The 115,343-nt window shown below is 49.5% G+C and carries 83 protein-coding genes, 1 pseudogene and 1 CRISPR repeat array (1 of these 85 running past the window's edge); of the genes and pseudogenes, 6 read left to right on the top strand and 78 right to left on the bottom strand.

The features are described 5' to 3' along the window. From DW085_RS10715 to DW085_RS10620, 21 genes are all read right to left on the bottom strand, one after another. Positions 1-5,032 carry the beginning of a SpaA isopeptide-forming pilin-related protein gene (locus DW085_RS10715; protein WP_118492696.1) on the bottom strand. Its footprint begins 15,170 nt before the window's first position, so only the first 5,032 of its 20,202 coding nucleotides appear in the window; it begins with the start codon at positions 5,030-5,032; the stop codon falls past the left edge of the window. 233 nt (positions 5,033-5,265) lie between these two features. After that, the gene (locus DW085_RS10710) at positions 5,266-5,646 is read right to left on the bottom strand and encodes a hypothetical protein (protein WP_118492694.1); all 381 of its coding nucleotides are present in this window, start codon (positions 5,644-5,646) and stop codon (positions 5,266-5,268) included. A 491-nt stretch (positions 5,647-6,137) separates the two neighbouring features. Then, positions 6,138-7,766 carry a hypothetical protein gene (locus DW085_RS19165; protein ID WP_182430868.1) on the bottom strand — a complete coding sequence of 543 codons (1,629 nt, stop codon included), beginning with the start codon at positions 7,764-7,766 and terminating at the stop codon, positions 6,138-6,140. Beyond that, entirely contained in the window at positions 7,721-8,125 is a 405-nt protein-coding gene (locus DW085_RS10700; protein WP_118492692.1) for a hypothetical protein, read from the bottom strand. The genes DW085_RS19165 and DW085_RS10700 overlap by 46 nt, the downstream gene beginning before the upstream one ends. 32 nt (positions 8,126-8,157) lie before the next feature. Further along, positions 8,158-9,138 (bottom strand): hypothetical protein, encoded by a 981-nt coding sequence (locus tag DW085_RS10695; RefSeq protein ID WP_118492690.1) that lies wholly within the window; start codon positions 9,136-9,138, stop codon positions 8,158-8,160. A gap of 2 nt (positions 9,139-9,140) precedes the next feature. Then, positions 9,141-10,451 carry a hypothetical protein gene (locus DW085_RS10690; protein WP_118492688.1) on the bottom strand — a complete coding sequence of 437 codons (1,311 nt, stop codon included), beginning with the start codon at positions 10,449-10,451 and terminating at the stop codon, positions 9,141-9,143. Then, positions 10,448-17,710, bottom strand: coding sequence for a hypothetical protein (locus DW085_RS10685; RefSeq protein WP_118492686.1), 7,263 nt, complete (start codon positions 17,708-17,710; stop codon positions 10,448-10,450). Before DW085_RS10685 ends, DW085_RS10690 begins: the two co-directional genes overlap by 4 nt. 374 nt (positions 17,711-18,084) lie before the next feature. Then, on the bottom strand, positions 18,085-22,317 hold the full coding sequence (locus DW085_RS10680) for a DUF6273 domain-containing protein (protein WP_118492684.1): 4,233 nt from the start codon (positions 22,315-22,317) through the stop codon (positions 18,085-18,087). Further along, positions 22,314-24,422: a MucBP domain-containing protein gene (locus tag DW085_RS10675; RefSeq protein ID WP_147353950.1), complete on the bottom strand. Its 2,109-nt coding sequence runs from the start codon at positions 24,420-24,422 to the stop codon at positions 22,314-22,316. The genes DW085_RS10680 and DW085_RS10675 overlap by 4 nt, the downstream gene beginning before the upstream one ends. Positions 24,423-24,482: 60 nt before the next feature. Beyond that, positions 24,483-25,010 (bottom strand): hypothetical protein, encoded by a 528-nt coding sequence (locus tag DW085_RS10670; RefSeq protein ID WP_118492680.1) that lies wholly within the window; start codon positions 25,008-25,010, stop codon positions 24,483-24,485. A 227-nt stretch (positions 25,011-25,237) separates the two neighbouring features. Then, positions 25,238-26,584, bottom strand: coding sequence for an RNA-guided endonuclease IscB (iscB, locus tag DW085_RS10665; RefSeq protein WP_118492679.1), 1,347 nt, complete (start codon positions 26,582-26,584; stop codon positions 25,238-25,240). 488 nt (positions 26,585-27,072) lie between these two features. Next, entirely contained in the window at positions 27,073-27,684 is a 612-nt protein-coding gene (locus DW085_RS10660; protein ID WP_118492677.1) for a hypothetical protein, read from the bottom strand. A 126-nt stretch (positions 27,685-27,810) separates the two neighbouring features. Continuing rightward, entirely contained in the window at positions 27,811-28,080 is a 270-nt protein-coding gene (locus DW085_RS10655; protein ID WP_118492675.1) for a hypothetical protein, read from the bottom strand. Between the two features lie 15 nt (positions 28,081-28,095). After that, the gene (locus DW085_RS10650; protein ID WP_147353949.1) at positions 28,096-28,689 is read right to left on the bottom strand and encodes a hypothetical protein; all 594 of its coding nucleotides are present in this window, start codon (positions 28,687-28,689) and stop codon (positions 28,096-28,098) included. Positions 28,690-28,774: 85 nt separating this feature from the next. Next, positions 28,775-30,859 carry an AAA family ATPase gene (locus tag DW085_RS10645; RefSeq protein WP_182430867.1) on the bottom strand — a complete coding sequence of 695 codons (2,085 nt, stop codon included), beginning with the start codon at positions 30,857-30,859 and terminating at the stop codon, positions 28,775-28,777. A 433-nt stretch (positions 30,860-31,292) separates the two neighbouring features. Then, positions 31,293-32,555: a hypothetical protein gene (locus tag DW085_RS10640; protein WP_118492669.1), complete on the bottom strand. Its 1,263-nt coding sequence runs from the start codon at positions 32,553-32,555 to the stop codon at positions 31,293-31,295. A 64-nt stretch (positions 32,556-32,619) separates the two neighbouring features. Continuing rightward, positions 32,620-32,829 (bottom strand): hypothetical protein, encoded by a 210-nt coding sequence (locus tag DW085_RS10635; RefSeq protein WP_147353948.1) that lies wholly within the window; start codon positions 32,827-32,829, stop codon positions 32,620-32,622. A 74-nt stretch (positions 32,830-32,903) separates the two neighbouring features. Then, positions 32,904-33,275, bottom strand: coding sequence for a transposase (locus DW085_RS10630; protein ID WP_118492665.1), 372 nt, complete (start codon positions 33,273-33,275; stop codon positions 32,904-32,906). Continuing rightward, positions 33,272-33,448 (bottom strand): hypothetical protein, encoded by a 177-nt coding sequence (locus DW085_RS19160; protein WP_182430866.1) that lies wholly within the window; start codon positions 33,446-33,448, stop codon positions 33,272-33,274. Before DW085_RS19160 ends, DW085_RS10630 begins: the two co-directional genes overlap by 4 nt. A gap of 158 nt (positions 33,449-33,606) precedes the next feature. Further along, a complete protein-coding gene (locus DW085_RS10625) occupies positions 33,607-35,844 on the bottom strand; it encodes a hypothetical protein (RefSeq protein ID WP_118492663.1) in 2,238 nt (745 codons plus the stop codon). A gap of 18 nt (positions 35,845-35,862) precedes the next feature. Beyond that, positions 35,863-36,738 (bottom strand): single-stranded DNA-binding protein, encoded by an 876-nt coding sequence (locus tag DW085_RS10620; RefSeq protein WP_182430865.1) that lies wholly within the window; start codon positions 36,736-36,738, stop codon positions 35,863-35,865. A 300-nt stretch (positions 36,739-37,038) separates the two neighbouring features. Between DW085_RS10620 and DW085_RS10615 the strand changes: the two genes are divergently transcribed. Continuing rightward, entirely contained in the window at positions 37,039-39,102 is a 2,064-nt protein-coding gene (locus tag DW085_RS10615; protein WP_118492659.1) for an ATP-dependent helicase, read from the top strand. Between the two features lie 62 nt (positions 39,103-39,164). On the opposite strand, the gene DW085_RS10610 is transcribed toward DW085_RS10615, so the two are convergent. From DW085_RS10610 to DW085_RS10585, 6 genes are all read right to left on the bottom strand, one after another. Then, the gene (locus tag DW085_RS10610; protein WP_118492657.1) at positions 39,165-39,467 is read right to left on the bottom strand and encodes a Smr/MutS family protein; all 303 of its coding nucleotides are present in this window, start codon (positions 39,465-39,467) and stop codon (positions 39,165-39,167) included. A gap of 221 nt (positions 39,468-39,688) precedes the next feature. Further along, on the bottom strand, positions 39,689-40,867 hold the full coding sequence (locus DW085_RS10605) for a hypothetical protein (RefSeq protein WP_118492655.1): 1,179 nt from the start codon (positions 40,865-40,867) through the stop codon (positions 39,689-39,691). 1 nt (position 40,868) lies between these two features. Further along, a complete protein-coding gene (locus DW085_RS10600) occupies positions 40,869-41,921 on the bottom strand; it encodes a hypothetical protein (protein ID WP_118492653.1) in 1,053 nt (350 codons plus the stop codon). 108 nt (positions 41,922-42,029) lie between these two features. Then, positions 42,030-43,106: a hypothetical protein gene (locus DW085_RS10595; RefSeq protein WP_118492651.1), complete on the bottom strand. Its 1,077-nt coding sequence runs from the start codon at positions 43,104-43,106 to the stop codon at positions 42,030-42,032. Positions 43,107-43,162: 56 nt separating this feature from the next. After that, a complete protein-coding gene (locus DW085_RS10590; protein WP_118492649.1) occupies positions 43,163-45,853 on the bottom strand; it encodes a phage tail tip lysozyme in 2,691 nt (896 codons plus the stop codon). Positions 45,854-45,867: 14 nt separating this feature from the next. After that, entirely contained in the window at positions 45,868-51,432 is a 5,565-nt protein-coding gene (locus tag DW085_RS10585; protein ID WP_118492647.1) for a hypothetical protein, read from the bottom strand. A gap of 187 nt (positions 51,433-51,619) precedes the next feature. Between DW085_RS10585 and DW085_RS10580 the strand changes: the two genes are divergently transcribed. Then, on the top strand, positions 51,620-53,599 hold the full coding sequence (locus DW085_RS10580; protein ID WP_147353947.1) for a hypothetical protein: 1,980 nt from the start codon (positions 51,620-51,622) through the stop codon (positions 53,597-53,599). Between the two features lie 402 nt (positions 53,600-54,001). On the opposite strand, the gene DW085_RS10575 is transcribed toward DW085_RS10580, so the two are convergent. The 25 genes and pseudogenes from DW085_RS10575 to DW085_RS10455 form a co-directional block, all read right to left on the bottom strand. Then, positions 54,002-54,967, bottom strand: a complete 966-nt coding sequence (locus DW085_RS10575) for a TPM domain-containing protein (protein ID WP_182430864.1) — start codon at positions 54,965-54,967, stop codon at positions 54,002-54,004. A 30-nt stretch (positions 54,968-54,997) separates the two neighbouring features. Beyond that, complete coding sequence (locus DW085_RS10570; protein ID WP_118492641.1) at positions 54,998-55,555, bottom strand: LemA family protein; 558 nt, start codon at positions 55,553-55,555, stop codon at positions 54,998-55,000. A gap of 282 nt (positions 55,556-55,837) precedes the next feature. After that, positions 55,838-57,166 (bottom strand): preprotein translocase subunit SecY, encoded by a 1,329-nt coding sequence (gene secY / locus DW085_RS10565; RefSeq protein ID WP_243034004.1) that lies wholly within the window; start codon positions 57,164-57,166, stop codon positions 55,838-55,840. Positions 57,167-57,833: 667 nt separating this feature from the next. After that, a pseudogene (gene iscB, locus DW085_RS19795) lies at positions 57,834-58,760 on the bottom strand (RNA-guided endonuclease IscB); the annotation flags it as partial. 444 nt (positions 58,761-59,204) lie between these two features. After that, positions 59,205-60,185: a hypothetical protein gene (locus tag DW085_RS10555; protein ID WP_118492635.1), complete on the bottom strand. Its 981-nt coding sequence runs from the start codon at positions 60,183-60,185 to the stop codon at positions 59,205-59,207. A 108-nt stretch (positions 60,186-60,293) separates the two neighbouring features. Next, positions 60,294-60,914, bottom strand: coding sequence for a hypothetical protein (locus DW085_RS10550; RefSeq protein ID WP_118492633.1), 621 nt, complete (start codon positions 60,912-60,914; stop codon positions 60,294-60,296). Between the two features lie 13 nt (positions 60,915-60,927). After that, positions 60,928-61,557 carry a metal-dependent hydrolase gene (locus tag DW085_RS10545; RefSeq protein ID WP_118492631.1) on the bottom strand — a complete coding sequence of 210 codons (630 nt, stop codon included), beginning with the start codon at positions 61,555-61,557 and terminating at the stop codon, positions 60,928-60,930. A gap of 141 nt (positions 61,558-61,698) precedes the next feature. Further along, complete coding sequence (locus DW085_RS10540) at positions 61,699-62,274, bottom strand: hypothetical protein (RefSeq protein WP_118492629.1); 576 nt, start codon at positions 62,272-62,274, stop codon at positions 61,699-61,701. Positions 62,275-62,399: 125 nt separating this feature from the next. Then, on the bottom strand, positions 62,400-63,053 hold the full coding sequence (locus DW085_RS10535) for a hypothetical protein (RefSeq protein WP_118492627.1): 654 nt from the start codon (positions 63,051-63,053) through the stop codon (positions 62,400-62,402). A gap of 94 nt (positions 63,054-63,147) precedes the next feature. Further along, positions 63,148-65,493, bottom strand: coding sequence for an SbcC/MukB-like Walker B domain-containing protein (locus DW085_RS10530; RefSeq protein ID WP_147353946.1), 2,346 nt, complete (start codon positions 65,491-65,493; stop codon positions 63,148-63,150). Positions 65,494-65,531: 38 nt separating this feature from the next. Then, positions 65,532-66,431 carry an ATP-binding protein gene (locus DW085_RS10525; protein WP_118492623.1) on the bottom strand — a complete coding sequence of 300 codons (900 nt, stop codon included), beginning with the start codon at positions 66,429-66,431 and terminating at the stop codon, positions 65,532-65,534. Further along, a complete protein-coding gene (locus tag DW085_RS10520) occupies positions 66,419-67,081 on the bottom strand; it encodes a DUF4194 domain-containing protein (protein WP_118492621.1) in 663 nt (220 codons plus the stop codon). Before DW085_RS10520 ends, DW085_RS10525 begins: the two co-directional genes overlap by 13 nt. Further along, positions 67,062-68,579, bottom strand: a complete 1,518-nt coding sequence (locus tag DW085_RS10515) for a Wadjet anti-phage system protein JetA family protein (protein ID WP_118492619.1) — start codon at positions 68,577-68,579, stop codon at positions 67,062-67,064. Before DW085_RS10515 ends, DW085_RS10520 begins: the two co-directional genes overlap by 20 nt. Positions 68,580-68,774: 195 nt before the next feature. Beyond that, positions 68,775-69,875, bottom strand: coding sequence for a ParB/RepB/Spo0J family partition protein (locus DW085_RS10510; protein WP_118492617.1), 1,101 nt, complete (start codon positions 69,873-69,875; stop codon positions 68,775-68,777). Between the two features lie 38 nt (positions 69,876-69,913). Further along, a complete protein-coding gene (locus tag DW085_RS10505) occupies positions 69,914-70,864 on the bottom strand; it encodes a ParA family protein (protein WP_182430862.1) in 951 nt (316 codons plus the stop codon). Between the two features lie 323 nt (positions 70,865-71,187). Further along, positions 71,188-71,364 (bottom strand): hypothetical protein, encoded by a 177-nt coding sequence (locus DW085_RS19155; protein WP_182430861.1) that lies wholly within the window; start codon positions 71,362-71,364, stop codon positions 71,188-71,190. A gap of 1 nt (position 71,365) precedes the next feature. Further along, on the bottom strand, positions 71,366-72,427 hold the full coding sequence (locus DW085_RS10500) for a hypothetical protein (protein ID WP_118492613.1): 1,062 nt from the start codon (positions 72,425-72,427) through the stop codon (positions 71,366-71,368). Between the two features lie 58 nt (positions 72,428-72,485). Then, a complete protein-coding gene (locus DW085_RS10495) occupies positions 72,486-74,777 on the bottom strand; it encodes a hypothetical protein (RefSeq protein WP_147353945.1) in 2,292 nt (763 codons plus the stop codon). A 56-nt stretch (positions 74,778-74,833) separates the two neighbouring features. Continuing rightward, a complete protein-coding gene (locus DW085_RS10490) occupies positions 74,834-77,080 on the bottom strand; it encodes a hypothetical protein (protein WP_118492609.1) in 2,247 nt (748 codons plus the stop codon). 104 nt (positions 77,081-77,184) lie between these two features. Continuing rightward, positions 77,185-78,372, bottom strand: a complete 1,188-nt coding sequence (locus DW085_RS10485; RefSeq protein ID WP_147353944.1) for a hypothetical protein — start codon at positions 78,370-78,372, stop codon at positions 77,185-77,187. A 175-nt stretch (positions 78,373-78,547) separates the two neighbouring features. Next, entirely contained in the window at positions 78,548-79,108 is a 561-nt protein-coding gene (locus tag DW085_RS10480) for a hypothetical protein (RefSeq protein ID WP_118492605.1), read from the bottom strand. A gap of 342 nt (positions 79,109-79,450) precedes the next feature. Next, entirely contained in the window at positions 79,451-80,488 is a 1,038-nt protein-coding gene (locus tag DW085_RS10475; RefSeq protein ID WP_118492603.1) for a hypothetical protein, read from the bottom strand. A gap of 246 nt (positions 80,489-80,734) precedes the next feature. Next, complete coding sequence (locus DW085_RS10465) at positions 80,735-83,089, bottom strand: ATP-dependent helicase (protein ID WP_118492599.1); 2,355 nt, start codon at positions 83,087-83,089, stop codon at positions 80,735-80,737. Continuing rightward, positions 83,086-83,580, bottom strand: a complete 495-nt coding sequence (locus DW085_RS10460) for a hypothetical protein (protein WP_118492597.1) — start codon at positions 83,578-83,580, stop codon at positions 83,086-83,088. Before DW085_RS10460 ends, DW085_RS10465 begins: the two co-directional genes overlap by 4 nt. Before the next feature lie 13 nt (positions 83,581-83,593). Further along, positions 83,594-84,919 carry a hypothetical protein gene (locus DW085_RS10455; protein ID WP_118492595.1) on the bottom strand — a complete coding sequence of 442 codons (1,326 nt, stop codon included), beginning with the start codon at positions 84,917-84,919 and terminating at the stop codon, positions 83,594-83,596. Between the two features lie 882 nt (positions 84,920-85,801). Here DW085_RS10455 and DW085_RS10450 point away from each other — a divergent pair. Further along, positions 85,802-86,491, top strand: coding sequence for a single-stranded DNA-binding protein (locus DW085_RS10450; protein WP_182430860.1), 690 nt, complete (start codon positions 85,802-85,804; stop codon positions 86,489-86,491). Positions 86,492-86,665: 174 nt separating this feature from the next. Here DW085_RS10450 and DW085_RS10445 read toward each other — a convergent pair whose 3' ends face one another. The 3 genes from DW085_RS10445 to DW085_RS19790 form a co-directional block, all read right to left on the bottom strand. Further along, positions 86,666-88,384, bottom strand: a complete 1,719-nt coding sequence (locus tag DW085_RS10445; protein WP_147353942.1) for an SPFH domain-containing protein — start codon at positions 88,382-88,384, stop codon at positions 86,666-86,668. A gap of 174 nt (positions 88,385-88,558) precedes the next feature. After that, positions 88,559-88,834 (bottom strand): HU family DNA-binding protein, encoded by a 276-nt coding sequence (locus DW085_RS10440; RefSeq protein WP_118492590.1) that lies wholly within the window; start codon positions 88,832-88,834, stop codon positions 88,559-88,561. 725 nt (positions 88,835-89,559) lie between these two features. Beyond that, entirely contained in the window at positions 89,560-90,918 is a 1,359-nt protein-coding gene (locus DW085_RS19790; protein ID WP_118492588.1) for a transposase, read from the bottom strand. 86 nt (positions 90,919-91,004) lie between these two features. Between DW085_RS19790 and tnpA the strand changes: the two genes are divergently transcribed. Beyond that, positions 91,005-91,421 (top strand): IS200/IS605 family transposase, encoded by a 417-nt coding sequence (gene tnpA, locus DW085_RS10430; RefSeq protein WP_118492586.1) that lies wholly within the window; start codon positions 91,005-91,007, stop codon positions 91,419-91,421. A gap of 268 nt (positions 91,422-91,689) precedes the next feature. Here tnpA and DW085_RS10420 read toward each other — a convergent pair whose 3' ends face one another. The 23 genes from DW085_RS10420 to DW085_RS10315 form a co-directional block, all read right to left on the bottom strand. Beyond that, entirely contained in the window at positions 91,690-93,051 is a 1,362-nt protein-coding gene (locus DW085_RS10420; protein ID WP_182430859.1) for an LCP family protein, read from the bottom strand. A 63-nt stretch (positions 93,052-93,114) separates the two neighbouring features. Further along, complete coding sequence (locus DW085_RS10415; RefSeq protein ID WP_118492580.1) at positions 93,115-94,344, bottom strand: hypothetical protein; 1,230 nt, start codon at positions 94,342-94,344, stop codon at positions 93,115-93,117. Between the two features lie 143 nt (positions 94,345-94,487). Then, complete coding sequence (cas6e, locus tag DW085_RS10410) at positions 94,488-95,129, bottom strand: type I-E CRISPR-associated protein Cas6/Cse3/CasE (RefSeq protein WP_118492579.1); 642 nt, start codon at positions 95,127-95,129, stop codon at positions 94,488-94,490. A 35-nt stretch (positions 95,130-95,164) separates the two neighbouring features. Continuing rightward, positions 95,165-95,905 carry a type I-E CRISPR-associated protein Cas5/CasD gene (gene cas5e / locus DW085_RS10405; protein ID WP_182430858.1) on the bottom strand — a complete coding sequence of 247 codons (741 nt, stop codon included), beginning with the start codon at positions 95,903-95,905 and terminating at the stop codon, positions 95,165-95,167. Beyond that, a complete protein-coding gene (gene cas7e / locus DW085_RS10400) occupies positions 95,902-97,137 on the bottom strand; it encodes a type I-E CRISPR-associated protein Cas7/Cse4/CasC (RefSeq protein ID WP_118492575.1) in 1,236 nt (411 codons plus the stop codon). The genes cas5e and cas7e overlap by 4 nt, the downstream gene beginning before the upstream one ends. A gap of 33 nt (positions 97,138-97,170) precedes the next feature. After that, a complete protein-coding gene (gene casB, locus DW085_RS10395; protein WP_118492573.1) occupies positions 97,171-98,412 on the bottom strand; it encodes a type I-E CRISPR-associated protein Cse2/CasB in 1,242 nt (413 codons plus the stop codon). After that, complete coding sequence (gene casA, locus DW085_RS10390) at positions 98,403-99,554, bottom strand: type I-E CRISPR-associated protein Cse1/CasA (protein WP_182430857.1); 1,152 nt, start codon at positions 99,552-99,554, stop codon at positions 98,403-98,405. Before casA ends, casB begins: the two co-directional genes overlap by 10 nt. 718 nt (positions 99,555-100,272) lie before the next feature. Then, positions 100,273-100,605: direct repeats of the CRISPR family, unit length 31 nt; unit sequence AGGTTCATCCCCGTACGCACGGGGCAGATCA. A 201-nt stretch (positions 100,606-100,806) separates the two neighbouring features. Further along, positions 100,807-103,122, bottom strand: coding sequence for a type IA DNA topoisomerase (locus tag DW085_RS10385; RefSeq protein WP_118492569.1), 2,316 nt, complete (start codon positions 103,120-103,122; stop codon positions 100,807-100,809). A 161-nt stretch (positions 103,123-103,283) separates the two neighbouring features. Then, the gene (locus tag DW085_RS10380) at positions 103,284-104,669 is read right to left on the bottom strand and encodes a PhoH family protein (RefSeq protein ID WP_118492567.1); all 1,386 of its coding nucleotides are present in this window, start codon (positions 104,667-104,669) and stop codon (positions 103,284-103,286) included. Positions 104,670-104,784: 115 nt separating this feature from the next. Continuing rightward, the gene (locus DW085_RS10375) at positions 104,785-105,180 is read right to left on the bottom strand and encodes a hypothetical protein (RefSeq protein WP_118492565.1); all 396 of its coding nucleotides are present in this window, start codon (positions 105,178-105,180) and stop codon (positions 104,785-104,787) included. Next, on the bottom strand, positions 105,177-105,338 hold the full coding sequence (locus tag DW085_RS19150) for a hypothetical protein (RefSeq protein ID WP_182430856.1): 162 nt from the start codon (positions 105,336-105,338) through the stop codon (positions 105,177-105,179). Before DW085_RS19150 ends, DW085_RS10375 begins: the two co-directional genes overlap by 4 nt. Further along, positions 105,332-105,853, bottom strand: coding sequence for a hypothetical protein (locus tag DW085_RS10370; RefSeq protein ID WP_118492564.1), 522 nt, complete (start codon positions 105,851-105,853; stop codon positions 105,332-105,334). Before DW085_RS10370 ends, DW085_RS19150 begins: the two co-directional genes overlap by 7 nt. Positions 105,854-105,935: 82 nt before the next feature. Then, on the bottom strand, positions 105,936-106,634 hold the full coding sequence (locus tag DW085_RS10365; RefSeq protein ID WP_118492562.1) for a helix-turn-helix transcriptional regulator: 699 nt from the start codon (positions 106,632-106,634) through the stop codon (positions 105,936-105,938). Positions 106,635-106,757: 123 nt separating this feature from the next. Beyond that, positions 106,758-107,327 (bottom strand): HD domain-containing phosphohydrolase, encoded by a 570-nt coding sequence (locus tag DW085_RS10360; RefSeq protein ID WP_118492560.1) that lies wholly within the window; start codon positions 107,325-107,327, stop codon positions 106,758-106,760. Between the two features lie 37 nt (positions 107,328-107,364). Further along, positions 107,365-107,928: a hypothetical protein gene (locus tag DW085_RS10355; RefSeq protein ID WP_118492559.1), complete on the bottom strand. Its 564-nt coding sequence runs from the start codon at positions 107,926-107,928 to the stop codon at positions 107,365-107,367. 248 nt (positions 107,929-108,176) lie between these two features. Continuing rightward, positions 108,177-108,554 (bottom strand): type II toxin-antitoxin system death-on-curing family toxin, encoded by a 378-nt coding sequence (locus DW085_RS10350; protein ID WP_118492557.1) that lies wholly within the window; start codon positions 108,552-108,554, stop codon positions 108,177-108,179. Then, positions 108,551-108,694, bottom strand: a complete 144-nt coding sequence (locus DW085_RS20590) for a hypothetical protein (protein WP_347475065.1) — start codon at positions 108,692-108,694, stop codon at positions 108,551-108,553. The genes DW085_RS10350 and DW085_RS20590 overlap by 4 nt, the downstream gene beginning before the upstream one ends. 295 nt (positions 108,695-108,989) lie before the next feature. Next, positions 108,990-109,454, bottom strand: a complete 465-nt coding sequence (locus DW085_RS10340; RefSeq protein WP_118492555.1) for a hypothetical protein — start codon at positions 109,452-109,454, stop codon at positions 108,990-108,992. A 1-nt stretch (position 109,455) separates the two neighbouring features. Next, complete coding sequence (locus tag DW085_RS10335; protein ID WP_147353941.1) at positions 109,456-109,725, bottom strand: hypothetical protein; 270 nt, start codon at positions 109,723-109,725, stop codon at positions 109,456-109,458. After that, positions 109,715-110,344, bottom strand: a complete 630-nt coding sequence (locus DW085_RS10330) for a hypothetical protein (protein WP_118492551.1) — start codon at positions 110,342-110,344, stop codon at positions 109,715-109,717. The genes DW085_RS10335 and DW085_RS10330 overlap by 11 nt, the downstream gene beginning before the upstream one ends. 36 nt (positions 110,345-110,380) lie before the next feature. Beyond that, positions 110,381-110,596 (bottom strand): hypothetical protein, encoded by a 216-nt coding sequence (locus DW085_RS10325; RefSeq protein WP_118492549.1) that lies wholly within the window; start codon positions 110,594-110,596, stop codon positions 110,381-110,383. 14 nt (positions 110,597-110,610) lie between these two features. Continuing rightward, positions 110,611-111,015 carry a hypothetical protein gene (locus tag DW085_RS10320; RefSeq protein ID WP_118492547.1) on the bottom strand — a complete coding sequence of 135 codons (405 nt, stop codon included), beginning with the start codon at positions 111,013-111,015 and terminating at the stop codon, positions 110,611-110,613. Positions 111,016-111,159: 144 nt separating this feature from the next. Beyond that, on the bottom strand, positions 111,160-111,819 hold the full coding sequence (locus tag DW085_RS10315; RefSeq protein WP_118492545.1) for a hypothetical protein: 660 nt from the start codon (positions 111,817-111,819) through the stop codon (positions 111,160-111,162). Positions 111,820-112,009: 190 nt separating this feature from the next. Between DW085_RS10315 and DW085_RS10310 the strand changes: the two genes are divergently transcribed. Then, the gene (locus DW085_RS10310; protein ID WP_118492543.1) at positions 112,010-114,307 is read left to right on the top strand and encodes a DEAD/DEAH box helicase; all 2,298 of its coding nucleotides are present in this window, start codon (positions 112,010-112,012) and stop codon (positions 114,305-114,307) included. Between the two features lie 118 nt (positions 114,308-114,425). Then, on the top strand, positions 114,426-115,004 hold the full coding sequence (locus DW085_RS10305) for a hypothetical protein (RefSeq protein WP_118492541.1): 579 nt from the start codon (positions 114,426-114,428) through the stop codon (positions 115,002-115,004). The last annotated feature ends 339 nt before the right edge of the window (positions 115,005-115,343 follow it).

The following is a 115,343-nucleotide window of genomic DNA, read 5'->3' as shown; positions in this document are numbered from 1 at the left end:
CCGGATCAGATCCGGTTACCGCATTGGCGATCACGAGGGAATCATTCTCTGCCATCGCACCAGTCTGCCCGCTGACAACAACCGGATTCAGATAGCTGATGGTCGTTTCTCCGATCGCAGCCTTCATCTCTACAGATACATTGGCGCTTTTGTTTACGGATGCCACTACCAGTAAAGTACCGGATTCTTTTGTTGTCTCGTACATATAGCCACCCTTGTACTGCAGGGCGCCTGGGTCCGTACGCTCAAGTGTCAGTCCGGTTCCAGGATAAACGATGATCTGTTTACCCTTGCCGACGTAATCGATCCGGTAAGTGATGTTGTCCCCCACTTTAACGCCGGAATGGTTCTTGCCGGCACGGCTGATATCATCAATGCTGATAGAATCCTCATTGTCGGATTCCGGATTTAAAATTGTTACATTGCTGTCGTTGGATGCGATCTCATAGATCACGCGGCCGTTTTCGTCCGTGATATTGATTCTTGAGTCGCTGACTGCCTGTGTCCAGATAACTACTTCCCCGTCTGCCGGGTCGGCGATCATCGTAATGGAATCAACAGTCTGCTGGGTCGTATCGGATAAAGTGACTACCGTTTTAATATTATAACGATGACCCTCTGCCACTTCGCTTTCCATTAACAGGACGCGTCCATTCTTCTCCACGCCGCGCTCAAAAGAGTTTCCTGTTTTAAGGTCAGTGATAACGGCTTTGACACCCACTGCCCTTCTGGTATGAGTCGTCATGGATTCAACTGCTCCGGTTTCATCCGCAGTAAAGGAAATAAATCCGTTTTCTGCCGGGTCAAACCAGATCTTATCGATTCCAAGGCCATTTTCATTGGTGTGGAAGAATACATCGTTCTGCATGGTGTATCCTGCCGGGACGGAAACTTCGTGAAGTACGTAAACGCTGTCCGGGGTAATGCCGGTCAGGCCATGTTCTTCTTCTTTTGCATCTACCGTCCAAGTCCACTCTGTTTTCTTGTTTCCATCTGATTTCCACGTTCCATTCTCATAAACTGCTTTTGTTAATTCCAGTTTTGTTCCCGGAACAGATAAATGGGAATCAAAATCTTTTTTGGAGATGGACATCTGTGATTTCTCATTCTGGATCACGAAGACTCCATCCCGTAAAGCATCGTCTTTGTTGTTGAACATTTCGCATACGTATCCGTCTACGGTCTGTTCACTTAATGTGAATTCATGCTGGGTTGCATTTAATGCGTATCCGGTTGGGGCGGAAACTTCCTTTAACAGGAAGGTGTACGGAACAAATTTTCCATCCTTGTTGATCCTTCCTGTATCCGCAATGTTCATGGATGCTTCGCCGTTTACATCGGTTACCAGCGTACCGATTATGGCACCGGTGTCTTTGTTGCTGATCTCAAAAACAGCATTTTCCAGAACTTTTCCCTTCTCATCTGTTTTCTTGACTTTTGCTGCTACAGGCGCCGGTTTATTAACCAGGCTGATTCCTGCCAGTTCCATGTCGGTTGTCTGGCCAGTGATCTGGAACTCTTTGACTGTTGCCGATAACATATAGTTTAACGGCTGTTTTTCTACCAGATAATACCATCCGTCCCGGACGTCCTTTACTGCATGTGGTTTTAACTGTCCGATCTGTTCCTTCCGGATTAATTCCTTCTGATATTCGTATTCTGTGTAGGAGCCGTCTTTTCCAGTTGTAAAATCATCGACCAGTGCCGCGCCATCCGGAACATTGCCATCTTTGAATGCATGGTCCGGATCTGCAATGCGCTGTTCGCTGCGATACAGTGCTAGTTCAACATCTCCAATGACTGCGGCTTTTGTCAGGTCATCGGTGTAATGCACTTCATTCTCATAATATCCAGCGAAATAGCGTCCTGCACCATCCACAATATACTTGGACAGCTTTAACTCTCTTTTCCGGTTTTCGATATCAAAGATCTGAATGTCGTCCGTTTCATCTACCGTAATCTGTTTATCAGCGGCTTTTGCGAATCCTTCCGGAACTTCAATCTCCTTTACCGTATATTTGCCGGCTGCAAGATAATCGAACCGTCTGGTTCCGTCTACCGTCAGATAAGTTACGGCATTTCCTGCGATGGTGCGATAGTCAAACTGATAGTCCATAATATAGGACTGGTAGTCCGCGGAACTGGAATCATCATCGACAGATGCGCAGATGTGCATAACGGTGCCATTGCTGACATTCCAGAATTGATCGCCCATGCTGGTTGTTTTTGCTTTATCCTTGGTAGCTTTTAAGGTCACCGGATACTCAAACGTATCGGAAGTCTTGTCTCGCTCTTCATCTGCATAAGCATTTTTAAACTCTTCCGGTGCATCATCCGGCGCAACCCCGTTTGCCACGGTAATCACTGTGCCGTCAGAAATCTGCCACTGCTCTTTCGCATCCACCGAACCAGCCTTTAAGGTTGCCGTGCGTTTTACGTTCCAGGTGATCGTTTCCATATCATTGGAACCATTGTTATATGCATTCTGGAACAACTGCGTAAAGGAAGTATAGTCCGGTCCGCTTGCTCCGCCCTTAAAGATAGATGTTACCGCTCTCACCGCTCTCGCGAAGAGGCCGGTATTCATTGGCGCCTGCTTTGCGGCTCCGCCATTTGTGTAATCACTGGCATCGTCCGTATACCAATCCGCTACCAGGGCACCGTCTTTGTCGTACAGGCCCAGTTTTGCGCGGCTTGCGTTCGGAAGCAGCTTTCTGGTTCCATCCTCTTCCGTCATGTACTTTTCGATCTCTACTTTCGTATGTTCGTCTGTCATGCTGAAGAGCTGTACGCCTTCATACTCTCCGACCGTGATGGTCTGAGGTTTCATGGTGACATATCCGGATGGAGTCCGGACCTCGGTGATCGTGTAAGTTCCCTTCGGGATACCCTCCAGGAAAAGCGGTTTCGTGGTATCAAATTCAATGTACCAGGTGCCGCCACTGTTCTTTTTCGTAAAATTCGTACAGGAGGTGATGGATACCCAGTCACTGAAGGCTTTTTTGGTTGCCTGGTCTTTACCCTTCATCGATAAAACCGCACCCGGTACGTGTCCGTAGCCATAAGCGCCTTTTTCTTCCTGCTTTGTTACGATATCGCCTGCTGCTGTTTTTACGGTTTCGCCATTTCTTCGCAGGTTCTTCATGTAATTGTCCGTTCCGTCTACTTTGACGATTTCAACCTTAATGGTCGTATCTGTCATCTCAGTGGTCTGAACATTTGTATTTTCATTCATGGTAATCGCTACCGGCATAGCTTTTACGTATCCATCCGGTGCTGCGAGCTCCTCCATGATATACAGGGAATGCGGCAGTCGTTTTAACATATCCGCCTGTCCGCCTGAGGTAGTCTGATCAGAATATACGTCATTTCCTGTTAACCCATCTGTGGAAATCGTATTCTTTTTGGCAGCTGTGTTGCTTACCGTATCTACCTTCTGGGTATCAAACGGATCGTTCGGAGTGTTTTCTCCGGTTACCCAGGTATTATTGATCAGGTAAGCATCGCCCAAACGTCTGTACAGGACATTATCCGTAGAATGGATATCCCCGCTTCCGGAACGGAAAGCGCCGCCATTTGCATCAAATGTAACAGTAACTTCTTTTGTGGTTCCAGTTGCCGTCCGATTGGAATACCATTTTTCTTCCTGCTCCGGCGGCATGGTGTTATTCTTGTTTCGCCAATATGCTTTGACTTCTTTTCCATCCGTCAGAGCATTCGGTTCTACCAGCCAGCCTGCAAATACAGAATTGGATCTGGATGGAACCGGAACAGACTGATTTCCGTTTACGATATAGTTCCCATCCACATCAACGGTCACTTTGATCGTCTGTCGATTGGAATACTGGTAATGTGTCTCCTGATTGAATGGGTCGTCTTTATCTCCATTATACAGGTCACTGTGCCTGTTGATGACGTAGGCATTTTCATTCCAGTCGTCCAGTCCGTCTTCATAGACGTATCCCAGATACTCTTCATCATCGTAATCGTATTTATCGGAGCCTTTTGTGTATGTCTCCTTGGAAACGCGGTTGTATACCGGATGTCCGTTTTTATCCAGTACCGGGTTGAGGCTGTTCTCGAATTTACCGTCTTTTAACGTTCCGAAAACATATTCATCTGCGGTATCCGCATTGATAGTAGCCGGTCTGGTTGTGATGATCTTCTGGAAGTAATGGCTTCCTTTGGTGTTATCATCTGCGTTACCGGTGCCGTCATAGAAGGTATTGACCGGCCATACGAAGATCTTTACGTCCTTATCGGAGTTGAAATCGTCATTGGTACCATGGATGTTATCATGGGAATCCTTTTTATCAATGGATTCCACCAGATATGCGATACCGGTGGTCGGGTCTACCAAAGAATCGCGGTTGCCGTCTTTATCCAGATGGTACATCCGCATATCCTTATCCTGTGTTCCGTCCTCATCATAGAAGCGGAACATCTTCTCACGCTGGGAATAATGGATGTTCTTAAAATTTCCGCCCGTGAATTCAAACACAGGGGTCGTTTCGCCATCCTCAAATGCGTAAATTGAGAAATCGCGGTTATCGTACTGGTCCGCATTGATCACATTGCCGTTTTTATCAAATCCGTATACGGAATCTGCCTTGTTGTAGCGCTGCGATCCGAAGATCTCATCAATTTTTTTCGCATTGCTGGTACCAACGGTTGTTTCGTACTCATCGTTGGTCGTAACATGCAGGTTATCGAAACTGTAAAACAGGATCGGGGTATCTTCTCTCTGTATCGTCTTTGCGATCCAGACACCGTCCCCCTTATCGTTGATGGCATCCTGATAATTGTAATTGTCATCCACTTCGGTCCCGTTTTCGTCCGTGGTGACTTTGGATTCATCTTCTTTCTGCTTTACATACTCGATCCGGCTGCCAGCATAACCCTTGTTGACGTAAACCATTTCAACGTTGCCGGAACCCGCAGAACGCTCCACGGTCACACCGAGCCATTTATTATCCTTATCATACTCGGTTCCCGGATTATAATTGATCTCCAGTGCGTCGTACAACGTCATGGTTGCGCCCGCAACATAACGGTTCGTGTCGTTGGCTGTTTCCAGAGTCTTTGTGACATACGCATAACCCTCAAAGATTCCCTGCTGGTTATACTTGATGTCAATCTCTTCATCCGTGCTCTGGAGTTTTCGCTTTGTCAGATACTCCAGGGTACCCTTTAACCACCCATATCCCAGATAAGTCCCGTCCTTGCTTCTCGCAAGCTCAATCTGGTTTTCCCCGTACTGCTTGATCAGGCATTTTCCGCCCCTTCAATACGGCCGGATACTTTATAGGTGATCGTATCCGCGAGGGTGCTTTCCACCGTTTTCGGGTTCAGCCCCTCATGTGCTCCCTGTGCCGTCTTTACTTTGGATACCTGCAGACGCAGCGGTGTATCGTTGACATACACTTCTTCCGTATGGATCGTATCCTGCGGTTTATTCCCGTTCGGCGTTGTTCCGTCTGGGTTGACCGGCTTTTGTGTAGACACGGCATAGGCACTCATCGTGCCGAGACTTGGCACCACATTCTGGAATGCCATGAAACCGGCTAACAATACACATAGTCCGCGCTGCGGAAGTGATCGTATGCCAGTCCGGCGTTCCAAACTGTCTGGTTTTGTTACACGCATAGCTTTTCTCCTTTCTCTTCGTGTCTTTGTTCAGTATGTCGCATCTTTCTGATTTGTGTCTTTTCTGTGACCGGAATCTTCAATAATTTTTCCGAACATAAAAATACCGCGGAGAGGATGAAGTTCCGCGGTATTTTTGGAAATATTTTCACTCGATTTCCACGAGCTGAGAAAAAATGGGAATATATGCATGAGGTCCGGCGCTGCCCCGCGCTTTGAGGGGCTCTATATAAAAGAAAGGAGTATGTTTTTTGCGCCGTTCTCATGTTTTCAGTATGTCGGATATTTCCATATTGGCCTTTTGTCCTGAATTTTTGCGGATAACACTTTTTGGTCATTTTTTGATGTGCGTATGAACGGATGATGACCATTTTTTATTATCCGCAAAACTTTCACGGGCGCAGGCCCGGACCGGCGCCACGGTCCCGCCGTTTCCGGCGGGTCCGTTACGTCTGGTCATGCTTACTGGTATTTGACGTTGCCGGCGTTATCTACCACTGGCCTTTCGCATTTACCTTGAAGCCGTTTACGGTCGTGCTCTTATAGAGTCTTCCGCGCTTGCCGTTGGATTCGGTCTCGAAATAATAGCATTCTCTCTTACCGTCTCCGTCAGCGTCGATCCAGTTCCAGCCGGTCAGCATACGGCCCAGGGTTCCATCGGATAATGGATTCAGGTAATAGGTATCGCCGTTACCGTCGGTGAACCAACCGGTCTTCATGACGCCGTCTGCGCCAAAGTAGAACCAGTCATATGCTCTCTGTCCCTTAGCTGTATCTGCGTACGGGTTATAGACAGCTGCCCACTCGTTTCTGAACTGGCGGGTCGTTGCGAATGTCCATCTGCCCTGCGCATCTTTCTGCCAGGTTCCGTCCTGGATAACGTAGGACGGTACGTTTGCTGCTTTCGTGGCTGCTGCCACCTCTGCTGCCGTCTTGGTCACTACGCGGCCGTTTCCGTCTACGTACTGGCCCTTGCCGTTGACCATATAGCCGCCGACATTGGTGTTCTTGTAGAGCTTGCCGCGGGTTCCGTTGGACTCGGTCTCGAAGTAGTAATACTCGTAGATACCGTCGCCGTTATCGTCGATCCAGTTCCAGCCGGTCAGCATGTGACCCTGGGTACCGTCCGAGATCGGGCTTAAGTAGTACGTATTACCGTCCGCTTCCGTATACCATCCGGTTGTCATGGTACTGTCCTTACCGAAGTGGAACCAGTCAAATTCCTTCTGGCCCTTGGAAGTATCTGCGTACGGATTATGGACTGCTGCCCACTCGTCCGTATAAGTACGTCCGTTGGTATAGATCCACTTACCGGCCGCATTTAATGCCCAGGTACCGCCGGATACAACGTAAGTCGGCAGGCTGCTGGATGTGGTTGTCTTGGAGCCGCTCGGTCCGACGCCGGTTGTGACTTTTCCGCCACCACCGCCGGAACTGTGGCTTCCGCCGCCACCGCCTCCGCCACCGCCGGAGTGCCCGCCGCCTCCGCTGTAGGAGGAGGTGTTATTGACGTACTTCACGCGGATGGTAACCGGTGTTTCATCTGCAAGGTCTCCCTCGCCGTTGGTTGCCTTGATGGTTACGACTTTCGTTGCCACATACGGATTTGCCGTTGTGTACGGATGTGCCAGTACATCCTTTAAGAATGCATTCAGATGATCGCTGAATGCGCTTCCCTGCAGGTTTGCCGGAGCGACAAGGGTCAGCTTGCCCGCGTTATCGACTGCCAGGATACCCGGATCACTGGAAGAATATAACGGTCCGTGCTCATCCGTTGTGGTGTTGTAAAGCTTCGTGGTCAGTGCTGCAGTATTGCCGGACAGGGTGTATGTCGGGTTGCTGCTGGAGCCGGTACCGGTGATGGTCACATCCATGGTGCGTGCACTGTCCGTAATATCCGTATTCTCATAGATCAGCTCGAAGTTTACGGTGATGGTATCCTTCATGGTTCCATCTTCCGTGGCAGCCGTTACGGTTGCGCTGGTCGTGCTGGTGTACGGAGCGGACTTATCGTACGGATGCAGCATGGCATCCTTTAAGAAGCCGTTGATGTTATTTACGAATCCGTCACCGCTCATGGTCGCCGGCAGGGTGATGTATGCCTGTCCGTTCTCATCCACGGTAAGGAGATTCTTATCGGAAGAAGTGTAGACTGCTTGGTATAAACATCGGAGTTTACATTAACAGCCGTGGAAACCGGGTCTCCGACCACTTCGAATTCCTTGCGGGCAAGGTTCTTCGCGCGGAGCTTCAGCTTCATGGTCACTTCTTTCTGTTTTGCGACAAGGTTCTCGTAGGTCAGTTTTACATGGACCGTACACTGGTCTGCTAACTGTCCGCTCTCATCGTATACCGTGATCACGACGTCTGCTTCATGTCTGTACTCATCGGTACCTGGCATGTACGGACGCTTCATGGCATCCTTGATGAAGTCGGAAGCCTGCTCCATGAACTGCTTCTGATCCATATAATACGGCATGTTGAAGGTTACCTTGCCCTTGTTGTCTACCTTTAAGATGCTTCGTCGCTGGACTTGAAGGTAACGTTCTTGTTGTTTAAATCAGCAGAATGGATGATGCTGGACAGATCGAGGTTCGTGCCGGTCAGCTCGTATACCGGATCATCTGCATATCCGGTTGCCTTTAACTTGATGTCCATGTCTGCTTCATGGGTATCCAGTTCTACTTCCTCGTAGGTCACATTGATGCGGACGATCGCGCTGTCACGCATATCGTTGTACTCAGATACCGCATTCAGGGTGATATCTTTCGTTGTGGTGTACGGATGTTCCGGCGTGGACGGATGGGACATTGCTTCCTTTAAGAAAGCGGTTGCCTGTGCGTCAAACGCGTCACCGGTCCAGTTGGTTGCATCCTTATCCGGTACGATTAAGGAGTAGGATCCGTCGCTGTTGAGGTTCAGGATCTGAGCATCACTGGCAGTTGCCAGACTGAAGGTCGCGGTATCGTTATCCGGGTATTTGGAGAAAATGGAGTAATCCATCTTACCTGTATATCCCGTGATCTCGTATACGCGCTTCTCACGGTTGGTTGCCTTGATCTTAACGTTTAATTCCTGTACATCCGGGCTGAGCTGCATCTTCTCATAGAGGAGATTTACCTTTACGGTGCAGGTGTCATACATGGTGCCGTCTTCGTTCTCAGCCTTGATCGTAACTTCGCGGGAAATAATATCCTGCGGGTCATCATCATTCGGATTATACGGATGGTTCATGACATCCTTTAACTGCTCATTCGCATTGTTCAGGAAGTCGTCTCCTTCCATGGAATCCGGGAGCACAATGGAGACATTGCCATCTTCATCTACGGATACCAGATCATTTCTGCCTACGACGCTGTATTTCAGCTTGCCGCCGCCGTTCACATTTAAGTTCGCAGCTGCAGATACACTGTCACCCAGTACGCTGAACTTCTTGCCTTCCAAGTCTTCCGCACGAAGGGTCAGATCCATAGCCACGTTCTTCTTCTTCATGGTCAGGTTCTCGAGGTCAGTTTTACATGAACGGTGCACTCGTCCGTCATCTGGCCGCTCTGGTCAGTCACGGTGATCAGGACATCTTTTTCATGTACGTATTCATCGGTACCCGGCATATACGGGCGTTTCATGGCATCTTTAATAAAGTCAGAAGCCTGCTCTACAAAATGCTCATGATCCATATAGTACGGGGAGTTGAATGTCACGTTGCCGGCTGCGTCAACCTTTAAGATGTTCTCGTCACCGGAGGTGAAGGAAACAGTCTTATTGTCGATGCTGCCTGCACTGATGATACCCCTTAAGCTTGCACTGGTTCCGGTCAGCTGATAGGTCGGGTCGTCCGCATTGCCGGTAGCCTTTAAGGTGATGTTCATATCCATCTCATGATCGGTCATCTCGACCTGCTCATAAGTGAAGTTCACCTGAATGTAAGCGCTGTCGGATAATCCATCGTACTCGGACACTGCCCTGATCGGGATCTTGGCGGTTGTCACATACGGATTTGCGGAACTGGTCGGATGCTTCATGGCTTCCTTCATCCAGTCGCTTAAAGCATTCTCGAATGCTTCACCGGTCCACTGGGTTGTTTCTCTATCCGGAATATTTAAGGAATAAGTACCGTCACTGTTTAAGGTGATGATCTTAGCATCCTCCGGGTTTACAAGCTCGAATTTTGCAGTCGTATTCTTATCCGTCTTGGAGTTTACCTTATATCCCATCTGGCCGGTGTATCCCGTGATGTCATATACACGCTTGGTTAAGTTGGTAGCCTTTACGTTAACATTCAGTTCCTGAATGTCCTCTGCCAGCTCCATCTTCTCAAAGATCGTATTGAATGTCACGGTTGTGGTATCAGTCATGACCACATCGCCGGATGCGTTTTTCGCCTTTGCAGTGATGGTAACCTGTCTGGTTGTTACGTCAGCCGGATCATCATCATTTAAGTCGTACGGATGCTGCATAGCGGATGCGAACATCTCGTTTGCTGCGTTCTTGAATGCGTCACCGGTCAGGAGATTGCCACTGCTGTCCCTCGGAACAACAACGCTTACCATTCCGTTTTCATCCACAGTTGCAAGGCTCGGGTCACTGGACTCGTACTCAATGGATGTCAGAGTCGGGGAATGCAGGTTTGCAGCTGCAGAAACCGGGCTTCCGATCACTTCGTATACACCATTTGCCAGATCCTTGGTCCTTAATACGTAATCCGCGGATACTTCCTTATTAGCAACCGTCAGGTTCTGATACATCAGGGTCACATGTACGGTACACTGATCCTCGTGTCCGGCGTTATCCCTTACCGTGATCACGACATCGCGGGTACGGAGGCTGTCTGCCTTATCTGTCTGATACGGATACTGCAGGCTTCCTTAATAAATTCATATTTATTTCCGCCATTTTCAAGTTCTGCCTTGAACTCCTTATTGGTCAGGTATCTCGGCTGTGTGAAGGTTACCTTTCCGGTGTTTTCATCGACTGCTAAGATATCCGGGTTGCTGGAAGTGTATTTTGCAGTTGTGTTGTCCAGGTTCGGGTCGTTGATCGTCTTGTTTAAATCCAGTTCCAGGTCTCCGGTGAAGGAGTAGGTCGGATCGTCCGCACTTCCGTTTGCGTTCATGGTAACAGACATGTTTGCCACATGCTTGTCCAGGGTTACGGTACGGTAAGTAAGGTTTACATGAACGGTCATGGAATCCTGCATTCCGCTGTACTTGGTGGTCGCGGTGATCACGACATCCACGCTCTGTGGTTTACCTGCGTTCTCATCAAGCATTGCCTGCTTTAAGAAATCATTGCGGGCTGCCAGGAATGTCTCACCCTTCCAGCCGGTTGTTGCGTAATCCGGAACAACGAGTGCATAGGAACCATCCGCATTTACCTTTAAGATATCCGGTCTGCTGGAAGTAAAGCTTACGGTATCATTCGGGTCTGTGGAATGGTTGCTGAATGCCACCTGTCCATCGAACTTACTGATATCATAGAGCTTCTGCTCACGGTTCAGTGCGCTGATGGTAACATCCAGTGTCTGCTCCTTCTCGTCCATCTGCATATCTTCGTATGTCAGATTGATGGTCAGGTTGCACTGGTCTGCCATACGTCCGTCTGCACTGCGTGCGATCACGGTGGCAGTTGTGGTGGATACGAACTGTCCGTCCTGGGTATACGGATGGGTCATTGCATCCTGGATAAACTTGGATGCGCCAGCCTTAAAGTTGGAACCGGTTAAGAGATCGCCGTTGCCATCTTTCGGCAGCTTCAGGCTGATCTTGCCGTTTGCATCTACTTCAAGGAAGGAAGCCGCATCGCCTTCAACTTCGTAAACAATATCCGTTTCTGCAGCATCATGGGAATGGATAGTAGCCGGGTTATTTAGTGTATGTCCGCTGATCGCATAGGTAGCGTTATCACGCAGTCCGGTTGCTTTCAGGTTTACATTCATAACCGCAGTATTCTTCTCAAGTTCTACGTCTTCATAAATGTAGTTTACGGTTACATTACAGCTGTCTTTTACCGTCTCATCAATGTTCGTCACGTTGATTGCTGCGGTTCTGCTGTCCTTGTATTTTCCGTTTGCGATCACCGCATCCTGCCATGCCTGGTCGACTGCCGGCATGATGACACCGTCATCGTTTACGGTTACGTAAGCTTCATTCTCGGAACTCCAGTAAGCAGTTGTCTGTGCGCCGTCTGCTAAGTGCATGGACGCCTGCAGCTTTCTGGAAGCGATATCCTTCACGGTACCATCCTTTAATTCGCTCCAGGTATGGGACGGATTATTGGTTCTGGACGTCTGGGTACGGATGATCGTGTATTCCTCGGTATTGGAATTCAGTCTTGCCTGGTCGTAGCGGAAGTTGATCGTGATCACGCAGGTATCCGTTGTTCCGTTATTACCTCTGGCTGTAACAGTTACCTGCTTCTGGCCGGTAAATACACCGGATCCGAAATCCTTCGCGTTATCAATGATCTTCTGCATCCACTCACGTTTCAGCGTTACATTGCCGTCTGCGTCAATACTTAAGATATCCTGATCGTATTCATAATCCGGAGTTACGCTTGTGCCGAATTCGTTTGTGAAATGTGCGGTCAGCTTGAACGGGTCTGTGGTCTGGTCACCGGTCCAGTTGTTCTTCTTGTCGTTGGTGAAGGAATTGTCCGTGTAAACGACATTGAAGGTCTTCTCGTGCTGGTCGATGTAAGCCATATCGTAACGGAAATCGATCGTTACCTTATAGCTGTCTTCCACCCTGCTCTTGCCAGCTTCCTGCTTGTAGCAGGTAACCATACCGGTCTTCTGGCCCTTGGTCTTATTCGCTGCGATCAGGTCTTCCCATGTACCCTTGATCGGTACCAGGTAACCATTCTCGTCGATCTTCGCAAAGTTTGCGATCTCGCCGGTCAGCTCATAAGTACCCTGGTTTGCGGCAACACCATTCTCGGAGTAATAGGTATTACCAAGTTTTACGATACCGTAGGACCACTTCTTGGTCGCTTCCACGTTCTCGCTCTTACTTCCCTGGGTAACAACTACCTTCAGGTTGATATCGCGGTCGTTTACGGCACCCTTCGATACATCGTAAGTTTCTGCCGGAGTGTCTACATCGTAGTGGTCCGGAGTTGCTTCAAAGCCTGCCGGTAATGTTCTTAACTGCTCTGCGGTCATATCAAGACCATCATAGCGGTAATTTACTGTAACCGGGATCTCCAGTCTGGAGTCAGCATTTGCAGACTCAACCACGATCTTGAACTGCTTGGTTCCCTTATTATCCGTGCCACGGCTGTTGCGGATGGTGGAGAACCACTGGGAATCGGTATTTACAGTCAGATATGCAAATGTCTGTTTGTTATCCGGGTCATACTGCGGAGTGGATTCCCATTTAATGGCGGAACCTGCGTTTACCACATTGCCATTTTCATCCTGAATGGATACGCTCGGCGCTGCATCAACACCACTTAACGCTGCAGAGAATTCCTGCTTGTCGATGCCGGTCCAGGTACTCTTTTCCACAACGGAAGTACCGTCAACCGTCTTGGCCACGTTTTTGGTCTCCACGATATCAAAGGTCATGCCTTCCTGCTGTTCGGAGAATGCAGTAGAAGCCTTGAATGTAATATTGATATCCCTGTAATCATAAACGCTGTGATCCTTCTTGGAAGTTGCGTATACGCGGACCGTTACGGTACGGCCGTTCAGCTTGTTGGCTGCGATCAGGCTCTGAACCCATGGAGAGTATCCGTCAGCGTTCACATCCGTGCTGTCGTCAAAACCTCTTACCGTGATCTGGCCAGTCTCCTGGTCGATACGGAGCACGTCGTTTACATCTAAGGAATCACCCGCATTTACTCTGCCGATGCTCCATGTGACACCATTTTCGTATGGCTGGTAGTTGTTATCGGAGCTGTCATATTCCTCACCATAGCTGGTTACGGTTGCACTCAGCTTTTCGCCGATACCATCCGTTAAATACTCCTGTTTTCCGCCTGCGTAAGAGATGGTTCTCTTTGTAATCTCGGAGTTACGGTCACCTTTGAAGGTATAGAAGATATTGTAGTCCTGGATCTTGGACTTATCATTGATCTTCACCTCAGTCGGCATGATCTCGGTTCTGTCTTCCGTCTGGAAGTTTACGGTTACCAGACAGGTGTCGGTTACGGTGTTCTTGGAGGCATCCTTTGCAGTTACCTTCACTAACATCTGGTACTGATGCGCATCGCCCGGATTCTTGATCATTCTTGTGGTATACTTCGCATCCTCATCACCGGCCCATGCTGCGATGGTCACGTTACCGTCCGCGCTCTTTTCGGAGATACCCTTCAGGTTTACGTAAGCATTCTTATAGCTGTTCGCACTGGTGCTGACATTTAAGGTACCGTCATCAACATTGCCGATCGCATTTTCAACGACCTGGCCCTTGATGGCAGCAAAGTCTTCTTCCAGTCCGGTCTTTGTGATGTACCAGTTGACATCATCCTTACTGAAGTAATCCGGGTTAAAGGTAGCGATCAGGTCAGAAACACTGCCGTCTGCCGCATCGGATTCTCCGTTTACCGTATACTTCACTTCCGGATTCTTACGGTCACCGGATAATGTACGGACTACGTTGTAGGTGATGTTATTGTGATTTAATGCCACGCCCTGTACGGCAACCTGGGTCTGATCCACGATGTTAAACTTAAAGGTTGCATCCAGAGTACCCATCGGAGGATTTGCCTGATCATTCGCATCCTCTACCTGTGCGGTTGCGGTTACAACGGAATGATACCAGTACGGGGAAGCCGTTGTGATGCTGTTCTTATAACCGTCCTGGATCTGCTTTGCGGCCAGCAGATTTGCCTGTTTTGCGATCGCGGACGTAGCTGCATCCGTCAGGTTTAACATGAAATATGCGGCCGGAGCTGCGGTATTTCCGTTTCCTGCGACAAGATTGTAAATCAGGCCGTTTCCGCCATCGGTGGATACGGTGCTGTTATTTGAGAATGCCCAGTTAAGGTTAAACGTCTTATTCTCCGCACCGTTTGTAGCGCTGGTCATCCAGAACTTGGCAGCTTCATTTACGATCAGCTTGCCATCCTGGGTCTGGGATGCGATCAAGATATTCTCCCATTTGTTGCCCTTACCATCTGTGATGATCTTGGCTGTTCCAGAAGAAACGTCCGGGTCTGCGTCATATGCAGTTGCGCGCCATTCGATCGTCGGCTGCTCTCTGGTGCCGGTACGGATCTGGGTGATATCGAATACCACGCGGTTCGGGAGGATCTCCACGGACTCGCTGCTCTTCTTATATACGGCACCAATCGTCGTGTCGGCTCCTGGCATGCTGAAGTGATAGCCGCCGGATTTATTGATGCCCGCCTTGCTGACTGCCTCTTCCTCCAGGAATCCGTTGATGTTCTTGTGGGAATACCACGGGTTCTGTTCCACTGCGTCGTTCAGCTTATAGAATCCGACTGTATCTCCTGCTGCATTGGTCTCCTTCTTGTCATCAAAGGTCACGTAAACAACATCGCCTTCTGCGAATGCGACCTGATGTGTGGAAGTAGCCGGCTTACGATAATTGTTGCCGAGCACATACGCGGTCATTTCGGATGCTATCTTACCATCTACGATCGGGTTATCGGTAGTTAACAGATATCCACGGATCGGGTTACCTGAACTGTCACAGGTGTAGTGGTTGATGGTTGCGAGGTTCGGGTCCATTGCGGAGTTACTGCCCGCAGCTCTTGTGGTTGCCTGGATTCCGTTTTCAAGCAGCTCATAGAAATAGTCACCATCCGCACTATCCTGATCGACATTTCCGGAAACCAGAGTGTATCCCTTGTCTCCTGCATGCCAATATCCGATGTATGCGTCGGTTCCGTATGTTCCGCTTACTGATGCCGGCTTTCCGCCGAGAACACCTTTGTCCGCCTTACCCTTGGTGTCAGCAAACAGGTATGCTACTTCGCCGTATTCGCCATACGTGAAGGTTGTATTGCGGATCGAGCTTCCGATGAAGCATGCGGAATAATTATATCCGCCGGTCGGTGCAATGACGTCACCGGAGAAACGGCCAACACGGACTTTACCGCCGTTATAACCGCCAACCAGTCCGCCGACTGAGTAAGACTCATTGGATCCTACCTGACCGGATTCTACCTGGGAGTTGATCACGTTGGCATTTTTAATGACACCGGCGATACCGCCGACGAATGCGCTGTTACCATAGATATGGTTTCCAGAGCCGGCGTTTGTATCCACAACTGTATCCAGGATGGATGTATTCGCTGCGTAACCTACGATACCGCCAACTGCGGAGTGTCCCTCACAGTATCCGTTCGGAGCAAGGTTGCTGGTCCATACAGCGATCTCATCTGCGCGGCAGTCTTCGATCACGGTGCCTCTGTTGGTGTCGGATGTGTCGGAACTATGAGCGTATCCTACGATACCGCCAGTGTAACCGTAAGCGTTTGTTACATATCCGCTGACATAGCAGTCCTTGATGTCTGCGTCGATTGCTTCACCGGCGATCAGTCCGACATAGCTTCCGCCTTCCCTGCCGATAGAAACGGTATTTCCGTTTGTCTGGATATGCAGACCGGTTACGGTCGCGCCTGCACCCAGCTTTGCGAAGAAGCCGTAGTGCTGCTGCATGGTCACCTTGGAGATCATGTCCGCGCTGACACCGATAGCCGTATTTGCTCTTGTGCCGAAATTCTCGATAACGACTTTGTCATCGCAGGCTAAATGTGCGCGGAATGCATTCGGGGTACCGCCATCATTTAAGGCACCGCCGACCGGCAGCCAGCATCCATTTAAGTCATACGTACCGTTCTTGATACGGTAGTAGACATCGTCATTATTATAAGTGTCCTTGTTCTGCGCGATCATGGCCGCGAACTGGCGCAGGTCCTCCACGCTGTCGATGGTATACGGGTTCTCTTTTGTACCGTTGCCATCGCTGTATACGTTACCGTTCGCACCATAATTTTCCGGCCACAGGGAACCGATGATGCTTAACGGCATTACCATCATGGCTTCTGCCGCCATTGTCAGAAAACCGTATGCGGTTTCAAAATCCACATGGCAGATCCAGTCTAACAGCACATCGTAATGATAGCCTGTGATCTCGCCATCTTCATTGCGAATCACGCAGTTTGTCTCAAACCAGGTATTAAACTCCTCAGAAACATCGGACTGATCCTCGTTCCATAAGGATAATGCATAGGAAGCAAGCTGCTCTTCTGTTGCCCCTTCTGTATCTTCCTTTTTAATGCTTGCATGCCATGCTTTCACGTCCTGTTCGTTTGCGGACATGAACCAGCTCCAGAACTCTGCAGTACCAAATTCCGGATAGCTGTCGAGCGGATGCAGTTCCGCATCTTTTAAGAAGAATTCCTGGATGAAATCATAGGCATTCTCATAGCCTGCTTTTACCATCCAGCTTAAGATCGCATCCATGTCATACAGCCATTCGCCGTCCACCATCTCGGCAGCATCCTCATACAGCCATGCCCAGAATGCGTCTGTTCCGAACGCCGGCACTTCTGCCTCGGATTCGGACGGGGTTGCTTCGGAATCGGTTGCCTTGCTCTCGCTTTTTGCAACGACTGCTGCCGCATACCACGCCTCAACTTCTTCATCGGATGCCTCGGACAGCCACTTCACGAAATCTTCGGATCCGAATTCCGGATACTCCCCGAAATCCTTTCCGGATAACGTGATGTCATCCAGCGTCTGGTCCGGAATTTCTTCCTTCGTTTTGGATGCGTTGGATGCATTGATGTCATCGTTTAAGTCGCCGTCTTCCGGGTTGCCGTCTTCATCCACTTTCAGCTCATCATCCGTTTTGTCATCGGCTTCTGATTTGGTCGCCTTCTTGGCGACTTCATCCTCGACATCCTCATCGGGTTCCTGGTCCACGTCTGCAGATTTCTTATCGGATTCATCCGAGGATCCGTCAAGATCTGCATCCTGGTCCAGCTCATCCGCCAAGACGGTCATGGCCGGAGCGATGCTCGGGAGCACGGTTGAAACAGATACGACCGCTACGGTACATCTTTTCATCAGTGATCTCTGATTCTTTCTCACTTTTTGTTCTCCTTTCTTTTTCTTACATTTCCCGGTCATCCCGGGGGATTACCGCCCTTCGCATACCGCGATCACGGGCTTGTCCTCAGTATGTTACATCTTTTTAAAAATTGTGACGTTTCTGTGTCCGGGTTTTCCGGCCATCCTGTTTTCTTAATTTTTCTTACGATTTTCGCTATTTTCTTTTGGTTATCTGTATTTTTCACTATCTGTATCTTTTTTTCAGCCCATTTTTTCGCATTTATGGGAAAAAGATGACCAAAAAGTGTTATCCGCAAAAAATCACACCTTTTCGGCACCCATAGTCTGGTCCAAAAAGTGTTATCCGCAAAAAATGGAGCCGCAAATGCGGCCCCATTTCGTGTAAATTCCAGTTAATGGTCCTGATATACGCTGTACATCGGGCGGATACCGACGCTGCATGCCTGCTTGACGGCCATCCGGTCCGTGCCGGCGCCGATGCGCCGTACCACGTAGGTGCCTTCGCGCTCCACATAGGTCGTCTGCTTCTGGCATCCAGCCCAGTCTGCGTTATGGTCGGAATACTCATATCCAGTCTCGGTACCGGAGAGCGGGTAGCGGGTCACGCTCTCCTGTTCCGTGATTCCTTCCGGATTCGACTTCTGGCGGATCTGATAAATACCTGCATCCGGAACGACGGTCAGTCCATCTGCGCACGCATTCCATGTTGCGCCCTGGTCTGCCGACCATTCCATATCAGCGCTTGTGACCGTCAGCGCATGGACTGCCGCGCCGGTCTTTATCGTCTGTGACTGTGCCCGGTTACGCAGCAGGCACGCGGATGAGACACCGACTGCCGTCTGTCCGTCCGAGCATGCGGCCCAGGTCGCACCGCCATCTGCGGAATATTCCATGGATGCATCTGTTTCGGTCAGCACGTACATGCCGCCAGACAGTACCGGCTGTTTGGAAGTTCCGGCTGTTTTTGACCTGGTCAGATAGTATCCGCTTCCCGGTACGGTGGTGCGTCCGTCCGTGCAGTCCTTCCATGTATTCCCGTTATCGGTGGAGTATTCCATGGACACTGTGGTATCCGGGATCGCATATTCTTCCGCCACGCTGTGCGGTTCGATGTTGCCATTTTGCAGGTTAACCACGTAAACCTGGTCATCCGTACCGTATACCGGTGTTCTTAACCAGTAGGAAGCCGCGTAATGTCCATCATAGACGGCATCCACGTTATCCGTATCGCTCCGGTCAAACTTCCAGAGGTAGTTCTTCATATCCAGCGCTTCTTCCACAGACGGGATGTAGAGCTTTGACTCCAGATACTGTGCACGGTCGCGTTTGTGTTTCTTTAAATCCCGGTCGTCCAGGTTCTCGAAAGCGCCGGCCGCTGTGGAACCGGAATACTCATTCGCGATACCGATATCCATCGTGACGAGGTTTCCGGTACCGGTGTCTACATTGCTTAAGTAACTGTGGATGTCGGAATAGCGGTAATTGTTCGTCGTTCCGAAGAATCTGGTATCCCGCTTGGAATCATCCTCGTTATACTGAAGCCCCGTATAGGAAGGCAGTACGGTGTCACATAAGAATAATGCCATCGTCTTATCCAGGTTGGAATTATCCTTATAGTTGTCGTTGACGCAGCGGAACAGGTACGTCTCGCCGTCGATCGTGCGGGACTGGATGTCCCCAACCTTCCAGTGGCCACTTACCACGCCTTCACTCACGCCGCCAGCATCCATGAAGATGATCGGGCGTACCATTTTTGTTCCAGCTTCTTCCGGTGTCACGCGGCTTCCGTCGCTCATCTGTACGAGACCGTCGAGGTCCTCGCCCTGCTCTTCCTTTAAGATGGTTAAGCTGTTCGGGAAGTGGTAGGTATTTTCCGCCTGCGCTTTATAGCGGTCATATTCTTCCTTCGTCAAAAGACCGACGTTTGTAAGTCCTGCGTCCACAAGTACCTTACGGTTGCTGAGTCCGTCCATGAATGCGTCTTCTAAGAAGGTCCGCAGGTCACTGGACTGGTAGACCGCGTGTCCGGTGCTGCTGTATCCGCCATATTTGGATACCTCAAAGCCGTCCTCGCAGAGCAGGAGCTTTTTACCGGTACCTTTGTAGTCCGTATCGACGCAGATGAAGTTTAATTTCATGGCCGGCAGTCCGCATGTGCCTGGGTCCCAGTCCACCGTGATCTCATCTCCGATGTTCATCTTCATCGCCGCACCGCAATTGTCACACATACCATCATGGTTTTTATCCTCATGCCCCAATGCCTGGTAATAGGTGGTTTCCGAATAGCCGCATTTGCTGCAGGTCTTAACGACCATGCCTGTTACTTCGCAGCCGGCGGATACCGTCTTGGTCACTTCCATGTTGTGGGTGCAGGTTTCCTCATGCCATACCCGGTTGAAGGATACCCTGGTGATGTAATAGGTTACCCCGTCTTCCACGAACTGATCCACCAGCTCCGTCGTGTAGTTGGCAATGTCATAACGCGATACGATGGAGCTGACCTCCGCCGTTGCCGCGTTGTAATCACGCCCGATCACATAATAGCTGTGTTTTTTCGCGTCAACCGTGTACACGGCCATTTCCGTTAAGATCCGCTGCGCATCTTCCGGTTTGTCAGCGTAAAAATTCTCAAACTGGTTCTCAAAGGTTTTGTGGTAGGTGATCTCGAACTGGTTCGTGCTTAACATCCAGGTCGTCAGCTGTTTTGGTCCCTGCTCATCGGCGCTCCAGATGTTGCCCTCCGCATCACGGAAGGTGTCCGGATAATGCACCGGAAGATATCCGTGCGCCTCCGCTCCGTCAAATGCCATGTCCCCGGCTACCGGCGGCAGGATGTCCGTCCCGTTCCCGTCCGTGAAGCGGATCAGGAATTCCTGTTTGTGTTTGTTCATGGACTGGTTATTGTCGATCGCTTCCACGTAAAAGACAACCTGTTTGTTGTCTTCGTCCAGGGTGAAGCTCTTTTCCGTATCATCTGGGAGTGTGTATCCCGGGATGGCGATCCCCTGGATGCTTACTGTCTCCCCTTTTGTGGCTACTCCGGTATAGATTCCGACGTCGTTCCAGGAATCCTCCTCCCGGTAGATGATCGTGTAACGGCACGGTTCTGTGCGCCGGATCTCATCAAAGCTTGCCTGCGCTTCCTTCTCCCATTTTTCTAAAAGATTGACGGAAGCATCACCCTTGCGGTAGCGGATGTTGTACTGGCGGTATACCGTTCCACCCATGTATTCGATGTACGGGGAAGCAGTGACTGCGCGGTAGGTACTGCCATCCGCGCCTTCGATCACGTCCGGATAGTCGAAATAAAGAACATCTCCCTTCCTTGTAAAACCAGTCCGCCATGGCAACAGCAGGTTTCCGGTCTCGTCCGTAAAGGTCACGAGCCATTCTGCACCGTCGTATTTTCCGGTATGCGGGTTGCGCTCCGGAGCGTTTCCGCTGACGCGGTACATCATGACGGTCGCGTAATTGTCATCCGCGTTCTCGCTGACTACAAAGTAGTTGTCGGAATCTTCCTTGAACGCGTACTGGCGGAAGGTGTTACGCAGGTAGATCTTCGTCCCCGGGTAAGCCTTGCCGGTCTTGATATCGAGCACGCTTCCGGTATCATCCGCCTGCAGCCGGATCGAATAATTCACCTCCGTTTTCTCATCCGTAAACTCTGCTGTTTTGTAGAAGTATACATAGAACTCGCAGACTTCCTGCTGGCCGCTTATGGTAAAGGTCATGGAGTCGCTTGCCGCGATCGCTTCATACGTTCCGTCCGGTAAGTTGACCTTTTTTAAGAACGTCCCCGTCACCTGGGACCCGATCACGCCGATGCCTACTTTATCATCAAAGATGCGCTTTGTACGGTCCTGATAGGAAACATAGTGAATCACATACGGGCGCAGTTCCTCGATGTCCACCTGTTCCTGTTTCTTCTTTAAATAAATGTTGCAGAAGTTGTTGGCCTTGTTGGAGGAAATGCGCACCTGGGCCGGGATATCACTTAACAGCTCATATCCCTCCCACGCAAAATCGTCCGCCGTCAGCGTAACGTCAGCCATGCGCCCGCCGCGTCCTTCCATGGTCTTTGTAAATAAGACATCCCCGGTCTCGATATCTATCGCACGGAACTCGTACTGGAAGATCTTATACGGGATATATAATACCTGGAAGTGGTTATTGGTCTCGCTGAGCAGGAAGGCATATTCCTTTTTGGTATCCATGTCATAGCCGTAGATCTCGTAATGGGGGCGGATCGTTGAGCCGGATTTTGCGGAATCTGTAAAGGTCTTGATGATATTTCCCGCCGCATCCACACAGTCGATGGTGTAATCCACGTAACCTTCCGGCTTTACATACTGCTTGTCGATGCACCAGGCCGTGAAGGTATTAACCCCGTGTCCCGTGCCCGCCGTGATCACGAACGGGTCATGGTCTGCCAGGACATATCCGGACGGTGCCTGGATGGCGGTCAGGACGGAATCCGCATAAGCGCTTCCGGTCTGTGTCATCAAAAGGGCTCCGGTATCACGGTCGCAGTAGCGGATCATGTAGTTGTATTTGGTTGGTGCCTGGTCGTCTGTGTCGCCCTCATCCGCCTCGGATACGGTCGCTGTTTCCTCTTTGGATATCACAGCCGGGATATCCTCCCCGTCTGCTCCTCACAGAGCACCGTCAGGCTCTGCCCGTCCTCCTCCAGTTCAAACCCGGATGCGAGGTCTACGACTTCATAGCCGTCTAATAACAGCTCCGGGACTTCAATGTAGGTTCCGGCTTTCGCGCTTCCTGCTTCGGAACCGACCGTTTCCCCGCCTTTCGTCTGGAAATCGATCCGGTAATCCAGGGGCTCTTCCTCCGGCTCCTGGTCTACCGTTACGCTGCCGGATGCTTTTTTTGCCATCCGGCGTGCGGCCGAGGCAAGCGTCTGCGGTTCATCCTGCATAAGGCCGCCGTCCGTTTCGGCTTTCTCATCCCCGCTTTCATCCTGGATCTCTTCCTGATCTTTTTCCAGTTCCTCTTCCGTGTCATCTTCCGGATCCGGTACTCTCAGTTTTTCGTATTTGATAGCAAACACGCTTCCATCATTGAGCAGGGTTGCTTCGTGAGACTGGTGCTCGATCTCCCGTTCCCCGTCGAATGCCTGTTCCGGGATCGTGATCCTGTCGCCGCGCAGGGCTGTCCCGGTGGTCTCCCTTAAGACCGTGCCGTCCATGTCCGCATAGCGGATCGTGTAGGAAAGGGTGTTTTCCGATTCTGCTTTTGTCCGGTACATGATGGTAAACGCGGATACGCCTGGCTTTAATGTGCCGGTATGCGCCTGTCCGTCCGCCTCTTCGTAACCATCAAAGGTACCCGCCGGGATCGTAATCTCCTCGCCGGATGTGCCGAGGTGTTCTTCTTTCTTCAAGACGGTTCCATCCGTCGCAACATGGTAGATGGTATAGAGGCTTTTCTCCCCTGCTTCGTCCTTTTTCCCTAAGACTTTTTCTTCCTGGCCATCCTTGGTGTAAAAGATGTGGAAGATCTGTCCGTCTGTTTCTAAGGTTCCGGTCGCAGGCTGCCCGTCTACCCGGGTGTATCCGTCAAACGCTTCTGTCGCCAGGGCAATAGCATTCCCTTTATCTGCTTTCCCTGTTGTTTCCTTTAAAACTTCATTGTCCGGTCCGACAGCCCGGATCGTGTATGCCGTATTCCCTTTTGTTTCCGGCTCTTTTTCCACCGGTGCCTGGTCTATTTTCCGGTCCGGTTCCAGAATGACGGTAAAATCATTGGATCCGGCATCCCCGATCGTCCAGGATGTTTCCTGTCCGCCGGCAATATGGTAATCCGGGTATTTCTGTGCTAAGATATCTGCCTCCAGTTCGCACTTTTCACCCTTTTTTCCGTAGGAAGCGTAACCGCCAAGGCTTTTTCCGTCTGCCGTAACAAAGGAGACTGTATACCCCGTCAGGCGGTCCCCGGTCGGCAGCGTTTCGGACAGGACACCGTTCTTTTGATAGACGATCTGGAAGACTGCGTGATCACTTACCAGGTGGAACATTGGTTCTTCGCCCCGCACTGCGGTATAGCCGTCAAACGTCTTGACCTCCGGGAAAAATACGGAATCTTTCGTAGCTTTCCCCTCATAAGAAGCCAAGATGTCCCCTCCATCTGTGACATAACGGACCGTATAATGATACGTCTCTTCTTTCGCGCTTGTACTTTCGCTCTTTCTGCTTTTGGAAGAACCGCCGGAACCGCTTCCACCGCTGGCCCTGGTATTGGCTGCTGCCAGCTTGGCTTTTGTGATGTATCCGCGTCCGGAAATATAGACTGGTTTTCCGTTTTCCGTCCACCGGCCGTCCGTATCGACGGTAAATCCGTCCGCCGTAGTGCAGGACGCCGCCATTTTTCCGTCTTCGCCAAAATAATAGCAGTATCCGTCAATCCAGGCCCAGGTCTTTTCCAGTGCAGCCCCGTAATATCCCGTATGCTCATTGACTAAAAAGTACCAGATGCCGTCCATCAGCTTCCAGCCCGTGTCCATGACCCCGTCCGCGTCCAGATGGTACAGGCGGTGATCGTTCGGGTCCCTGAGCCATGTACTCTTTTTATACTGGCCATCACCGTCTTTATATCTCCATTTTCCCTGGTCTACTTCCCAGGCCGGCTGGGTAGCCGCAAATACCGGCGTGACCATCTGCGCCGCAGTCAAAAAGACCGCAGTGCCTTTTGATATGCTATGATGTGTTCGTTTCACGACGCCTCGCAGGAAAAGCTTCTCTCAGCTTTTCCGCTCCTCCTTTCTGTCCGTTTCCAGTTAACTGTTTAGATGCCCGTCCGGGGCATTGAGTAACTGCATGAGCTTATCCGTGGCCGCGATCTCGGCGTACTCATTCGTGACACCGCATTCGTCCAAGATCATCTGTGCAGCCCTCACTGCGTTGGCACACAGCGCCTTCTTGTTGTCCTGGCCGCTGATATTCTTGATGTTAAGGATCGTGGCAGTTACAAGGGCGTTTAACAGCTGGTCAGCCTGAGTATATCCGATAACACTGCAGTTACAGTTGTATTTCTCCCGGAAATCCCCACTGTTTCCCACACGGTACGCCCCGGCCAGACTTTCCGTGATTAAGATAGCCCGGTCACAGTCGCGGACCTTGCGTTCCACCTTCGTGCCTTCCTCGTCCGCCAGCTGGTCAATGGTAAGCCGTACCTGGCGTGTTAAAGGCGTCCCGATCGGTTCCAGAGCTTCTGTCTCTTCCAAAGGTTCGGATTCTTCCTTCGCTGTTAGTTCTCCCCTGTCTGACCCATCTTTTTTTGCGGTCATTTCTGCTTTTGCATTCATTTCTTTCGTTGCAGTTTCCTCCGCTTCTGAGGACTACCGAAATCACCTCTTTTTTCTGTTCTTCTGTTTTAATTTCTTTGTCCTGTTTTTTTTTGAAAAACATCATAATTCGGTGCGAGGATACTCGTGACTTTAGTCATGAGAGGAATCACACCGGAATACAGAGAAGATTAACGAGCACATCCCTCTTTCTTCCGGTAGTCCCGATCCCCGCTTCTCCTTTCTGCTTATTCTGCGACTGCGTAATACCCTCCGGAATACCGTCTGACACGGACTTTTCCGATTGGAAGGGATTTCTTTGCAGTCGTCATGACTCTGGTTCCTTTGCAATGGCAACCGGACGCTTCTATTTCCTGTCCCTGATATACCAGGATATCATGGGGCTGGATCCTGTACCTTGTGGTACGGATCGCCCGTTTGCCTTTTGACAGTTTCTTCCCGCGGTATAGCCGCAGGTTTCCCGTATCCGTGTTATGGTTCCGGTTCGTACGTCCGTTAAAGAGCTGCTGTCCGGTCTTTTTGCTTCCGTCCCGGGTGTCTATGTATTTTGCGTCATAGAACTTCTCCAGGATCCGGTTGTTCCGCCGTTTCTTCTGCAAGATAACAGGACGGACCCGGTGCTTCGGATGGAAGTCTCCCATGACATAAGCATCATTCACATGGCTCTTGGTGATATCCAGTGTCCGTCGCTGCAGCTTTGTTTTTGCCCCGTATGTGATCCTTACATCCACATCCGGGAAGGAATCCTTTACGGACCGGTACATGATCCACCGGACGGCAGTCATGAATGTCGCCCCTTTGAAGCTTTTGACCGTTGGTTTCCATTTGTACAGCTTTCCTCCCGGTTTATGGTTCTTCGGGGTATGGCATCTCTCACAGACCGTGATCAGGTTCCCCATCCGGTTGGTTCCTCCCTGGCTCCGGTATACGATATGATGGACGTGAAGGATCACGCCATCATGGACCGTCTTTTCGCAGCACTGGCAGGTGTAATTGTCACGGGTAAAGACTGCCTCCCGTAAGGTGGCGATCCCGTAACGCTCTCCCTGCTGGTAATCCGTTCCTTCCGGAATGGGTCTTCCTTCCTCCACGGCTTTTAATACCTGGGTATCAAACTGTCCCATCTCCATAACAATACGGGTGACCGGCACGACGGATAAGACTCGCCTTAAAAATGCCAGGTTCTGTTCCATGCGTCCCTGGATGGACGGCGCGAGCCATCCCTCCGGCCGCCTGCGGTTATCAAACCGCTGGGCACGGTAACGGAGTCTTGAGCGCCGCATCCTGCGGTACCGGCGCCGATCGTCATATCTTTGCTTCTCGTCCATCAGGGTACGGATCTCAACGGCAGCTAATTCGTGCTTCGCTGTCTTTAGGCTGTTCCCCACATGGAAGTATCCTGTATCAACTGCAAGTTCCACCGGCTGCACGTCCCCGGTCTCACGTTCTGTGAGACGGATGGTAAACGGGCGGTACCCGCAGATGACTGCTTTCTTTCTGGCAAGGAGTTTCCTTGCCCGGTAACTGGATGTCGGCATCAGACGGATACCGGTCTTACTCAATACGGCTACCATACGGTGCCTCCTTCCCTTTGTTATGCTTACGCATTCCCGTACCGACAAAGCAGAGCTTCACCCGTACGGCTTCTCGTCCCGAAGGACGGTGGTCCACATCGCCGATGTTCTGCAGGGTTTGAACACATCCGGCACTTCCCCGTACTCTCAGGGATGTTTAACCGGATGCCGCAGGGTCCGGGGCTTGTGGAGCACCCCGGAGTGCCTAATTTCCCGCATAACGTCTAACACGGCCCCGCCGGTGGCGGGACTGCGCCGGCTAATCAATCACGGCTTTCGCCGGTTCCTCTGTCACGAACCCTGGAACAGTAATGAAAACATAACCGCTTCAAGCTCGTGACTTCAGTCGTGAGTTATTGACCCCACAGCTCCTTTCTGCGCATGTATACTTTTCTCTCAGTATGTGCGATGTTTTTGTTTTTTGTCTTTTATAAAAAAAATGCCCGTCCGGGGATTCCGGGCAGGTATTTTGTGGTTATATATGTCATTCATCGCCATCCGGCCACCCGGATGGCATCGTCTACGAATGTGAGCGGGCAGCGGTATTTGCGCTGGTAAATATCATACAGCCGGACTTCCCGCAAAAACGGGATCGCGCGGCTTCCTGACATCATCTGTCTGGCCGCCTCCTCCGTCCTGCATCCTCCGTACGTCTGCAGGGCGTAGATCAGGCAGTAGCAGGCATTTGGGTTGGACTTCCTTTTTCCGCCGCTTAAAAATGCCCGCGGAAAGGAGGTTAACTGGCCGGATAATACGGTCTGGTATATACGGATGACGGATGTCCGGTGGTCGATCTGACTAAACAGTTCCGGATACATCAGCTGGTATAAATACAGCGTGCGCTCGCACGGCGAATAATAATTCGGAAGGCGGAGCCGACGGATCAGAAGATCCACGTACATCTTCTCCCAGACCTCTTTTGTAAAATTTACAACTGCTTCTTCCGGAGTCCAGTGAAGATAGTACTCGCAGGCCCGCCTGCAAATCAGGCCAATACCGCGGTCGGATAAGTCCTGATCACTAATCTGTGTGAATATCCGCGGATTCTGGCTCGCGTAAGCGAGATCCTGAAAATAATACAAAGATGGGGTGGAAAGCATTCAGATCCTCCTTATTTTAAAGTTTATTTATAGTATGTAGCATCTTTGTTTATTTTATTTTTTTTGCGGATAACACTTTTTGGTCGTTTTCCGCACTTTTTTGCTCATAGCAAGTCGGAAAACGTTTCATCCAGGAAGCATGTTCCGGATGATTGTGATTAAAATTGCCCTTGATTCCGGATGTAATACCGCAAGGACACCTAAAAATGCCAGTCCCATATACAGTACGTAACCCGTGCCGTACAGGGCGCTTTTTACGTAAGACTTCAGGCTGCGCTCCTTCAACCGGTAAGCCTGGTTTTTGATCCCGGTCTCTTTTCTTAACCGTGCCTGTTCGTTTTCGTCTTTCTCTTCCTGTTCCAGTTTCCGAACCAGAACATCCTTATATTTTCCCATAGGCATCGCCTCCTATCAGCTTTCGTCCGCGGAATCCCCGCGGATGATCATGACAACATTATCCATCAGTTCCTGGAAGAACTCCCTGACCTTATAATCCTCACCGTTATAAAACGGGTCTGGGATGTAGGGCATAAAGGAGGTTTCCCCGCCGCGGTTTCCCATCATCTCGCGGATTGCGTCATAATCGGCTGGGTCCGTAAAATTAAAGACTACGGCGGCGTCTTCCATCATAGGATCACGGAGTGCGTCTTCCGCCTTAAAGATTTCGTTCGGCTTATTGCCGCATACCAGGATCCCGCAGTCCCCTCCAGCAAACTGCTCCGGACGGAACCCTGCATCTGTTATGTTCCCGTAATCACAGATCAGGAAATCATACGGGTCGTCCTGGCTGTTTAAGAGCGCGTCCAATCGCTCCCCCGCGTACAGGGATAACCCCGCGTAATCCGTACAGCCTTTGGACCGGTTCAAGACAGCCCCCTCATAGATTTTACTGACACCCCAGAGATAATCCTGTCTGGACATCTCTACGTAACACGCCTTGTATCCATATTTTGTGCAGAACCGCACCATCTGGAGTGCCAGTGTCGTTGTGCCGATCCTTGGCATGGATCCTGCAATGTGAATCGTGTTGTTCATGCGTTTTCGGGGCGGCCCGCCATCCGTGTCCGTCCCTTCCCTCCTTCTTGATTTTCTATCCGATCGCCGCGGTTAGTTTATCCAACAGCCCGCAGCAACGCAGTGCTCCCCGTCCGTGGGTGGTGTGGTAATCCATGGACGGCTTTGTGGCGATTAATAGCACATCCTTCTTTGCCCTGGTAAATGCCGTGTTTAACAGTTCCCCGGTTGCCATCCGGTATGCGTAGGACGGCAGGATGACAATGCACCGGTCGTTTTCCGTTCCCTGCGCGCGGTGCACGGTGATGGCATACGCGAGGGCTACATCTGTAGCGTCCGCCAGTTCCATGGTGACTGACCGGTCTTTAAAAGCGACCGTCAGGTATCCTTCCCGGATCGCGGCAACTGTCCCCGTCTCGCCATTAAAGTACTCCAGGTTGTAATTATTATGCGTCATGATCACCGGATCCCCTACATAAAAGCGGACACCGTTGATCGACGTGGAGATATCGCTTTTCCGGTACCGCTCCTGCATGCACTGGTTGATCCTTGCGACTCCTGCCGGCCCGCCGATGACCGGGCTTAGAATCAGCGGCATGACTGGAAGCTTTGCGCAGGTTCGGACCGCCATGTCTGCCATCTCTTCATCCTCCGCCTGGACGATCTTAAAGTCCGTGCCTTCCCTTAAGGCATCGCCTTCCAGGGAGCCCCTCGCGTTCACGGCGATCATGGACCCCTCCTTCTGGCGCATCAGCATGGTCAGCCTACAGACCGGTATTGCTCCGGAAGCGATCAGGTCGCGGAATACTTGCCCGGCACCCACGCTCGGAAGCTGATCCGGATCTCCTGTCAGTATGACGAAGGTACCGCTTTTTATGGAACTGAAGAACCTGGCACAGAGGTCCGTGTCGCACATGCTCATCTCATCCGCGATGATGAACTGGTATTCTAATGGCTCCGTGCTGCGCACGGCATGGTCATATGGCGTGATATGCACGGCACGGTGTATGGTAACACCCGCGCGTCCGCTGACTTCCGCCATTCTCGATGCGGCGCGTCCGGTCGGAGCACAGAGCAGGATCTTTGCGTCTGGCTCCCGCATGGTGATATAGCGGATTAGCCCGTTTAGCAGGGTCGTTTTCCCGGTCCCCGGGAATCCGGTGATGGATATGATGCCGCCGGATGCAAGTATCGGGAATGCCAGCGCCTGCTCCTCATTGTACTTTACTCCCGCAGCCGCTTCGATCCGGGCATATTCTTCGTCCGTCAGGGGTATCAGTTTTCTTGCGGAATGCTTCAGCCGTAACACATCCCCACAAATACTGTTTTCTGCCTTATCGTTCTTTGCGGAAGCGATATATGCGGATTCCCTGCTCTGTGTAACCCGGAATCTCTGGTCACTGTATGCATACAGGGAAAATAAGTCCTGTGGCACAACCGTTCCTCCGTCCCAGACGGATGCCCGTTCGCACTCTTTTAAAATGCGGTCCAGTTCGCACCGTGTGTTCCCTTTTTTTGATTCTTTTGATACTGCTGCATACAGTATGGCGCGGATACGTCTTGGTGACCACGGATCTTCCCCGCCTGCCTTCGCGATGCGGTCACACAGTTTGAAGTCCGCGCATCTTGCATAAAGCAGCTGGTATGGATCTTTAAGAACCCATTCCCTTACAGACGCTCCATGCAGTTTTAACAGCGTCGTGGCAGAGGAATACGTAAGTCCCGTGGCCGTCAGCCATCCGAATTCATCACTGTGGTCCGCCTGGGTCTTTAAAAATCCGGTCAGGGCGGCAGTCTTTGACGGACCAAGACCTGGTACGGACCGCAATTTTTTAGCAATATCCGGCATCTTTAAATATTCCGGGACGTTGATCCCACATACGTCGATGATCTTATCCGCTGTTTTCCTGGAGATGCCGTCCGCTCCGCACAGGACCTTCGATGCTTCTTCCCTCGTTTCTAACAGCAGGTACGTGCTCTTAAATACGGTACAGCCATCCGGGTCCTTTGCCAGATCCTCAAAACAGAGCTTCGCGCCGATTTTTGGTCGTAAAAGAAATCCGCGCATGCGGACCCTGGAGCCGTCATCCATGTCGACAGCCAGAAATTCACTGATTCCGGATGTGTTTGTAAAATAGATCGTTTCAACCAGGCCACGCATATTTCCTGCCTCCTTACATTGCATTCTCTTTCCAATATGTCGGATCTTTTCTACACGTTTTTTTGCGGATAGCATTTTTTGGTCAAAAACAGGTTAAAATCCCCCTGGTATTCGGTGATTCTGATTGTATTGCTGTTTTGCGAATGCACTCCCTCTGTTTTTTTGCGGATAACACTTTTTGGTCAAAAAAAAGACAGGCAGGAAAATTTCCCGTCTGTCTTGTTTCTTATTTGCTGTTTTGTTTTTGTTCCCGGTCTGCCAAGGCGAATATCCTGATACCGCACATATTGTTATTCCTGAAGGACTTCCGCATCCACTGGAATAATCATACTGAAATGCTGAGGAGGTATATTTTCTCCCGGCAGTTCCCGTCCTCGCTTCTTCTTTCTGTTGATAAAATAGGTGTGTCGATGTTCGTAGGTTTGGTCCGGCATCACTCATCCGAATCATCTGCGTCCTCGAACTGGAAACTTGCATTCCGGTAATTGGACATTCTCCGGTTTTCGTCACGCAGCGTTTCATCGTTCTGCTCCCGCACAAAATCCCAGAGCGCCATATCTTTTAACTGGTCTTCGTAGTCTGGGATGGTCAGGACCTCATTGTTCTCGTTCCTCCTGCGGTCGCTCGGGGCACGCTCCGGATAAAGATCCGCCATCCGGTCGTCGTACTGCATCTGGCGGAGCACGATATTGATCTCATTTGCCAGTTTGTCTTTTGGCCGGCCGTACTTCTCTGCCAGTTCTTCCAAGCTCATACCATCCACAATGCGTTCTATAATACATTGGCACAGGTCATCGTCGTTTTTGCAGATTCGGCGCATCACCGCCTGTATCTCCTTTACATTCTGGTTAGAGATGGCCTCTGATTCGGTACCGAGATGTCTTGGGTTGGAATCCGCGATCTGTTTCGCATCCGGATCGTTGATGTCGAGCTTGTTGATGTTTAAGTCCCTGGTCGCCAATACAGTTACGATCCTGCGGTACGGATCCCCCGTGATGAAATGATACCACGGGAGGGTTGCCTCGTAGCCCTCATTTTCGCACATTTTATCTATCTTCTCTAATTTTTTTTTCACGGTTGCCAGATGGGACTTAGTCTCATGCTTCATGCCGTTTACAAGATCAGACAGCTCATGATCGATGGGACGGTCGAAGTAAGTTGTCGGCATGGAGATATTCGGGTCATAACTTTTTAATCCCTTGATGATTCCCATCTTACCGGCCTGTTCCAGATCCTGCTCAAATGTCCTATCACTTTCATAGTAGGACCTATATTTCCGTTCGATTTTTGAGTGGACAAATCCGCTTAACTGCTGGATTGCACTGTCCAGAGCCTCTTTTTTCTCCTGTTCGCTGCCATATTTATATGCATGGACGATCCCGCACCATTCTTCTTTGATCTGTTCTTTCGATAGGTTTTTATAAAATTTATCGTTTTCGTTTAACAGAAGGCTGATGTCTGCTGCGCGTGTGGCATCATCGTCATTGGCCCTGTAATCATCTTCCTCATCCAGAAAGTCATCGTCCGGTTCATCTACCGGTTCTTCATCATGATAGCCATACGACGGATGTTCAGTCTCTTCTTCATAGCTGAACCCGAGTGTTTCCTGATTTCCGTCGCTGTAATCATCATCCCTGTCACCCGTCAGGTATCCTGCGGTATCTTCAACGCCAAAATCATTTGAATGTTTTCTCATATTTTCCCCTTTTTCATATCCTTCCCGTACCCTTATGCGCGTTGCACACTCCGGGTACCGGTCCTCATCTATCCGAATGCGTATACGCCGTTAATTGTTTCTTCCGTTCCTGTATCATCGGGATCAGGTCCATGTAATACTGCAGTTCCTCCTGCCCGATGCAGTCAGCGGTATCTGTCAGCCATCCGTTGATCAGTTCCGGATACGCTAAACCCGTGCCATGGTCTTCCACGTACTGAATGAACCGCCTGAGTTTTCTGATGTCATGTTCCACGGATCCAGCCACCTTTCTATATTCTATCGCCATATAAGGGCTTTTGCAACCGAAAAATCGAACATTTGTTCTTTTTAGGCTTTTTCCGTTAGATCCACGGTCGCAACCGTGCATTCCGGTTTCCATATCCGTCCCTGTTTTGCATAAAACTGGCGGATCTCCGGATATGCCTGCACCAGTCTGACCGCGCTGATGCTCTTGACTGTTTTTACGGTATCCCCGGGTGCGACTGTGTACGGACAGCTGATACACAGGCTGATATGGCCGTACTCCATCCGTATCCGAATCACCTGGTACTGGTACCGGTCACAGATATCACCGATGATGCTTTTGATTCCTTCCGGCAGGTCTTTTGGCATTTCGGCCGGATCAAATGCCGTGTCCCATTCCAGCCGGTATCCGATCAGATAGTGGATCCCGTTTTTTGTATTGAAGGTGTCTGTCATCCCTGCTCCTCCAGCTGATATTTTTCCTGGATCCCGCGGCGCATCAGGTCCATGCTCGTCACTGTTTTCCCTTCTTCGACGGAATAGATGCGCGCCAGATTGTCTAATTCATTCTTCCATGCGGACGGAATTGAAATGTTAACCTGAACGTTTGTCCCCTTTGTTCTTCCCATTTTATTGCCCTCTTCTCTCGTATGATGGGTATATTATACCGCTTATCTATGTTTTATGCAATACCTTTTTTTCATATAAAACATATTCTATCTACGCTGTATTTTGTGTAGAAAAAAAAGCGCACCAGGCATGGATGCGCTTTGTAGAATCATATTTTTTAGATCTGGTCGAGTTGGCGGATCTCATAATGGAACGCGCCGTCTTCCCACCGGCCTGTGATCTCGGATGTGATATTGGCGGTGGATACCAGCAGGGAATTTTTCTCCTTCCCGGCTGCCTCGATTACGTAATTTTTGTCATTAACACGGGCAAATGCAGCGATTGGGACATTGTCCTGGCCGCGGTTGGTCCCGTAAAGCGGCACGATGAAGTATTCCGGCTTTCGATTTTCTTTCGCGGAGCGGAACGGATCCAGCATGGCATCTTCTGCGATGTCCGGGTCGTTCTGTCGGATTACTTCGATCTTATTGTAAACGGACGCTGTTTTGTTGATCAGGGCTACCTCCGTCTCAAAACGTCCGTTCTGCCAGCTTCCGAATACGGTGAATTGCTTGCCATCCATCGTAATGGAGACGTATTTTATCTTCAGGTCACTTACCCTCTGCACGATCGTCCCGTACGGAGACTTCGCGTAAACAAAGATGGAAGTTGGCATGCGATCCGGATACATTTCAATAACTTCTGTTGGCCAGATGTAAAAGACGTACGGATCGGATGCGGCGTTGCCGAAGGTTTTCTTTAATTTGATGAGATGCGTATGGCATAAGGTAATGCCCGGTGTGTCATCAGAAAAATCGGATTCTTCCTGGGTATCATATAAGGTTGCCGGCTGTTTTGCGGCTTCCGGCACGGCCTGTTCTGTTGAAGGCTCCTGCGCGCTGTTTTTTGGCATGAAGCGTCCGAAGATTCCGCCGATGCCTCCCCTCTTTTTACTGTGAGCCGGCTGCGGCACTTCCGTGTCCGGATTTTCCTCCGGTGCTGGTTCCTCAGTCACAGGCTCCGGTTCGCGCGCTGTGAAGTGATGCTTCTTTTCTTCCGGCACGGACGCAGTTTCTTCTTCCTGTACCTGATCTTCTGGTGTCTTGGCATCGTCCGCTTCCTCTGCCTCCGGTTCTTCATGGGCATTCGTGTCCGGCTCAGGTTCTGCGGTTTCAGCCGGTTCTGTCATGAGCACAGTCTCAGGCCCCTGTATTGGACTTTCTTCCGGCTCCTGTTCCGGTTCTGATGCAGTTTCCGAGTCCTGCTTTGATGTAGCTTCCGGCTCTGACCCTGCGGCTGGTATTGGGTCGGTTTTTGGCTCCGGCGTTAATTCGGCTTCCGGTTCCTGCGGTTCATTCAAAGGCTCTGCTGGTGCTACGGGTTCCGGCTGTAACTTTGCAGCGCTTTCCGCGGTTGGCTGCCCGGACTCTTCCTCATCCGGCTCTTTTTTCTGCACAGGGTTTTCTTCTTTGGCGAAGACTGCCTGTTCCGGTTCCGCCTGTTCGTTTTCTGCGCTTAGCCCTTCATCTGGTTTATCCGAGCCCGTGGTTTCGGTTTCAGTTCCGGAATCTTCCGGCGTTTCTTCCTGCGGCTCTTTTGCTGCGGCGGATATCGAATCTTCTGGCTCTAAACTCTCCGTTCCTTCCGCTTCCGCTATGGCGTCAGTTTCTTCTGGTCTTATTGTTTCTTTCCGGTTTTCTGGCTGCTCCTGCGGCTCCGGTTCTGTTACCGGTCCCGCCATGCTTTTTTCTATTTCTTCCTTTTTATCCGGTTCTTCTGTCTGGACGTCCGGTTCCGGATCCTGTTTTGCCGGCTCTTTCTCCTGGGTTTTTGCCTGTTCCGGATTTTCAGACGCCGGCGCAGTTACCGTATCATTAGATATGCGTGCCTTCTGGGCTGTGGCAGCAGGCGCTGCCTGAACCGGGGCCTTTTGTTTTATGTCCTGTGCTTCGCGAAACACCGCCCCGATATCAACTGCGGGGCCCTCCGTTCTTACCGTCTGCGGTCTTATGAGCGCTGCCTGGGCAGTCCCTGCAGCAGCATGCTGCGCTGTCTTTTTAGACCGCTGCGCTTCCCGTTCCAGCCGATCTTCCTGATCCATGCGTTCTTTTAATCCCTGGATCGCCTTTTCCACCGGTTCGAAATCAGCCTTCAGGACGCCTTTCACGCTTTTCGCTGCGCAAACATGCGTGGTCCCTTCTATCGTCAGGCTCAGGGCGATCCGCCCATTTTCTTCGCATTCCGCCGGCATCAGTCCCTTATTGACCAGATAGCAGAAAGCGTTTAAATGGATCCTGTTTGCGATCTGGTATTCCAGTTTGCACTCCGGTCTGCCGGACAGGTCCCGTTTCATTTCATAGGATGTTTTCATGATCTGGTACATCCTCTGTTCCGCGCTTAATGTCAATGTCATCATGTCTCTTTTCCTCCGATCTTATGATTCTGGTGCATTGCCGAAAATGTCATCTTCTGCCATCTGCTGCACTTGATCCAGCAATCTGGCTTTTGCTTTCTCAACATCGTAATCTTTTACGTCGCCGCAGTCTTTTAAGTATTCCGTACTGTACGGGACAATCTCGACCACATAGTCCTTAGCCCTGAAAGTTGCCCCGCATGCCTCACACGTGAACTGCCGGTCATAGGTTCTGGACTGGAGCATGCCGTCCAAAAGCACCAGGCTGCCCGCCCGGATCAGGTCATGGTCCATGACTGCATTATCCCCGTAGGATTTGACGACCGGGAAGTCACAGTGGTTCTCCTCCGCGTCTTCCCTGACGCGGACCTTACGGTCAATTTTCAACTTGTAGCTGGAGATCCATGTACCGCTTGTCTCATGCAGATGAGTGGACGGATCCGCGGTTGCGGTACCGACCGCCGTGATACGATTTGAGACCTCTTTCCATCTCCTTAAGTCGATCAGTCCCTTTTCCGGATCGTACCCGGATTTGATCTTATACACAAAGATCGGGTTAATGTAGGCAGTGTAACCCGGATAGGCCTGTACATGTCCGCAATACTCGCATCTGCAGTGTTTTGCATGGTTTTGCGTGATCAGCTGTCCACGGACTAAGACCATGTCGCCCTGATCCCACTTGAGCATTTCTTTCATGTCTTTTTCGACTCCGCTCATCACGCTTAATACATCCAGTTTCTGTCTCTGGTCATATGCGCCAAATTTTCGGATTCCCCTTAAGACAGTCAGTTTTGCGATCACCCGGAGAAGTTCTCCGTCCTCTGTCTGCTGCGCACGGTATGCCAGCGGTGCTTCGGCCAACTGCCCATATAATGTGACTTCGTCCCATCTTGCCATTGCTCTTATTCTTCGCCCGCACCGGTAAGTTCTGATGTCGTTGCAGACGGCATGCGCGTTTGCCATGCCGTATCTGGAGCGGACGTTCTCCTTCCCTGTAGATTTCTTGTATCAGCATGTCGCATCTTTCTGTTTTCTACATTCCGCCGCTCTTTCGGACGTTTCTTTTTTTGCGGATAACACTTTTTGGTCATGCTTTAGCCGGAATATGACCAATTTCTGTTATCCGCAAAATTTTTATACAGAACGTGTGCCATACTGTAGAGGTAAACTTATGAACAAAAGAAAAGGAGTGACATTATGCAAAACATGCAAAAGAACCCGGCTCAGGAGGAAGCAATCCATACGGTCAACGGACCGATGCTCCTCATCAGCTGTCCGGGATCCGGCAAGACTACGACCATGCTCCGACGGATCGACTACATGATCCGGAACGGAGTTGACCCCAAACACATCCTGATGGTGACTTTTACCGATGCTGCTGCCACGGAAATGAAGAAACGCTTCCGGACGCAGTACGGGAATCATCCGGTCACGTTCTGCACGATCCACGCGCTCTGCCTGCGCGTCCTGCATTTATCCGGTGGTCCGGCATTCACGATCATGGATGCTTCCGCCCGCATGGATGCCATGTATTATGCCGCGCGGTTAAGCCATCTGACATTTGACGACTTTAAGGATATTACCAATGATGTGAGCCGGTTTAAAAATACCGGCGTCTATGACCAGCGGTCCGAGCAGTCGATCAACGACCAGCAGTTTTTGGCATTCGTGAAAGGTTATGAGTCTTACAAGGACGAGCACGGGCTTCTCGATTTCGATGACATGTTGATCCGCGGGAAGCAGATCCTTAAGGAAAACGAGAACCTTCTTACCGCCTTAAAGCGTCAGTTCACCCATATCATCTGCGATGAATACCAGGATACCAATCCTATTCAGAGGGATATCCTGTATCTGATGGCGGGGGATAACGGGAATCTGTGCGTGGTCGGCGATGATGACCAGTCCATTTACGGGTTCCGCGGTGCGGTGCCTTCCATTATGATGGATTTTCAGAAGGATTTTCCGGCATGCAAGACGATCCGGATGTCCACGAATTACCGGTCCGTCCCGGGTATCATCGGGCCTGCCGGCATGATGATCAAGTATAACCGGGTCCGTTTCGATAAGGATATCCAGGCCAGCCGGGATACCTCCGCGAATGGCAGGGTATATTATGAAACGGCGGATGACCGCGAACAGGAGATCGAGCAGCTTGTCGGGCTGGTTCGGTCCTACTGTACGGACGGCCATTACCAGAACTGTGCGGTGCTTGCCCGCACCAACATGCAGTTAGAGCAGGTATCGGAGGCATTCATGCGAAATAAGATCCCGTTTACATCCAAGGATGTCGTCACGGATATCTATGAGCACTGGTGCTTCCAGGATCTCTGCAGTTATTTAAGCCTTGCGGATGGAACCGGGACGGTCCATGACCTGAAACGGATCCTTAATCGCCCGGCACGTTATATCCCGATGGCTTCCTTCCATCCGGACCGGATCTCCTACAAATATGAAGACGGGCAGGTGCTGCGCGCATTTTCCGATCTGAAGCCGTACGTTCTTGACAATGTCCTGGATCTGGTTTACCAGATTAAAAAAATGCGCAGTCTTCCGTTTCACGACCGGATCCCATTCATCATGAAAGAGATCGGCTACGACCGCTATCTGGAACAATATACGGAAAAAGCCGGGCTTGCGGATGTGTCGCTGTTTGCAAAATGCGGCATATTTTCCAGGGATGCAGCGACCTGCGTGGACTTAACGGACTGGAAGGCTTATGCGAAAAACCACATCTACTCCTTTAAGCAGAGCGTCAGGGATCATAAGGAAGACGGTGTGATCCTTGCGACCATGCACCGTTCTAAAGGACTGGAATGGGACCACGTGTTCGTCATCGACTGTTGTGCCGGGACTGTCCCGTTCCAGCGCAGGAAAAACGATCCCCTGACCGATGCCAGCATGGAGGAGGAACGACGCCTATTCTATGTTGCCTGCACAAGGGCGAAGGAAACGCTTCACGTCATGCGCTATGCTGCCAGAGCGGGGAAACGCGGCGGTCAAGTAAATGTGCCTGCCAGTCCGTTTATACGGGAACTGCGCACATCTTCCAGACAGCCTGTAACGCAGGCGGAAAAATCACAGCTTCGCAAAAAAGCCAAAGCAGTCGTTCTGTCCGGCTTTAAAGGCGCTGATATCTCAACGTTTCGCCCCGGGGATTTAATCTGCCATGATATCTATGGCAATGGACGTGTCCGGCAGAATTCGGACGGCACTCTGATGGTGCTGTTTGTAAAGGGCGGATTGAAAATCTTCAAGTATTAAAAGCAAATAGCAAGAGCTCCGAGGAAATTCCCCGGAGCCCTTTTTCTTATCGATATTTGCAGTTAAGCGATCATTAATTTTGTCATACCCGGGTTCCAGTCGACGGATTCCGTTCTGACTACGCGGGTACTAAGTCCACCCTTACGAACCAGGTCCTTTAACGCCTGTCCGTGATTGTATCCATGGATCACGGTCATCTCACATGCGGTTTTTACCAGGGCGATCAGGTTTCTCAAAAACCTGGACGCCTGCTGGCAACTCATCCCGTGCAGGTCCACATAAAAGCCTTCATCGGCGCTTACAGACACGCGGCTCATCTCATTGTTACTTAACAGCATTTTAAATCGTTCCATGTTCTCCTTCATAGTTTTTTCTCCTTTTTCTTTGGTTATCGCCTCCATTCCGGAAGTTTTCTTTTTGCTTTGTTCGTATATCCATATTATACGAAATTTGGAAGGATTTTCCTGGCTGATTCAAGTAGAATTTATAAAATTTTTATATTTTCTTTTTTTGTCCGACTTTGCGGATAACACTTTCTATTTTAGCGCTAAAATAGGGATGTTCCCCGGTAACACCCCTGTTTTCGTCATCCCAGTTCCGGTTCTTCTGCTTCCATTGGATGCGCGGCAGTCTGCTCCGTCTGGTCCTCGTAGGCTTCCATGATCTGGTCATAAAGTTCCGGCTGTTCGGCCAGAATCTTCTGTCCGTTTCGGATGATGTTTTCCACGTTTTCCCCATGTTCGGGCTCCAGAATCAATGCGACCAATCCGGTATTTGTGCTCTCCATGTCCTTTCTTTGCCTAGTCAAATCCAGGGTCTCGCGGTCATACTCCCGGATATTTTCCTTAGATTCACCAATCTCTTCCCTGAGTTTTTTAATGGCTTTTCTGGCCCGTTCGCAGTTTTTCGCGTTATGTACCAGGTTCTGCAGCTCCTCCTGCGTCAGCCGGACGTACGTGCTGCCATCCTGTCCTGGTTCCTTCTTCTCGGCAGGCGCTTCCTCCATGGACCGGTTGATAATTTCCGCAATATGCCTCGTGTCCTTCCTCATGACCTCGATTTCCTGCAAGCGGATATCTTTTTTATAATCCTGGATCCTTTTATGTTTCCCGCCGACTACGGTACGATCCACCTGGATTCCTCGTTCTTCGCAGATGCCTGCCCACTGCTCCCTGCACATGCGGTCAAACGCCATTTTCCTGGTATTGGTCCGGCTGGGCGGCCGGTTCGGGTCAGCAAGTCCGATACCGGCCAGTCGAAGGGCCGTATTGCGGCTGATTTTTTTGATACCCTCTTTTGTCTTGTAATCCCAAACCAGGCGGATGTGGGCATGAGTCGTGGCTTCATCCTTATGCACCGCGTAATCGAGCAGATGCATATGTTCCCCATGTTCTTTATTCCAGTCATTCAAAAAGCAGATGAAGGCCTCGAAACATTCATCAAAAATCTTTGGATCTTCCGGCTGATCCTCCACGTTCCCGATTTGTACGATCGCTTCTTCCGGTTTATAGCGCTTTAAATTTAAGTATTCCTCCGGGATTCTTTTCGTCTTCCGGTTCCTGTTCTGCTCTTCTGCCATCTGCATATAGTTCTGACGATAAAAAAGCCGCTCGGCGGATTCAAAGTCCATGCCAGGCGCCCAGGTCCAGTAATGGTTTAAATGGAGGCGTGACTGATCAATGTGCGTGGCCAGGTTTAAGTCAAACGTCCGGTCATTATGGCTTGCTGCCCCCTGTTGTTTGGAAGCATGGTATGATACCTTCACGTTACTCACCTCCTATGTTGCGTCCGTTCTGTCCGGAGAAAAAGCCCAGGCTTAAGGCTACGTATCGAGCCTTTGCCTCAGATAACCCGGCTTCCGCTACGTGTTTTCGGTACTCTGACGCAGCTTCCTGCTTTTTTATTTCCTCCGCTTCCCTGGTGATCGTCGTTTCCTGAATTGCATACAATTCCCCCAGGATCTGTTTTAAGATTAACATCCGGTAAGCAGTTTCCGGTATCATGACACTGCCATCCGGCCGATGCACCGTGAGAGCCTCCAGCTCCTCCGCAGAGATGTCCTCTTCGCGTTTTGTAAGACCGGTTAAAAGCTGCTTTGCATGGTCGGACTCTGCCTGCACGGTTTTGTACCAGTCCATGGCTTGTCTTAACGTGCTGATCCGCGGGATTCCTTTTAATGTAATTCCATGTGTCATGCAGATTTCTTCCATCATTTTCCGGCTTATCTGATCAAACTCGATCTTGATGTTTTGGAATTTTGTTTCCCCGTCTCCTTCCGGATAAAAGCCCATCCGGTTTAACAGTTTCGTCTGTGAGATTTTGTAGATTCCGCTCTCATCCAGGTAGGTCCATACTCTGCGGATGATCATCCGGTATGGAGCCTTCTTTTCTACGGCTGCCCACAGGATATGCGGCGCCTCTCCGTTTTGTACGAGAGAGAGCGCCCACTGCAGATAATCATTCATGCAGGATAAGACAGCATCCGCCTTCAGGCTACTTGCCTGCGTGCCGATCTGTACCGTCAGCTCCTCCGGGCATCTCTGCGGATTTTCATAGATCGTCCGCGGGGTCTGGATTCGCCTTGTATGTCTGGATTTGATATGGTTTTCTTTTTTTTCTTCAGCCCATTCGGCGAAGGTGTCCTGATAATATTGTAATTCGTGCCGATACAGGTCTTTTGGGGCCTGTTCTGGATAAAGGATCGTAAAATCTTCTTTTATGGCCGCGAAATACGGGCCTGCGCTCTTGGAATCCGCACATAGCGGAATACGCCTGGAGTGGTGCATCAGCCGGTATCCTTCCTGTTTTTGTTCTGTCATGCGCATCAGCTCCTTTGTTCTTTTTTCGGTATCAGTATGGCAATTTTCCCGGATTTTCCGGACAGTGTTCCCAGGCAAAAAACAAGGCAGCTTTCGCTGCCTTGCAGGTTAATGCCTCCGGTTATTTTCGCGGTACAGCGCAACCAGTTTATTCACAATGATGACGATAACGATCACGGTGATAACCGCAATCACCAGGCCGCCTGCTGCCGGGAGGTAATGCGCAATGGCTTTTAACAGTCCGGCTATGGAAAAGCCTTGTTCTGGTTCCTGTGTTGCCGTGGTTTCCGTCGTCAGGTCCTGGTAGGTTTTTTGGTAAAATTCTTTGTCTTGTTTTTCGAGCAGGTCTTTTTCTTCTAACTGCTGCGTTCTCTGGAGTAATTTTTGGGAACTGGCACCGCTCGTCTGGTTACCGTGGTTTTCCACAACTTCATAATCCGTTATAGATACTTCCCCGCCGGACGGCACCGTAATAAAGCCGCCGAATGCGGTCTTCCCGGTACGGTTCCACGAGTATCGTTCCCCATTTGTTGTCGCATTATCCTGGAACTCGATCTGTGGTGTTCCGGTCTCCCGGTACTTTCCGGCCGGGAGTTTTACTCGTGCCTTAAAAAAGTACGGGTCCAGATGCAGGGTAATGTTGTAATCCTTATACTGTTCATCCTGCAGGGTCAACGTCAGGGTCTTAAACGCGTAGACCGGGGTACAGTTGACGATCAGCGTCCCGGTGTCTGATGCGCCATTGCTTAAGTCGATCTCTTCTGCTGGCGTATCCGGTATCCCGTAGTTAATGGAATTCCAGTCCACGCTGTTCGGGTCCACAGTATCGGATCCATCATCCTCTTCCTCTCCCTCCAGGTTATCACTGTAATCTACGGTGATGGTCAGGATATCCTTGCTCGATAAGTCAATTGCATCATCCCAGGTACATGCATAAAGCTCGTACGGATCATCCGTAATCCGCGCGGTGACCTGGGGACTGTTTGTATTACAGGTAAATGTGGCACGGTATTCATTGGCCGGTGACAAGATGTAGGACGCCCCGTCGATCATGGCCTCGATACTTAGATCTTCATCCTGCGTGTTGTTCTGCGCGATCACGGTGCCGGCAGCCGCGAATGTGGTTACCGGCGTCATGATACAGAAACTGGCGCACAGGATGAGAAACGTTTTAAAATTTCTCATGCTGTTTTTCCGCCCGGGTTACGGGCGGCACACGTCGTGTGATCCTCCTTTCATGTTTAGTCGAAGAATGAATAATAGCCAAGGAATTGTTTCCCGCCAGAGTCTTCTCCTTGTTTGTAGGTTACAAACTTACCTCTGCCTGGCGCATGGATGGCCATTCCGTTGCCGATGTAGATAGCCACATGCCCCGTGTCATCCCCCGGCTTATGGTTCCATACCATCAAATCTCCCGGTCTGGCTGCTTCCCGTGATACTTTAACGCCGTTTTGTCCCTGTGTGTAGGATTTTCTTGGCAAATCTATGCCAAATTGTGCGTATAAAGCTTTTGTAAATCCAGAGCAATCTGTTCCGATCGATTTATCCAAACTGGATGCACCCCACTTATACGGAACATTATTTACACAGCCTTTCGCCAATTCACAGATGGCTCTGCGGATCTCCGAGCAGTCCATGGTCTCTAACTGGGTAGAGTCAAAGGTATAACTTCCGGAAGCATCCTTTGTTTTCGCTTTTTTTAATTCCGAAGCATATTTCCTTAACTGCTCTACATCCTTATAGTATTTTCCATCCGGTAGTTTGATGGCGTTATCCTGCTTGGTATCTTCGCCAGTCCGGAATACCTGACACAGGGCATCGACTGCAGTCTGCGTATTTGTGATTTTCTTAAACTCAAAGGTATTTCCAAACTGGACTTTCCTTCCGATTGCTGCGTTTAAATCGTCATGATGGTTTACGAACAACCAGGAATCCAGCGCCCTGGTCTGAGCCTGGACATCCTTCCAGTTCTCATCAATTGTCGCTTCCGTTCCGAGCCCGAAGGCCTCATTCTGTAAAATAAAGCTGCGCACCTTATCCACATCTTCTGCATTCCATGCCCAGATCCCTTTCCCGTTGCTGCCGTCGTATTCCGCGGAGAAAGAGCCGTTTGTGTTCTGCCAGATTACAGCACATATTGCACAGGCGGATTCTTCGCTGTAGCCTTTCATGATCAACTGGTTATAGATTAGGGTCAGGTTCTCGGTATTTACACCGTTGCCCATACCACCGAACGTGTAGCTGGAGAATGTCGAGTAAGTTGGGTCATAGAAATACTGATAAAACGTATATCCGTCCCACGCGTTGGAAAACTTCACCCTGGCTAACAGTCGGTTTGATTCTCCGTCCTGATTATTGACCCACGTATCATCTTCCCCGGTGTTCGCTGTTATAACGGATTCCGGAATATCGGAGTAGTAATCCATCCAGCCGCGCCATGATCGTCTGTCCTGTGCCAGCGTATCCGTACAGTCATCTTTTAATAATTCAAATTCGCGTTCCTCGAACCGGGTAACTGCTTCGGAGAGTTCCGGATGTTTCTGGATGAAGTTGACCCAAGAATTGCCTTTATACTGTTTTAGTCTGTTCTCGACAATCTCTTCCCTTTTCCCTTCATCCGTCTCCCAATACGGGTATGCGAAAGCATTGCCGTAAATGTCCATGGAAAACAGGGAATCATCCTGCACCAGTGGCTTCGTGCTGTCACCACCGTCATCCATTGGTCGACCGTACTGATCTTCTTCTTGGTTTGTAAGGGTTTGATCCTTTTTGGTGCCGCTCTGGATATTTCCGTTCCATGCCGTATTGTTCTTGTTGTTGGATCCGAATTTGGTCGTATCTCCGCCATCCTTGGTCAGGCGTCCGCCATAAGAACCGTCATTCGGGTTATTGTTGAGAGTTAGATTTACACCGCTGCCGGCGTTTTCTTGCAGCTGCTGTGTTGTGCTGTTCGTCAGTCCGTCCGGAAGCATCCCTTCCTCACCGCCAGCACCCGGATCCCAGTTCGGGTCTTCCTCGTAGTACGCCACAAACTCAATATCCGTATCTGATAGCACCTGCAAGCTTTGGCCCGGCGTCACTACACCTGAGTACAGGTCATTAGATTCCGTCCATCCGCGGAACGTGCATCCGAACACGACGTTGCCCGGAGAATTCTTGATTGTGATATAGTCACCGACCTTCACGGTCTCCGTGTAAAAGACATCGCCCGGGCTGTGATCGTCCGCTAAATCCTGGTCGACCGGATACAGGTATGTTACGGCGATCGACCGGTCCGCACATACGGTAAACTCGCCGGATATATCGGTTACCCGGTAGGAATCCCCTTTCTTATAAAGATGCGGGTTTCCGTCATCATCCTCCGTGCTCCAGTATTTTCCCCCATAGGGAGCCGGATCTGGGAGACTGATCGTTTTGCCGATCTTACAGTTTACTTTTGCATAGCTTTCGATCTCGATGCCGTCCGCATCGTAAAAGAACACACTGGACGTATCTGACGAAATGGTGCTGTCGTCCGGCACCAGGTAAAATACCAGGTCGTCTCCCTGGTCTTCGAAATCATCGTACCAGATCTCATCACCCGGGTATACGGTGATGTCCGTGTCCGGGACCCACCAGGCCGGCGTGACCGATTCGTCGTCCTTGGTGCTGTCCGGCAGCCATTTCTTCCTGATCGCCGGCACCGTGATCTTTTTATTTGGTCTGACTGTTTTTGTCATACCCGAATATTCCGTTCCGTCACTCTTGATAAATGGGTTTCCGTCCTGGTCCACGAAATAGAGCGTGTATGGCTCTCTGCCATCGTTCGTTGGGGCGGCGTATGCCGGCCCAGTCTTCCAGATAAGTCCCGCTATGATAGCAAGCGTCAGAAGGAATGCGGATGTCCATGCCTGTATGCGTTTGCTGCAATGATGTTTATTTAATTCTGTCATGATGCATCCCTCCTTTAATTTTTGATCAACGCAAATGGGTCAACCTGGCCTGGAGCTCCGCCTGGCATTGCAAGGAAAATACATTCCTGTCCTCCGGACGTATAGATCAAAGTTTCGCCCGGAACCCAGATTTCCGACCTCAACAAGTCATCCCCTGTATAGGTTTGCCCGTTGTAGACTGCTTTTACAAATCCTGATTTAAGGGTTCCCTGTTCATTCGCATGCGTGATTCTATTTCCGTTCACCAGGACATCTCTAATGGCTTCCTTGCATTCATCAGAAACCGCTCGCGAATTCGTCCACGCTCTGTCATGGGACGTTTTCGCAAACCATCCGCGGACACCATTAATGGCAGACCCGCCCTTTCCTCCTGGCAAGGATAGATATTGCCAAATTGTCAAGCCCTTTCTCTTTGCGTACAGTTCGTAGACATTCGCCATCAGCGACGCCTGATATCGCATTGTTACAGGATTGGTCGCTGCTGCGCCCTGTTCGCTGACACACATGCCGGCAAGATAATTTAACTGCTGATCCGTCAGCTCCGGGTATCCCTGTGCCGTAAACGGTTCTTCTGTGCCGTTGATACCAATACCATATCCGCCGCTTCCGTAACCGCCGAATGATTCAGCACTTGAGAAATCCCAGTCTGTAGCCGCGCCAAAGTTTGGCATTCTGGAAATCTTTCCGATCGTGACATATACGACTGCGCCCATATGCCCGTCGCACACCCAGATCCTGCGGTAAACATTGTCATGGACGCACCATGGGTCCTTACCAACTTCCGCACATGTATAATCGGAGTCATCGCGTCTGTGATGCCCACGGCATGCCTGATGCACATACGCGACATTTTCTGTAATCCAGTGCCCGTGCGTGCATGGATCCGCTAACGGTTTTTCCACGCAGGTATGCGGGGTTTCATAGTCTGTGTCTTCGTAACTGATTCCATTTGCAACATTTGCCTCCGCCTTGCACTGCTTGTATGTGCTTGTGCTCATACCCGTACCGAGCCACCAGTTGACACCGGCACCCTGGTCCCCGAACATGGCGTAATCCATTTTGCACTTACCGGTTGTCGCATCTGTCTCCAGTCCGGATGTATCATCTGCGTCCTCATTTGTCGCGTTGCCCGGATGGTACTCTTCAATGGAGATCTGGTGCGATGCGGCCCATAAAAAACTGCAGTAATCCTTAAAGTGCTCCTTATCTTTCTCATAAGCTTCCTTTTGTTCGCTGGATGCGTCCTCACCCGGTTTATTGAAGACCGTTGGAATAAACACAGAAGCCATGGAGATGATATCCTTCGAGTTATTCAAGTCTACGTCCTTGATGTTTTCAATCGGTTCTCCATCTGGCCCACGAAATACAATGCGGTACGCACCATTTTCATAGTTGCCGACGCTTTCATTCGTGTTGTAGTCAATCATTGTGGAATACATACCACGGTTGTATTTTGCATTGTTGATTTCATCGATAAAATCATCCGTGTATCCACGCAGCATATCAATGACTTCCTGAGCAAATGCATCCTTGCCATCTGCAGCGGATACATAAGCTGCAGAATAAGAATTGGCTGCACGATCTCCACTATCTGTATCAATGCCTTCGTAAATGGCTAAGGCGATGATAATTACCACTATCCAGAAACAGATGGTCGCCAGTGCACCGCTGCTAATGAAGGATGCTATCTTTACGGTTGCCTGTTTTACGACTCTCCCAAGTAATGTCTGTCCGAGCGATTTATGGAAGATCTTTATAAACAGCTTGTTGATGAGTGTATATGTAGTTCTGCCCGGATGCATGACGTGGTTTGCGAACCTTGCTACACGGTTATGCGTAAGTCGGTGCAGTGGTTTGGAAAACACGCTGGCCATCCGGTGTGTCATTCCGCCCGTCATCTTATTTGTCAGTGCTTTCATCGGATGTGCAAGGGCATTCTCGTTGATAAGTTTTAGTGGACCAATTCCCATTTTGTGCAGGTGCTTAAACAGTCCGTTGTACAACAACCGGTAGCTGATTTTTGTGACCATGTACATCCGCGCGACATAGGAAGTGACCATGTTGAACCCGTTTGCGGCGTCTGTGCTTTTCCCAAGTTTTAATAACAGGGAACGCAGGTGCCTGGCCAATCCGAACAAGCTGAATTTAAAGCTGGCTCCGCTGGCATCCTGGATCCTTTGTTTGACCGTGCATTGCATGCTTCCTTTGGAGATCATCTCGGCGATCGTATTCGGATCCCCGGCGGGGATCATTTTTTTAAGATCTTCCAGTTTAATATCTTCGAGCCGGCCGCCAGCAGCCAGAAATTCCGATAATTCTTCCGTTAACAATCCGTTATCTTCAAACATCTGGAGGAACTCTGTCGTAACCCGGCCTCCGTTTAATTCTAACATCATGCCAAACGCCGCAGAAGCGTCCTGCAGCCGTATGTCTTTAAAGGCACCTGCCAGGCGCGCCATATCTGCTTTTGATATGCCAAGACCTGATAATGCCTCCAGAACATCCGCCTGCTTCGTCCAGTTCTTGCCGAGTTTGTCGATCAGTTCCTGGCTGATTCCGTTTTTCGCAAGCAGTTCCCGGAGCGTTGCCGGATCCAGGTTTCCTCCCAACAACGCCTTTGCCATGGCCTGTTTTCCAGCGCATTCTGCCTGGACTGCTTTTAACAGGGCATCCTTATTGCCCCATTTGCCTTCCAGGTTCTTGATGCTTTCATCCGTAAAACCATGCTGTTTCAACATGTTTTTAAAGGCTTCTGCATCCAGATCCCCTTCCGCTTTTAAGAGTGCTTCTGCACTTGTTGCCGCCGTTGTAAAGTCCATGGACGCCATGGTACTTTCCAGTGCGCGCGCCTGCTGGGCGGAGGTGATCATACCGCTATTCATTTTGGTTAAGAAATCCGCCCCGTCTTTTGTTGTAAACATGCCATCCTTGGCAAGGCTTCCTGCGATACCGAAGGCATGTGCCATTTCCAGCATATCGTCCTTCGTCATGTTGCGGTTTGCCATGCTGAGTTCCAAGAGCGTTTCCATTTTATGGACATCGGTCTGGGCTTTTTCTAATTGTTTCGCAGAGATATTCAACTGGTCTGCGTATTTTTTTAGTTCCTCCTTATCCATCCGCATGGCCATGTTTGTCCGCGCTTCCAGAAGGGCGTTTTTAGAGCTCTGGACGATCACGTTTTCTTCTTCCAATGCTCGGATTCCAGTCTGCATGATCTTCTGTTTCGCAATCACACTTCCAAAGTGAACTGCGCTTTCCAGTTTGTCAATTGCCGGTGCAGCCTCCGTGCCTTCATAGGTATTGCGGAGCATGTAACCGACCCCGGAGGTAACTGCCATGGTGAAATACCGGCTATTGATCGCTTTGGCTAACTGGTTACGGGTGCGGACTTTATACATATCCTTATCAAGTGCTTCCGTTTTGGAACCGTTTTCTGCCGCAGATCTGGCTTTTAGGATGCGTAGATGATTTCTTTGCTTCTCTGAACGTTCTTGGGAGCGTACTCCAATTCCATCTTGACTTTCATTGCGGTCTTGGAGGCTTTGTGGTTTGACAGGTTCCATCCCGGGGGTTACGTGGAACGCTCCGCCGGCCTGTGGGACAGTGTTTTTCTGCGTGACCGGTGTATCCGGTGCCAAGGGCGCGCTGGAAGATGACATTCCGTGATCCCGCTCGAACCGGTACGCTGTCTGGTTATTGTATGCATTTACGGACGTTGCAATCATGCCTCCGTACTGCGGGTTCCTCTGCCTGATGACGGCATCCGGATTTTCCATGGCAGCACGGGCTGTCTCTGCGTTGACGGTACTCTGGACCTGTTTCCAGGTCATGGTGTAAGCGGTACCGGATGAGATCTTCCTGTGTGCTTCCGAACCTGGCATGACCGTGGTGCCATATATTGCCTGGCGTTCAACCTTCTGGTATGTCTGCTGCGGCTTTAATCGTTCTTCTTTCGTGACCCAGTCTTTTTCAGTCGCGCGGCTTTCCTGTCTTTTTGCGCTGTAGACATCTTTCTGGAAATCATGCAGCTGGTGTCCGGACGCATCCGTGATCCTTTCCGGTTCCGGCATGGAATGTGACTGGTCGGCTGCGTAAGCTCCGATACCGGCCGTACGGACACATTCTGCTACCTTTTCGCCGTATTCGCGGTATCCGCTGACTTTGTGCTGGTCAAGGTATTCTGACCGTGCCTGAATGCTTTTTTCCAGCCGTTCTCGGTCTGCGCGCAGTTTTTCCGCATCCCAGGCTTTTGCCTTTTCTGCGTCCACCCTGTTCCGTTCGCACGCCTGCCGGTATTCCGCGTCGTATCTTTTTGCATCGTCCGCCCGTTTTTCCCGTACGGCTTCTGCGTATCTGTCACGGGTCCTTGCGATCTCTTCCCGCTCCCTTGCGACTTCCAGTGCTTCCAGGTCTCTTGCATATCCGTTTAACTGAATCTTCGTTTCGCTTCCGGCACCGTATTTCCGATCCAGGTGTTCCGTGCGTTCTTCCTGTGTGTAAGCGCGATACGACGCAGTTTCCCCGGATCCCTGTTTTTTTAGGTAATCGTCTGCTGCCAGATCATGGTAGCAGGCACCGTTTTTTAATTCATCATCGCTACTTTGTCTGACTTTTTCCTGGGCATCTGCAGCAAAGTCGCGCCAGCCGGTATAGCCTTGGCTGGAGAATTTATCGTTCCTGGCCTCCGTGATTTTTCTGTGTTCTTCCACGCGGCGTTCCAGTTCCTTGATCCGCTGTTCGTGCGCAGCTTCATCCCGGCGGCGGCTTTCCCGTTCCTGCTCCTTTAATTCGGAACGTTTTTTATAATAATCCGCCGACTCCCGCTGCAATAACCGCTCACGGTCCAATGCGCGGCGTTCAATTTCAAGCTGACGGATATCATCCATCTGGCGCCGGATCTGTTCCTGTGTGATGACATGGGAGTCCTGATACGACCGTTTCTGCGGCCTTGGCTTTGGTTTTGGCTTCTGTTTCGCTGTTTTCTGTTTCTCTTTCTTAGCCTTATCGTCCTGACTTTCTTCCGTATCATCCGGGACCGGCGGTTCTTCCTCAGATCCTTCCTGATCCGGCTTTTTTTCTTCCTCGTCGGATGGTCCCGGGCCGTCTTCCGTTGTGCGCTCCCGCTCGTAATCTTCTTCGCGGTCCTCTTCCTCTTCCTGCTCCTGCCCATCCTGTTCCTGATTCTGTTCCAGCTCCTTTATGATATCCTGCAGGATCTTCGCAGCACGTTCCTGGTCAATATCCCGCACCACAAACACGAACGGACCTCCCGGATGGATCTCCGGACTTTTGATTTGATCCGCACTTACGATGACGAACGGGATCCCCTTGGCGATCAACCGTTGCCGGAACAGATCAATGGTATCCTGGTTTGCCCATAATAATCCCATCGGGTTACGCTTACCGTATCTTGCGATGACCTCCGGATGGAACGCTGCTTTCTCACGGGCGTTCTTTTCTTCGTTATATTTCTTTTCAAGGCGAATTTCCTGCAGGGCCGGGATTATCTCAAACAATCCCATCAGGCTAAACATGCCTGACCGCATGAAACTGCTCATCCCTTGCTCTTCTAATGCCATCTGCCGACCTCCTTACTTACATCTATCCCGAATGGATATGTGGCTTCTATCAGTATGTCAGATCCTTTTGATTTTTCCGGATGCATTTTTTGCGGTAAAAATTGGATTTTCCGGGAAAATTTCGTATAATATTTTTATAAAGAAGGAGTTACGACAATGTTTGATAGATTTTTACGGAGGTATCGATATGATTACACGCGAAGTTGAAGGCTCCCGTGCCTGTGAATGTATGTTTCGCAATACGCCGGAACTGGCGGCTTTACCGCAGATCGCTGCAGACCGCGGCTTATACAGTTCCTTTTTCGTTGGCATTTCCTGTGTTTTTTTCGTGTTTGGATACGATAAAGAGCTCATCGAAACCGGCGCATTTACTGAGCTTTTTACACGGCTATACGCGACGGACGAATACAATGCGGAGCACCGCCTGTTTGACCCTCACAATTTTACCATTCTTCGCAGGCGGTATAACGTCATCAGCCTCGGTTCCAGCGATTTACTTGCCTGCAGCGGCATGAACAGTACGTTTTCTCTGGCTCTTGAACAAATGAACCGGTTGGAAACGATACATCAGCTGGCAAAAAAATTTCACCATCCGATGCCGGAGTATTTTGACTGGGGCGGCGGCTTTGGGCACCATGTGGCTGTCTGCTATGCGGAAATAAACGATGCCCGTTATCGAACGACCCAGGAAAAGGCATGGAATCAGTTAAAACAGCAGTTTTTATACAGCTGCATGACGCAGATTTCCCTTCGTCCGACGGATCGGAATTACAAACTGGTTGATTATGCCAACAGCATTTATTGCGTCGGTTCGGATCCCATGAAGGACAAAAAATATCTTCATCATCCGGAAAAATGGGAGAAGCGGCTGTTTGCCTACACCAAAGATTATTCACTCAATCCATACTTGGAACATGGCTGGATCCACACCCACCTACTCGACGCTTTTTTACGTTTGTTGGACCTGCATCAGATCCCATACCGTTTATGTGACGAAAAAATCCTATATGATTCCACGATCAAAAACTTTCAGACGTCCTATGCGCATCAGGTTGCGGAATTGTATAATGACCAGCTGGTATATTATCCTGCCAAATTGGCACATTTCGTCGAATATTTATACCTTTACGCATTTATCAATACGTATTTCACTGCAGAAGAAGAACAATGGGCATTGGACCTGGTCCATTCCGGAGAGTGTTATCTCTTCTACTGCCTGCCGCGCGATGAGTATCTGACTCGATTAAAGGAATCCGGGATCCGGTTTGCGACTCATCCTATCCTCTGTAACGGTAACTCTGTAGAATTGGTTCTCGTCTGCAAGCTGGAGGATAAAGCTGACATTGATGAGATCATATATTCCATGGCGATCGATTATTCTTTTATCCATGACCACAGTTCGATCATTGATTCCGCTTCCTCGGAATTGAGGATGCCGGATGTTCACGGTGGTATCCATATTTCCGTCTGTGCCGATCAACCGTCATCTGTAGCAGGTGATCCATACATGGGTTACAGTTATACCCCGGCTAAGCGTCAGGGACATGAGGCAGAACAGTATCTGCGCGAACAGGGGCTGCTCGTGGACCCGTTACGGAGTCTTCAGTACGAAGAGAACCAGAAACCGCGTCTTCGCAAGCTTCCGGCTGGCATGAAAAAGGTGCGCCGTGCGGATGATATCCGCGGTGCGGTTCAGGAGACAGAAACAGTGGACAAGTCGTCCGTTGCCCAGTACAATGGCGTTAAAAGGGGCCGCTACCACTTTATCTCCGATTTATATTCCGATACGGAAGCGTTGATGAACAAGCATCCGGAAATGTTTGACGGATTGGTTTGCGATGAAGCAACACAGACCTGCAGCTGTCCATATTATCTGGATCCGTCCATTATCATTTCCGGCAAACTCCGGATGATCACTCGTGAGCATGAACTGACTGGCAAATTCCCGCTCATCACGGATGCGGAAAAGAAACGTTCTTACGACCTTGGTATGCACATGGTCCAGGATCCGGGGCTTAAGCTGCCAGCTACACAGGAGGCGTATGATGAGTTTGTACGTCCGCGGTTCCAGACAACGGACGGCTCCTACGTATATACGGTCGAAGAACAGCGCTGGGTCAATGAACTTTTACACCGTGGTCTGCTGGTTTCTGGTGATAACAAATAAGAAAGATTTAGGGGTGTTCCCTGGGAACACCATTCTGAAATCAGTAAGGGTAATTAAATATGGTGGCGGTTGGATACCCGCCAAGAAAGGAGAGCTGGTAGAATACTAGGAGGTGGCTAACGCTGCCTCCTCCCATGATTAAAGTCACGGGTCTCCGGCAAAGAATTGATGGAAAACGCTTAACCGCAATTAGTGGTTGAAAATATCAATCACGTAAAATACGGTTTCCTCAATAAGTGGTTGAAAAGAAGCAATATATGAACGCTCCGCCGAATCACATCGTACCGGCAGTCAGGGCAGTTGTTTTGATCATATCCGTTCTTGTCGGATCAGTCGGCCCAAGTATCAAAATAAGAAAAGCCTTGGCAATTCGCCTTGGCCTTCTTCTTTTTGAGGGAGCGTCTACTCCTCTGTTTTCTTTTTTTTACCGTGATCTGCATATGCTGTACCGTCTGATGGCTGAAATATATCAAAAATCACCGCTTGCACCGCCACCACCGGACGAACCGCCACCGCCGCCCCAGCTGTCTCCGTCGCCCCAGCTGTCTCCGCCGGTGAAACTTCCGCCACCGTACCAATCACCTCCCATGGCAAGCCAGGCAAAAAGCCGATAAAAATAATGATTAGCGTATATACCAAATTCTTATTAGACATCCACGAAGTATAAATAGTTGGAAGAGTGATGATCAAATAAATAATCTTTCGGATTTTCCCTTTCCCAGGATTCAAAATGAATGCCGGATACCAACAAAAAAATACAGCGACGCCCAAACCCGAAGTAATGGACTTTAAAATGGAAACTTCTGGATCTTCTTCTACATTTTCCCGGATTTCATTAGAAGTCTCTTCGGATACTCCGTCGATTGTCACATCATACACATCTGCAACGGTAGATAACAGTGCAGTATATCCACTCCGGATACCTTCATCAAACTGATTCTCTTTCAAATAAGGAATCAGATACTGATCTCGAATTCGTCCAGCTTTTCCATCAGGAATGTCTCCTTCCAGTCCATATCCAACCTCAATGCGAAGTTTACGGTCTTTAATTGAAACAAGAAGCAACAAACCATTATCCTTTTCTTTATCTCCAATGCCCCAGCTGCGGAAAAGCTCCGTCGCATATTCTTCAATCGAGGCTCCGTCAAGGGATGGAATGGTCACTACAACGATCTGAGATGAAGTTTTCTGCTCCAATTCTTTGGCAGTCTGAATAATGTACTGCTCCGTTTCTTCAGAAAGAACATCTCCGTAGTCATTGACGTATCCTTCTTTCGTAGGAGACACCACCGCAAACGCCATACTGCCACACAGCAAAGTTATCAGAAACAGACTGAAAAGAAACACACTTACTTTCTTCCAACGCATCGTTGATTCTCCTTCCATGATCTGCTTGTATTACTGAAAACTTACGGTTGGTACTTCTACAGCTTTTTCATCTGCTTCAAAATAATCCTTTGCCTCAAATCCAAACATGTCGGCAAGAAGATTACCCGGAAGACGTTTTATGGCACTATTGTATTCCCGGACTGCATCATTGTAGTCTCTTCTGGATGTGGCGATTCGATTCTCCGTTCCCGCCAGCTCATCCGATAACTGCACGAAGTTTGCGGATGCCTTCAGATCCGGATAATTTTCCACAATCACCATCATGCCTTTCAGTGCACTACTGAGTTCCTCATCAGCTGCTGCCATATCTTGCATGGTTTTCGCACCTGTTAGCTTTGTTCTCGCTTCCAGAACACGATCAAAGACTTCCTTTTCGTGATCTGCGTAGCCTTGCACGGTACTTACCAGATTCGGGATTAACTCCGCTCTCCGCTGTAGATTCACCTCAACATTAGCCCAAGCTGCATCAACTTTCTCTGATTTTCCAACCAGGCCGTTGTAAGCTGCTGCAAACAATATTCCTACCAACACAACCGCTGTTAAAACTCCCATCAGTCCCTTTTTCATATTCAAAATCCTCCTGTTTTCATCAAATGGTCAAAAAACAGCGTGGAATGATTTTTCATCGCTGTTTTTCGGTGCTTTTTTGTGTTTTTTTGTGGTAAGTATTTATCCCATGACTGCAAACAAATACATAGTTGCGGTATCAATGATGAAAATGAACGCTCCGCCAAACAACATAATGCCGGCAGTCAGAACAGTTGTTTTGATCACATCCGTTCTTTTCGGATAAGTCAGCCCAAGTTCTCAATCTTTCGGATCTTCTTTTCTTTTTTCTCTTTCTTTTCTTTACGCATGAATCAGGCTTCCTTTCTTTTTATATCTGAGTTTACTAACGGCAAGCAATGATGCGAACAGCTTCTTTTCCTCGACGACGACACCGACCAGGATGATGATGGAGGTACCCGTAATACTTAAGGTCCCCATGCCGCTATTATTGCAGACTGCATGCATAGCCAAGATCAGTGCTGTTGTAATGGTGTTTCCGGTAAGAGCAACCCGGACGCTCCATTTGCGGATATATTCCTCGGTTGGTTTGCCTGGACGAATACCCGGGATGGTCGCCCCACTCTTTTTTAAATTATCCGCAATCTCCATCGGGTTAAATCCGATTTCCAGATAAAAATACGTAAAGAATGTCGTAAGCAGGAAGTAAAGCAGGGCGCCCACGCTGTACTGTGGCGATTCTAACTTGAACCACTCATTGCTGCTGAAGCCTTTTACAAGATGTATCAGGATTCCGTCGTTTCCTTTTCCTAAAAACTGGATCACGATTAACGGCATGCTGATGATCGAGCTTGCGAAGATAACCGGCATGACGGAACAGGTATTTAACGGGATCGGGAATGTGGACTTATTCACGCTCCCGGCCAGCTTCCTGGAATTAACGACCGGTATCTCCTTCTGCGTCATATAAAGTGCCGCACATGCCGCGATCACGGCTAAAAATACCATCGTGATCAAAACCGCATTCACTCCTATCACGGCCGGAAGGCGGTTGGTCAGATATACGTCACGGATCGCAAAGAGATCCGATGGGAACGTGGAAAGGATGTTGGCACAGAGGATAATGGAAATACCGCTTCCGATCTCCATCCAGTCAATGTAGGAACTGATTCCAATGAGAATCACACCACCAATACTCCATACCAGAGTCGCAATCAATACGGTTGCCGGTGTATAGGTGAGCAAAAGACCTTTTGCCCCAAGTCCGATTGCCATTGCTGCTGATTGAAACACGGACAAAGCGGCAGCCAGGATCCTCGTGATGTTTTTAAAACGGTCCTGTCCGGTCTTTCCGTCCTTTTGCATTTCCTCGATACTCGGAAATACCACGGTCATAAGCTGCATGATAATGGATGCCGTAATGTATGGGCTGATGGAAAGTGCAAATAAGGACATCTGCTGCATAGAGCCACCGGTCATGGCATTTAAGAAAGCGAGTCCCTGCATACCGAGCAGCCCACGCATATAATCTCCGTTTACAAATGGCAACGGGTAGGAAGATCCGATACGGATGAGGACGATCAGGAACAGAACTACGGCTAATTTGGCTGGCAATTTTAAATCCTTTGTTCTTGATTTGAATGTACGGTATCCGGAATACTGTTTTCCCATTATCATGCCGCAGGGTACCGCCACCTTTATAGGTGGTGCGGGGAATGCGGCGGGTTTGTTCTTTATCATTTGGCGTTAACCTCCTTTTTTTAGGCTCAGGCTTAGAAATCCTTTTCCAAGCCTGAATTTTCGTTGTTTTAACAGCTTTGACATGTTTACCGTCACAGGATTGACGTCCGTTCGGCAATGGTTCCGTGAAGTCATAGGCCATCATAACGGCTGATTTCGGAATTTTCTTGATCTTACCGGTACGAAATGCCTTTAAAGTTTTCGAATCGACCTTACTATGGGATGATGCCAGTTTGGCCGTCACATCCATGACTTTTGTTACCTTTTGTAACTTGCCGTTCTGATCTGGCTCCTTCACGGTGTATTCTTTTTGGACGCGCAGGATGTCACCCTTTTTGTAGGGACTGCGTTTCCGTGTGATACTGCGATGGCCGGATGATACCTTCCTGCCGCGGTAAGGACGCTGGTCTTTGTATGCCAGATGTGTATTCCGTTTGGTTCGTCCACTGCCAAGAGCTGCAGCTTTTTCATCTTCCCCGGTACGTAGATCCAGATAGACTGCATCATAGAATTTTTCCAGGACCCTGTTATTCCTGCGCTGTTTCTGGTAATATACCGTATCGCAGCGATGTTTCGGATGAAATTCGCCAATACAGTAAGCGTCATTTGCATGGGATTTTCCGATATGCATCGTCCTTCTGGTGCATTTGGTCCTGGCACCGTATGTAAAGTGAAGCTCCACATCCGGATGTGTTTCTTTTAACGTATCGATCAGTTTCCAACGGATCGTGTTCATGAACGCAGCATCATGGAGCGGTTTGATCTCCGGTTTCAGATCCCACAGCTCTCCTCCCGGATTGTGATTCTTGCTGCTGTGGCAGGTGGTGCATACTGTCAGAAGATTTGCCATCCGGTCACTGTGATCGTTCTTCCGGAATCCAATGTGATGCATGCGAAGGATTACACCATCTTTGACACCCTTCTGACAGACCTGACAGGTAAAGGAGTCCCGGAAAAAGACCGCCTGTCTTAAGGTCTCCTGCTGGTATCTGGCTCCCTGCTGATAGTCCTTCCCTTCCGGTACCGGCTTGCCACTTTCCATGGCTGCAAGAAGCTGGATATCGAATTTTCCAACTTCGAACGTCGCTGATGTGATCGGCATGACCTTCTTATAAGCGTGAAAGATATCAAGCTGGCGGTCCAGTTTGTTCTGGAGGGTTGGCGCGATCCATCCCTTTGCTTTTTCCCGATTGTCAAAACGAGGCTTGCGGTAACGGAGACGATTCCTCCTGGTCCTGCGCAACGTCCGACAGTTATCGTGTTTCTTTTTTTCATCATCCAGAAGAATCCGTTCCTCGGAAATGTATTCATGTTTCTCCGAGCATATGGATACTCCGACATAAACAGAACCGGTATCGGATTTGTATTCGATCGGTTGCGTGTTGCCTGTCTCCCGGTCCAATAACCGGATCGTGAACGGATGATATCCCACAATCTCGGCCCGTTTGGACCGTAACAGGATCCTTGCTCGGCAGCTGGATGTCGGCATAAGCGCGACATCCGTGTTTGATAAAACAGCTACCATAATAGTTTCCTTTCTGCACTTACGTGCATCCTCCCTGACTGATGCCTGGAGGATTCGCGTGGTAATCCACGGTTTCATACAGCGCCAATGTTACAAATGGTTTTAGGACTCAGAGAGCCCGTATACGGATCACTTGCCCTTGCCTCAGGCCAAAAGCTTACGCTTTTGCGGACATTCCCGTGGTAATTTATAAAAATCATCACATGATACCACCGGAATGCCGATGTTTAAACCCGTACCGCAGAGCCTGGAACTTGTTACACGCATTCACAGGGTGCCTGTATTATTCATAAGTAACGTAGGTTCTTCATAAGAGTGTGACCCTCTTATGCCTTAGGCTAATCAACCAGCTTCAAAAACGACCTTACCAAGATGATGCTTTGGCTGTTGCTTTTGAAGCTCCCGCTTCAAATCTTAACAGAGATTAAGCGTTGGTTGTTGACCTTAAGCCTCCTCATGCCCTGTCTCATCTGCTGATGCAGCATCTTCTTCTGATGCGGTCTCTTCTGACTGTTCTGTATGATCCTCAGGGTCTGCTGCCATGTCAGTTCCAGATGTTTCTCCGGCATCTGTTTCTGCTTCTGTTCCGGTTGTTGTCTCCGCTACCGGTCCGCTGCTTTCTACCGGCTCTTCCAGTGTGATATCGGTCACGACGCCATTATCGGATGTGTGGCGTAAGACCAGTCCGGCATGATCAACGGCAAAGTTAACTGCCGCGCTGTCACTCGCCTCAATGACCACCTCCACGCCGTATTCATTTGCAATCAGTTCCGGCTCTGACACTGCCCCGTTTACTAAGCCAAGCGGGTTTCCCTGGGCATCCATAACGGCAAAATGGTCCGCGGATGTGATCTGCGGCTGTGTACCGTCCTCATTGACCGTATTACAGGTAAATCCAGCTAACCAGGTGCAGAATGCCCGGTCTCCGGAACGTCCGACGGAATTTCCGGAGCCATTGAACAGGTACAGGTTTCCGTTTTCCTCGATCATGCCGACTGCTTTGTATTCGTCCTCTCCGGCTTCGTGCCATTCGCTGTTTTTTAAGTCCCCGGCCTCATAGGTGATGTCCTCCGGCTGTATGTCACCGTCCAAAGTCACGCTGACAAACCGAAACTGGTCGGTCAAGTACTGGGAATAGACTTCCACGGTCTCATCCCCGGCTTTTATTTTTTCCTTCCCGATAACGGCATGCGTCCATCCGACATCCTCCGGATCCAGGTTTTCGATTAAGAAGCGGAAATTCGTCTTAGTGTTTCCGTCCGCATCCTGGTACGTGTTCCGTCCGGTCATAAAATACGCGATCCCGGATTTATCCTCTGCTTTCTGTGTGGCTACGGCCGCATCAGGGCCGGCTTTCTTTGCGCATCCGGATGCTGACGCTGCTAACGCCACGCACAGGATGCCGATCATCCATCTTTTTCTCATTTTTTCTTCTATCCTTTCGTTATTTTTTAATAGTCTGGTTGAAAATACCGATCCCGAAAAAGCCGGTGATTCGGAATTTCCGGGTTTAACATCACGATCGACTTTTGGCTAATTGTCTTCTATCGGACCTGTATAAATACCTGAAATATTGTACGCCGCGATAAGCTCATCCTTGTTGATCTTATCTTTCCAATTCGTCAGTGTGGTGCTCTCTCCTGCCGTAACCTTCTTTCGGCAGGCAAGCAGGAACTTCCGATTCACCATGCACTCCCAGACATAGAGATTCTCATAGCAAGGAAACATTGTTACAGAAACGTCCTTATTGTCGAACGGATGTGTTGTGTGCATCAGAGCTGCAAATGGGATGCAATTATCGGCCCTCTTGTGTTCCGGGAAGAATATGATATCGTCATAACAAGATGCCGTGAGTTCGTCCTTATCTCTGTCAAGGTCAAGCAGTGCCTTCCCCTTTAAGCTCTCAACAGCATCCTTGATATCATCAAATGTTCCATTCACGAACATCAGACCGCCGTATACGATAGAGTACGGCTCGTTTTCCGCGGAATCTGCGTCAATGGAAAGTTCCTTATCCTCGTTTTTTGCATATCCTAAGTATTCGTTATACACCTCTGTCTCTCTTGCGGACAGGATGACATCATGTTCTCCTAACTTTGCGACTGCGTATAAGAGCGCATCGTTGTCGTGATACATACATTCTTTGTGGCCCATCGTTTTCTCCTTGTTATTTTTTGATGATCTGGTTGAAAATGCTGATTCCGGCAAAGCCAGTAAACAGGTTAATAGCCATGACTGTTCCGGTCAGGCATAAAATCCGGTTGACCCATCCATTGGAGGCGCAAAGTTTGAAACAATGGTGCCCCGGGACTGGCCAGAAAAGCTGGATTCCCTTGCAGTTTGGCAGGTCCAGCAGGATATGCGTCAGAAATGCGACTAAAAACGCCAGCGCCGCCTGTTTGGAAAACATGGTGTATGTAACCATGGTGAAAATCGCTCCGGCAGCCAGGGAATGCATGAATGACCGGTGTGGTGTCATCCTTCCGATCACGCATAAGATAATGAAGACGCCCGCTGCCACGCTGCGTTCCGATAAGGTCTGGTTCCCGCTTAAGTATTTGGTCAAATCGACATGGAACCTGGTCTGCGCGATCATCACGACAGCCAAAACGGCAGCACCAATGCCTAACATAAGGTCCGCTTCCCGTCTTACTTTTGACTGGTCTGCGTCAATATCGCTGATCACAGAACCGACTGCTGCGATCCCTGTGACCGCCAGGCATTCAGAAAGATCGCCCGGCCGCAGGACTGCCAGAGCAGCCGCCACTCCGACCGACAGGTGTGTTGCCCTTAACATGTAGCCCCTCCTTTCCTATGAACTGTCTTCAGTATGTCGCATGTTTCTATTTTCACTTTTTTTGCGGATAACACTTTTTGGTCATATTTTGATCATAAAAATGCCCCGGTACGATGGCCGGGGCGTATTTCGCAAGGCATATTATTCTCTTTTCCTAAAGATACCGCACAGCCAGGCAAGCCCGAATACCATCCCCACAAACACTGCCATGCCGGCCCATGTACCCGGATCGCGCAGGTCACGCGCTGTGGATGTAATCATGTCGCTGATCGTGTTGTACATGATCGGTTCTTGTGGTATCCGTATCTGGCGCCGGAACCAGCCGTACACTACGGCAGTCATCCCAAGGTATGCGGCGGACCCGCAACACACCCTTGCGCATGTTTTCCATGGTATCCGGCGTTCTTTCGCCGCCGTACCCACAACCCCAGCGATGGCGCCAGCCAGGTACAGTCCGGCGCAGATCCCGGTATACCAGGAATAACAGGATACCGCCATATGCGGGCGGAACTGATACACTTCCACCATACCGTTAATCCCGTCGAATCCGGCCAAGATGCCCATGATAAAAGTAAAATATGTAGTACGGGTTTCCACTTTCCGTTCGCTTCTCGGCACCTCCGTTACCAGTCGGATAAACTCCAGCATGGACCCGATTCTCAGTGTCTTTCCCAGAATCAGCCAGAACAGCGTCTGCCCTACAAAAAATTTTAACATTACGAATTCCTTTCTTTTTGTGTGGTTCCGTCCTGGATGGTGATCGCCGCCCGCATGAGCGGATGCTGCTGTCGAATCTTACATAGTACGGGTTTCTACTTTCCGTTCGCTTCTCGGTATCTCCGTCACTGGAATTGTTTCCATTTTTCGTACACGACGGTTGCAGTTTCTTTACTGATTAGCCCGCTTTCCGGTACTATGGAATCTTGGACGTTGCTTATTGCCCATGCGCCTACTTGCACATAATCATTATTTTCCGTTGCATGCAGGCACTGAATCCCAGCACACAATGATGGTGATATGGTATTCGGCGCCTGTACAGTATTGCACGCATAAATATATATTGTGCGTGTTTCTGCTTCTATGCAGTCCATAAGCATCCAGTCTTTATCATTGACATTCAGAAGCTTAAATGCCATCTGCTTGCCATCAGATTTCTTGCTATCCGGAAGCATCTCAGGAAATTCAGCCTTTGGGATGGCTATTTGAAGGAACATCATTCCAGCTGGATCAACTGACACGGCCGGGGCATCGTCAAAAATCTGGCCGGAATAAATTTCCTGTTGAATTTCTTCCTTTGTTGTTACCCCGTAAAATGTTATCTTATGCTTACAGAGTATCCACTTTGTATTTAATTTTGACTCATGCTCGGAAGCATTCCAGATGAAACGAATAAGAGCAGCCTCGGCTATCGTAAGCAAAATTACAGCGGTTGCTACGGCAGCCCATTTTACGGTTTTCTTTTTTACTTTCGAATCTTCCATCAAAGAATATCCCATTTTGTTCCCTCCTACTGCTTACAGATACTTATATATCATCCATTCCCGTGATCGTCGCCCCGTGGGCGGAGGCTGCCGTCGCATCTTACGGTACTCAGACGGCAAATTCGTGGAATTTGATACTCCCGACCTTCATGACGTCCGCCCGTACCTTTAAGACCGGCAGGACGACTTCGCATTCATTTCCAATCAGTTCCACCTTATCCGGCGCACAAAAGATCATCTGCAGCCCGTGGCTCTTCATAAAATCCAGCATCAGTTTTACGTTGCCCGGATCCATTTTTGCGAACGGCTCGTCAATGAAGACCAATTTTGCGCATCCTTCCCTGGCATCATAGGTGATAAGAAGTGCGGATAACAGGATCAGCATATACGGAATCTGCACTTCTGCACCGGATTCGTATGATGTCTGTTTGGAAAGCCTTGCGTTTTTGAAGACCGCATTATTGATCAGGATATCATAAGACATGTAGTTGCGGTAATCGGAAAACTGGGCGATCGTTTCCTCTTTCCCATTCTCCACCATGTTCCGGATGATCGTCTTGATCTCCTGTTCCATTTCTTCCACATCTTCCTCCGTATATCCCGGGTCCAGCATCTCGGATTCAGCGCGGTCGGTCATGTACTGGGCATAGCGGATGATCTTTGCAAAATCCGTCCCGTCATTCCTTAACAGGATTTCGAACTGGTATTTTTCTTTAAAATTCAGCTTGGCAAGCTTATGGTTCATCCGGGTGATCTCCCGCATCGCGTCCACGCATGCGGTATAGATCCGTAAGACGAATTCCGTCCGGAAATCAGACTCGTATTTTTCCTTCTGCTGTGCGATCTTCGCCTTCACATCCTGCAGATCGCCCATCCAGATCTTTTCCTTTCGTTCCAGGTACTGCGGACACTTATCAAGCCCTACCGGGAGCTGGTTTTCCATGCCCCAGTTTGCGTTGTAATTGTACTGGTACTGTTTGACCTGTTCCTCGGATTCTGTCATCTCTGCCACTGCTTCTTCCCTGGCTGCTTTTCCGAGTACCAATTCGGATGGCTTCCTGCCCGCTTCCACTGCGGCATCATATTCATCAGAGATCCGGACCGCTTCCATATCAAAGGCCATTTCATAGGAAGATACCCTGTCTTCCGCGCGTTCCAGCTGTTCCTGCTTTTCTTCCGTCTTTGTGCCGATGACAGCGATCTTCGCTTCCGCATCCGTGATCTGGGCGTAGATCTGCTGTTTTTCATCGCGCAGGCGGACGATCTCATGATCCAGACGGTCACGTTCCTGTTCCATCCTGGTAAAATCCTGGTTATGCTTCTGGGCATATTTTAACTGTTCGACCGCCTGCATGGATTCCCGAATCTTGATGACTGTTTCCTGGTACTGGAATGCCGCATCAAACTGTACGGATGTATCCATTTTGGCGTATCTTCTGGCAGTATCCCGTTTCTCTTCCAGAGCCCGTTTTTCCCCTGCAAGCTTGTCGCGTTCCTGCATACGGGCTGTCAGTTCTTTCTGCATTTTTTCCTTCGTGAGCTCCGTGGCTGCCTGCCCGAGCAGGAACCCCCTGGTCTTTTCAAGCGGCAGGAAATACGTATCCATGGATACGGATACGCAGCCTTCTTTACTGATGGCGTTCCGCTCCTTTTTTACCTCCTGTGTCGGAAGCGCCTTCATGCGCCCAAGGAAATACGCGAAATACTTTTTTGCCACCGGGTTTTGGACCTGTAACAGGGAGGAAGCCGCCTGCGGGATTTCCGTGATCTTTTCCTGTATCAGGAGTTTTGTGTTGAATAAGTGCGCACTCCGGTTCGCGGAGCGGATGAAGACGCCGAATGCCACATCATATCCGTCCGGGTCTGTCAAGATCGTATAACGCCTTGCCCCTAAAAAGGTCTCCAGTGCCGGTCTCCAGGTCTCGTCCGTCAGGCCCTGTACGTATTCGTAAGCGAACTTCGCTTCCGCATGGATTCCGCGTTTTTTATATTCCGCGTTGATTTCATCCCGGAGGGCGATATACGCACGCGGGATCTGGCTGAAGCCGCCCTGTTTTCTGTCACAGTCGCGGATAATGGCAGCAGCTTCGTCCACCTTTTTCGCATTCTCTTCCATCGCTGCGGATGCCGCAAGCATCTTTCCGGCGACGCTGTCGGCGTAGGCGGTCAGCTGCTCCTGCATGGCTTCCACCGCCTGGCGTTTTTCGGTTTCCGTATACCGCTTTAAGGAGAGGGACGCTAAAACATCCGCATCCATCAGACGGATACCGGCATCCTGTAAGACCGCCATGGCTTCGCTTACAACGGTCTGGGCGCGTTCCAGCCGTTCCTTTTCCCGTTTTAAAGCGGAAGCTTCATCCTGCAGTTTTTCCAGGTGTTCCTGCTCCATGCGGATTGGTTCCATGCAGTCCATGTTATCGAGGCTTAAGTTTAACTGGCGGATCTTACGCTCCACTTCACGCTCTTCCTCAGTTTTTTTCTCCAGTTTTCCTTTTAATTCCCGCACCTGCTGGCTGATCTGGACTGCTTTTTTGCAAGCCCCGTAATCTCATCGTCCAGGTTATGGTAGTCTTTGTAGGCGTTCATAATATCGTCCCGGCGCACGATAGCTTCCGACTTTTCAAAAGCAGCGGATGCGTCCGTGACTGCTTCCAAATCCCCGATCTCCCGCTCGATCTGGGATAATTCCCCGTTTAAACGGTCGATACGCTCCATAGACTGTACCAGCGGGTCAAAACGGATCTCCCTCGGTTCCAGTACACTTTCCTTGATGAACTGTTCGATTCTGGACTTCGGGTTATAGGTTAAGATCCCTCGGATCTTTTTTAAGAACGTCTGCACCTGGAGCTTTGTCATGTTTAAGCCCGTCATCTGCATGAATGCTTCCAGACCTTCTTCATTTCCCATGAAGCGGACTTTCCATTCCTTTTTCAATTCTTCCCTTGTTTTTGGACGTTCCGTGCCGTTTTCTTTTATGGTATGGCTGACATCCTGCATTGTCTTCCCTTCCAGGACATACCGCCACGTCTTGACCGTATTTTTGCTGTCGGTCTCAATGAGTGTTCCAAGGATGAACGGGACCATGGCAGAGTCATCATAATATTCCAATGCGATATGCGTTGTTAAGGTCGGGTATTTATCCGCCGGACGCATATAGGTATTGGATGTCGCATCCATGAAACCTCTGGTGTAGGTGGACAGGGTCCGTTTTCCCTGGGTGTCCGTTGATTTATTGAATGCCGTATCCCCGAACGCCCCATACCGGATCGCATCCAGGATAACCGACTTTCCACTGCCGTTCCTTCCCATGATCAGCGTGAACCGTCCGATGGGGAACGTGTTATGATTAAACGCATACCAATTCACCAACCGCACCTGTTTTAAAATGACCATGAATCTTCCTCCTCGTTCGTATCTTCCTCTTCTGTATCCGTTCCGTCTTCTTCCTGCTCGTCTTCTTCCCCGGCATGCAGGGCTTCGTCCGCTACCGTCTTAAACTGCGGGATGTCCCATCCAAACTGCAGGGACGGGTACAGGCGGATCTTTGCATCTTCCCCTTTGTCGTCCTCGTTAAAATGGACGAGCATGTATTTCTTAAACAAGCGCAATGCGGCACGCAGTTCCTGTCCGCTTACTTCCACCCCGAAGGATTTTAAACGGTCGACCAAAGCGCCCATTTCGATGAATGTACCGTCCTCGTTACCAAGACTGCTTAAATAGGTCTGCCACAATACCAGGAGCAGGTGGTACTGGAGCGGGGTAAACTGGATAATGTTTGCCTTCCGCAGTCCCTGCACATCTTCATCCTGCTCGCTTAAGGTCAGCATGGCGACCCCGGCTTTTTCCTCCACCAGGATGTCATAGCCGATCACCTGCAGGTACTGGGAGATCTCAAACCGGTTGGATTCCCTCGCGATGAACCGGTATAATTTTTCTTCCTTCTCCCGCAGCACGAATGTGGAATTAAACAGGTGCCGGAGTGCCTTCTTAAACATCAGGCTTTCCGTCTCCGGGATATTGATCTCACAATGAATCGCTGGCATATGGGTCCTCCTCTTCCTTTGTGCCGGAAAACGCTCCGCTTTTTGCAGTTTCTTTGTTTTCCAATTTTTCTTCATCCGGCGTGATCACGAAATCCGTGATATCCGCGATGCCGTGATCCGTGACCTTCCCATCTTCAAATTCTGCTTTATATGGGAAATCGTCCGCTCCGGAAAAGATCACGGCGGATGCGATCATCAGCGCCTCTTCCTTTGTGGCCACCGGCTCGTCTTTTACGGAGAGCACACTCCTGCCCGTCCGGAATTTCTCACGGATATGGCGTTTGGCTGCATCGATGCCGTATTTTTCCGATGTGACGCCGTACAGGGAATCCGTCAGGCGTTCCATCTCATCTTCGTCCACCTGGAAATCGATCAATGCCGCTGGCGGCGCGTCTGTCGTCCTTTTCCGGATCCGCTGCTCGAAGGAGCGTTTCCCGACCAGACGGTAGGAAGCAAGCTGCATGCTCTGTGACAAGTCCATCAGTGTCCGGTCCCGCTCCTCCTGCGGCATGTCCTTTAACGCCATTAAAAGTTTCGTCAAATAGTTCTGTGTATTGATGCTGTTGTTGCGGATCATGGAGATTCTGGAAGCGTACAGATTATAATATGCTGCGATCTTCTCGTCGATTATGGCCATCTGCTCGTCGTATCCGTGATTCAAGAAGTATTCCAGCTCCGAAAGGCGTGCATCCACAACCGCCTCTGCTTCCTCATATGTTTTCTTCGTGGAAAGGGAACAGTCCACGATCATGCGCTTATGCAGGTCCCCGATAGAGATCCTGGCCAGCAGTACATTGATCTTTGCGATCATGCCCGGGATGGTACCGTCCTTTTTCATAAAGAAATAATCCCTGAAAAAGCGATTTAGGATCTCGTCTTTCATCATATAGGCGCCGAGCCCATTCGCGCTGTCCAACTTTAACACTTCATTCATGATCCGGCTGATGCTGTCACGGAGAACGGCCAGTTCCTCCCGCAGGTCAAATTCGTGGTCCGTAAGCGGTTCTAGGATATTGACATACGGCCTGGTCTGCCGCCCGCCCTTCCACTCCAGTGCGGAGTACAGAATCTCATACATGGAAAAGATGTGGTTGGTGATCATCCCGTCCGTCTGCGCATCGAAGATCCGTCGGATCGTTTCCATGACCTTGCGGCACCTGCCGCTTACGGTGACCGTATTTTCGCCGTTCCGTCCGAGTTCCCGTTTTTCTAACCACCCGCATTTACGGAACCTTGTGATGATCGTTCCTGCAGTCTCCGCCGGGGCACTCTTTTTATTCTCCTGCTTTTTCTCCTCATCCGGTTCCACATCATCTGTTTCCGGGTCGTACTGAAATTCCCGGAAGCAGCGGATAATCAGTTCTTTTGCATCCCGTTCATACAGGATTGGAACTTCCTTGGACCGCTCGATCAGCCGGATGATGCATTCATAATAAAACTGCGCGTTTTTGGAAACGAACAGCTTAAAAAACTGGTTGCTTTCTTTTGTGAATTCCAAAATGCATCTTCCTCCTTTGTGCTTTCCCACTCAGTATGTATCACTTTTTATGTACGCGTTTTTGCGGATAACACTTTTTGGTCATTTTTGCATAAATTTAAAGGGTGTTCCCAGGGAACACCCCCGGTTTTCTCAATAAAGCCATAAAAAAAGGTCCCCGACTGTTCCCAGCCGGAGACCTCATTGTTCCTTTTCTTACTGTGCGCCGCCATCCGTGATCTTTACGATCTCGGAATCGATCATCGCCTTTAATGTCTGCAGTTTTTCTAACACTTCCTCGCGGTCCTGCTCCTTGTACTTTTTATCCGTGTTTAAGAAATCTTCCATCCGGTCGTAGCACTGGTTGAATTTCTTCACAGCGGCCTTGGATGTGTACTTTTTCGGTTCCACGGTCGTTTTTTTCTGGGCTGCTTCCGTCACCCCAGTTTCCTGCGCATCCTCGCAGGTTTCCTGTACGCCGTCTTTTACACCCGTGGTCTCTGTTTCTTCCGCTTTTGCCATGTCTGCTGCTTCCGCCTGCATCCGTCCGCAGACGGCTGCCACCAGTTCTTCGGCAGAAAGAGGTTCTTCGCCATGTCCCTTAACGAAATCGATCAGCTCCTGGACCTCATCACGTCCGCTTACAATATTGCGCTCTTTCATTAATTCCATTGCATCCAGGATGATGTTCTGTTTATCCTCGTCCAGTACGGACATGGAAGAACCCTGCGCGATCTGTAAGATGCCATCCACTACGGCCTTCTGCGCGCGCTCGCCCAGTTTTAACAGGGATTCATATTTGTAGATCGTACTCGGATTGGTGCCAAACTCCTTTGCTAACTCCTCTCTGGTCTTCTGTCCGTCATAGGTACCTTCCTCACGTTCCATTTCGATCGTTTTGCGGAGGTAATCGATCTGTCTTGCCGTATGGATCGCGTCTCCCTTTTTGATCGCGTCACGGCCGTAGATGTTGGCACCCAGGAACAAGCGTCTGCGCAGGGTCTCGGATTCCGGATACGGATACACAAACGCCTTAATCGTTTCGTGTCCGAGCATCTGGAATGCTCTGGTACGTCTGGCGCCGGAATAAATCATATATTCCCCATTGCCCATATCCCAGACTTCAATGGCGCCCTTAAATCCATTTGACTCAATACCATTGGCTAAGCGTTCAATCCCTTCCATACCGAATACATACTCATTATCTGGATATTCTTTTAAATGGGAAATCTGCAGCATCTTCGTGTCGTCCATTGTGGCTTTCTGGTTTACTAAATTTTTTAAAGCCATATTTCTATTTCCGCGCATATCTCTCATGATTTTCTCTCCTTATATTTCTGTTCTGTTGTTTTCTATTATCGCGTTAGTAAGTAGTTTGTATAGTTATCATCTGAATCTGCCAGATTCGGGAGATGTTCATCTTCTTTTAACAAATTGCAACGTCTTAATACTTCTTCTGTTAAATGAATGTAGTCTTTTGTAATGCCGGCGTTTCTCTTCAACCAACACAATGGGCATCCGCATTCATTCGCTTTCCTTGCATTGACATTCTGCCGAATGGTGGATTTCATAAAAGTGTCCCCCAGGGCGTCGATGGCGTCTGCATACAGTCCAATATAGTAAGAATTTGCCTGCATCATGGTAAAGAAAATGCCAATAATCCGCAGGTCGGGATTTCTCCCACTGTTAACCAGATAATTCACAGTATCATTTAATGCGCCGAATCCGTTTAAGCTATAGCTGTCAACGCTGGCTGGCACCAGAATGTAATTAACAGCAGCCAGAACAGCAATTGTCAATTCACCTAAAAAAGGCGGCAGATCGAATAAAATGTAATCGTAATCATACATATGTTTTCTGGTGCGGCGGATTCGATTGATTGCCTCTAAAATAACCAGACCGCTCTGTTCATCATCCGGATCTTCTAATGGTGGCATGGCGGACATCATAGAATTTGCCGGAATGACGTCTACACCTTTCCATTTTGGCGTTGCCTTATCCTGCAGCATGAATTTTGCCTTGATGATGGCATCATTGATGCATTCCGGGCGTTCCACAATGTCACGCAGGGTTTTCGCATTTTTTAACATCTGTCCGCTTGTGCCGTACTTTCTGTCGTACTCCGAAATATTTTCGAATAACAGGGAGCTGCTGACATTCGCCTGCGGATCCGCGTCGATCACCAATACTTTCGCGCCAGACTTTGCAAGGATCCCTGCCATATTAAATACGGTAGTGGTTTTTGCTACCCCGCCTTTCTGATTGAAGACGGCAATTTTCACTGGATTCTTCTTTGTCGTTGCCATATTTTTTTTCCTCTCTTCGTAAGTTTTGTCTTTTTGAAACATCTACAGTATGGAATTCTTTTTTAAATCGTTTTTTTGCGGATAACACTTTTTGGTCATTTTAGCGTATTTTAAGGGTGTTCCCAGGGAACACCCCTTCTATTTTAGCTGTTTTTGCGTATTTTCGCAAGAAACATCCGAAAATCTTTCCGTTTTTACATTTTTTAAGGGTGTTCCCCGGGAACACCTTCTTTTGCATTTGCCTCGAATTATTTTTTTTGCCTTTAGCTGGTAGTATTGGCGGATCGGTTGAGCTACCAGACGTGATACAGTACAAACAGAACTTATCCTTGGCTGTCTTTTTCCGTCTGAGCAGGGTCGTTTAGATAAATCACTTTTTGTGCCCGCCACATTTCGTCGATGGAAAAAATATGATTGCGCTTATTAAAGTCCTTGATCATCGCTTCTGTTTCTTCGGCAGAACACATTTTCTCCGTTCCATTCTTAATCACTTTATACATATCATGACCTCCGATTTCCGCTAAGTGTGCTGACATCTTCCAGTATTTTTAAATGTGCCAGTGCGTTTCGGATACTCCATAGCGTATCGATCCGTTTCGCGTCATCCGGCTCCACGATAAGCTTTGCTGTGTCTTTCATGGATTTGAGCATTCCGAGTTCCGCCATATCCGCTTCATTTACAATTTCCCCAAATGGCATTCGCGCCGGCAGCTGGCGCTCGATCTGCTTTCGGTATTTATTGACCAGCTCCAAACGCTCCGTCTCTACAATTGGGTAAAAGACCCGGATCTGTGCTTCCCATATCTGTTTTCTGAGTTTTTCCCTGTCCTGGATGGCCGCAGTCCCCGCATCCGCGATGGCCTGCAGGATTCCGTTTTCCGGGTCTTTCAAGATCTCCTTTGCGTGCTCGATGCAGGAAACGCATACTTTCGGGTCTGCCCCGCTGATACTCGCGGCCAGTTCTGCGATATACTGTCTTGTGTCCCCTTTTAGCTGGCTGTCATTTAATAATTCCATGGCATAAAGTGCCATATCATATTGTGTGATTTTACTCTCCTGTTCCAACACCCCGATATTCTTTCTTCCTTTTTTCTTTCCTTTATAGGAAGATTCTACGATGAACACTGCCTTCTCATATTTTGACGGGCTGTCGGAATATTCAGCAATAAAATCCATGATCTTGTCATCCTCTGCCTTCTTATCAATCCCATATATCCAGATGTAATAATCCCCGATCGACGGGCCGCATTCCGCGGCAATGAATCTGGCATATCCTTCTTTTAGTGCGAAACGGTTCTGTCGTTCTTCCGGACAGTAATGCTCAAATAGGTATTTACCGATGTCTGGCCCCGTCTCTTTTATATTCAGTGGCAGGAAACATCTTAACCCGGATTCTTCCTGTACCTGCTGCATGACGTTTTCTCTGAATTCCTCTTCCCATGTCTGGGATGTCCCGTGATGGATCGCGGTATGACGTTCCTCCAAAAGTCTGGATACGGTTTTCTCCAGGAGATTTTTCGCCCCCGAGATTTTCGTCCACCAACATAATGCTTCTTTTGTCATAAATGCCTCCTTTGTTGGACGCCGGAGCGTATGGCCCGTTCCGGCGCCTGTATGATTGTTACTGTTCCTCCATGCACTCCATCAGTTTGTTTTCGATGTCCTCCATGGAATCACCAAGCATCTGGTAGAAATTGTAGCGAGAGAAGATGTAGCGCTCCGCATCTCCGACTGCCTTACGGAATACGTTTAATTCGCACATCTCTTCCATCAGCGCGCGGACTTCTCCGGTGTCGAGGTTCGCGATCTTCACGATATCAAGGTCGCAGGCCAGTTTCCAGAGCTCCGCCGGGCTGTAGCCATCCGTGCCGTTACTCATGTACAGATATGCCATGAGATAAGCTAAGATGTGGTAGTAGTTATCCTGTGCGTGGCGCAGGGTGATGAAGTACTTCTCACGGACTTCCTTCTGGAACTCCTCATCCGCCAGGACCTTCTTAATGTGGCGTTCGGATAACACATACGGCGGGGTAACGCTGCGGTCATAGCCTGCGTAATCCGGCTTTGCCAGGGCCTCCACGAGTTTTTCACAGTATAACTGGATCAGACCCGGGAAGTAGTTTGTGTTGGCGAGGATCGTATTGACGAGCGGCTCGGTCGTCTCGCTGAAGCGGAACCCGAGGTACCAGAGCGGTTCCTCGATCAGACTCTTCGCTTCATTGTACTCGAACGGCTTGACCGTGATCGACCTTAACTGCGGGAGCACGCTGTTTCCGCCTGCTGCTGCGCCTTTCGTGAAACGGATCACGTCACGGAGTCCGGCAATCACAAATTTGAAGCGGTTACCCGGCATCTCCTGAAGTGCCTTTAACCTTGCGATCGGTGCGTATTCGTAATTTTTGCAGTCCGCAATGAACGCGTCTGCCTCATCCATCATGAGCAGCAGATATTCCGGTGCATCATCCTTTGTTAATGCCATGCGGATGGCGTAGGTTAAATCGTCCCAGTTATCCGTTTCGCTTTCCTCAGCCAGGATGCCGTTTGCGATGAGCATTCTGGAAACAGAGCGGGCTGCTTCCGCCACCTTGTTTAAGCGGATGTCCACCAGTACCGCACGGTCCCCATTCTCGTCATGGTCTAGTTCACGGGCTGCCATCTTTAAGATCGCGGATTTACCGAGCTGTCTGCCTCCGTAGATGATGTTTGCGCCGACCGGTGACTCGATCTCGGCCAGTTCCTTCTTTCTGCCGTTAAACATTTCCACGCGGATATCGGCGTTAGAGGACGGCAGGTACGGCTGGTAGGAAGCATACGGCACCGCAATCTGCATTAAGGCCTGCGTCATAACGGAGGTCTTACAGTTGGTCGCGAGGTACATCATGAGCGGCTGGTCAACGACCAGAACGGTCTTTCCCTGCATTTCCGTATGCATCCGGTGTGCGATGATGCGTCTTTCCGGCATCGGGAATTTATGGGTCATCAGTACGATCGTGTTCTTGTTTAATCCATCCGCACAGATGGTGCTCTTTAACTCCCCTACGGTGTACTTGCCGTACAGGCACACAACGTGGAAGGATGTCTTTTCCGCCTCGCTTCCGAATGCGGAGATTGGATGCTGATAAGCGTCCTTTTTACGGCTCTTCGGTGTCTGCAGGCGCACTTCATACGTATCGTTCTGTTTTCCTTTTACTCTTTTCACGAATGCGGTCTTAAATCCCATGAGTCCCAGGATTGTCTGGATTTTTTCTTCTCCTGCCTGGCTGTTTTTTTCTTTAATCCAGGCCGTGGCCAGTTCCGGCGTTTCTGCCTGCGCTTTCACGTGCGCCATCCGGTACCAGGTCGGGAACGTGCGGATGAAGTCATCAAGAAAATCCTTTTCCATTCCACTCTCCGCTAAGGCATCTGCGATGTCTCCACTCTGTACGCGTCCGATCAGGTCTTCCGCCACCGTATAATTGTTCCGACTGATCATAGCTTCAATCTGCGCCTTCATTTTATCGGAAACCTCATAACCGCTGTCTGGTTTTGTGACCCTGCGGAACATTTCTTCTACGGCGGCTTTGCGCTCCTCGGAATCCGTTACGATCTGTTTTCTGTAGGCGTTTACCAGACGGTAGAAATACCCATAATTTCCGGATTTACTGCAAGTTTTATAGGACTCTTCCACGTCTGTTAAGATCTGTTCCTTCCTGCCGTCCAGGTTATCTAACATTCCGTACCCCTGGGCCAGCTCCAGGTCTTCTCTAAAGGAGTTCAGTGCGTATTCAATGCCTCCGGATACCTTCGCGCTGAGGATCTCACTCCGTGTCTCTGCGACCTGCTTACCCATACATTCTTCTAAAAAGTCGCAGATCTGCAGTGCGCTGCCGTAATCATGGTCATCTTCCTGTCTGGAAGTGATGATCTTTGTCATATATGCGTCCAGACTCTCCTGGTGTTTCTCCTCAGCAAAGGCGGTCATCCGTTCTGTTAAATCGAAACCATCCAGGATCCGGTGCCTGCGGGTGGTATCCGGCAGCAGGTTTTCATCCAGTGTGATGACTCCGGACGGGAGTAAGTTATATAGAAGAATTTCCGTCTGTCTGCCGCTTCCTGGCTGCGTCCGTTGAAACAGGAAATGCAGTCATCCAGGACCATAACCAACGCCCCTGCGCCGACTCTTGCGGAGGCAAGATCCGGGTTCGACAGAATTTCTTTCTTGGCTGTCTGTGCCAGTTTCGTCCAGGCCTTCGTGTGCTGTTTGTAGATTTCCACGCTGCGGCTGTTGGTGCTTCCGGTCGCGATCCGGACGGCATTTATCCACGCGGCAACACTGTCCACGATCTTTTCGATCTTCTTTGAAATGTTACTGCGGTATACCCCGTACAGCTTGCTGCTTGCCAGGGAAGTACGCATTAGCGTGGCTGCCTGCTTCCAGAGCTCGTCGATATAGTCGCTTAACTTTAAGTGGTCGATGTTTCCGGCTGCGACCGGGGAACCCTCCTTGATGAACTTCTCACGAATCTCTTCCGCTGCCAGGTCTACGCTCTCCCTGTCATCATTTTTTGCGAGATCCAGGATCTGTGCCAGGTCCCCATTTTTTGCGAACATGATCTGCCCCATATACATGAAACGCGGGTTTCTCTTATCTGTCGGCACATAGTTTTCAATGTACTCGTTGTAATATTTTCCTGCTTCCTGGCTGCATTCCTTTACCGCATCCTCCCGCTTCGTGTTGCCGGCGGCGATGTCGGAGAAGAACCATGCTCCGTGAGCGTCCTGCTTGCGAAACTCCGTCATTTCATATAATAAGCTGTTGAATGCCGGGGAGGCGGTGCTGTCGGCATACCCCCTGGCCATATCGTAAATTCCCCGGATCCCGTGGTCCGTCTGTCCGGAATCCCCGCAGATCACACGCATGGCAGATGCGAGATACAACAGCTGACTGTTGGTATCTTCTGCACCTTCCTCAAAGGCTTCCGTGATCCCTACGGATGAATACGTATGGGAAACAGACGGCTCGTCCATGGCGAAGGATGCCATGCGGTATAACGGGCTTCCCGCCATGCCGGCCGCATCCAGGAATGGGAACAGCGCGTATGCGTTCTGGAATAAACAGCACTTTAAGAACCGGGCTGTCTTTTCTTCCCGGATTCGGACCTCCTTTTGAGTTTCCGTTTTCTGGGTCTCTGCCTGCGGCTGTTCTGTGGGTGTTGCCTGGACGATCTGCTTTTCCTGCTTCTTTTCCTGCTTCTTTTCCTGTTTTACTGGTTTTTCCGGTTTTTGTTTCTCTGATGCCCGGCTCGCTAACGGTCCGGACGACCGATCCTGGCTGACCAGTTTCTGGGTGCCTTTAGTGCCCTGCGGCATCAGGGATTTTAACAGCTCGCTTGTCATAGCGGCTGCGGACTGCGGCTTCGTTTTGTTCGTGGTTTTCATGGACTGGACATGGCCTTTTTCCGGTTCTTTCGTTTCCGGTTCCTTCGCCGTCTCTGTTATCGACCGATCTTCTGATTTCGCTTCCTTTAACTCTTCCTGTTCTTTTTCCTGTGAAGCTCCGGATGGGTTCGGCTGTATTGGCTCCTCTCCTAGCTGCAGGTTGCCCTCCTCTACCTCGGCATCTTCCGGTATGACAGTTTCTTTGGCATCCGCTTCGTGATGCCCCGCCCCCGTGCAGCTATCCATTAACAGCGTTGCGGCTTTTTCCGGGTTATCCGGCGGCAGCGCAACCGCCTGATATTTCATGTCGAGCGGCAGGTGCCTTAAGGTACGTTTCATCGCTGCAGCCGCGGCTTTCGCCAGAGTCTCGTCTGTCGCTGCGCATACCATGGTGAAAGACGGGATTTTGACTTTAGCACCGAATAAGACCATATAGTGGCGGAATTTCTGGAAAACCTGTGCAGTGATCCCGCTCACATAAATAAGGATGTAATTCCGGTTTTCATGACGGTGCATGATAAAAAATGCTCCGTTCATTTCCATGACGCAGATCAGCGCATCCTCCCCGTCCTTAACGCCCGTGGCTTTTGCCCGAATCTTGTAGGTGTCATAAAATGCCTCCAAAAACAGGCATTTTATGAGGCATGCGTATGCCTGCGATGCTTCCTTAATGGTTCCGCGGACTCCGTTCAGGCTGATTTTCTGGATGTACGGATAGGTATCCTCCCGGTAACCTAAGTCCTGTAAGCTGCCGTCTCCCCATCCTGCGCGGATGCAGGACTGTTTGTCCGTTGCCACGTTATAAAGGACGTGATCATTGCTCTTCCATGTGGTACGTAAGATGATACCCGTGTTGTAAAGCCTCTGGACGGCACCGTGAACGCGGTCTGGCGTTTCTCCGGTTACGAAGCTGCCAGCCGTTCTGTCATAGATCCCATCTGCCGGAACGCGGCCTGGTAGACCCTCAAGTTTCCATTGACCACGGAAAGAATGACCTTGCCTCCGAGCTTGATCCGGGACGGGTTCCCGACATTGGAGAGCTTCGTTGTAAATGCCCGGTATGCGTCTTCCTCCACTGGTGGAACCGCTTCTGTCAGATCCTTTAACAGTTCGCGTATCTCGCTGATCTCCTTCTGGATTTCCATGGCTGTGTACTGCGACATTTTATCGCATTCCTGATCCAGCGCATCTTTTCTGTCCTGCAGTTCCTTTTTTGCGCTATTTTCAGTTTCGTATTCCGGCTCTGCCTTTTTCACTTGTCCATTTGCATCCATTTGCGCCGGCTCACTCTGTAATTTTTCTTCCGGCGCCCGCGCGATGGCAACTTCAGTCCTTTCCAGTTCCTGCGTCTGCTTCCGGTTCTCCTCCTCCAGATTGAGGCTCAGCTGGCCTTCCGGTTCTGTCTGCCCGGTTGATTTCTTCCCGCGTTTCTTTTTTGCGGATGGTATCTGCGTCGTTCCTGCTTCAGCTGTTTGCTCCATGCTTCCGGCTGTTTCCGGCAGGGATTTTGGCATGATCGCAGAAAATACCTCCGGATACTGTTCCCTTACACCGGCATGGTCCTCCGCGATCTTTCCCTCCCAGAGTGCTCCGATGAGCTCCGGGTCAAAGGAACGGATTAAAAGCGGCATGTTAACGCCGAATTCGCTCTGGCGTTTGCATGTGACATCCATGGCGGACATAAAATACCGGTGTTTGGTAATATCCTGCCCCGGGTCTTTCACCAGTGCGTCCTGCTCGCTTAATAACGGCGGCGCCGCCTTCTGGTCTTCGGTTTTTAGGGATAAAAAACGCTCGATCACGGCGGCCTGCGTGCGCAATTTCTTTAACTGGCCTTCCAGTTCCTCTTCCGCCCGGGCGACTGTTTCCGGCGCTTCCTTTCCGTATAGTTTTCCATATGCGATCCAGATCCGGTCCCCGGTGGCTCCGAGCTGTTCCAGTACGTCCCGGATGTCTTCCACCCGGATCGTCCGGACCAGGCGGTCTTTCGCCAGATCTTCCATGACCCCCTGGATCTTATCTTCCGTTTCCTTCATTAACTTTCTGTAATCAGATAGCGTCTGTTGTAACAGTTCGTATTGGTTTTCCATCGCAATTCCCCTTTCTTTTGCATTTTTTATGCGATTTGTCATCAGTATGTGACAGGTTTTTCCTTTATTTTTTTGCGGATAACACTTTTTGGTCATCCTGCCATGGTGATAAAAAAACAGCGTGTCCGGTCTCCCTTTCACGCTGTTTTCTTTCCCCCGTCTCGAATGGCTCATCCTACAGGCTTTCGGCCTGTCGGATGATGTCTGCCAGCTGCTCGGCGCACGCTTTTTCGCGTGCGATTTTACGCTGGCACCGGCGCTCCATGCGCGCCTTACGCAGGCGACGGAGCTCACGTTTGCGGGCTGTGATGTGCGTCTCATGAGCTAACAAATTAAGCCCAATCGACGTAATCACGCCGTCCAGCGTCAGCCACGCACCTACAATGGCGTCTGCTATACGCCATTCGGCAGCGTCAATCATCCTACGCACGTTGTAGGCAATGTGAGCCGCTTTATGGCTGTAACGGTACGCCGCGATGTACGCGGAGTGGCGCACCTTACGCAAAAACTTGCGCGACAGGGGATCCTGCGTCCCATACACCCAAAAAGCAATGGATGTAAGTAGCAAAACCACCTGCAACACACCGATTCTGCTGGCAGCGATGCACCATTCGCCAACGAGTTCCATCGTCTGATTGAACATATTTCCTCCTTCCGGCGCCTCTGTTGCGCCGCTGCTTTCCGGAAGCAAATTATCCGCGAAAACAGTTTTAGCCCCGGCCATACGCTGGGGCATACCAAATCCTTCCGGTTCCCATCGCCGTAAGACGGACGTATGGGGAAACGATTCGGTTCCCAGCTTGTTGGACCGGCAGAGCACCCGGTTGGAAGATTTCAGCTCTCCCAGGCTTTGCAAAAAACGCGGCAATGTCTGTCGCGTATGCCCTGCGCACTTTGCAGGTACTATACTCGATCCCTCGTCTCGTTTTTGCATTTACAGTATGTGTGACGGATCTGATTTCTCTGGTGCGGTTTTTTGATCTCGTTTTCTTTTGCGGATAACACTTTTTGGCAAAAAAAGAGAGAAGCTAAAAAGCTTCTCCCTTGGGTGTTGTTTTTGCGGTTACAGTCGTATCGCTTACTCGATGGTAACGATCAGGCCGCGGTCAGCTGTCTTTCTGCTGACCATAGTTACGAACTGGTAGTCGCTGTCGCTGAAGGTCAGACGGTATACTCCCTCTTTTTTGTTTACGTCAATCAGGATCTTATCCCCAATCTTCGCGACGAGCGGGCTCTTGATGTCTAAACCAATGCCATCTACGTACAAACGGTCATCGTTATGCAGTACGTAACACTTGTACGCATGAGACCATGTGGCATGCAGTGCTCCGTTCATTTCCACGAAGTCCTTGCAGGTGATCGCATCATATAACGCGAAGCGAGTCCAGCGGCGCACTTTATATGCAACCGGATCCGCATCTTCCCCTGCGACTGCATCGCACGGGAACCATGCGTCCAGTCCGAACGGGCTTTCCGTATACAACGCCTCTGTAAGACCGTACTTTGCGCTGGTCTCGTGGACTGTGGCGCTGTGGTTGCCATTCTGATACAGGATCAGAGTGGTTCCGGCAAAGACAGTCTTTTTCTCCTTCTGACCATCTTTTTCTGCCTCGATCTCCTTGGTGTGTTCGATCGCCATCAGACAGGTCTCCCCGGACACCTTCAGGACTTCCGGAACTTCACTGAGATCCACGAAAATCTTACGGAAATAATCGCGGTCCGGCTCATAAGTCATGAGTGCCACATTATCTCCGCTTTCTACTGCCAGTAACACTGCCCCGATATGGGAAGACAGTACGGATAAGACCTTTAACTGGCCCTGCTCAATCTGGCGCCCGTCCTGGTACAGGTTTCCGTCAATGACAGAAAAACCTGTCACAACGGTTTCCGGCTTCGCGTCTTTTGTGATGCGGAATGCCAGAGCGTTTGCCTCCGTGATCTGGACGATATGTTCTGTGGATAATTCCACTTCTTCACCCTCGCGCTCGATCATCTCCGCAGCCGTGGCTTCCGTGACCTTTCCTGCTTCGTCGCAGAATACCGCTGTGACACGGTAATTTTTACCGTCCAGCTTGCTCACGATCTCAGTACCTTTTTTTGTTCTCTCAATCTTCATAGTTTTTTTTCTCCTTTGTTCTTTTTTTCGCATTTCGATGTTTCTCAATTCCTTTCATCTCATGCTGTGTTCAGTATGGCGATGGAGCCGCATTAAAACGCTGCATTTTCGCTGCCTGCAAAACGGATATTCCTTTTGCGTGGCAGATGGGGTTTGCAGTCGTATCATGTTTTTTTTGCGGATAACACTTTTTGGTCAGAAAAAGACCCGGACGCTTGGCCCGGGTCTTGTCTTTGGTCAGAAGTATCATGCAGCTGGTGCTGCCTTTCTTCCTTTCTTTTCCTTTTCTGCTTTCTTTTTTTCTGCTTCATGATCCACCGGATCATATGTTACACCGAGGAGCTTATGGACTTCCTCTAAGAACTGGTTGTTGGTATAACCGGTTTCCTTTGTGCCGAACGCGATGTACTGGCCTGTGACGGTCAGTTCATCCCTGGCGCGGGTCATGGATACGAAGAGGAGACGTCTCGTTTCTTCGAGTCTTTCCTTTGCCTTCTTTCCGCTGCTGTGCAGCCATTCGGAATCGTATTTGGAAATGCTGTTGAACACGTATTCCCATTCCAGTCCCTTGGAAGAATGCGCAGTGGTCAGGACAACGCCTTCGTAACTCTGTTCCATCTTTTTCTCTTCTTTATCCCCGAACCGTTTAAATTCCATGACATATTCCAGTTCACTCTGAAGATCTTCGTTATCATAAAGCTGTTCCAGGAAGTAAGCGTAAACCTCATCCTCTCCCCGGATCGCGTCCAGATATTCGTGGAACTTCGCGCGCTGAGCTGTAAACGGCAGATCTTCCATTGCCAGGAAATCCTCCCGCATCTGGTCCACCTGCTCGGTCAGCGTTTCATCATCCATCTGATTTAACAGGTCCCCGTCATACTTGGCAACCAGGTAATCAAAGTAGGATTTCGTCGCGTCCGGGTCGTAGAATGCCATAGCCAGTGACATGGCAGCATTTACGCGGCTGTTATCTTTTAATAACAGCGGGTTTTTCATGACCCACGGAATCCCGTGCCTGGACAGCACTGCGCTCATGTCCGTGATCTCCGCGCGGGTATAAGCGATGAACGCAATTGACTCCGGCTGAACGCCGCTATCAATCAATTCTTCGATCTGTGTCGCGATCCATTCGTACTCGACTGCCTTTTTGAAAAATCCCTTTACTTCTGTCCGGCCGCCGGCTCCTCTGGTGGACTGCATGGTCTTATCGACCTTTTCCGTGTTTAAGTCGATCAGTGCGTTTGACAGTTCGATGATCTCCTGCCTGCTCCTGCGGTTCTGTGTTAAGAACAGCTCCGTTCCGGTCACATTCAGCTTTTCAAAGAAATGGATCATGTTTTCCGGAGAAGTGTGTCGGAAGGAGTAGATCGCTTGCGCGTCATCTCCGACTACCATCAGGCTCTTGCAGCTTTTACAGTTGCGCAGCCGATTGATCTTGTCGAGCTGCCCGTCATTGGAATCCTGGAACTCATCCACGATGATGTGCTCGAATCCGTAACGCTCCTCCAAATAATCCGGATGTGCATCCAGGAATTTATCCGCAAGCGGTTCCTGATCTGCGAACTGGATCAGGTTATCCTTTTTTAACTCCGCATCGTACTCTTTGTAGAGCTCCAAAAGATCCTGCATGGAGACATGTTCCAGGTATTTTGCAAGTCCTGTATCCGCGATGGCTGCTTCAAGCAGGTATGAGGCTCCCTGCGCGTCCGGATCCACTTTTTCTGTTTTGATGATTTCCATGATCTTCTGCGCGCAGCTTAAGGCACCGCCGTCCATCGTGTAGTTTAAGTAATCCAGCCCACTCACGGGCTTTTCATCCATCAGCCTCGTTAAGATCGCGGCGCTTTTGACACGCCCCACGACCTTCGGCATCGTCTCAAACCCCAGTTCCTCATAATTTTCCTTGATGATCTGGTAATCAAAAGCGTTGAACGTCATGGCCATGATGTCCGCTTCTGTGATAGCAAGGCCCCTCGCAGCTGTCTTCTTTACCAGACGCTCCTTCATTTCCGTTGCGCCTGCCTCCGTAAAGGTGATGAACAGCATTTTGTGCGGGTCCGTACCTTCCGCGAACATCCTTGCTCCGCGTTCCGTCATACACTCTGTCTTTCCGGTACCCGCTCCCGCATTAACCTTGCAGTAGCCGGACCTGCAATCGATGACCGCCTGCTGTTCATCCGACGGGACGATCACGCCCTGTTTTCCGGACAGGGTTTTCTTTTCGTATTTTTCCGGAGTTTTCTGCCAGTAACACTGGGAGTGCATCTTGCAGTATCTGCAGGCATCTTCCGTGCAGGCATCCGTGCCCTGTGTGAATTCATCCAACTGCGTAAGGAACTGCTCGTCCAGTTCTCCCGGTGTAGTTGTCCCGCCGATGTAGTTTTCTTCCGTCAGGGTGACGATGTTTCCGCCCTTTGTTTCAAAGAAGTCTTCATTTGCCAGTTCTGTTGCCTTGTCGGTTTTCTTCCTTAAAAAATAATAGGAAGCTTTTACGTCCATAGCTTTCCCTTCCGGGACGAACCGCCTTGCATATTTCAACAGGAAATACAGTTCCAGGCAGTTGTTTACGGATGCGTCCTGTTTTTTTCCGTTCTGGGTCACGGTCGGCTTTCCGACGCGGTATAACACCAGTTCACGCTGTGCGCAGTCCGAAACAGTACATCCGGCGTCACGGTCACTTCATAGTTTCCGGCATAGACTTTCGCACGTTTAACCAGAGACGCATGTCGTTTTTCCGCCAGGGCCGCACGCTCCAGGATCGAGTATAAGCGCTTCGCTTTCCCATCACGCTGCTCCCCGAGCATCATCTGGTCATCGTCCAGTCCTTCGTCGATGAGTCCCCTGAAATCCTTGAGCTGATATTTTCCGGTCAGATAGCCTTTCATGATGTCCTTTGCAAGGATTGCTTCATCGAAATTGGACTCTTTGACTGTATCCAGGAGCTTACTGAGCCCGTCATAACGTCGCAACGTGGAGCAGCGCTCCGCACCGCGGAATTCGGAACTTTTCTTATGCACCAGATATGCAGACGCGGTATCATCCATCGTTTTCCATATCATCTCTTCCATGTTTCTTTTCTCGTTGGTTTCCATATCTCTCTCCTTTTTACATACCAATCTGCAGAATATATTCCACGGTGGATTGTTCGTCCTGGTAGACGATAACCTCATCCATCATAAACCCGGAATACCGGCATTCTGCCCAGGTACACAATGCTCCCGGCTGGATCGTCTGCAGTTTTCCAAAATTTAAAGATGAATCGCATCCCAGATGTCCGTTGTAATACTGATTCGGCTTTCCGGTCGCTACCTTACAGATAAACATAAGTCCATATTCCTGGTTCCCGTTTGCCCATTTAGAGCCTGTCCTCGATGTGTATCCAAGTGATTTGATTGCGTCCGGAGCAAAATAGGTTCCAATTCCGTATGCCTTTCCGGTGGTCACCACATCCTTTGGCGGACGGTTCTTTAATCCAGTCGTCAGGATTGACCAGACGTTGGCATGCTTGGTTCCGTGGAAGAGATGGCAGATGCCGTTCTCTTTTCCATCACTTAAGCCTTCCCGTTTGGCAAATTCATCAAACGCCTTTTCCGTTTCATGGTTGATGACCCGGTACGCTTTCTGATATTTGGATGCGCTTCCTTTTAAAAGGTCTTTTAAGTACGCTTCCTCTTCTGCTGTGACCGGGCGTACTTCCACGCCGTTTGCTTCCAGGATCGTTGTTTCTGCATGTTTTTCCAGCGTTGCGCCGCGTACTTGGGATACCATGATGTCGAACAGGTCCTGCTCCTCGATCACGATCGCCGCAAAATCCTGCTTGTGTTTCGCCAGATGCTTGGATAAGTTATCCATACGTCTTGGAATCACCGCATATAAAAGTTTCAATTTGTTGTTAAACTCCGGTACGCTCATTGCCCCATAGCCGGTTGAAAGCTCTTTCAGGATCTTTTCTCCCAGTTTGATCATTTCGTCGGAAATGTTATCGACACGGATGGTATAAGACGCCTCAAAGGTATACTTTGCGTATCGCAGCAAGTTTTCGATGAACGTGGATACGTCCGGATCCTCGATCGGCTTGTAGTCCGCCTGCTCGTTTCCTGTGCCTTTGGTGACTTCGATTCGGTCCATTTTCACCGTTTTCGTCGCCATATACCCTCTGGCAATGCGTGATCGATAAATCCAGTCCCAGTCCGAATATGGATGGATCACGGATTTTGGTTTATAACGGCCAATCGTAATCCCGACTCGCCCCTGCGTGACCTTCATGGTGCCATCCTTCAAGTTCTCCATGATGAAAATCTCGTTTCTTCCCCTTCCGGTCGCAGTTTCCTTTACGAATGTCATCTCCACGTAATCCCGCGGGATTACTTCCGGCTCCGGCATCTGTTCGGTATCTAAGACCTCAGGTGTTCCTTTTTTTGTTTCTTCCATTTTTTCTTTCCTCCTGTTCCTTATGATCTGTATGATTACGGTATCAGTATGGGTTTCGAATAGCGGGCTGGCATCCTGTTTTTGTTTTTTAGCATTAAAACAGGGGGTGTTCCCCGGTAACACCCCCCTGTTTTTGTGTGAATGGCCTGCTGCATTGACCGGATGAGAATATGCCCTGAATAGCAGACGGATTTGATATCCGTCCGTTTTTGACCAAAAAGTGTTATCCGCAAAAATATATCTAAAAGAAATGATACATACTGATTTTATCGTAAGACGTCGTGGTGAAAGAAAGCCGCTTATCCATCGACCTAGAGGACTCTCTTGAGCGATTTAGTATCTGCCCCGTATGCACGGGGATGAACCTACGGTACGCGTAACCAGGACCATCCGGAAGAAATCTGCCTCGTATGCACGGGGATGAACCGTTAATTGCCATGACAAGCGATATCTGCTACACATCCACCCCGCATGCATTGGGATGACCCTGAGTTAAAGACATTGAGTTTTTCCTATATTGATCTGCCCCCGCGCGCGCGGGGATGAATCCACATCGTTCAGGGCCTATCGGTATCGACAAAAATCTGCCCCGTATACACGGGGATGAGTCAAGACAGGAAGTGTGCCTCGTAAGAAATCTGTTATTTGCCCCTGTATACACGGGGATGCACCGATGATTATTGAGTGGGCTGGAAATTTCCTGCAATTTACCCCCGTATGCGCGGGGATGAGCCTCGACATACCATGTTGGCTCGTTCATATGATTTGCCCCGTATACACGGGGATGCCCGGTTAAGGGCACGGTTATATCCGGTTAAAAACGGTTGTAACCAGTCACTTGTAACTGCAAATAATCTGACCACAAAAGAAAAGAGGAGATTCATGAATAACACAGTTCGATTACGCGGCGTCATCCGCGATCCGTTTTATCTGGAAGAGCGTGAGGATGGCGGCACATGCTATGTAACTTATGTATCCGTTATGCGCAATTCCGGCATTCCTGACACCCTGCAGGTGGTAATCCCAGCCTCAGTACTGGACGGGGAGGTCTGTGATTGTACCGGGCGGGAAGCTTCCTTTACCGGCGAATTCCGCTCCCGAAACCGTTTTGACGGCCTGAAGCGCCGGCTGGAGCTGTTTGTATTCGCCACGTCCATGAAGTTCTGCGATGAATATTCCAACCACATGAACGTTTTCGGCCCGGATACCAATTACATCCATCTGATCGGGACGGTCTGCCGCCCCTCTGCATTCCGGCGGACTCCGTCCGGCCGCAAGATCACGGATTTTTTACTGGCGGTGAACCGGAGTGCACCAGATGACTATCACTCCGACTACATTCCCTGTATCTGCTGGCAGGAAGACGCAGAACGATATGCGGGTCTAAAGCCGGGCGACTGCGTAGAGCTGACCGGACGGGCTCAGAGCCGGCAGTATGTAAAAGCCCAGGCGGACGGACGGTACGACGTGCGGGTAGCTTACGAAATCTCCGTTAAAAAAATGCTCCCACTTGGACGTGTGGAGGAACTGCAGAAGCACGGAAAAATACTGATATCTTCCGACCGCGAATGATTCGTGCCTGCTGCAATGTCCGCCCACGCATGGACAGATTTTGGTAGCAGACTTCTGCAATATGATGCATATGCCCTGCCTGCGCAGGGATGAACCGTCCACAGTATTTGGATGTAATATGCCCTGCCTGCGCAGGGATGAACCACCGGCGGAGCTGCTGACCGTATTTTCTCTTTATCCATGGAAATGGACGGATGCTATCGTCCGTTCTTTCCTCCCCGCTTTTGCGGGGTCTGCATACAAAAAATCCCGGATGGATTCATCCGGGATTTTTTTGTGATGGTTTGCAATTAGGATTTTTGTTTCTTGGTTACTGTTTTTTGGACATTTCCGGTTTCTCGGACTGTGTCGGCGCTTCTTCTGCCTTTGGCTGTACCGGTGCCTCAGGCTTCTGCTCCGGAGCCTTTCCTGTCGGAAGGCCTCGATCTTGATGTTTCTGTCTGTCTTCGCAGTCAGGCTGTCCGCGCGGACGATCTCACTCATGTCGATTCCGGTTGCTTCCTTGATGGTCTGGAAGGTCTGGGCCATGATAACTGGGACGTTACCAGTAATACCGGTCACGCCGGATGCATCACCACCGAAAATGGATACCTTTCCAATGGAAGATAATGGCTGGGCTACATTCTTCGCTACATCCGGGAGTACCTTAATGAGCATTTCTGCCATGGCTGCGCTGTTATAAAGCTTATACGCTTCTGCTTTTTCTTTCATGGCTTCTGCTTCCGCAAGGCCCTTCTGACGGATCGCTTCTGCTTCCGCTTCACCGACCATTTTGATACCTTCTGCTTCCTGCTGTCTCTTGAATTTCTCCGCCTCAGCAGCTTTTTCCGCTTCATACTTTTTCGCTTCTGCTTCCTGTTTTCTCTTATACAGTTCCGCATCCGCCTGTTTACGCACTTCTGCATCCAGCTTGCGCTGCTGCACTTCTGCCTCCTGGGCTGCCAGTTCAACCATCTTCGTCTGTTTTGCGATCTCCGCTTCGACTTCTGCTTCACGGATCTCTTTGGCACGGAGGTTATCCTGGATCTGTCCGGCCGCATTTGCATCCGCCTGTGCCTTATCTGCTTCTGCTTTCAGTCTTGCCTTTTCCAGGATGTATTCATTATTCCTGCGGGCGATTGCTGTCTGGGCTTCTACCTGCTTTTCATTAGCGATTCGGTCTGCATCCGCTTTTGCGATCGCGATATCCCTTGCGGCTTCTGCTCTTGCAATTTCCGCCTGTCGTTTTACGATCTCTTCCTGCTGGACGCCGATTGCTTCGATGACACCATGGTCGTGGCCCTGCTGGTCTCTGGCGTCTTTAATGTCCTGGACGTTGAATGTTACGATCTCAAGACCCATTTTAGCAAGGTCCGGTCTCGCGTTTTCCAGAACGCTTAACGCCATCTGTTTCCGGTTTGTTAAGATGTCCGCAATTGTCATTTCCGATACGATCTCACGCAGGTTTCCCTGTAAGACATCGTTGATCTTTACGGCAATATCTTCCTCGGACATACCAAGGAAATTACTGATTGCAGCCTGCTGACGGTGCCAGATGTAATCCTTGAAATTCTGGCATTTTGCATCCGCAATCTCTGTCTCGCTGACTGTGGAGTTTTCGGAAAAGACCTGAACGGTTACGACAGAATCCAACCAAAGGGATACACCTTCCTGGTTTTTAACACCATTGTCCGGAGTCTTAACATCGACCTTTAACAGCCGCATGTTCAGCCGGTCCGCGCGCTGGATGATCGGAATCACGAATACGCCACGACCGATCACGACCTTCGGCTTGGAAAGTCCGAAGCCGGTGACGATGATTGCCATGGTCGGCGGTGCCTTCTTATAGCATAAGAAGGAAAATGCGAAGAACACTACGAGAAGGATCGGGATAAGAATGATTTTTGCTAACATAACAATTCCTTTCCGCACCGGATCCTGACACTGCAAACGCGTGTCAGGACTTCCGGTACACGTTTGCTTTTGTGGGTTGGTTTCGGATCAGGCAATCCCGGGGTTAACCCGGAATCCTCTGATTTTATGCGTTTTGCATTTTGCGCAAATTTTAGCTCCGTCCAATTCTTCGGATTACGCGTTCATTTTTTCCTTGAATACCTTGGATGGTTTAAATTTAGCATTACGGGTCTCCGGGTGCATACTCATCTCACCGGTTCTCGGGTTACGCATCTCGCGTGCGGCTCTGGTTGTGCTTTCGAAAGTACCAAAGCCAATTAACTGTACCTTGTTTCCTGCGGCTACGTCATCCATGACAACGGTCACGAAGTTTTTTAATACCTCTTCGACGTTTTTTTTGCTGATTCCGCTGTTTGTTGCAATTGCGTTCACTAACTCCTGTTTGTTCATGTTTGTTTTTCTCCTTTACGAATTTGATATTTCCCGGACCAATCTATTGTCGGTCCGGAAGAAGGGGATGTTATTCCCCAATAGCCTAACACCTTCAGTATGCTGCATCTTTATAAAACGCATTTTTGCGGATAACACTTTTTGGTCACTTTCCGTATTTTTTGTGTTTTTTGCAATTTTTTGTGAGCGATTGGCGAGGCCTAAAATGAGTAATCCATGCCGCAGCCTCCTTTCTAAAAATCATTACACCGGCAGTATGACACATGTTTCAGAAAGACATTTTTGCGGATAACACTTTTTGGCAAAAAAACAGGCAAAAATGCAAAGAATATGCATTCTGCCTGTATATGCTCGGTATTTGCATCTTTTATCTCGCGCATTTCCTCTCATGACTGAAGGCACGAGCTCCCATGCGCCGATTTTGTTAAGCGCCTGGGCCTGTTGCCTGCGGTTTTGCGAACCCACCCCACCACTCAGGCACTGCGCACCTTGAAGTGAGGACTTCCGTCCCGAAGAATGTCTATTTTCCTGGTTGCAAGAACTAATTTGTGAACCTCCCCGTCTAAGCCCGCAAGCGGGTATAGACAGGGGCTTCCCATCGCATTGTTTCGCATCCCTGCCTTGACAGGGATTCAAAACAACTGCCGTTTTAGATGGCATGGGATTCCTGACTCCAGATAACGCTGAAACTCAGTACATCCATGCGCGGCGCAGCAAAGCCGGAGCTATGCCGATGCCTTGATTGCATGGAGTGCCGCATAACAGTGAATGAGTGTAGCCAGGGTGCAACTGGTCCGTCTGTCCAGTTCAGGAACTTTTGCCTGAGCGGACAACAACATCTTTGCAGACATTGATTTAAGGAGCGCGCGTATAAAATACCGTGCCCCGATATTCTTGGACGCGGAAAGGTCGCAGTTATAGACCTTTCCGCTTTTGAATATACAGAGTTTCTGGTTTTTGAACCCAGCGCCCGTTCCACGGCGGACCATACCGGAACCGTCATAAGCCAGGCGGGACGTATTCACAGCACAGACATAAGAAACCCGGATCCCGAGCCGGGAGGCCAAAGCTTCCGTGCGGAGCTGGATCTCGCGCTTCCTCCATAAGCTGAGACGCTGCCTTTTGGAACCGCGTCGTTTTCCATGCATATGGAGATATTCAAAAACGATGACTTTAGCATGGCTTTCGGCCGCAAAAGACACAATGGCGGAAGCCGTCTTTTTGGCGATGGCCGTATTATAATTGTTAATGAACCGCCAGAGACGGGAATTTTTCCGGCTGCCGTGCTGCTGTGCTTTCCTGACGGTATTCAACAGTCCGTCCATCCGGTCTTTTTCTACCGGGGAATCAATAAATGTTTCCCCGGTGACAGTTCCATCGTGGCGGATTGCGGAACATACCGCGTCGGTGTTGACCCCAAGGTCCACACCGACCACAGTGTCGACATCCTTATCTTTAACGTACTGAGGGAGCTTCTTGCCTGATTTGGTATACGCAAAACGCAGCTCATATTTATGATAGCGTTTGGTTAATACCGGAGCGGATTCTTCCCAGTCAGAGACGTTTTTCGCAATGTAATCCAGATCGGTCTGTCGGAGCTTAATGCAGAGCCAGACCCAGTCATGGTCGTTGTATATCTTGATGCGGGCCTCATTCCCGTTCTGTACGAAGGTATTCCCACGGTATAAACATGGCATGACGTCCTGGGTACGGTTAAGGAAAGGCTTTTGTCCTTTTGACCCGGACTCTTCCCAGTTCTTTAACAGGGAACGGTAGGAAAACACCCGTCCGACGGCAGTGTTGATCGCATCACGTCTGAGGTAGGACGGGAATTTATAAAACCGCCGATCGAACCCACAGTATTTTGCATGACTGCTTCCGGTTGAGTGGATCAGATGCTCCATGTATTGCTGGCGCAGCTGCTGCGCGGAGACTTTGTCAACTGGCTTAATCAGAATCAGCTCATCATAGTGGAGCAGGGCAATATCCATGAGATAAGATACGGCTGCACGGTAGATCTCCAACGTCTGATCGAAAACGCGTGTGCAATTTTTAATACAGATTCCATAAGAGACGGTAGCCATGATGACCTCCTTTCTGAAAATGCGTTGACAATTCCTACGTTTATAGTATACTCAAAATATACTTAGTTGTAAAGTGGAGATGCATCATGAAAAACGGTGAATATAGAAGAAACAGACACAGTTGTTACCTGTTGGAATATCATTTAGTTGTCGTGACAAAATATCGTCATCCGGTGATCACCGGAACATTAAAAGACAGGCTCCTGGAGCTTTCAGGATTTATTCTGGAAGAATGTTGGGGATGCCGGATCTCCACGGTCAATACAGACCTGGATCACATCCACATCCTGTTTGAAGCCGCTCCGCAGGTGCAGCTTTCCAAACTGGTCAACAACTTCAAAACCGTAACGTCCAGAAGGCTGAGGAAAGAATTTGCGGATGAACTGACCCCGTATTACTGGAAACCGTATTTCTGGTCGGACAGTTATTTTCTCTGCACGGTGAGCGACCGGTCTCACGAAATGGTAGACCGCTACATCCGTGAACAGGGTTCGCATCGCTAACCCCGCCCAAGCCAAAACGGCTATGGACGGGGTGTGCGCTCGTTGGCTATTCGGATTATTTAATCAAAGACTTCACCAAAGCAATAATAATGTAGAGAATTACGCCGCAGATTACAATTTTAAAAAAAATATTTAGGTTCTTGAAGAAATCGTCGCGCCACTGTTCAATTGCCCTTCTGTCTCTGCAACAAACATATGCAGTGAACACTATCGCAATGGACAGATACATTAAAGCGCTAATTATTCTGATCATACAATACCTCTGCTTTCATTTCTCCAATCCGCGCCTCCAGCAAGTCGAAGCTTCCGTTTGCAGTTCCGGCTCTGGTTGTGATTGTATTTCTGCTTGTGATTCCGTTGTGACCTCATTTGTCTCCGGTACTGCCTCAAAACCAGGTCCGTATCCATTTGGCCCCTTCTGTTCTGTTTCCGGAATCGTTTCCAAAAAAGGCTCCGTTTCCAGATCCCAGAACTCCGGCTCGGTTTCCATTTCCGGAATGTTGCTTTCTGTTTCTGCTTGTGTGGTTTCGGGCTGGTCCTGCGCTTGTTCTGTCCACCTTTCTTCTTCCGGTTGCGTCTTTTTTCTTTTACTCCGGTTTTTCTTTTCCTCGATGGCTTCCGACGTTCGTAAAACATATCCGGATGGATTATAATCTTCCGTATTATATAAGAATTCGTGCAGTTCCTTTACGTTTCTTTCCAGATCGTTCGGGAAAACGTAATCCGCGCCTCCAGATTTTTCGCATACATACTCGGATGGGAAACCGTAGGTTTCCGTAATATGCAGTTTCAGGATGTTTTTCATAACGGCAAACAGATCGTCCGTCTCGATGGAAGTGGCCGTCTGCGGCAGGATTGTGACCATCAGATTATTTAGGGTTGTCATATCCGCTTTTTTTGCCTTTTCCAGTGCCAGCCTTAAAACCTTCTGCTGCCGTTCGGTGCGCTTAAAGTCACTGTCCATAAGCCGCAGCCTGCAGTATGCAACGGCCTGCACCCCGTCAAGATGCTGCATGCCTGGGGCCTTTAACTGGTGGGAACCGATCCCGGTGGATTTTACCGTTTCGGTAATGAATGCATTGATGTAGCGGAATTCGTTTTTTGTGACTTCCAGATCCACGCCGCCCAAGACATTGACTGCGTCTGCCACGCTCTTCCAGGTGACCGCGATGTAGTCGTCGATTTCCATATCCAGGTTGTCGTTTAACATCCGGACTGCCTGCTTCGGGCCACCATTCGCGTATGCGGCATTAGCTTTCCTTAAGGTCCCCTTCCCGATGTCCATGCAGGTATCCCGATATACACTGACCAGTTTGACCGACCCAGTCTTTCCATCCATATCCATCAGGATGATCACGTCTGAGTTTCCGCTTTTTAAGTTTTCCGGCTCTCTGGAATCGAGTCCAAAGGCGGCCACCGTCCAGTGATCCCTTAATTGCACCGAAGTCTTTTCTGCGATATTGTCATTTTTCATCTCTTTGACTTCGGCTTTATCTACTGTCTGCGCCATAGCCAGTGCCTCAGCGGTTTGCGCTTTCGCCCAGTGGTAAAGCATACATCCAGCAATTATGATGACGCATGCGCTGGCTGCAACCAGCACGGCGATCTGTTTTCTGCTGATTCTCCTCATCGTCCCTCCTTTATGGACCCGCCCATAAGACGGGTCAGTAAAATTTGTCATTTTCATGACAGCTTACTCCTTTCCGCAATCGTCCGAAACGCAATCAGTGTTCTCTTCGGGAACGAACGGTTCAACGCAAGTACCGTACTGCACAATTCCACCGTTTGTGTAATTGCGAAGATACAACACGCATTCTTCTGGCAAATTTGCAAACTTTGCCAGTCTGCGAGCAACACTGTATCCCGAAATTCTCACAAGGGCGCTGTTTTTCCAAAGATCAATTTCCACTCGATGCTTTGGTAATTTAGGAGACAAATACCAACCACTATCTGCATAAAACCGTTGTATATCACGAATACCAAATGTCACAAAACAATTCCTGGTTCTTGCGGATTTGCAAAAACTAAGTAATAACCCGGCACTCATACTCCTGTTACACAGCAAAGAAGCATCATCAATAAAAACCCATGTACGAACACCATGCACTGCATTATTCGCTACCCTGTTCTGAACCTGATTCAAGCAAACAAGCATCCCAAGCCAAATAGTTCCCATGGCCGTTGGCGGGTCGCATGCAAAATCATACGAGATTAATTTTTTCTCAATGGTTACATTTGTCCGCCCCATGAAAACATTGGATTGGCGCAATGGTCCAAAAAAATTCCGTACACGCTGTTCCAACTCACTTCTGATATGCATCATATCCAGAGTTTCCCATTCACGCAGCACGTTACGAAAATCATATACAGTTGGCGTTTCATGACGTTCATGGTAAAATCCCTCATTATCATGCCAAGATTCTGTACAAGCCATTGATAAAGAACATGTCTCTCCTGTAACTTGATAAATAAATTCTTTTTCCTGGTCAGTAAGCGGATTATCCATGATAATTTCCATAAACGCGACCATGAGCAACGCTTTTTCGTTTACCCACGTTTCATAATCGGCATCTTGATGAACATCCAGATTTTCGGGAACGTCAAAAGGATTCAGACGAAGATCTGGATCCTGATAAACTGAAATAACCTGTCCTCCGAGGTGCCGACAGAGCTTTCCATAGCATGAGAACGGATCAAGAAGAATAATTTCATCCTGATGATACAGGGTTCGAATTTGCTTTATTTCATTTTCAATCATTTTGCTCACATCAGGGCCGCAAAGAATTTCGCAAGTATTTGACAGACTGGTACGATCAATCATGATTGGCTCACTTGTGGCAGGATTCGTGCCATAATAAATTTCATGTTTCGCAGAACCTGATACTTCTGGCGTGACATTTGTGTGGCGTTTTGTTTCTGGCATGGACTCTCTCCTCTCTTTTTGAGATTTTTTTGTTGCGGTGAACCTGGCTTCCGTATTGATAAAATAGGCGTGTTAATACTCGTGACTTTAGTCGTGTAGATACAACACGCCAAACGGCAGGGCAGCTTTACGCTGCCTGCTGTTTACTCCTTACTCGGCACCACCGTGATCATGCCGCCTCCGAATGCCCGCTCCTTGCCGATTCCGTTTACCATGGCATCCCGAAACTTTTCCGGGTCCGTCACGGTCAGGATACCGTCAAATATTACTTTCCGGATCTTGAACTCATAATGGTTTTCTCCTGCCCCTTTTGAAAGCTTGGCCGGACCGGTATCTGTGATTCGGACATGTTCCGGATTTACCGTAAATCCGTGGAGATTTCCCTTCTTTATGAGCCACTCCATCTGCTCCTCCGGTTTTAAAAGCGGGAACCGCTTCCCGTTCGGACTGTCTTCTGTCTTCCTGCATACGAGTGGCACCCCGCAAAGTTTAAAGTTCCACCGGCTTCCGTCTTCGATGCTTTCTAAGAAATCATCATAGGATTTTGACTGGCTCTTGGCGCCGTCCGGCGCGAACTGCATGAGTAACTGCGTGAAATCCGGCAGTGTCTGGCTGACGATCATCAGATACCGTCTGCCGCGCAGACTGTCGATGCGCCAGAGCTTGCGTTCCGCTTCGTTCCCGAAGACCTTTTCAATGGTTCCGTGGATCATATTGGCGTTTTTTAAAGCCAGCTGCGTCAGTTTTTTGTATGGATCCAGTTCGATCCTGGTTAAGTAATACATACGTTCCTTCTTTCTCCCCGTACCTACGGGGCTTCTTATATGAATGCAAACGGGTCGTGCTGTTCAGATTGCGGGAATACTTCCACCATGGTCTCCGCTGCCATACGGGGAGCCCAGACCTTTTTATTAGCATTAAATGAAACCGGTTCATCATTTACCAGGGTTCCGCGCTCTCCTTTTCCCGCATCATAGATGATCCTGCATGCATGGTACCGTCCATCCGCCTGTGCTTCGGCGTGTTCCTTTAATGCCGGCAACATGGCTTTCTTTACGATGACACCATCCAGTTCTTCCATAAGTGGACAGGATTTTCGTCCAAGGTACAGCATTCGTTTCGGGTGTCGCAGTGCTTCCAGGATGGTATGCAACAGGGAGTCATCCTTGCACTCCAGGCCAATGGTGAATGCCGCATCGGATAAGTAATACTTTTTATAGTCATATTTGGAAATCGCCGTATCCGGGATCTTTTTTCCTCGTATCACGATATTGTCAGAAAAAATTTCCCTGTAGCTGCATTCCGGATATGGGACCACGCGGGTCGCATGATAGTCCGTGATGACAGTTCCTTCCCGGTCCACGCAAACGCCAAACCGCAAGCGTTTTACCAGGTTTTGGAGTGCTTCATCGTCCGTCCGGTCGATCCCCATGGCGGAAGCAACCATGCCGATCACTCCGCTTTTACTTGGCTCCATGCCCGTGCGGAGCCATTTATCGAACCTCGGTTCCGTCCCCCACGCCTGCATCGGCGCGGCGAGACGAAATAACAGGGTGCTCATGAACGCTCCTTTTCCATGCCGGATACCGCATCTTTTACGGTTTCTTCGACATGGTCCAGCAGAGCATTGAAGTTCGGCTGGATGCAATCCTGCAGGGAGGATGCCGGCTCGCTGACTAAAAATCTTGCGACCGGCGCATGAAGCCATCCGATTGCATCAGAGCGTCTGACGCGTTCCTCGAACGCTTTTACGGATGCACCTTCGTATCCGTCCGTTCCGTCTTCTACTGCTTTTTCAAACGCGTTCGCAAAGCTTACCGGCGCATCATTGCGGAACTCTACGAATACGTAGACCGGCAGGGTGGTTGCCGCAAAGGAATTCTGTTTTCCGGTCGGTGCTGCCAGTGCAAAAGCACGCACCCATTCCTTTGCTAACATGGCCAGATTCATATCGGAACCGTTCTTCCTCATGGCCTGGTACATGGCTCTGAGGTCCATGCTGCTGTAACGGTACATGGTCGCGGAGGTGAACTCCTGGGTATCCAGATGCGCGGATCCCTGTTCCTTTAACATGCTTTTCGCATCATCCACGGCAGTGAAGTAGTCAAATTCTTCTTCCGCGCGATGTGTAGAGAATTCATGTCCTACCTGGATGCAGGCTTCCACGTTATGGATCGGTCTTCCTGCCTGCATTCTTCCGAACATCATGATATCCAGGGAGATCGAAGAATCCAATGCGTCGTCCAGAGCCGGAAGTTCTGTTTTTGTATCGTACGGATTTAACTTTAAGTTACCGTCCTTATCTTCTCCAGCACGCTTGCTGCCAATCTCCAACATCGCTTTTGCAAATGCTTCGCATTGTTTCATGTTTGTGCAATAAACGCTTTTTAAAGTATGGTTCTTTTTCGCATCAATCTGCATGCCGACCGCGGTAAGGGCATGGGATACGTCGCGGATGTCAAATTCTTTTGCCGCTTCATGGTATTTCTGTTTCTCCATCTCATCGTCTGTCCATGTCACGTTTTCTGCTGACTCGGCCCAGCTGCCAAGGAGTCCTGCGATGATGGCCGGCATAGTCTTTGTGCGAATGCCCATGCCGTTTTCATCATTTTCAGAAATGACGTCGTACATGGCTAAGCGTGCGTTACGCTTGATGCACTGACTGGAGACGCGGCTTCTTCTGACGCCGCCGAAAATGCAGCTTTTCGGTGATCCATCTTCTCCTCTGTTTAAATTGTTGCTCGGATAGCTCTGGATGACGTGTACAGCCATAAAAAGTCCTTTGTTATTCATGATTTTTCTCCTTTTCTTATGAAATAGTGGTGTTTATTTTTTTGTCTTTCTTGCCTTTTTGGTTTTCTTGGTACCCGGATCCGGTCCGGTTTCTTCCTGTTCCTGCATTCCTGCATCCAGCTTTGCCGTTTTCCTTCTGCGGAGAAAATCCGCAGACCATGCAAGCTTTACGGACGGATTGTATTCCCTGATCTGCCAGAGGAATAGATCCTTTGCAAACCAGCCGTAATCGAATCCTGGCATCCGGCCTTTCTGTACCCTGAACAGGCTGTCCGCATGGCGCACCAGCGTCTGCAGGTAATCCGCCGAGAGGATGCGGTTCATGTACCGGACGATCTGCTTTAAGCAGTCTGCGTCCTCTTTTCCGGTTTCTTTGTCCGTGGCGGTAAGTCTTACGGCGCATCCGAAAGAGGCTTCCTCCGTGTGTCCGTCCTCGTATTTATCCTTAAAGCTTTTTGCGTATAAGGTGAGTGCCGCAAAGACCGCGCGTTCTGCACGCGTGTATCCGGTTGCCGCGCGGTAGATTTCCTCAAAATCCTGTAAAACGGTCTGCGCAATTTGGTGTGCTTCTTCAGGGTTCCGTCCCACGCTCCTGCGTAACAGCGCCAATTCCCGTACCGTCTTCGGATCATCCGCGGTCCTCCGATACTGATTAATCTTCTCCCTTACATAATCGCACACCTCATCCGCGCGGTCGGAGCGTGGATCCATATTCCAGTAGATTTCATCCAGTGCATGGTCTGTAACCTTCCTTATGGTAAACCAGAGTTTATCATAGCATGCTGCAAGCCCTGTATATCCGGATGTTGCTGTCTCGGATTCTATAATCCGGATTCCTGCCATGCCGCAGGAACGGATTCGCTCTTTCGCACAGCGATCCATGGTACGGAACGCAGTTGCTTCCCATTTCTTTTCAAACATTTCCGGGGTGATCTCCGATTCATCCGGCGTTGTCACGCCGTTGTTTATTTCGGAAAGCCATTTTCTTAATGGTGCGTCCACGGCTCCATAGAACATCTCAGCCCCCTCGGACCTGGTCCCGAATGCGTTACCGTTATACGAATGCCCAATTGCTTCGCATGTTTCCATGTAAAAGGTGGCATAAATTTCCGCCATCTGGTTGGTCAGCCGGATGATGCGGTCTAACATCTCTCTCCATTCTTTACCGCGTGTTTCCAAAAACAACAGCCTCATATCGATGGAGCTTCCCTTTACATCCATGACCATGCTTCCCTGCTGTTTGTGGTATACCGTGTCAATCCCCTTTAAAGCCACTGTTTTTTCCTCAGAAGGATGCCTTGGTCGGTCAGTTTCTGCATCCAGAGGACAATGCCAGGTTTTCTCGCATCTTCCTGTTCCGATGTGATGGCATTAAACCGGTTCCACATACCGCGTCCGAAATCGGTCCTGTCCGGGACACTCTCTCTGGTGTAGTCGGAAAGGCTCGGGATGAACCCATCCGTGACTGGTCCTTCCTTGGCCTTTACGTAAATTGGCCTCCACAAAGTCATTTGTTCCAGGAAAGCATTTTTCGGATCGAGATTTTCGCCAACGACGGAAGATGCTGAAAAAGTATCCTGCTTCCGGCTAACAAAAAGCCAGCGACACGGCATAGATAACAGTTCTGCCTGGTTATCGATATCCGTCCGGATGTTATCCTCAATTGGCTTTAGTGTGTCTCTTTCCCATAATGGTTTCGGCTGGGCGAAACAGGCATCTTCTGTAACGTCCGTGCGGAGTAGCACCAGGTTTAACATCAGTGTCTCAAACAGGTTGTCACCTTCCAGGTATACAGCGCCGAGATTCCCGCACCATGCGATCCTCGGATGCAGCTTTCCTCTTTCCGGATCCACGGGGCCTCTCATGATCTTGGTGGATTTTGTGTCATACGCCTGGAAATGTAAAATCCATCTGGTAAGTTCCGCATCCGTGATTCCGTTCTTTCCGCGAGTGGAGTATGTACCAAAGATCCTCGCCTTATTGTCACTTTCCCCGACTGCCGCAATCATCCTGCCGGGTGAGATGGAGGTACCCATTCCTTCAATCCCCGGTACCTGGTAAAATGGATAGTCTGGGTGGAATAAGTAGAAGCGTTCTTTCCATTCCTCCAGGTATTTATCTACGACTGTTTCTGGCAATTTCTTATCTTCCCATACTGCTTTCCACCGTCTGAGCGCGTCTTCCGGTTCGGTCAGCAGTTTCTCGGTGCCGTCCGGTTCATACCGGTACATCACCGTCTGTAATACGGCTAACAGAAATCGCAGGACAGCAAAGTCCTGGTTTGGCAGTTCCCCTGCCAGGCAGCGGATTTCATGTGCCTGCGCGAAGGTGCTCTTTAAGCTGAGTTCCCTTACTTCGCCCTGCAGGTCGATCGCTTTGATCCACGGTTCTGTCGCCAGACAAAATTGTTTCTGCATGATTTTTTCCTTTCTTTTGTTATAATTGATCCCCATATACGGAAAGGACTGTTATTAATTGTTCTTCTTGTATGTCTATGGGGCATCCCCGTGTCTACGGGGCAAATCATTTTCCTCAAAAATTCCATAACTTTGCCATAGGTTCATCCCCGTGTATACGGGGCGGATCCTAAATTCCTCAAAAATCTCTGCGGCTGAAGAATTATCAATTCCGTCTCAAATTCTAATGGCAGAACCAGTATGTATCATTTTTTTGAGATACATTTTTGCGGATAACGCTTTTTGGTCAATATTGGTCAGAAATGATACATATTTTGGCAATTGCGGCGCAGCGAACTCACCTCCGTATATACGGAGCAGATCTCTGCGTACCGAGGCCGGTGATATAATGGTAGGGTTCATTCCCGTGTACACGGGGCTCGAATGCGTCAACATCTACTACAAAACCATCCGGGAATGACTCATCCCCGTGTGTACGGGGCAAATGACGCAACATCTCCTGCAATTCTGAAGCTGTCAGGTTCATCCCCGTGTGTACGGGGCAAATACTAAATTCCTCAAGCAGATTTCTGTGGTTGACAAGCCGTTTTTCCTCCGTCTGGGACTTCCGCAACAAAACCAGTATGTACCATTTTAGACAGTCGTATTTTTGCGGATAACACTTTTTGGTCAATGTCGATCAAAAATGATACATATTTTTGGTGATTATGGTGCAGCGAATTCATCCCCGTGCATACAGGGTGGATTTGCGTTGTGGTGCGAAGAATTGCGAAGTGATAGGTTCATCCCCGTGTATACGGGGCAGACAAGGCACTGAGATTTAAGCCAATCTAAGTCACCGGTTCATCCCCGTGTACACGGGGCAGATGCCACTCATCTGCCGTTCACATACCTCACGTAAGGTTCATCCCCGTACGCACGGGGCAGATCATGGATCAGGCAGCTGAGAAGCTGGGAGGTGAGGTTCATCCCCGTACGCACGGGGCAGATCAAAAGTATTGACAAAAGCATACACAGTGTGTAGGTTCATCCCCGTACGCACGGGGCAGATACTAAATTCCTCAAAGAAATCCACGCGGTTGACATATTGTCGATTCCTGTTACCTTGGATTTACGACAAGTTCAGTATGTATTATTTCTTTGAGATGTATTTTTGCGGATAACACTTTTTGGTCAATATTGGCCAGAAATGATACGCGTCTTCCAATCTTCCTGCGGAACATTCCAGGACACCATCGTATTTTCGTGCCGCTTACGGCTTTTTCGGTGCGTTCTCAAATACGAATTTGATTTCTACTCTTCCGTTCGCGATGCCGGTCACCTGCAGTTTCGCATCGAAAGACGTTCCTTTTTTTGATTTGAATCCGGCGATCTTCGCAGACGGCACGGATTGGTATCCGCCGGCGCTGTTCTTTTTGATGCCCTTTGCTAAGGATTCCAGCTGCTTATCGGTCAATTTCTTACCGCTGATTTCCCGCCAGATTGTGAATTTGCATCCGTTCTGGTAACCGCTGCAGTAAATACTCTTTTCGCTGATTCTTAGCGTTTTCCCGCATACTGGGCAGGTGCCGATTGCAGTATTGCCCACGTTGGATGCGTCTGCCGGCTGCGCCTTCCCGATGTCCGGGTATACCTTTTTCAATGCTTCGATGTTCTTTGTGATCTCTTCCGCGTGATTTTCTGCCTTCATATTTTCTGTATTTTTCGCGATGTAGGCATAGATCTTATCCAAATAAATCTGTTTGGTGTATTTTCCATCTGCAATCCCCTGAAGACCCGTTTCCCAGGATGCCGTGTAATCCGGCTTTAAGATAGTCGGGACACTTAACCGCAGAACATCATACACCATCTCGCCAAGCTTATCCGGTGTGATCGTCTGTGTTTTTTTGTTGACGGCAATATACTGCAATCGCTCCAATTTTGAGATTGTTTCTGCCCTGGTCGCCGACGTGCCAATGCCGGATCCTTTGATCTGTTCCCGGAGTGCTTCATCCTCGATGAGCCTTCCAGCATTTTCCATCGCCAGGATCATGGAACCGGTCGTATAACGTTTCGGCGGCTTGCTTTTCCCCTCTTTTAAGTCAAATATGACCGGTGAGACCTCTTCCGGCATGCCCATGACGGCTGTAATCGCAGCTGCCGCGTCCTTATCATCCTTTCTGCCGGCCACCTTTAAATATCCTTCCTTTGCGACAGCCGTGTAAGAGCCATCGAATTCCTCCTTGTCTGTCTTACAGGTAAAGGACAGCTTGTCATAAACGGCAGGCGGATAAAAGATGCTTAAGAAACGCCTGCAGATCAGCAGGTAAACGTCTTTTTCCAATTGAGAGAGCTTCTTTAACGTCTCAAATCCTTCACCGGTCGGTATGATCGCGTAATGGTCGGACACTTTGGAGTCGTCCACGTATTTGGTTGTCTTCTGCCGGAGTGGTTCCTGCATGCCCTGGTCCAGTACTTCCTTTGAAAATGCTGCCATTTCCTCCACGTTCTGAAGGCCGCGGATATTTTTATCGAATACTTTGCAGATCGCCGTGGTCAGGACCCTGGCGTCCGTTCTCGGGTATGTGGTCAGCTTTCCCTCATATAAGGTCTGTGCGATCTTTAAGGTGTCCGCCGGGCTGATGTGGAACTGCTTGGTACATTCCGCCTGCAGCTCGGCGAGGTTAAAGAGCAGGGGCGCCGCCTTGGACTCTTGTTTTTTCTCCTTTTTCACGAATCGGGTGGTGCCGTTTGTGCTTAAGTCTTTTATCAGTGCTTCCGTCTTTTCCTTTTTTAAGAGTCCGGCATCATTATAGCGGTCCGGATCGGCTGCATATGCGGACCCGTCCCGAATCTTCCAGTCTGCGCTTACCGTATCGGAAAGGTTTAATCGGATCCCGTAATATGGGATAACAGCCGTGCTCCGGATCTGGCGTTCCCTCTCCACGATCATGCCAAGGACGCAGGACATGACGCGTCCGACTGCAATCGGTGTATAACGGATTCCTGCCGCGCCGGAAACCATGTTTGCGTACTTGATGGATAAGACCCTGGAAAAGTCAATGCCGACCAGGTAGTCTTCGATCGCCCGTGCATAGGCGGAATCTGATAATTTGTCGTAATAAGCCAGTTCGTGGGCATTCTTGATGCCGTTTCGGATCTCTTCCCTGGTCTGGGAGTCGATCCAGACGCGGAACTCTTTCGCTTCCTTATTATGTCCCGCCATCTGACGGACAAGGCGCTGGATGTACTCCCCTTCGCGCGCAGAGTCCCCGGAATAATAGATCCGGTCCACGTCCTTCCGGTTTAGGAGAGTCTTTACCACTTTATACTGGGCTGCCACTTCCGGGATTACTTCATATTTATATTCCTTTGGGATGAATGGCAGCGTTTCCAGTTCCCATTTTTTTAATTTCTCATCATATTTATCCGGGTAGGATAAGGTAATTAGATGCCCGACGCACCATGTCACGATATAGTGCTCGTCTTCCAGATATCCATTTTTCTTTTCCCCTGGTTTCATGTCAAGCGCCTTGGCAAATTCCATTGCCACGGATGGCTTCTCCGCGATGAATAATGATTTCCCCACTTGTATTCGTTCCTTTCTTTCTCTTTTCTTTTGCATGTTCCGTCATGTGCAGTATGTATTGGATTTTGCCTGTGCTTTTTGCGGATAACACTTTTTGGTCAATTTTGACCATAAAAAGGCACCCCATTTAGGAAAACGGGGTGCCGGATCATCGTCCTCCGTTACTTCATGAGCTGGATTGCCGCTTCTGCGAGGGCACTTCTGACGCATTGTTTTTCGCTGAAGCGTAAGACCACGCTGAGTGCTGATCCCTTCATGTGTTCTGCGCAGTAAATGAGGCCGTTGTTGCGGCTGTCCAAGGTCGGTGCATCTACCTGTTTTTCATCTCCGAGCACCACGACCTTGGAACCGGTCCCGGCGCGCGTGATAACGTCGCGGATGAGTCCCTTTGTCGCGTTCTGCGCCTCATCGCAGATGATATAGCTGCCTGCGATGGAACGGCCACGGATGTAGTTTAACGGGCAGAGCTCGATCACGCCGGATTCAAACATATCCTCAATCTGCGCTGATACCTGGGACGGTTCTTCTTTTTCCCCGTTGGAGCCCCCAAGGACTGCTTCCAGGGTGTCCGTATAGGATGCGATAAGCGGAGCCATCTTGTCTTCCAGGTCACCAGGCAGATATCCGAAGCCTGGTTCCGCACGGTTTCCGGAATTCGGCTTGCTAATCAGGATTTTCCGGTATTCCCCGTCCCGGCATCCCTGCCCGAGGTAGGTCTTAGATAATCCGGCCGCCATGGCAAGGAAGGTTTTTGCGGTTCCGGCAGGTCCCACAAGCACGACTAACGGGATCTCTTCCGCTGGAGCGAGGAGTGCGTATAACGCATAGCGCTGCATGGCATTTAACGGGCGAATACCCCCAAATAACGGGGACTGCGGCGGCAGCAGGAACAGTTTTCCGTCCTTATGGATCGTGAGGGCGGACTGGTTTTCTCCACCGTGCAGGGTAATGAAGTGGTTTTCATAAATTCCTGTCAGTCCGTATTCTTCCGGCGTAAACGGAATGCTCTTTTCCGCGTACAGCCGATCGATCAGGCTGGATGGGACTGTGATATCTGTCTGTCCGGTGTAATCAGTTTCTGCGATCTGGTCATTGCGGTACCCTTCCACGTGGAGCCCGCAGATACTCGCATTGACACGCATGGAAATGTCGTTCGTGACCAGGACGATCGGCTTTTCGCGCAGTTTTTCCTGGTTTAAATACAGGCAGGTGCTGATGATCCGGTTATCCGGCACGTCGATCTTGAATCCTTTCGGGAGCAGTCCCTGATCCACGCCGTCCGGCTCCACGTAAAGCTTACCACACTTTTTCGGCTCGGCTGCCGTATGGAGTACGACGCCTTTCGTTAAGTCTCCTGTTTCACGCAATCCATCCAGGATGCGGCAGCACTCTCTTGCATTGTAACCAAGCTCGCCCGGTGCTGTCTTTTTGCTGTCCAGTTCCTGCATGGTCGTCCCGCACAGATAAACGTTGTTGTCCTCGAACCCGAACAGGCTCTGCGGGTTCTGCAGCAGGATATTCGTATCAAGAAGGTAATTTTTGATCATACGCTCCACCTCATTTTTTGATTTTCTTTGTTCCTGTTTTCAGTATGTCGCAAAAAATCTCCTTTTGGCGGCAAAAAATAAGGAACCCGGCATCCGCCTGGCCCCTTATTCCGTCTTATTCAGTCTCATATGCATGATCATCCACCTCGACTCGGAGCCGGTCCGCATAACCGCTGCCGATCGCGAGTGTATGTACTTCGCCCTTTGCAAAATGCCGGATGATCAGATGTCCGCCTGCATTTTTCAGTACTTCCACATGGTCTCCAACGTCAAATTGGTGTTCCGGTATTTTCCCTGTGATCCATTTGATCCGGTACATGTGCCTGGACGCGGCATCCTTTAAATTGATCGTGATACCTGGCGTACTGATTGTTTCCTCGCGGTCCGGTTCTTCATACTGCAGGTACAGCTGCACCAGTGCTGCCACATCCATGAGCAGTTTAGCCAGGATGCAGGAAATGAGGACAATAACTACTTCCGTGATGATGAAGTCCATACTGCCTATTCTCATGCGTATACCCTCCTGATGCTCTTTGCTCTGACATCCATGCCGTGGCGTTCCATCCGAATCCTGCGGCTGAGGACATCCTGTGCTACTTCTTTTGCGCGGATCCTGTCTTTTTCCGCGCATTCCCTTGCGTACTGCTCCAATACTGCTGTCGTTAACATCGTGTATGCTCCTCCTTGTCTTTCTTGTTCTGCAAATAAGCCCTTAAGTCTTCACTCCACATAACCCCGTCCTGCTTCCATGTTCCGTGGTTTCCATTAATTCCGTTGTAGCACTTTAATCCGGTTCCACCGGCATTCTCCCAAGCATGCAGGTTTTTAGAATAATCGTCGAACAGGATCCAATTTTCCGGAATCTGGTCCAGATGGAATAAATCCATTACAAAATCTGCCTTGCTAACCCCGCATGGGATTAGGAATCTCTGTGTGACTGGGATTTCCGGAAAGTGTTCGTTCAACCATCCGGTCTTATCTTCCGCCGCGTAGCCATCCGTCAGGCAGTGACTTAAGATGTAACACCTGTCTGCATGTGTTTTTGCGAATTCACGGAATGGCTGTAAAAAGAACGTTGGCCTTAAGTTCCTGAAATACCCTTTTGATAACAGTTCCGCTTCCTTGCCGACTTGCCACTCTGCCAGCGTTCCGTCCATGTCTAAAAAATATCTTGTTTTCTCCATCTTTTTCTCCTTTTCTTTTGTACGTTCATTTTTTGATTCAGCTTCAGTATGCAGACGTACACGGTATGAAAAGGAGACAAAATCAGGTAGCCTCGTTGAGTCTTCGCAGGGCTTCCGCAATCTCCGCAAGTCCGAGTGACCGCAAATCCGGTTCTTCCGGATGCCAGCCAATCTGACCTTCCGGGATCCCGATCGTCTTTCCGTCTTCCATGAGAATCTGGTAAATCCCACCTTGCCAGGATGTGATCACGCCCCATCTGCTGTTGCCATCCGGTGTTTCACCCCTGGCAACCAGCCCGATACGGGAATTCGCGTAATTGTTGTACAGGATATTGACAGCTTCCTGATAACGGTATTTCTGCATGACCGCCTGGACGCTTGTACAGCCGAATGCCTGTTTTAAATCCTGCTCATTCATATGAAGGAGTTTGCCACAGGTGTCCCATACTGCATCCTCCACATCTCTTCTGGCTTCCAATTTCTGCTCGCCGCGTTTTTTATAATCCTCGTAATCCTTTCGTGTGTAGCCAGTCACATCTAAGAGTTCTGGAAAAATACGCTCCGGGTCGCCGGATGCCGCTGCGATCCGTTCCAGATTATTAAAATGCGGCGGTTGCAATAATTTTCCAGTCAGGTATCTGGAAAGGCTTGTGTTCCGGATTCCGGCTTCTATCGCGAAATCCTTTTTTCTGATCCCGCGTTTTTTGATGATCCGATTTAAGATGGACGCAAAAGCCTCCTGATCAAATCCTTTTGTCTGTTTTGTCTGATGTTGGTCCATGAGGATCCCTCCTTTTTTAGGCTGTTATCAGTATGTAGAATGTTTTCTGAATCTGTTTTTTGCGGATAACACTTTTTGGTCACAAAAAAAGACCGCAGGTGGCGGTCTTTTTCGGTTTTTCGCTTATGCGCGGGCAGCCGATATAAAATAGGCACGGAGCGCCGCGTCTACAGCGGGCTTTGCCATGCTTTTTCCGGCGTTTTTCTTTAAATCTTCCTCAACCTGTTCCCTGGTCTTCGGCTTTTGGTAACTGCGGCCGGAGAACATCACGTCCAGACAATCTGCCACGCGGATGATATCCGCATACCTGGCTGGTTGTGCACATCCGCGGTACCCATTGCCGTCCGGCTGTTCATGGTGATCGCGGACCGCATCACAGATTCTCTCCGGGAATCCGTGGGCCCGTAAGATGCGGGAGCCGGCTTCCGCGTGTTCGCGGATGAGCCTATATTCCTCATCTGTCAGTTTTCCTGACTTTCGTAAGACCCTTTGCGGGATGGTCCGTTTTCCGATGTCATGGAGTGTGGCGGCGACCAGAAGATCCCTGCGGTCCTGCCACGCCATATGCATCTGGCTGGCAATCTGGAATGCGTACCCTGCGGTGCGCAGACTGTGCTGGTATGTCTGTTCATCCCACGCACGCAGCCAGGAAAGCAATTTTGCTGTTTCTCTCACCATTATGTCATTTGTCATTGTAGTCCCTTCCTGCAGTTAGCTGTGCGGCTGGATTTCAGTCGCTATGTACTTGTGTTTTAGCTCCTTCCCAAAAATCCGCCTGTGCGATCAAGGTCTGTGCGTCAATGATGACACCGCACTCCCTGGCCAGTTTGCGAACCTCTTCCATAAACTCTGCAAGGATATTCCCGGTAAGTTCCGGCCTCGTGATGGATAACCGGATCTCAAGTGTCCCAGTATCCCCGCAAGCTACAAACTCACCGGACTTACGGATCCCGAACCATGGGACCCATGCACCGAATACCGTCCTTGCAAGGAGGTATTCCGCCTGGGTACTGCATATGCCGCATTTTGCGTTTCCTGGTCGGTAGGCAAATCCATAGCGTTTTGCAATGTCCTGCAGTCCGGTGAACGTTTTGGCGTACGGCAGGCAGCAGGCTCCCGTATCGGTGTAAATGTCACCGGTACCAACCTTTAAATACAGGGCCGGCGCTTTTAATCCCCAGAGTTCTTCCATGCGTGTAATACCAAACATTTCGCGCATGGCTTCATCCAGTTCCAACATCGGCGCTACCTGTGCCTCCTTGTTGGAACTTTCCGTTTGCCTTTTTTCACTCATTCTGTTAAGACTCCTTTCCTTTTACTCTTTGTTTCCGGTTACAGTATGGGGATGGTGCTTTTAAAAAAAAGGCTTTTTTCGCATCAAAACAAATGTGCCCTGGCACATTCTGGCATCTTATACGGTCGCTTGCGGCATGTTTTTTGTTTCGTGTGAGTGCATATCCTCATGGAGCATTTTTGTTTCATAGGACGTAATTTCCTATGAAACAAAAGAGAGATGCCGTAAAGGCATCTCTCCCAAAATCATTACTTCTGATGGCTGATAATCCATTGCAATATCGTCTCAAATCCTATTTTTCCCGCAGCTAAATCAAGAATTGTGTTGCTTAGTTCCTGCTGTGTATACAACAGCTCATAACCATTTAATGCCATAAATACCAGCATAACATGTGTTCCCAATCGTTTGTTTCCATCTATCATAGGATGGTTTTTCACGATGCCAAAACAAAGTTGCGCTGCTTTTGCCTGTATACTTGGATATAGTTCCACGTCTCCAAAAGATTGAAACGGATTCGAAAGCGCAGACTCAAGCATTCCCTCATCACGAATGCCTGTGCTTCCTCCTGTCGTTTCGATCAATCTCTGATGAAGTAAAATGACCTGTTCTTTGCTCAATCTTATCATTTAGCAAGCACCTCGTATGCCTCCATGTTTTGTTTGATAAGACGTTCTGAAATGGCAAGCACATCCTCCGTTGATGCCATTTTTTCCCGATCTGCTTTACTGAAGTCAATTACAAGGTAACGCGGCACATTATTTTTCAAGATAACTGCTGTACCATGTTCATCGACACTCTGGCAACCTTGGAAAAATTCTGATTTGCTTCCGTAATAGAAATCATTGTATTTGTATCTATTGTCATAATATGCACCTCTCTTTCATTTATATTATACGCGAATTATAGGATAAATACAACCTATTTTTATAGCTACTTAATCATTCTCGCACGCTCTCCACCGCCTCTTAAAAACAGTTTTTGCGCAAAAAACAGGCAGCAGATTTGCTGCCTGTTGGGTCATCTTTTGTTCCTTGCGGTGGTGTTCCCGGGGAACACCCTTCTTATTCCTCATCTTCGTCGTATAAAAACTCAATCATGAATGCAGAACGGTCTGCATTTGCATACACATCGTAACCGCCATCCCCGTAGCCGGATTCCGATACTACGCCGTAGTCCAGCCCGGTATAGCACTTGCGATGATCGAACCGACTGCAGAACTGATACCATTCCTCATCCGTGTAATCCGGTTTGTCACGGAAGAACCCGGCCATGCCGGCATCCACGCCGATGTCACCGATCAGTTCCCAGTCCGGCTCTACGTCTTTACGATCCTCCAGGTAGATGCACAGTGTAGCAACGCGGTCTCCCCACTCGCCCTCATCGCTGATGGTTGCATAACCATACCAGGTTCCCGGTTTGCAGTCCGTTGTCATCCGGCACCACACACCTTTGTTATAACAGGGATCCGTAATGTCCACCTTGTTTCCCAACTCAAATTTTCCTACAAATTCTTCTCTTGTATCCATCTTATCTTCCTTTCTGTTCTTCGTTCTTATCAGGTGCATCCGGCACCCATACAATCTGTCCCTTTTCTAATTCTTTTTCTGGATAATAAAACGGGACATCTTCTTTGTCAATCGGATCAATCCCGTAATACGGTGTGTCGTCATCTTCCCGGCACACTTCTTTGATCCTGCAGATCATTCCGATTGGTATTAACTCCTTGCTTCTTCCGCCTGATATTGTCTTACTGATTACTTTTACGTAATTTCCAACTTCCCGCATATTATTTGCCATTCCAATCAGCAATTATGGACTGAACAAGCCGGTGGGCCTCTTCCATTTCTTCAGGAAGCAAATCAACAAACTCGATCATGTCTTCCGGGTATGCGGCATGCTGAATTGCCTCTTTTATGGAATTATAAAGATGGAACTTATACATATCGTCATGACCTACAAAGTTATCCCCATCATGTTCTTCCATATCAACTGTAGCCCGACCAATACGACAGTAGTTGGTTTCAGGTGTTGCCGCACCTGCCGGGATAAATGCCTTCTCAACATAATACCGACCAGTGTACTCCTCGGGTAATAAATCTTCAACAGATTCATTACCACCATTGATATCCTCTTCGAGCATTTTCTTAAACACTGCATACTCCTCTTCTGACGGATCAATGAAGCCAATCTGTCTGATCGGTACACCCGCGTTGCAAACCGCCTCTTCCAAAGAATCATAGATGTGAAACCGGTAAACCTTGTCCTGACTTACTTCGTCAGTGCCATCCGCCTGTTCCATTGCCGCAGTGGCGCGGCCGATGTAACAATAGTCCGTCCCGCCTTTATCAGCCGTTGCTGGGGTATAGGCACGCTCCACAAAATATCGTAGCGAAGCATCTCCTTTGATATTTTCCATGTGCTTTTCTCCTTCTGTGCTATCATATTACTCCTTTTAATTAATCGTCAAAACAGGAACTTCTACTGTCCCAAACTGTGCTTCCAGGCAGCTCTTGCAAAGCTGTTTCCCTTCTACGTCATATAATGTCTCCGCGTCTGCATTGCACTGGTCGCAGATCAGGTGCTTCACATGGCGTTTTTCGCAGCTTTCTCCCAGACAGGGGTACGCTCCGTTTGCGCAGTCACAGCACTCATCCATAATTTTGATCATCGTCTTCTTCCTCCTCACTGTCCGATGCTTAACTGTCCAGCCAGTGCAAAGACCTGTTCCGGTGCCATGTAATGGACGTCCGGTCCGTATACACGTTCTAACGCGCTGATTACCTTTGCGTATTCCTGTCTTGCTATGGACTGCAGTTCCTGTGCGGATGCCGGTCGGACGGTATAGGTCCCCGTACTGCTGGCGATCACCACCTTGCCGGAAAACCATTTTTTTCTGGCTTTCGCGTCCGTCAGATGAAAAAACGGCTGTTTCCCATCTGTTCGTTTTGGATACATCATAAACGCCTCGCCATCCTGGAGCCGTATGGCCTGTAAGATCCGGCCAACGCGTCCTTTTGCGTGTTCGCTACATTTGGTCACATCTTCGATCACCATGTTTTTCAGTTCCATGTTTGTAAATTCCTGCATTTTCATTTCCTCCTATTCCTAATCCTTTTTTGTTACAACGTCAGTATGCCAATCGGTGCTCTCTGTTTCTGCCTGTTTTCTGGGTGGACTGCGTTTTCCGATAAAACAAAAAGGCAGGATATGCTCCTGCCTTCACTGAGATTTTCAATTATTTTCCGGGAGCTCGCCCCATAATAACTTTTCTGTACCGTTTTTTATGGCATCAACCGAATTCCAATAGCTGATATCCGCGTATTCATTATCGGACAGCAGATTGTGGTCAGACGTACTGAATGCATATACCAGGCTTTCATTGGAATAATAAATATATTGATCGGTCACCAGATCCAGCTGATACTGCATGGACAGGTCGCTCGATAAAATATATTTATAAATCTTCAGTCCGGATGTCGACAGTACGCAGTTTTCTTCTGAACGGAAACCATCTATAAATTCCTGCAGTCCCTTATGCAGAAATAATGTCCGGTATACGCTTTCTGTCGCACCCCAGATCGCCGTTGCGAGCGCACTGTTTATCATGTCATCTACCTGGAATTTATGATTCCACGCCGATCCTGCCGGGGCATACGGAATTTCTTTTCCGTTCACCACTTGGGTTGCCTGCAAATCCTCAAATTCCGGATATTGAAACAGTTCGGCCCCGACTCCCGGCGCGTCATCCCAGAAATAGGTCCCATATACGCAATACCGTTCTTCCTCTGACGAAACAGCAGCATTTCCCTGTTTGTTTTTCTGAGTTCGCGTCACACAAAATTCAATCAGTTTTGTTGATTCTTTTTGGTCCTGAAAACACTTTTTGCTCATCAATTTTCCTCCATTTCTCAATGTCTTATATTTTTATAGCACCTTCAGTATGTATCTACGAACGGGAAAAGTGCACAGCATAATCAGAACGCTTTGCTGATTTTTTCCAAAAAGTGTTATCCGCAAAAATGTCCTGGTTGCAACTTCGGCATACTGGAAGTATCATGAACTTACACAAAGGAGGAATCTTATGGCTACTTTCACCGAGCGTCCTTACCAGACCGAATGCATCCAGGCGATCCTAGATGCAGGCCCGGGGCGCCATCTTATCGCCCTGGCTACCGGTCTTGGAAAGACCGTAGTTTTTACGCATCTTACCGGTGTTGGGCGGGTCCTTATCTTATCCCACCGGGATGAACTGGTCCGCCAGCCGGAAAAATATTATGGAGGGAAGGTCCGCTTTGGTGTCGAAAAAGCGGAGGAACATGCCACGGATGAGGAAGTGGTATCTGCCAGCGTCCAGTCTCTTTCCCAGGATTCCAGGCTCACCCGGTTCTCCCCGGACGCATTCGAGACGATCATTGTGGACGAGGCCCATCATGCCGCAGCGCCGACGTATCGGAAGATCCTGGATTATTTTACCGGCGCAAAACGTATTCTCGGATTTACCGCTACCCCGAAGCGCGGGGATGATGTCGGGTTATCCTGCGTGTTTGATGATATCATCTTTTCCCGCGATATCCGGTGGGGTATTACTCATCAGTATCTTTCGCGTATCCGCTGTGAGGAGATCCGGGCTGCCTATTCCCTGGACCATATCGAAAAGACGAACGGGGATTATAGCGCATCCCAAATCGAAAAGCTGTTTCTTGGTGAGGATGTGACTGTCATCCCGACCGCTGCCCGTGCTTATCTGGAAAAATGCCATAGCACCGGGAGGCATACCCTGATCTACTGTGTGACGAAACGGATCAGCCGCGTTCTTTTAGAGACAATCCGAAAAATGCTTCCAGAAAATGAAAAAGAACAGGTGCAGGCTGTGTTCGGGGATACCCCGGATGAGGAGCGTGCAAAAATCCTGTCTGATTTTCAGGACGGAACCGTTCGCTGCATTATCAACTGCATGGTCTTAACCGAGGGTACGGATCTTCCGGTCTGCGATGCTGTTATAAACCTGCGGCCGACCTGCAGAAATACGTTGTACCAGCAGATGGTTGGACGCGGAACCAGATTATATCCCACCAAGGAATACTGCCTGGTCCTCGACATCATTCCGGATACCGGGAGCAGTTATGGTCGCTCGTTATGCACAGCCCCGACCCTGTTTGGGATCGATCCGTCCGCGCTCCCTCCATCCAAACGTGCAGAACTTACGGATGATGTAGATCTTTTAGAGTTTTGTGATGCGCTCAGCAGCATGTATGCGGAGCGTTCCGCCAGAGTGGAATTATTAAGCCGGAATGTGGACCTGTTCCTTTCTGACTGTGAGACGGTCTTTGGTGTAGAACATGGTCGTACAATTGAAGCCTGCGCGGCAGCCTGTCATGAACTCTCTGAAAAAAAGAACGCCGCTTGCGGCGTGGATTTTGGGGATCTTGTGGCGGAGGTCTTTGCGGATGAATTCAAGCGCTACCGATTCCGACCGGACTGGGAACAGGAAATCTGGATGTCGGAGCCGGATGTGTTGGATCAGGTCCGTGTTTGGTTCCCGGCCGTTCCTGGTGCTGGGCACGCATCCACCCAGACCATTTCCGGGCATCTGCCTCTTTCGGATGCGCTGGAGCTGATCCGTATGTACTGCTTCATCCAGCCTGACTTTTATCATTATTGCTGGAGCCGGAGTGCACAGCAGTCGTGGAAACGAATGGACGCCACATCCGCACAACGTGGCAAATTACAGTTTACCTTAAAACAACAGGGAATTCTGGTAACTGATAAGTCCGTCTTAAATAAGTTGGACGCGTCCACTCTGATTGATTGGGCCATGCGGTATAAGAAAGCACGAAAGATGTCAGAAGCATTTGTACAGGCTTCCAGCGGGAAGCAGACTAAAAAAGCAACTGCTGCAGTGAATACCGTGGAGGGATTGCTGAACGAACAGGAAGTATTTTGCGGTCCTGCTGATGAATCTGCGTTCCGACTGTTTATGGATACTGTCCGAGCGCGGTATGCAGCCGTATGTGAAAGTATCCGGGAAATGGAAGAAGCAAAGCAGGCAGCTTTCAAGAAAGCCATGGAGACATCCGAACTTCGCGTGCCGTTTTCCGTACAGATTGGCAAAGGGCAGTCCTTCACGGATGCGCAGTTATCCATGCTCACAAGTTTGGAACACCGGATTGGAATTTTCATGGATTTCCGCATCGAGACTCTGACTAGGCGCCAGGCAAGCCTTGCTATTTCTTTTTTGATGATGGTAAGGAATATGCCATCTGAAATCCGGGATGCTGTGGAGTTCCCTGACGCAAAACAGGTCTGCCTGTCTGCGGAAAAAGCGGAGGCTACGGTTTTTGTGTTCCGACAGGTTCCGAAAAAGAAAGAAAAAGTGTAAGAATTGGGGTGTTCCCGGGGAACACCCCTAAAAATGAGAAAGGCGGATGCGCGGAATCATTTGGTTGTGTAAGCTGCTGTAAACGGCAGCCCTAAAAGAGAACGAAGGAGAACAAGACATGGAATTGTGGAAAAGAAAAACAGAACAAGGCAAACAAAAGAAGGATCAACGTCCCAAGAACAAAATTATCATCATCGGTGAATATGGGTCTGGTAAATCATATAAGGCTCTCAACCTTATGTCAGGCAAAAAGGGAACATGCATTATATGCAACGGATCTGTCTCTATATCAACGTATAAAGCGAATTTTCCAACACTGGGAGACTATGCGGAAAAAAGTAACGGGCAATGCTTTCCCGTGGAACAAGGCGGGAAATATTATTTGAGAACAACAAGCGGCAATCCGTCTTTGGAATTTGTGGATGCCTTAATCCATGGTTGCGATTACGGATACATTGGCGATGACGAAAATGCAACAGTCCTTTATGATGACGGGGCGTGGAGCAACAGCGACAACAATGTCGTTACATTCTGGCAACTATCGCATACAAAATGCGGAATTATCATCACAGCCAATACGTTGTGCGAGGTGTTGAAACTGAAAGAAAATGAACTAACAGAAGCAATGATTGAGGATGTCAAAAAATATTGGTGCGTTAAAGACTTAGCCATTACCGGAAAAGATGATAATTTTTAGCGTTACCTTCGATGATTTCCCCGCCTCCGCAGGCAGCGGGATGAATCGGCCAGATTCGAAAACATTAGGAAGGACGGGCAGATTTTATTTCTGCCTGTTTTTTTAGCCAGAAAGTGTTATCCGCAAAAAGCCAAGATCTTAAGATGCGACATACTGATGGTAAATCCTGAAAGGAGGGAGCACATGCATACCGTACAGATCTTATTAAATACCAAAGCTTGTTCCCAGGAAATGGAAAAACGCTTCCGTGCCATGACCCATATCCATAACGTCTGCGTCAAACACGGAAATAAGCTCTTATCCCGTTTGGAACATGATAAGACATACCAGGATGCTATG

It is taken from the genome of Clostridium sp. AF50-3 (assembly GCF_003477445.1).
In the GTDB taxonomy this organism is placed as follows: Bacteria; Bacillota; Clostridia; order Lachnospirales; family Lachnospiraceae; genus Otoolea; species Otoolea fessa.
The sequence above is the reverse complement of the archived record's forward strand: the minus strand, read 5'-3'. Positions and strand labels throughout refer to the sequence as shown.

Bases quoted from the DNA above. Each gene is read 5' to 3' on its own strand.
- DW085_RS10460 (WP_118492597.1), bottom strand. From the start codon at position 83,580: ATGGAAACCAACGAGAAAAGAAACATGGAAGAGATGATATGGAAAACG.
- DW085_RS10615 (WP_118492659.1), top strand. From the start codon at position 37,039: ATGCAAAACATGCAAAAGAACCCGGCTCAGGAGGAAGCAATCCATACG.
- casA (WP_182430857.1), bottom strand. From the start codon at position 99,554: ATGCAGAAACAATTTTGTCTGGCGACAGAACCGTGGATCAAAGCGATC.
- DW085_RS10590 (WP_118492649.1), bottom strand. From the start codon at position 45,853: ATGACAGAATTAAATAAACATCATTGCAGCAAACGCATACAGGCATGG.
- DW085_RS10450 (WP_182430860.1), top strand. From the start codon at position 85,802: ATGAATAACACAGTTCGATTACGCGGCGTCATCCGCGATCCGTTTTAT.
- DW085_RS10370 (WP_118492564.1), bottom strand. From the start codon at position 105,853: ATGGAGAAAACAAGATATTTTTTAGACATGGACGGAACGCTGGCAGAG.
- DW085_RS10640 (WP_118492669.1), bottom strand. From the start codon at position 32,555: ATGAGAAAACATTCAAATGATTTTGGCGTTGAAGATACCGCAGGATAC.
- DW085_RS10375 (WP_118492565.1), bottom strand. From the start codon at position 105,180: ATGAGAATAGGCAGTATGGACTTCATCATCACGGAAGTAGTTATTGTC.
- DW085_RS10695 (WP_118492690.1), bottom strand. From the start codon at position 9,138: ATGAAGAAGAAGAACGTGGCTATGGATCTGACCCTTCGTGCGGAAGAC.
- DW085_RS19150 (WP_182430856.1), bottom strand. From the start codon at position 105,338: ATGTTAACGACAGCAGTATTGGAGCAGTACGCAAGGGAATGCGCGGAA.
- DW085_RS10315 (WP_118492545.1), bottom strand. From the start codon at position 111,819: ATGAGCAAAAAGTGTTTTCAGGACCAAAAAGAATCAACAAAACTGATT.
- DW085_RS10485 (WP_147353944.1), bottom strand. From the start codon at position 78,372: ATGGAAAACCAATACGAACTGTTACAACAGACGCTATCTGATTACAGA.
- DW085_RS19160 (WP_182430866.1), bottom strand. From the start codon at position 33,448: ATGGGAAGAACAAAGGGGACAAACGTTCAGGTTAACATTTCAATTCCG.
- DW085_RS10310 (WP_118492543.1), top strand. From the start codon at position 112,010: ATGGCTACTTTCACCGAGCGTCCTTACCAGACCGAATGCATCCAGGCG.
- DW085_RS19790 (WP_118492588.1), bottom strand. From the start codon at position 90,918: ATGGCTACCGTCTCTTATGGAATCTGTATTAAAAATTGCACACGCGTT.
- DW085_RS10580 (WP_147353947.1), top strand. From the start codon at position 51,620: ATGATTACACGCGAAGTTGAAGGCTCCCGTGCCTGTGAATGTATGTTT.
- DW085_RS10365 (WP_118492562.1), bottom strand. From the start codon at position 106,634: ATGGACCAACATCAGACAAAACAGACAAAAGGATTTGATCAGGAGGCT.
- DW085_RS10645 (WP_182430867.1), bottom strand. From the start codon at position 30,859: ATGCGTGGCCTGGTTGAAACGATCTATTTTACAAACACATCCGGAATC.
- DW085_RS10595 (WP_118492651.1), bottom strand. From the start codon at position 43,106: ATGAGAAATTTTAAAACGTTTCTCATCCTGTGCGCCAGTTTCTGTATC.
- DW085_RS19155 (WP_182430861.1), bottom strand. From the start codon at position 71,364: ATGTATAAAGTGATTAAGAATGGAACGGAGAAAATGTGTTCTGCCGAA.
- DW085_RS10505 (WP_182430862.1), bottom strand. From the start codon at position 70,864: ATGGCAACGACAAAGAAGAATCCAGTGAAAATTGCCGTCTTCAATCAG.
- cas7e (WP_118492575.1), bottom strand. From the start codon at position 97,137: ATGAATAACAAAGGACTTTTTATGGCTGTACACGTCATCCAGAGCTAT.
- DW085_RS10620 (WP_182430865.1), bottom strand. From the start codon at position 36,738: ATGGCAAGATGGGACGAAGTCACATTATATGGGCAGTTGGCCGAAGCA.
- DW085_RS10650 (WP_147353949.1), bottom strand. From the start codon at position 28,689: ATGCCAAGGATCGGCACAACGACACTGGCACTCCAGATGGTGCGGTTC.
- DW085_RS10570 (WP_118492641.1), bottom strand. From the start codon at position 55,555: ATGAAAAAGGGACTGATGGGAGTTTTAACAGCGGTTGTGTTGGTAGGA.
- DW085_RS10585 (WP_118492647.1), bottom strand. From the start codon at position 51,432: ATGGCATTAGAAGAGCAAGGGATGAGCAGTTTCATGCGGTCAGGCATG.
- secY (WP_243034004.1), bottom strand. From the start codon at position 57,166: ATGGGAAAACAGTATTCCGGATACCGTACATTCAAATCAAGAACAAAG.
- DW085_RS10630 (WP_118492665.1), bottom strand. From the start codon at position 33,275: ATGACAGACACCTTCAATACAAAAAACGGGATCCACTATCTGATCGGA.
- DW085_RS10495 (WP_147353945.1), bottom strand. From the start codon at position 74,777: ATGACAAAGATCATCACTTCCAGACAGGAAGATGACCATGATTACGGC.
- DW085_RS10535 (WP_118492627.1), bottom strand. From the start codon at position 63,053: ATGGGATATTCTTTGATGGAAGATTCGAAAGTAAAAAAGAAAACCGTA.
- DW085_RS10445 (WP_147353942.1), bottom strand. From the start codon at position 88,384: ATGTTAGCAAAAATCATTCTTATCCCGATCCTTCTCGTAGTGTTCTTC.
- DW085_RS10480 (WP_118492605.1), bottom strand. From the start codon at position 79,108: ATGCCCCAGCGTATGGCCGGGGCTAAAACTGTTTTCGCGGATAATTTG.
- DW085_RS10415 (WP_118492580.1), bottom strand. From the start codon at position 94,344: ATGCCAGAAACAAAACGCCACACAAATGTCACGCCAGAAGTATCAGGT.
- DW085_RS10455 (WP_118492595.1), bottom strand. From the start codon at position 84,919: ATGGAAGAAACAAAAAAAGGAACACCTGAGGTCTTAGATACCGAACAG.
- DW085_RS10710 (WP_118492694.1), bottom strand. From the start codon at position 5,646: ATGCGTGTAACAAAACCAGACAGTTTGGAACGCCGGACTGGCATACGA.
- cas5e (WP_182430858.1), bottom strand. From the start codon at position 95,905: ATGAGCACCCTGTTATTTCGTCTCGCCGCGCCGATGCAGGCGTGGGGG.
- DW085_RS10475 (WP_118492603.1), bottom strand. From the start codon at position 80,488: ATGAAGATTGAGAGAACAAAAAAAGGTACTGAGATCGTGAGCAAGCTG.
- DW085_RS10555 (WP_118492635.1), bottom strand. From the start codon at position 60,185: ATGAGAAAAAGATGGATGATCGGCATCCTGTGCGTGGCGTTAGCAGCG.
- DW085_RS10440 (WP_118492590.1), bottom strand. From the start codon at position 88,834: ATGAACAAACAGGAGTTAGTGAACGCAATTGCAACAAACAGCGGAATC.
- tnpA (WP_118492586.1), top strand. From the start codon at position 91,005: ATGAAAAACGGTGAATATAGAAGAAACAGACACAGTTGTTACCTGTTG.
- cas6e (WP_118492579.1), bottom strand. From the start codon at position 95,129: ATGTATTACTTAACCAGGATCGAACTGGATCCATACAAAAAACTGACG.
- DW085_RS10335 (WP_147353941.1), bottom strand. From the start codon at position 109,725: ATGGCAAATAATATGCGGGAAGTTGGAAATTACGTAAAAGTAATCAGT.
- DW085_RS10610 (WP_118492657.1), bottom strand. From the start codon at position 39,467: ATGAAGGAGAACATGGAACGATTTAAAATGCTGTTAAGTAACAATGAG.
- DW085_RS10625 (WP_118492663.1), bottom strand. From the start codon at position 35,844: ATGATGACATTGACATTAAGCGCGGAACAGAGGATGTACCAGATCATG.
- DW085_RS10660 (WP_118492677.1), bottom strand. From the start codon at position 27,684: ATGCTTTCCACCCCATCTTTGTATTATTTTCAGGATCTCGCTTACGCG.
- DW085_RS10355 (WP_118492559.1), bottom strand. From the start codon at position 107,928: ATGAGTGAAAAAAGGCAAACGGAAAGTTCCAACAAGGAGGCACAGGTA.
- DW085_RS10670 (WP_118492680.1), bottom strand. From the start codon at position 25,010: ATGAATGCAAAAGCAGAAATGACCGCAAAAAAAGATGGGTCAGACAGG.
- DW085_RS10500 (WP_118492613.1), bottom strand. From the start codon at position 72,427: ATGACAAAAGAAGCATTATGTTGGTGGACGAAAATCTCGGGGGCGAAA.
- DW085_RS10360 (WP_118492560.1), bottom strand. From the start codon at position 107,327: ATGACAAATGACATAATGGTGAGAGAAACAGCAAAATTGCTTTCCTGG.
- DW085_RS10600 (WP_118492653.1), bottom strand. From the start codon at position 41,921: ATGACAGAACAAAAACAGGAAGGATACCGGCTGATGCACCACTCCAGG.
- DW085_RS10320 (WP_118492547.1), bottom strand. From the start codon at position 111,015: ATGCAGGAATTTACAAACATGGAACTGAAAAACATGGTGATCGAAGAT.
- DW085_RS10510 (WP_118492617.1), bottom strand. From the start codon at position 69,875: ATGAGAGATATGCGCGGAAATAGAAATATGGCTTTAAAAAATTTAGTA.
- DW085_RS10700 (WP_118492692.1), bottom strand. From the start codon at position 8,125: ATGCCGTATTATATGGATCAGAAGCAGTTCATGGAGCAGGCTTCCGAC.
- DW085_RS10325 (WP_118492549.1), bottom strand. From the start codon at position 110,596: ATGATCAAAATTATGGATGAGTGCTGTGACTGCGCAAACGGAGCGTAC.
- DW085_RS10545 (WP_118492631.1), bottom strand. From the start codon at position 61,557: ATGTTAAGGGCAACACACCTGTCGGTCGGAGTGGCGGCTGCTCTGGCA.
- DW085_RS10350 (WP_118492557.1), bottom strand. From the start codon at position 108,554: ATGATAAGATTGAGCAAAGAACAGGTCATTTTACTTCATCAGAGATTG.
- DW085_RS10575 (WP_182430864.1), bottom strand. From the start codon at position 54,967: ATGCGTTGGAAGAAAGTAAGTGTGTTTCTTTTCAGTCTGTTTCTGATA.
- DW085_RS10550 (WP_118492633.1), bottom strand. From the start codon at position 60,914: ATGGGCCACAAAGAATGTATGTATCACGACAACGATGCGCTCTTATAC.
- iscB (WP_118492679.1), bottom strand. From the start codon at position 26,584: ATGGTAGCCGTATTGAGTAAGACCGGTATCCGTCTGATGCCGACATCC.
- DW085_RS10330 (WP_118492551.1), bottom strand. From the start codon at position 110,344: ATGGAAAATATCAAAGGAGATGCTTCGCTACGATATTTTGTGGAGCGT.
- DW085_RS10340 (WP_118492555.1), bottom strand. From the start codon at position 109,454: ATGGATACAAGAGAAGAATTTGTAGGAAAATTTGAGTTGGGAAACAAG.
- DW085_RS10420 (WP_182430859.1), bottom strand. From the start codon at position 93,051: ATGAGGAGAATCAGCAGAAAACAGATCGCCGTGCTGGTTGCAGCCAGC.
- DW085_RS10305 (WP_118492541.1), top strand. From the start codon at position 114,426: ATGGAATTGTGGAAAAGAAAAACAGAACAAGGCAAACAAAAGAAGGAT.
- DW085_RS10540 (WP_118492629.1), bottom strand. From the start codon at position 62,274: ATGTTAAAATTTTTTGTAGGGCAGACGCTGTTCTGGCTGATTCTGGGA.
- DW085_RS10520 (WP_118492621.1), bottom strand. From the start codon at position 67,081: ATGCCAGCGATTCATTGTGAGATCAATATCCCGGAGACGGAAAGCCTG.
- DW085_RS10525 (WP_118492623.1), bottom strand. From the start codon at position 66,431: ATGGTCATTTTAAAACAGGTGCGGTTGGTGAATTGGTATGCGTTTAAT.
- DW085_RS10655 (WP_118492675.1), bottom strand. From the start codon at position 28,080: ATGGGAAAATATAAGGATGTTCTGGTTCGGAAACTGGAACAGGAAGAG.
- DW085_RS10380 (WP_118492567.1), bottom strand. From the start codon at position 104,669: ATGATCAAAAATTACCTTCTTGATACGAATATCCTGCTGCAGAACCCG.